Origin of the sequence: Pedobacter sp. 22163 (genome assembly GCF_052045595.1) — a bacterium.
In the GTDB taxonomy this organism is placed as follows: Bacteria; Bacteroidota; Bacteroidia; order Sphingobacteriales; family Sphingobacteriaceae; genus Pedobacter.
The window spans coordinates 692058-807400 of sequence record NZ_JBQEPM010000001.1 but is presented as its reverse complement, the minus strand read 5'-3'; the positions used below and the strand labels follow the sequence as shown (position 1 = coordinate 807400).

Here is a 115343-nt window from a genome sequence, read left to right as displayed (position 1 = left end):
TATCGATGTAGTAGATACCGAGCCTGTAATTACACCCATGCAACTTAAATTCTGGACATGGATGACCAATTATTACATGTGTAATGAAGGTGATGTAATGGCGGCTGCTTTGCCTGCAAGTTTAAAACTGGCCAGCGAAACAATCTTGATTCTTCGCGAAGATTACAATGAAGATACCGAACTTACCGATAAGGAAGAAATCATTATCAATGCACTGAAACAGCAACAGAAACTTACTGTTAATGATGTTTCCAAGCTCCTTGGACAGAAAACCGTATATCCGATCATCAATCATTTGCTCGATAAAGAATTGATTCTGGTAGCTGAGGAGGTGGTACAGAAATATAAACCTTTGCTTAAATCGTTCATCATATTAAATGATTTTTATGGCGATGAAGAAAATCTGAAGCAACTTTTTAATGTTTTGGATAGGGCGCCTAAACAATTAGACGCTTTATTGGCTTACCTGAAATTACAAAAATCAAATCTGCCGATCTCAAAAGAACAGCTTTTGGAAGAAAGTAATTGTGGGCCAGCAGCACTAAAAGCTTTAACCGACAAAGATATTTTTGTGGTAATGAAAAGGCCGGTTAGTCGTTTGGCCGCTCACGATGAAGAATTTAGTGTGAATTTCGAACTGAACGAAGGGCAGCAGAAAGCACTAGGCCAGATTAATCAATATTTTGAAGAGAAGGAAGTGGTTTTGTTACATGGTGTGACCGCATCGGGGAAAACACAGGTTTATATCAAGCTGATTGAAAAAATCATTCAAAATACAGATGGTCAGGTATTGTTCTTGCTGCCCGAAATTGCCTTAACGACACAGATTGTAGAACGGATTAAGCGTTATTTTGGAAATTCAATCGGAGTGTACCATTCTAAATTCAACAATAGCGAAAGGGTAGAAATCTGGAATAAAGTGCGGACAGGCGCTTACAAAGTGATTCTTGGTGCTCGCTCAGCCGTTTTTCTTCCATTTCAGGATTTGAAATTAATTGTTGTTGATGAGGAGCACGAACCATCGTACAAACAATATGATCCTGCACCGCGTTACCAGGCAAGAGATGCGGCCATTTATTTAGGTTATCTGCATCAGGCCAAAGTGGTTTTAGGCTCAGCCACACCATCACTTGAGAGTTATTATAATGCATTACAAGGCAAATATGGACTTGTAGAGATGAAAGAGCGTTTCGGTGGTGTTCAGCTTCCCAATCAGCAAGTGGTAAGTATTTCGGAAGAAACGAAGAAAAAAACAATGAGCTCGTATTTTTCGAGTGTATTGATTAAAGATATCGATCTGGCGCTTTCTAAAAAGGAACAGATTGTGTTATTTCAGAACAGAAGAGGGTATGCTACTATTTTGATCTGTGCAACCTGCGGTTATACCCCAAAATGTGTAAATTGCGATGTAAGTTTAACCTATCATAAAAGCAGTGGCAAATTACATTGCCATTATTGTGGCTATCAACAAAGTAGCGTAAATATCTGTCCGGCCTGTGGTTCTGTGCATGTGGAGCAAAAAGGATTTGGTACCGAGCGTATTGAAGAAGAACTCAGGTTACTTTACCCGGAAGTTACCATAGCCCGGTTGGACATGGATAGTACAAGGACAAAAAATGGGCTCCAGCAGATCTTAAACGACTTTCAAGAAAAGAAAACCGATATTTTAATCGGCACACAAATGGTGGCTAAAGGGTTGGACTTCGATAACCTGAACCTCATTGGGGTAATTAATGCTGATACACTTTTAGGTTATCCTGATTTCCGGGCTTACGAAAGGAGTTTCCAGTTGTTGGCACAGGTTGCAGGCAGGGCAGGTAGAAGGGCCGATCAAGGGAATGTCTGCATTCAGACTTACGATGCCGAAAACCGAATTATAAGGCAGGTAGTCAACAACGATTATGAAGGGATGTACAACGACGAAATTGTAGAACGGGAGAAATTTTTGTATCCGCCTTTTTCCAGGATGATATTCTTGTATGTAAAACATAAAGATTCTCATGTACTAGACCATGCGGCATTCACACTGGCCAATATCCTTAAAGGAAAATTTGGTAAACGCGTTTTAGGTCCAGAGCAACCTCTGGTAAGTCGTGTTCGCAATCTTTATATCAAACAGATTATTATCAAAGCAGATAAGCATACTGCCATTCAAAAAGTTAAAGATGCATTAAGAGAAACCCTGACTCAATTTAATGCTACCAAAGAATTTAAAGGCGTTTTTACACAAATAGATGTAGATCCGTATTAGGAATGAGTGAATTATTGAATTATTGAATGAATGAATTTTGAATGATTGAATGGTTTTGTTCATTCTAAGATTCTCTCAATCTCTCATTCAATAAATCTCTCATTCAATAATTCGCTCATTCAATCCTTCTTTCATGTGGATAATGTATCATTCTCTAACTCAGGTAATCATTCACTAATTCAATCATTCTCTCATTTAATCATTGTATCCCCCGTTAAAAAAAGCTAATTTTGAAGCTCATGGCGTATAAATTTGTTGATAATTACCGGGAACGTGGAGCGAGAAAAAAACTGGTTGAGTTGTTAAAATCTCGCGGAATTGAAGATGAAAATGTGTTAACAGCCATAGGTAAAGTCCCACGTCATTTCTTTTTTGATGAAACTTTTTGGAACCAAGCCTACAAAGATATTGCTTTTCCAATAGGTGATGGGCAAACTATATCCCAGCCTTATACGGTTGCTTACCAAAGTGAACTGCTACACATTAAAAAAGGAGATAAGGTACTCGAAATCGGAACGGGTTCAGGCTATCAAACCTGTATTTTAATGGAACTGGGCGCAAATGTTTTTACCATCGAAAGACAAGAGAATATCTACAATAGAACCATTCAGGTTTTACCCGGAATGGGCTACCGGCCTACTTTTTACTGTGGTGATGGCTCGAAAGGAATTGCTGCCCACGCGCCGTACGACAAAATAATCGTTACAGCAGGTGCTCCTTTAGTTCCGGAGATATTATTAAAACAATTAAAAATAGGCGGCATTCTAGTCATTCCTGTAGGTGATGAGAAAACCCAGAAAATGGTTACTGTTATCCGCGTAAGCGAAACCGACTACGAAAAAATTGTGTTGGATACCTTTAGGTTTGTGCCATTGGTTGGCGACCAAGCGTGGTAGTTTAGTTCTCAGCTAGCAGTTAATAGTTTTCAGTCCGGACTGATAACCATTAACTGCCAATAAATGTGCAGTCAGATGTTACCATCTGACTAATAAGTATATTAAGAAAAGATCGGCTATTAGGTGAATAAAGCCCAAAAATAGATTTAGTGTCAGATAGGAATATCTGACACCACGAAAAATAACTCCAAACTAACCTATCTTTTCATCGCTCTATCCAGCTCACGTTTGGTATCTCTATCTTTAATACTGTCGCGTTTGTCGAATTCTTTTTTACCTTGAGCCAGTGCAATTTCTATTTTAGCGAAACCTCTTTCATTGATGAAAATGCGTAATGGAACGATGGTATAACCTTTTTCTTCGCCTTTAAGCTTTAATTTTCTAATTTCTTTCTTCTGCAGTAATAAGGCACGGTCGCGTTTAATGTCGTGATGATAGAAAGAGCTGTGTGAATATTCTGAAACATGAAGGTTGCGCACGTACAGGTTACCGCCAATAAACATGCAAAATGCATCGGTCATATTAGCTTTACCCTGTCTGATTGCTTTTATTTCAGTTCCTAAAAGCGCAATCCCTGCTACGTATTTATCTAAAAGATTGTAGTCGAAATAAGCTCTTTTATTCTTTATGTTGATGTCGTTTTTCAAAATTGTAATAAAGTAATGTTATTGTAATGCCCACAAGTATATAAAATATAAATGCCGGATTGCAAATATCCTAAAAATTGGTGTGATAATTTAGTTTTAATTTTTAATAGTACAGATTAAAGAAGTCAAGTTTGAATAGCAAAATCACTATAAAACTTGACTTCTTTGATATTTGAAAATGCACGGACAGTTCTTTTGGCAGCCTCAGTTCTGCTTTTGCTCCAACAAAAGCAGAAAAAGCTTTTGGTTTCCGCGTCAATCAGGTTTATTTAAGGTGGGTCTGTGCAAGAAAACAGGCCCTTCATTCCACCGACAAATAAGGAAGGCCATGCTTTACAACAGCCCTTTGTTCTCTAAACCCGACAGGAGTGAACATTCCGATCCTTCATCGGAATAAAGCGGATGGCGGGACTGTAGCTGCCATGAAAAACTGACTTTCATTTTCTAATTATAATGCTTGGATTAGAGAGAAATCAAGTTTCTTGGCAATGTGCATATTTAAACTTGACTTCTCTTGGATAAAAAATGTTCATCTGTTTGTAAAAGCTAAGGATATATTATTATGTTCGTATTTATTCGTTTAAGTTTGGACTTTAAATCTCAAAAATGAAATTCAGGAACCTACTTTTAATCTTATTGTTAACCGTTACTTTTCAGGTAGAAGCACAGCAACCTACTTTATTGCCACAATTCACCTTTTACAAACTGGATGGAAAGCCATTTTCAAATAATGATATTAAACAAGGAAAAAAGAACCTTTTTATCTTATTTGATTGTACCTGTGAGCATTGCCAGAGGGAAAGTAAAAACCTGAATACCAATTACGCCAAGTTTAAAGATGTTAATATTTATATGATTACCATGGATGAAGGGTATATCATTCCGCAGTTTTTCAATTCTTACGCCAAGGGTTTAAACACCAAGCCCAACGTACTGGTATTGCAGGATAAAAAACGCATGTTTATCCCAACCTTTTTGCCAAAACAATACCCATCAATGTACTTATATTCTTCAACTGGTAAATTGCTGATGTACCAATCGGGAGATGGTGGCGTAAAAAAGCTAATGACGGTAGTAGGTAAATAATCTTATTTTAGCCACAGATTACACCGATAAACACGGATTTTGATAGCTGTGTTCATCCTTTTATTTGTGGTTAATTATATTGTAACAATGAATAAGTTATAAGCTGAACGACAGGTTCAAAGCTTTTACCGGATAATCAAAACCGGAATCTTTACCTTATGCCTTACAGAATCAACTGTGGTGCCGAAAATAAGGTCTTTTAAGCCTTTATGACCATGCGCACCCATTACCAATAGCTCCATCTCATTTTTGTTGCTGATATCGGCTATGGCTTTACCAGTACTTCCAAAACCAATAAAAGGCGTAGAATCATATCCAAGATCTTCGAGGTTAGCCCTGTACTTCTCCAGGTTAGCAGCATCGCTCTGCGTTTCATGGTCCATTACATCATTACCATGATAGCGGGCTGCAGCAGTTTCTACGATATGGATAAGGTAATAGTGTGCCTCTTTACCGCCCTGAATTAAAGCATGCCGGATGGTGTTTCGATCGTTTTTAGAGAAATCTACGGCAATTCCAATCCGCTTATAACTGATTTTTTCTATTTTTCCAATATCCAAAGCATTTCCATGGGGTACAAGCTGTTTTGAGGCATTCCTTTTATTTTCTAATAACGGGTGGAAGAAAACATAAAGCAGGAGTAAAACGATTAGTATTAATGCCGGTATTACAATTACATAAATCCACCAGTTGTTAGCCTCTTTTGCCCAGCCACTTATTTCTTCAATTACCAGTTTCACATTTAATGCGATAATAGCTAGCGCACTTGCCCATGCCAATACCTTAACCCAGGGTTTAATTGCAAAATCTTTCATCAGTTTTTTATCTGATGTAAAATGAATTAATGGAATAATGGCAAAACCCAATTGCAAACTTAACACCACCTGACTCAATACCAACAAGCCACCAAGTGCATCTTCGCCATAGTGTAATATAGTGAAAAATGCAGGAATAATAGCCAAAAGACGTGTAATCATACGTCGTAACCAAGGTTGAATCCTTAAGTTAATGTGGCCTTCCATAATAATCTGTCCTGCTAAAGTTCCGGTAACAGTAGAGCTTTGCCCGGCGGCGATTAGCGCTATAGCAAATAGGGTTGGGGCAACATTGCCAAAAATGTTCGACAGTAGTTTATGTGCATCCTGAATTTCAGCCACCTCGTGCAATCCATTTTTATAAAAGGCAGCTGCTGCAAGAATCAGTATGGCGGCATTAACAAAAAAAGCAAGGTTTAATGCAACCGTTGTATCAATGAGGTTAAATTTTAAGGCCTCCTTAATTCCTTTATTACTACGCTCAATCTTCCTGGTTTGCACTAAAGATGAATGTAGATACAGGTTATGTGGCATTACCGTGGCACCAATAATCCCGATGGCAATATAAAGTGCATCGCCATTTAGTATAGAGGGCTCAAAACCTTTGGCTACCTCTTTAAGTGAGGGTTCTACAATAAACATTTCAACCAGAAAGGAAATGCCGACAATAAAAACCATCGAAACGATAAAGCCTTCCATGGCCCGCATGCCTTTGTTGAGTAAAAAGAGTAGTAAAATGGTATCGAAAATGGTAATTGAAATACCCCAGATTAATGGCAATCCAAAAAGAAGCTGCAAACCAATGGCCATTCCGATAATTTCAGCTAAATCGCAGGCTATAATTGCGGTTTGTGCTAAGCCAAATAATGGAATATTGGCCCAGCGCGGATAAGCTTGTTTAGATGCCTGTGCTAAATCCAGTCCTCTCACAATCCCCAAACGGGCACTTAACGATTGTAAGAGTAACGCAATGAGGTTCGACATTAGTAAAACCCAGATTAATTGGTAGCCGAATTTACTACCACCTGCTAAATCGGTTGCCCAGTTACCCGGATCCATGTAGCCAACACTAATTAAATAAGCAGGACCAATGAAAGCTAAAATTCTCCTCCAGCCTTTTCTTTTATCTGTATTTACACTTTGATGTACTTCACTTAACGATTCAGTTTTTGCCATTACTGCTGATTAAAATATGTTTTGCAACTTCTCTACTAATATTAACTTGTTTATCGGATAACACGATTTCTACCGAGCCGTCGAAATCGGTAACATCACTGATCCGGATTTGTTTGCCCAGCGTTAAGCCTAATTTTTCTAAATGTTTTAAAAATGCCGAGCTATGCTGGGTAACACCAGTAATGGTGCCCCCGTCGCCTATTTTTAGTTCGATTAACTTTATAAACTGGGTTTTGGCAAACCTTCCGTTTTTATCGGGAATGGGATCGCCATGAGGGTCGGCTTTCGGAAAGCCTAAAAACTCGTCTAGCCTTTCAATCAGCTCAATTGATTTAATATGTTCCAACTCTTCAGCCACATCATGCACCTCATCCCATTTAAAGTTTAATTTATCGACCAAAAAAACTTCCCATAAGCGATGTTTACGTACAATATCTATTGCTGTATTTTTTCCTGTTTCAGTTAAAGTAACGCCTTGATATTTAATATAATCAATTAAGCCCTTCTCAGCTAATTTCTTAATCATGTCGGTCACAGATGCCGGTTTGGTTTGCATTTGCTCTGCAATGGCATTGGTTTGAACGTTTGTTGTTTTCTCTGCCAGATGATAAATAGTCTTTAGATAGTTCTCTTCCGTGTAACTTTGCATTTATGTTTATCTAATTTTATTTTTAGGTAAATCTAAAAATTATTATTTAAAATATATATGATAAATTATGTTAAAATTTAGAATATAATTTGGTTATGTTTGTATTCTCAAATACCTTTAATACCATATGGCATCTGAATTAGATAAAATTGACTTCAAAATTTTAAGAATTCTTCAAGAGAACGGAAGAATTACCAACTTGCTTTTATCCCAAGAAATTGGTTTATCACCTGCACCAACTTTAGAGCGTGTACGCAAACTTGAAATGGCAGGATATATTAAAAGTTATCATGCATTGGTAGATGAAGAAAAGCTGGGTTTAGGTATAAAAACCTTTATTCAGATTCAACTCGATTTTCATAAAAATAACACCATTCAGATCTTTTTGGATGAAGTAAATCAAATCAAGGAAATCACTGAGTGTCACCATGTTACGGGTCAGGCCGATTTTTTGTTAAAGGTTTATGTGAAAGACATTAAAGCGTACGAGCGTTTAATTATGGATAAAATCAGTAAGATTTCTGTGGTTAAAACTTTTCAAACGATGATGATCATGTCGACCACGAAAAAAGAACCGATTGTGCCGCTGGAGTATTAACCCCGTACCCCTAAAGGGGCTTTTAAGCATGATCGTCATCGGAATGTGGCAATCTTTTGTGGGAAATTGTACGGTCGTCACCCTGAATTTATTTCAGGGTCTTTCATATCAATAAAGATGTTGAAATGAATTCAGCATGACGTGCGATTATCGAATATTATTCCATCAATAATTTCCGAAATTTCCTCTGCATTTTGATAAACCATAAAGTGCGTTCCGTTTTCAATCACAAAATCGGGTTGTGCCGTTTTTGAATATAAAATTTTATCATTGGTACCATGGATGTGATAAAGCCGTTCTGGTCTGTTCTCATTTTTCCAGCTTAAAATACTCCCTATTGCCCATTTCAAAAAATAAGGGTCTGTATCTTTTATAATTTTGCTCAACAAAGTTTTCTCACTATTGGAACGCGTACCGAAATAATAATTTTGAGTGAGCTTGTTCGATGATTTTAAAAACTTAGCGGGGATAAATTTTAGTAGACCTAGCCTGCCTGCGAAACGATATAATGCTGGCAGATGAGTACTTAATATGGTGCTCGAAATGATAATCGTTGTTGCAGGCCTTAGTAATTTGGCCATTTCTACTGCAATCATCCCGCCAAAAGAAACGCCAACCAAAGCAAATGGTTGGCTTAAGTCAATCACCTTACTTAATCGTTCGGCATAAGAAGCTAATGATTCTTTTTTATTCGGACTAATCCAATCTATATGGATCATCTTGATATTTTCATTAAGCTTCAGCTTAGAAAAAATCCTTTTATCGGCACCTAAACCACTAATAAAGTAAGTATTCATTAGGCTGGTAAATTCCAGTCGATAGGGCTTAAGTTGTTCTGTACCAAGAGCTGGTTTGCTTTAGAGAAATGTTTCGATCCAAAAAAGCCATTGTAGGCAGAAAATGGTGACGGATGGGCCGCTGTAAGTACATAATGTTTTTTCTGATCGATTAAAGCCGCTTTTTGTTGCGCGTATTTACCCCACAAAAGAAATACGATATGTTCGCGTTTTTGAGATAAAGCCTTAATAATTTCATCAGTGAAAATTTCCCAGCCACGGTTTTGATGCGAGCCTGCTTCCGAAGCACGAACGGTTAAAGTTGCATTTAACAACAATACGCCTTGTTCTGCCCAATGTGTTAAGTGCCCATGATTCGGCGCTTTAAAACCTTCAATATCAGTTTCCAGCTCTTTGTAAATGTTTTTTAACGATGGCGGAACGGCTACACCGCGTTGTACGGAAAAGGAAAGCCCATGCGCCTGGCCAGCACCATGATAGGGGTCTTGACCTAAAATCACAACCTTTACCTGGTTAAATGGTGTGGTATTTAATGCGTTGAAAATATCAGTACCTTTTGGGTAAACCGTGGCTCCTTTGTTTTTCTCCTCCTGTAAAAAAAACTTAAGGCTTTTCATGTAGTCTTTTTCAAATTCTTCCTCTAAAACGGCTAACCAACCTGGTTCTAATGCTGCAGACATGTTTTTTATGTAAAATGTAAAATGAAATTTGTTCTTGTCAATGGTTTGATAACTTATAGTTTAATAGTTTGGGCGTTCTTTGGCCAGTAGGCTATTAACCATCAACTATCAGAATATGAACCAAAATCTTCTCAAAAAGTTTAAGATTTCTTCTTATATATTGCCAGTAAATCACCCTCCAGTGTTGTTTTTGGTCCCTCTATAATCCGTCCCAGTTCTTTCCCTTTTTTATCAAGAACAATAAAAGTTGGTACCCTTACAATATCCAGGCCTTCTAGAATGCCGTTTTCAGCCTTTTTATTTCCGTCTACTGCAATAATTTCTACGTTTTTCCCTTTAAAGTGCAAGGCATCTAAAATTTTAAAGAAGTTTGGTACGTTTGCTTTGCTATCACCGCACCAGGTGCCTAGAACAATTTTTATTTTTTCGTTTTTAATCAGTTTTTTTAGTTCGATCATGGTTGCTGCATCCGGTACATATGCCGCGTAAAGTGGATCGTACATTTCTTTAAACTCTGGAAAAGCAGTAATTCCTTCACGCGTACAGGCGTTAATCAGAATATCTTTATTGTGGACTTGATCGTGGATTTTTTTATTAACTTCTTGTGCAGAAACATTCATTGCAAGTACGATTAGGGTGATGGATAATAGGATTTTCATATTTAAGAGACGATTTTTGTAAGCTTTTAAATTTTTAATGAAATTATTGTTTTAAAATCTAATTTCTGCCATTTAAACACGATATTTGCAAAAAAAAATAATTAGAATAAAATTTATGCCAAATATTATCAGATTAATTGCGGGGTTTGCTTTACTGGGTGGCGCAGTAGCTTTATTTATTTTCGGCTTTTGGCCTTGGGGCATTGTTGCCGTTTTACTGGGAATAATTGTACTTGTAACTTATTTCTTTAACGAGAACATGCTTTTAGCACAATGGTTTCTTAGAAAAGATAACATGCCTAAAGCAAAAATGTTTTTAGATCGGATTACCAATTACGAAACGCAGTTGATTAAAGTTCAACATGGTTATTATAATTTATTGATCGGGTTAATTGAAAGCAGAACAGCACCGATGCAAAGTGAGAAGTATTTCAAAAAATCGCTTGCATTAGGCATGCAAATGGATCATAACATTGCTTTAGCAAAATTAAGTTTAGCAGGTATTGCAATGGCTAAGCGTAATAAACGCGAAGCCACCATGTATCTAGCCGAAGCGAAAAAAGCAGATAAAAATAAATTATTGGCCGATCAGATTAAACAAATGAAAGATCAGATGGGCATGATGGACAAGCAGCAGCAAGTTCGTTACAGATAAAATTTTAAAGCCATTTCTTAACCGGAATGGCTTTTTTGTTTCAGCTCAATTTTGTTTGTTGAAAATTACACTGTATAAATAACTATTTTTATGGATAACTAACTTTTAATATTCATGAAAAAAGTATCTTATTTACCCATGCTGGCCTTCTTAGCCATTCTAGGTGCTTGCAATAGCAAAAAAGATGCTGAAGAAAGCAATGAAAGCTTTTCATCAGCTAATCCTTTTTTTGAAGCAAGCGAACTTGCCTTTCAGGCGCCTGCCTTCGACAAAATTAAAAATGGCGATTTTAAACCTGCACTGGAAGAAGGAATGAAGCAGCAGATAAACGAAATCCAAAAAATTGCTGATCAGACTGATGCACCTGGCTTTGAAAATACCATTCTGGCCATCGAAAAAAGCGGACAACTGCTGAACCGTACAAGTATGGTTTTTAATCTACTTACAGGTGCCAATACCAATCCCGAATTGCAAAAGGTTAAAGAAGAGGAAGCTCCAAAATTAACCGCGAACACTGATGCCATTTATTTAAATACCAAACTTTTTAACCGGGTAGAAGCTCTTTACAAACAGAAGGATCAGCTGAAACTGGATGCCGAATCGTTGCGCTTACTGGAGTATTATTACCAAAAATTTGAACTGGCAGGAGCAAAGCTATCTGATGCTGATAAAGACAAGCTTAAAGAATTGAATAAAGAAGAAGCTACCTTGAGCGCAAAGTTTACCGCACAGTTACAGGCAGCAGGTAAAGGTTTAAAAAATACTACCCAACAGCCTGAATTGCAATCAATAGCCGATCGCACCAAGCGAGAAGAACTTTTTAACAAATCATGGAACAGGGCTGAAAAAGGCGATGCAAACGATACACGTAAAATAATTTCAAGAATTGCGCAGATCCGTTCTGCTCAGGCTGCATTGCTTGGCTTTAAAAATTATGCGGCTTGGAAATTGCAAAATCAGATGGCTAAAACGCCCGAAGCAGTAGAAGATTTTTTTAGTAAAGTTATTCCAGCTGCTACCGCGAAGGCAAAAAGTGAAGCTGCTGATATACAAGCCATAATCGATCAGCAAAAAGGTGGGTTTAAATTGGCCCCCTGGGATTGGGACTATTATGCCGAACAAGTGCGCAAAGCAAAATTCGATTTAGATGAAAACGAGGTTAAGCCATATTTTGAGTTAAATAAAGTACTCATTAATGGTGTGTTTTATGCTGCTACACAGCTTTACGGCATTACTTTTAAAGAACGTAAAGATTTACCGGTTTACCAGGAAGATGTTCGTGTTTTTGATGTGATAGATAAAGACGGGAAGCAGCTAGGTCTGTTTTATTGTGATTACTATAAGCGCGATAATAAAGATGGTGGTGCCTGGATGGATAACCTTGTTCCCCAGTCTAAGCTATTCAGTACGATACCGGTTATTTACAATGTCTGCAATTTTACGAAACCCGAAACCGGAAAACCAGCATTAATTAGTTTTGATGATGTTACAACCATGTTCCATGAATTTGGACACGGTTTACATGGTCTGTTTGCCAACCAGCAATATCCCAGTCTTTCGGGTGCGAACGTAGCACGCGATTATGTAGAATTTCCTTCACAATTTAATGAACATTGGGCTTCCGATCCGAAAATATTAAAGAATTATGCCCTTCACTATCAAACCGGAGCACAGATGCCACAGGCTTTATTAGATAAAATTAAAAAGGCGGGTTCGTTTAACCAGGGTTATATTTTTACTGAAGCATTGGCAGCAGCCGATCTGGATATGCAGTGGCACACAATTTCTCCAGGTGCACCATTACAGGATGTCGACAAATTTGAAGCAGAGGCATTAAAGAAAACCAATCTAAATTTATCGTATGTGCCGCCACGTTACCGCTCCAGCTATTTTCTGCATATCTGGAGTAATGGCTACGCTGCTGGTTATTACGCTTATAGCTGGACTTCTATGCTTGAAAATGATGCCTTTTCGTGGTTCCAGGAGAATGGAGGACTAACCAGGGCAAATGGTCAGCGCTTTAGGGATATGATTCTGTCCAAAGGAAATACCGAGGATCTTGGCAAAATGTTTTTTAATTTCAGGGGACATAATCCTGATATTAAACCAATGCTTAAAAAACGCGGATTGTTGTAAAACAAAATTATAGTACAAAGGACATTTACCAATTGGCCTTTGTACTATTATAATCAACAATGGGTTGAGAATGGCGGGGCTGCAGTTATGGTACTATTTTCCATTAAATTCCATCTCTGCCGATAAACCTTTCTTTACCCAAAAGAAACTGAATAGCCTTTTTTACATTGCGGTTTACCGATTCTTCCGTTTTAAGGTTGGCAATATAACGTATAATTTCCTTCTGTAAATGGGGCGCAAGGCCGTCAAATACATCCTTAGCTTGTTTATTTTCTGCTAAAGCCTGCTCCAAACTAGGATTTATCTTTATTATTCGTTCTTCAGTATCAAATTCAAGTTCGAAGCTTGCGGTATCTCCAACATCTTTGCCTGACGCTTTTCGCATAGGCGTATTCAGGTACAAACGCCAATCGCCTGCATACTTTATCAAAGTTTGTTTAAACTCATGTCCATCAATTTTCATTGTAATTGGAAGCTGACCTTTGTCTTTCCCAGCTTGATGGAAAACATAATTTAACGCTTCTTCCGGTACAAATACAAAAGGATTGATGCCAATCATCTTGATTTCAGCAGTAAAGGGTTTCGGTTTTTTTGTGTCCATTGGCTTTCTGTTAAATAAAGATATTGGCTTTGATTAAAACTCCATAATTTTTGGTCAATAAATCATACGCTATGCGCGCTACTTAACGCCATTCGCCAACCACTCTTCTCAAAAAATTAAAACCAAACGCTATTTTTCATTGTAGTTTATATAAAATCTTATACCTATGGCAACATCACAAGAAGGAAGTACCAACAATACTCAGGAAGAAAATAATATTAAAGATTTGGGCGGTAAAGAAGCTATCGAAAAACTTAGGAGCTTAGCCGAAAAGGCCGAAAGCTGTTTTTTCTGTACCAGTATTAAAACTGGTGTACCCATGTCGGTAAGGCCAATGGCCATTCAGCAAGTCGATGAGGAGGGAAATATATGGTTTATGAGCCTTAGAGACAGTCATAAAAATGATGAGATTTCTAGTGATCCTTTTACTCATTTGTTATTTCAGGCCGGAGCGCACTCGGGTTTTGTAAATATTTATGGAATTTCTGAAATCAGCAGGGATCAGGCTAAAATTGATGAGCTTTGGAGCCCGTTTATCAAAACATGGTTTCAGGGAGGGAAAGACGATCCTGATATCACCTTAATCAAGGTTATCCCTTCGGAGGGATACTATTGGGATACCAAACACGGCACTGCCGTTGCATTTTTAAAGATGGCAGCGTCGGTAATTACAGGAAAAACAATGGATGATTCGGTAGAAGGAACTCTAGAGGTAGATTAAAAAGGGTAATTGCTGGAATCGGTTAACTGGTTAATTGTTGCAATTAACTGTCAACTGAGAATTCCCAACTGCAAACTGATTATTTATCGCCTAAATAATCAAATCCTTCAAATTCTTCTCTTTGAGCCCTTTTGCTTAAGATATCTTCTTCTTCGGCCTGTACTCTCGAGAAGAATAAGGCTTCGGCCTGGATTCTTTTTATTAACTGACGTACCAGCGTTAAATCAAAAGCATCTTTGCTTAATTTAATGCAGTATTCTCTTTCGTTGATTTCTAAACTTGACGTATTCATATCGCAATGATTTTAATTATCGATTGCTGTAAATATAGAAAAGGCTTGCTAAACAATTGTTAGCAAGCCTTTTAAGTTTATGTTATGTTTTTGTTAAAATCAAATCCAGAATTACCTTTTTCGAGGTCTCAGATTGATTATTTATGAGATAAGAATAAGCCGTCGTCTGTTTTGGCAACTTTTAAAATTCCTTTTCCTGTTAAAGCTTTTAAGGTTGTATCCCATTTTTTATTACTCCAATCGGCCAGTTTCCCTTTTACTTCAGTTAACAGGTATTGTTCGCCTTCTGAAACCAATGAATACAATTCTGTTTCTTCTGGAGTCATTTCTATTTTCTTTTTCTCCGGGCGCATCTGCGGGAAGAATAAAACTTCCTGAATGGTACTTTGGTTGGTCATTAACATCACCAAACGATCAATACCAATGCCCAAACCAGAAGTAGGTGGCATCCCATATTCTAATGCACGTACGAAATCATCATCCATGGCCATAGCCTCATCATCTCCGCGGGCAGCTAACTTTAACTGATCTTCTAAACGCTCTTTTTGGTCAATAGGATCGTTTAATTCTGAGTAAGCATTCGCAATCTCTTTACCATTAACAAATAGCTCAAAACGCTCTACCAACCCTTCTGCGGTACGGTGCTTTTTGGCAAGCGGTGTCATTTCGATGGGATAGTCGGTAATATAGGTTGGCTGGATTAAATTCGCTTCAACTTTAGCTCCGAAAATTTCATCAATTAATTTACCACGACCCATTGTATCATCGATTTCGATGCCTAAATCTTTACAAGTCTGTGCAATTTCTTCCTCTGTCATTGCCGAAACATCAATTCCGGTATATTTTTGGATCGACTCGTACATGGTTAATTTTTCGTAGGGTCCTTCAAAATTAATTTCGTTGGTACCAACTTTAACTACACTTGCACCAGTTGTGGCAATAGCTACTTTTTCTAAACATTCTTCAACCATTGCCATCATCCAGATATAGTCTTTATAGGCAACGTAAATTTCCATCGAAGTAAATTCGGGGTTATGCGTACGGTCCATCCCTTCATTACGGAACATTTTACCGAATTCGTATACGCCATCAAAACCTGCAACGATTAATCTTTTTAAATAAAGTTCATTTGCAATACGCAAATAAAGCGGCATATCTAAGGTATTGTGGTGTGTGGCAAAAGGACGTGCAGCAGCACCACCATGAATAGGTTGCAAGATAGGCGTTTCTACTTCCATCCAACCCTGGTTATCAAAATAATTGCGCATGGTGTTAATCACCTTGCTACGTTTGATAAAGATCTGTTTAAAATCAGGATTTACCGTTAAATCTACATAACGCATGCGGTAGCGCAATTCCGGATTGGTAAATCCATCGTAAACATTACCTTCATCATCGCGTTTAACGATTGGTAGGGGACGTAGTGACTTAGAAAGTACCTTAAATTCAGTAACATGTACAGAAATTTCTCCTGTTTGCGTAGTGAAAACATATCCTTTAACACCAATGAAATCGCCGATATCTAAAAGTTTTTTAAATACTGTGTTATATAAGGTTTTATCATCACCAGGACAAAGTTCGTCGCGCTTTAAGTAGATCTGAATTCGGCCGGTAGAATCCTGTAACTCCGTAAAAGAGGCAGCGCCCATAATATTACGGCTCATAATTCTACCTGCTAATACTACGGTCTTGTATGCTGTCTTATCTACTTCATAATTAGCTAATATATCTGCTGCATATGCATTTACTTCATACGCTTCTGCAGGATAAGGCTCAATGCCTAATGCGCGTAATTGCTTTAGCGACTCACGTCGTAATACTTCTTGTTCTGATAATCCTATACTCATTTCAGGTATTTTTTGCAAAAGTAATGCTTTTGCATTTTTTGTTATTGTTAAATTTTGGTGCTTTAATGAAAAAGGAATAATTAGCTGATTAAATTTTGAATTAATATAGGGAAAAATTCAATTTTTAGGACCAATTAGCTATCCACTTAAAACAGATGGTTGCAAAGATAAGAAAGCTATTGTAATTACTAAATGCTTTATTAGATATAAAACCGCATTTTAGCATGTTAAAAGCCAATGAGATAAAAAATGGATGAACAGAAACTTTACAGCAGTATTTATTCCATATCAATTAACGGATCCCAGAATACCTTTTTAAGGTTTTGAACTTTCAGGTTTTTAATTTCTAGACCTTCGTTTTCGAGCAGTTCCTGTCTTTTAGCTGTGGATGATGGGTCGCCGCTGAGCAAGCCGTTGCTACTAATTACTCTATAATAAGGAACAGGAGGCTGTGCTGCCCCACAAGCACCAATGGCTCTGGCAACCATTCTCGATAAATTAGGCGTGCCAATGGCTTTTGCAATTGCTCCGTATGAAGTCACTTTGCCTTTGGGTATTTCTCTGGTTAAATCCCAAACCTGTTCAAAAAATAAATCGTGTTTCATCGTTCTGGCAAATGATACCTAAAGCTATTAAATATATCTGATTCACAATTTGTCATTGGGAATTTTTTTATTAAAGACCTTTTAATGGTTTAATTAGTCTAATAGCTACTCCATGGTCAGAACCCTCCTGAAATTTTTAAGTATTCATCGGGTAAATTTTTCCAGCGATATGAATTTAGTGTTTTACAGATGTTATATTTGTTTGAATGTGAATAGCCATTAAAAAAAATGATGCCCGATATAAAACAAATACCACCTTCTAGTTTTGAATTTTTAAGGTTATTGAAAAATAACAACGAACGTGAGTGGTTTAATGACCATAAAATAGCTTACCAGAAAGAACAGGCATACATAGAATCTTTTGCACAGGATTTATTAGACCTCATGAATACCCATGATGTAATTGAAACACCATCGGGAAAGAAAAGTCTATACCGGATTTATCGCGATACCCGTTTCTCAACAGATAAAACACCTTATAAAACACATTGGAGTGGCAGTTTTAAACGGGCAGGTAAACAAAGAAGGGGTGGTTATTATTTTCATATCGAACCAGGTAATAGTTTTGTAGCTGGTGGTTTTTTCGGACCTTCTCCTCAAGATTTGAAATTAATAAGGGAAAATATTGCTTTTGATGCCGAGCCCTTAAGAGCAATATTAAGTGATAAAACTTTTATTGCTTCCTTCGAGACTTTGAAAGGCGAACAATTAAAGACTGCTCCAAAGGGTTTTGAAGCTGATCATCAGGACATCGATCTGCTACGTTATAAGCAATTTTTGTTAGTTCATCGATTTACCGATCAGGAAGTTTTGAGTAAAGAATACCTGGGATATTGTAATCAGGAATTTAAAAACATGCGGCCTTTCTTTGATTATATGAGCGAAATATTAACAACCGATGCAAATGGATTGGAACTGTAATTGATTTTTAGTTATTCAGAAAAATAAAGGGCCACGATTACAAGATTGGTAATGATGGCCCTTTATTTAATTATGATTCAGCTTCTATACCTTCTTCATACATTTCGTTAATGGCTTCGGCGTATTTCTTTTCTACAATACGGCGTTTAACTTTCATGGTAGGGGTAATTTCTCCTTCATCTATATTGAAAGGATTACGCTTGATCTTAAAGTTTTTAATGCGTTCAAATTTGGCCAGCTCGTTTGATATTTTTTTGATATCCTGTTCCATCCAATCTATAATTTCCTGATCGCGGATAAAAGGATCAGCCTCTTCAAAAAATGATGGTTTGAGTTTGAAGGTTTCTTCTAAAGTTTCTTTGTTCGGGATAATAATTGCTGTAATAAACTCACGTTTATCTCCGATTAAGAAAAGCTGATCAATTTTTGGGCTTTTCAGGTAAATGTTTTCTACCGGGGTAGGGTAAACGTTCTTGCCATAGGCATTTACGATCATGTTTTTTAAACGGTCTGTAATCTGCAGGTTACCTTTATAAAAACGGCCAATATCTCCGGTATGGAACCACATGTCTTTATCTATCGCTTCGGCTGTTTCTGCAGGTTTGTTAAAGTAACCTTTCATTACACAGTGACCGCGTACAATTACTTCACCTTCAGCACATTCAAATTCTTCGTTAAAAGTATTGTGCGTTTGGATACTGAGCATTTCTTTAGTTTCGACATCTTGTATACCCACTTCAATTCCTGGAATTACACGACCAACGGTGCCATAAACCTGCCTGTGGTATTCGGTAACCGACATCACGGGCGAAGTTTCTGTTAAGCCAAATCCTTCTAATATTTTAATGCCCAGATCACCAAAAAATTCACCCACATTTTTAGGCAGGGCGGCACCGCCCGAAATCATAAACTTTAAACGTCCGCCGGTTTTCTCTTTAATTTTACTGAAAACCAGTTTCTCTGCTATTCCTTTTTTGGCTGATAAAATGAAACCTGGGTTTTTGCCAGCCTCTTTTGCTAAACGGTATTTGTTACCCGTTTCTAAAGCCCACGTAAATATTTTTGCTTTTGTACCCCCACCAGCTGTTCCTCCTTTTATGGCTTTATCATGTATGCGTTCTAAAAGGCGCGGAACGCAGCTCATTACGGTAGGACGAACTTCACCCATATTTTTGGCCAATAACTCTAAACTTTGGGCAAATGCAATTTTACAGCCTTGTGCGCAGCAAACATGGTAAGTTGCTGTACGCTCGAATACGTGCGATAGCGGTAGAAAGGAGAGGAAAGTTTCTGTTTGATCGATCACAGGGATCTGTTGCAAGCAAACCTCCACATTCTTAACAAAGTTATAATGGGTAAGCATTACACCTTTTGGGGTTCCTGTTGTTCCCGAGGTATAAATTAAAGAGGAAACATCGTCAGGTAAAACCAAACTTCTGCATTGGTCAATGTCAGCTCTTTCGGCAGCCGTAACCTGATGTTTAAGCGCCAGGATATCAGAAAAGGCAATAACTTCTACATTTACGTCGGCAGGAATGGTAACTTTTTCAAAATCTTTAAAAGCAGGAATAATATATTTTAACTGTTTGCAATTGGCCGCTACCTTTAATACTTTACGGTATAGAAAGTTATTTCCAATAAGAATAGCTTTTATGCCAGAATCGTTAATGATGTAAGCTACTTCCTGTTCAGAAAGTGTAGGATAAATGGATACGTTAATTACACCAATCTGCTGGATTCCCTGATCATAATATACGTATTCAGGAGAATTCTCGATCATTAATCCTAATCGGTCACCTTTTTTTATTCCTTTCTCTAAAAAGAAGGCGGAAACAGCGTCGGCTCTTTTTAAAGTGTCTTCATAAGAAATTTCAGTCCATTCTGCACCTTGTTTATGAATCAAAAAGGTTTCTTGAGGTTTATGGATGTTTTTTACAACATTCCGCAACAAGGTAGGAACAGTTGAAAATTCGTTTATTAGTGGCATGCTCGTATTGGTTCGCTAATTATAATTAACAATTATAAGGCTTTTTGGTTTAAAAATACAAAAGGGCCCCGAAATTTTCGGGGCCCTTTAAATATATGTTTTATAAGATTTTAAACAGAGAAGCTTTCTCCACAGCCACAGCTACGGCTGGCATTTGGGTTTATAAAATTAAAACCTTTTCCATTTAAACCGTCAGTGAAGTCGAGTTCAGTTCCGGCTAAATAAAGGAATGATTTCATATCCAAAGCAATTTTGATTCCTCTGTCTTCAAAAAACTGATCGCCTTTTTGTTCTTCGTTATCAAAATCTAAATTGTATGATAAGCCCGAACAGCCACCACCTTTTACCGAAACACGTAAAAAGTAATCAGAACCCATTTCCGAATCCTGCATTAAGTGGGTGATTTTTTCTTTTGCTTTATCTGTTATCGTAATCATAATATTAAGATTTGAGATTTGAGAGGTTAGATTTGAGACATACTTGAGCACCCTAAGGTCTCAAATCTCAAATCTATTGTCTCATATCTATTTTAATGGTGCGATTTTTCTAACACAATTGCTTCTAAACCATTTTTAACGCGATAATCGTTAATGGCCGATTTAATTGCATCTTCTGCCAAAACTGAGCAGTGAATTTTTACTGGAGGTAAAGCCAATTCTTCAACAATATCCATGTTATCAATAGATAAAGCCTCATCAATTGTTTTTCCTTTTAACCATTCTGTAGCTAAAGAAGAAGAAGCAATAGCCGAACCACAACCAAATGTTTTAAATTTAGCATCAGTGATTACGTTATCTTCTCCAACTTCAATCTGCAAACGCATTACGTCGCCACACTCAGGTGCGCCAACTAATCCTGTTCCTACAAATTTGCTGTCTTTATTTAAAGTACCTACGTTACGTGGGTTATTGTAATGGTCAATTACTTTTTCTGAATATGCCATGATTTTATTTTTTTATCTCCTTACAGAGCAATTTTTTAATTAATTTTTAACCTGGAGCTTGGCGATTTGCGTAAAGCGTTTGGCGATTAACCTTCTACCTTAAGCCTTTCAGCCCTCTACCTTTCTTAGTGTTCCGCCCACTCAATTTTACTCAAGTCAATTCCTTCTTTAAACATTTCCCAAAGTGGAGAAAGTTCTCTTAAGTGATTAACTGCTTTTTGAGTCACTTCAATAGCCTGATCGATCTCTGCTTCAGTTGTAAACCTTCCTAAACCATAACGGATAGAAGAGTGTGCTAAATCATCAGATAAACCTAAGCTTTTTAAAACGTACGATGGTTCTAAAGATGCTGAAGTACAAGCCGATCCTGAAGATACTGCTAAATCACTCATTGCCATCATTAAACCTTCACCCTCAACATATTTAAAAGATATATTGGCTACATGTGGTAAACGGTGTTGTGTATTACCATTAACATAACTCTCTTCCATTTTGTTCAAAGTAGTTTCTAACTTATCACGTAAAGCAGCTAAACGAACAGATTCGCTTTCCATTTCTAAACGACAAAGTTCACATGCTTTACCTAAACCCACAATGCCAGGAACATTTAATGTACCAGAACGCATTCCGCGCTCGTGGCCACCACCGTCCATTTGTGCAGTAACTTTAACTCTAGGGTTTTTACGGCGAACGTAAAGTACACCAACACCTTTCGGACCATACATTTTATGTGCCGAGAAAGCCATTAAGTCAATACCATCAGCATTTACATCAACCGGAATTTTACCAACTGCCTGGGTAGCATCAGTCATAAATAAAGCACCATGTTTGTGTGCAATAGCTGCAATTTCTTTAACCGGTTGAATTACACCGATTTCGTTGTTGCCATACATAATCGAAACTAAAATAGTTTCAGGAGTCATAGCAGCTTCTAATTCAGCTAAATCAATTAAACCGTCTTCTTTAACACCTAAATAAGTTACACGTGCTCCGTTTTTCTCTAAGTGTTTGCAGGTATCTAAAACTGCTTTATGTTCAGTAACCGCAGTTATAATGTGGTTACCTTTTTCTTTGTACATTTCAAATACACCTTTAATAGCCAGGTTATCGGCCTCAGTTGCACCTGATGTAAAAATAATTTCTTTTTCAGTACAGCCGATTAGTTTGGCTACTTGCTCACGGGCATAATCTACACCCTCTTCAGCCACCCAGCCAAACGCGTGATTACGACTTGCGGCATTTCCAAATTTCTCTGTAAAGTAAGGTAGCATTGCTTCCAACACCCTTGGATCTAATGGGGTGGTTGCATTATTATCTAAATATATCGGCTGTTTCATCTCTATTCTGTTAATTATAATACAAAGATACGAAAAAACTTATTTAACAATTATAAATAATAGCTATGACCTTATAGAGAAAAGCCGCATTTTTACATTCACATAACCTTATAATCTATGAATAAGATAGAACACATCGGCATCGCAGTAAAAGACCTTAACAGTTCCATAGATATTTATCAGAAACTATTGAATACCGATTGCTATAAAACTGAGCAAGTTGCATCCGAGTTTGTAAATACGGCCTTCTTTAAAACTGGCGAAAATAAGGTAGAACTGCTGCAGGCTACAGCTCCAGATAGTGCAATTGCTAAGTTTATCGAAAAAAAAGGAGAGGGGATTCACCATATTGCCTTTCTGGTTGATGATATCCTGGCAGAAATGGAACGCCTGCATAAAGAAGGTTTTGTACTGCTCAGCGATTCACCAAAAAAGGGTGCAGACAATAAAATGGTGTGTTTTGTACATCCAAAAGATACCAATGGCGTACTGATCGAGATCTGTCAGGAAATTAAATGGATTTAAAAAGGATGGAAGATGGAGTTTAGTTTTTCGATACCGTCATCCTCGCGCATGCGGGGATCTTAAAGCGGTTAAATAACTGCGTTATAATTTTGAAAAGGAAAGCTCCGCATTCCATTGCCTCTTCAGTCCTGCTAACCGCTATAGTCCCGATGAAGAATCGGGAGCTGCCGCTTTTATCAGGTTTATTTAATTTTGGGCGGTGGTTCTTGGGTTAGTGCAAATTGCCTAACTCTAGTGTTAATAAACTCGATCTTAAAATCCCGTAATCCTAAAAATCCTGTTCCATGTCATTAATTAGTATCATCAACAAAGATTTCGATATACCAGATCATCTTTCTGATAATCAGTTGCGCGATGCATTGGTTGATGCCTTTGCTTATTTAATTGATAACGACTTTCCGAAACTGATCCAAATCTTGTATAAAGCCGATGTAGATCAGTATAAATTAAAGGAACTGCTGGAAACGGTTGAAGGCTCAAGTTCAGCCGAAGTTATTGCCGATGCTTATATTGCCCGTCAGAAGGCCAAAATAGAAACCTGGAAAAAATACAGTCAAAAGAAGGATTAGGCGCCTGTTTAAATAATGCAATTTTTTACTTATCTATATTTTTGTCACACTGAGCGTTAATTTATTGTATAAAAATCAATATGAATGACGCATACCCTTTTTTGCCCAGCGGCTCATTCTTGCCTCGGCTCACCGCCGCCGAATGGCTCTTTCTTTTTGTCATCAAAAAAGAAACAAAAAATGCCGGCTGAAAATTTTTCTTTAAAGGTCAGTGGTGTGGCTCGGTCAGTACAGCCCGAAAAATTTGTTAGGCCGGATTTAAGTAAAACGGGGGTGGGGTGCTATGGCCTAGCTGGGCGGAAATGTATGTTGTTGCAAATGTCTTATTAGTAAGCAATTGCAAAATAACGTCAATGGTAGCGGAGTCGAAATGCTTTAATAAATCAAAAAATGGGTCTTCGATACGTTCTCTACAGGAGTCCTTTGGACAGACTGACATACTAATGAATTCTGATAAAATTTAAACAGGCTCTAAATTTGGATTTTATTCTTGCGAAGGATTAAAACGGTTGTACATATCCATATCAAAAAACGAAATGGAATTGATCTTATCCGCTTTTAGTACGAGGTCGGTTTTTAACTCATCTGTATTTGCAACAGAGCCATCTTCGATATAACTGGCATAAACCGTTAAATACTGTGTGGTAAAAACGAGTTCTTTATCGTCGGCCTTGCGGTAGCCGCTAAAAGCAGGGGTAATGCGGATATAACTTGTAGTAAAGGGTTTTGGCAGTTCTTTCACCCAGCCAATGTAAAATTTACCACTATCCATGGTGAACTGCAAAAGATGAGCATCAAAAAAAGACGAACTCAGTAAAAGTTCAAATTCATTTCCTGAAGTAGCTATTGCCCTTTTAATTGCCTTAAGGCGGTTAATGAAAAGATTTGCGATTTCTGTTGCACCTACAGCCACAAATAACGACATGCTGGTGGTTCCGAAATAGGGCGTATGGATTGGAAGTAATTTGCTTAGTTGCTCAATAGTTTCGGGAGAAATGGCAATAAATAATCCTCTTAATAAAAAGCATACACCTAAAAGCAGGATGCCTGCAAAAGCAGAATTTAACAGTACACGTTGGTTTTCTAGCCGATATTGTACGTATCTAAGGTATCTGAACCTAATAAGAATATAATAGCCGCCTACAAGAGGGAATAAGAGCAGGTTAAAAGGCATCTATATTGGCTATTTCTTGTTTTTATCCTTTTCTATCTTTTTGAAAATACTCGATTCCATTAATGCACCCACCATTTGTCTGATCCTTGGCTGCGCAAAGAAATCGGGGCTTTTAATGTAGAGCTTTCCGCTACTGCTAGAATGGATAATTCCATCAAACTCGCTATCTTTTCTCATATATCAAATTTACATATATTTTTTAAATATCTGAAAAACAATATTCAGTCCAAAAATTTTAGGTTTGTTACATTATATATCCATGGAGCAATCGTTTTACAATAAACATTGTTTAAATCAGTTTTACTAAAACAGATGGCTGGAAATCTTATAATTTAAAATTTTAATTTAGACTTGTAAATCAAAAATAAAATTAAGATATTTGCATCCTCTAAAATAGAGGTAGAAAGACTAATAGGAAATGTCATAAGCGTTGTTGCCAGCAAATTGCAAAAATGTTCTTGATGCTTTCACACAAATAACTTAAAATAATATTCAAATGAAAAAAGATTTGCACCCAACAAGCTACAGACCAGTTGTTTTTAAAGACATGTCTAACGAATATGCTTTCTTAACAAAATCTTGCGTAGATACTAAAGAAACAATTAAATGGGAAGATGGTAACGAGTATCCTCTTTATAAATTAGAGATTTCTCACACTTCACACCCTTTTTATACTGGTAAAATGAAATTGGTTGATACAGCAGGACGTATCGATAAATTCAAAAACCGTTACGCTAAGAAATAATTTTAGCAACAAAAAGCATTTTTTGAAGTCCCTTTGCCAAAAGCATCGGGACTTTTTTTATTTTTGTTGCTTATGACAATCAATCTTTTTGATGATGCTTCTTGGATGTCACTGCGTCCGCTTACGTTTACCAGGCCTGTGGCCGATTTACGCATTGGTATTTTAACCATTGCAGAGAAATGGGCGAAATATTTAAAGGCCGATTTTGGCTTTCATACCCAAGATTACCTCTCTATAAAATTTGCCCCAAAACCCAATGCCGATTTATTGATAAACGGTTCTGTTTGTCCGGATGAAGCTTTGCTAAACGCCGTAGATAAACTTAAAGCAGGTGAAGTGCTTTACAAAAGAGATGTCATTATTGCATATATCGCAGATCAGCACGATTTAGAATCGGTTAAATCGCTAAAGCCGGTAGAGTACACAGGTGACTTCATACAGATTGTTTATCCAGAACATATTTTTGGTAATAATCCCGTCGAGATCAGAAAAGATTTTAAATTGTTAACCGAAGGGCGTAGCTCAGCGAAGATAAGCAATACGAACCAGCTGCTCGGTGATGATATTTTTCTGGAGGAAGGTGCAAAAGCCGAATGCAGCGTTTTTAATACTACTTACGGACCAATTTATATCGGTAAGAATGCCGAGGTTTGGGAAGGTTCTTTAATCAGGGGATCCTTTGCGCTTTGTGATCACTCGTCTATAAAAATGGGAGCCAAAATATATTCAGGTACTACCATAGGTCCGAATAGCCGTGCAGGAGGTGAAATTAACAATTCGGTAATCTGGGGCAATTCCGCTAAAGGTCACGAAGGTTATTTGGGCAATTCGGTAATGGGAGAGTGGTGCAATATAGGTGCCGATACCAATAATTCGAATTTAAAAAATAACTATGCCGAAGTAAAACTCTACGATTACGAAAGCAAAAAAATGCGTAATACTAGCCTGCAGTTTTGTGGTTTAATTATGGCCGATCATGCTAAATCGGGTATCAATACCATGTTTAACACCGGTAGTGTGGTTGGTATTGGAGCCAATGTTTTTGGTGCGGGCTTCCCTCCAAACCATATTCCCGATTTTAGTTGGGGAGGCGCCAGCGGTTTTGATCCCTATAAACTCAATAAAATGTTCGAAACAACCCAAAAGGTATTTGCCCGAAAAAATATAGTTTTCGATGAGGTAGAAAAAGATATCATTACTAAAGTATTTGAATTAACTGAATCGTATAGACGATTTTAATATAAAATCCGATCTGGAAAGATCAACCAAGCATTAAATAATACAAAATGAGAAAAAAGATTGTTGCCGGTAACTGGAAAATGAACTTAGATTATAACGAAGGTGTTTCGTTATTCAGCGAAATCGTAAATATGGTTAAAGATGAGCGCAAAGGCGATCAGCTGGCTATTATTTGCTCACCGTTTATTCACTTAAACAGCTTGGCAAAATTGGGTGGTAACGATGTTAAAATTGGCGCTCAAAATATTAGTGATAAAGAAAGTGGTGCATATACAGGCGAAACATCAGCTAAAATGGTGAAATCTGTTGGTGCAGAATACGTTATTTTAGGTCACTCAGAACGTAGACAATATTTCGCTGAAAGCGACGCTTTATTAGCTGAAAAAACTAAAGTTGCTTTGGCAAATGGTTTAACACCAATCTTCTGTATTGGTGAAACTTTAGACGAGCGTAACAACGGCAGTTATTATGAAGTATTAAAAAAACAGTTGGTAGAAGGCATTTTTAGTTTAGCTGAAGAAGACTTCAAAAAATTGGTTATTGCTTACGAGCCAGTGTGGGCTATCGGCACAGGTTTAACGGCTTCTCCAGAGCAAGCGCAAGATATTCATGCTTTTATCCGCAGTGAAATTCAAGCTAACTATGGTTTTAATGTGGCTGATGATACAACCATTTTATATGGTGGTAGCTGTAACCCAGGCAACGCGGCAAGTTTATTTTCTCAGAACGATATTGATGGTGGCCTAATTGGTGGTGCATCGTTAAAATCACGCGATTTTACAGATATTATTAAAGCATTAAATAGCTAAATGCAATACACAAAAGCAATATTTACATTCAAAAGTATCGAAGATTATCAACAGGATCTGCTTATTAGCGATCTTGCCGATTTAGGCTTCGATACTTTCGAAGATAGTGAGGGTGGTTTTACAGCTTTCGTAATCAAAGACAACTTTAACGAGCAGGAATTAAAAGACCTCCTGGAAAATTATAGCGAAGAATTCGCAACAGCATATATTTTAGAAGATGTTGCCGACGAAAACTGGAATGCCGAATGGGAGAAAAATTTTAGTCCGCTGATTATTGATGATGTATGTTATGTTAGGGCAACCTTTCATGAGCCTCAGCCATCATATCCATACGAGATCGTAATCGATCCTAAAATGGCTTTTGGTACTGGTCATCATCAAACGACCACAATGGTAATGCAGTATATTTTAGCTGCTGATTTAAAGGATAAAAATATCCTGGATATGGGCTGCGGTACCGGGATTTTGGCCATTCTGGCTGCAAAACTGGGTGCTAAAAGCTTAATGGCCATCGATTATGATGATATCTGTTACGAAAGTACCATAGAAAATGCTGCACTTAACCAGGTAGATAATCTAAAAGCACTTTGCGGTAGCAAAGAGGTAATTCCTAACGATGAATACGATGTTATTTTTGCCAATATCAATAGAAATATACTTCTGGATCAGATTCACCGTTATGCCGAGGTATTGAAAGCTGGAGGCAAAATTTTCTTCAGTGGATTTTATTTAGATCCTGATTTAGGAATGATTACCGCTGAATGTGCTAAATACGGCATCAAATATGTCGATCATAAACAAAATGGCGATTGGGTTGCGGCTCAGTTTGAGAAAAAATAATGATTGAATGTTGAATGAGAAAATGATTGAGTTTTACACAATACCCATTCTCTCATTCAACCCTTCTCTCTTTCAATAATTAACTTATATGCGCATACATTTTATTGCGATTGGTGGAAGTGCAATGCACAATCTGGCCATCGCCTTACATAAAAAAGGGTATCAAATTTCGGGATCTGATGATGTGATTTTCGAGCCTGCAAAATCACGTTTAGATAAATACGGACTATTACCGGCTGAAATGGGTTGGGATGAAAACCGTATTTCAAACGATCTGGATGCGGTTATTTTGGGTATGCATGCGCGCATCGACAACCCCGAGTTGTTGAAAGCACAACAATTGGGCGTTAAAATCTATTCTTATCCTGAATATATTTACGAGCAAAGCAAAAATAAATTACGCGTAGTAATCGGTGGCAGTCATGGTAAAACAACCATTACCAGTATGATTTTGCATGTGCTGAATTATTATAAACGCGATTTCGATTATTTGGTAGGTGCGCAACTGGCCGGCTTCGAAACGATGGTAAAGGTTACCGAAGAAGCGCCTGTAATGATTATTGAAGGAGATGAGTATTTATCTTCACCGATCGATAGAAGACCTAAATTTCATCTTTACAAGGCAAATGTGGCTGTAATCAGTGGTATTGCATGGGATCATATCAATGTTTTTCCAACCTACGCCGATTATACTTCGCAGTTTGATAGATTTATCGATACGATTGAGGATAATGGAACTTTAATTTATTGTGAAGCAGATGCTGATTTAAATGAAATTGTAACACAATCGAAAGCCAATGTTTCAAAAATTGCTTATGCCATTCCTGCGCATGAGATTAGAAACGGAATAACTTATCTGCTTCCAGAAGAAACAGCTTTAAAGATTTTTGGCGATCACAACCTGATGAACCTGAATGCAGCTAAGTTGGTGTGCAAACAATTGGAAATCAGTGAAGCCGAGTTTGATGCAGCTATTTCTTCTTTTACCGGTGCAGCTAAACGTTTAGAAGTCATCTCAGCTGATGAATCAACCAGCGTTTACAAAGATTTTGCGCATTCGCCATCAAAGTTAAAAGCCACTATTGATGCGGTTAAAGGACAGTTTGCCAACCGAAAACTGGTTGCTTGTATCGAATTGCATACTTTCAGTAGCTTGAACAAAGATTTCCTGAAAGAATATACAGGTGCGATGGATAAAGCCGATGAGGCAATCGTATTTATTGATATTAAATCTTTCGAACAAAAACGGATGGAGCCTTTTTCTGAAGACGATGTTCAGCAGGCTTTTGCTAATGCAAAACTGAAGTTTTTTAATGATGCAACTAAGTTAAAAGCTTATTTACTGAGCTTGAATTATAAAAACGCTAATCTACTCCTGATGAGCTCTGGTAATTACGCAGGTTTCGATCTGCCTGAACTAGCGGCTTCTTTAGAGAGATAGATATGAGACGTGAGATATTAGATATGAGACGGATCAGATTCTAATATCTCACGTCTAATATCTCAAATCTAAAAAAAAAGAATGAAAAGCATTGGAGATCACATCAAACAAAGCAGGTTGGCCTTAGGCTTAAGTCAGGCGGATGCCGCTAAAAAACTTAATATTTCTACTCCGGCCTTTTGTAAAATAGAGACAGGTCAAACCGATCTCAATATTTCCCGCTTACTCCAGATTTCTAAAAATTTTAAAGTTCCGGTAATACAGCTGATTGCTGGAAAATCAGAAGAATTTAATTCATCTGAAGAATTAACTGCGCTTAAAAAAGAACTGATAGAAAAAGAAGAAGAGATTAATAAACTTCGTAAAAAGGTTATCGATCTGTATGATAAGCTAGGAATATAAAATACGGTTTATATATTGTTTGACCGACTAATTATCATTATAAAATTGTATTAAAGAATAAAATTCATTTTATTTTAAAATATTTTGAATTTTATTCTTGAAATTTATAATTTTATAGAATGGTAATCGAAAACAATTTTAGTTTGGATCATATCGATCTGGCTATACTCAGACTTATGCAGGATAATGCCCGGATCTCGAATGTAGATTTAGCGAAAGCATTAGATCTAGTTCCTTCAGCTGTGTTGGAGCGGGTAAAGAAATTGGAGAAGAAGAATGTAATTACCCAATATAATGCCCGGATAAATCCTGTTGCGCTCGATTTAAAATTACTAGCCTTTATTTCAATGAAATCATCTCAAAGTTTGGGCTGTAGTGATACTGCAAACGAACTGGCAAAGATACCCGATGTACAGGAAGTACACGTCATTGCCGGAGATGATTGCTTTCTGATTAAAGTGAGAACAGCAGATTCTGCCTCATTAATGGCTTTACTGAGGGATGAATTTAGTAAGATTCCGAATATTTTATCGGTTAAAACCACGATTGTGCTGGAGACTGTGAAAGAGCAACAAAAATTAGTAATTCCTGAAAAATAAGCACATGGCAAATTTAAATAAAACAGCATCTCCGGTAATGGTTTACCTTGCATTTGCTATCGTTTACATTGTTTGGGGTTCTACCTACTTTTTTATCCAGAAAGCATTGGCTGGTTTCCCGCCTTTTATTTTAGGCGCATTCCGTTTTTCTATTGCGGGAGTGCTGATGTTAACCTGGTGCAAGATTAAAGGAGAAGATATTTTTAACCTAAGGACCATCAAAATTGCAACTGTAAGCGGTATTTTAATGTTAGGCTTGGGTAATGGAATCGTAATTTGGGTTGAGCAGTTTATTCCGAGTGGTTTAGTAGCCATTATGGTAGCTTCGGCAGCGATCTGGTTTGTGATTTTAGATAAATCGCATTGGAAAGAAAATCTTAGCAATAAATATATTATATCGGGTTTGGTAATCGGCTTTTTGGGCGTAGTGCTCTTATTCGGTGATCAGATTGTACAGGCACTTGATAAACCGCAAAGCAACTTGCAGATTATAGGTATGGTATTACTTGTTTTTGGACCAATAGCCTGGGCTGGAGGATCGCTTTATTCGAAATATCACCCCACTACCGGCAGTTCGGTTTCTGTTAACACCGGTTGGCAGATGTTGATGGCCAGTTTGGCTTTTTTACCTGGAGGTTTTTTGAAATCAGAATTTAAATTGTTGGATTGGGGGAATATTCCACTTGATGCCTGGTTATCTATTGTTTACCTTATCTTGTTTGGATCAATTGCCGCGTTTAGTGCTTATGTGTGGTTGTTAAAGGTGCGCCCGGCTACGCAGGTAAGTACCTATGCTTATGTAAACCCGGTTGTGGCAGTTTTACTGAGTTTAACTTTTACCAACGAAGTAATCGGCCTTACCCAGATTATTGGTTTGGTGATTATTTTGGGAAGTGTGCTCTTGATTAATCTGCCGAAATATAAAAGTGCGTAGATTATTATAGTGGAATCGTCATTTCGAATGTAGTGCAACGGAATGGAGAAATCTTTAAGTGCTTCTTCAAGATTTCTCCATTTCGCTACCGATGAAACCTGTGAAACAAGCAAGCATACCATTAGTAAATAAAAACAGATGCTTAATCGGTAAGCTACAGTCGAAATGACGATATTATCGGTTAAAATATCTTACGCATGGTAAGGTGTTTTTTACCAAAGGTAGCGCCAGTAGCTTTATGTATGGCAATCATTTGTTCGTTAAAATCGCCTACCCAACTCAATTCAAGCTCTTTGTACTGGTTTTTAGGAAGTACGTATTCGCCTAAGCGGATAAAAAGAACCGATTCCAAGCCATGTTTTTGGAACTTAGGTTTGGTGCCCATTACAATTGCCCTCATACGGGTAACTCCCACCCAACGACGGTAGGCGAACTTTAATTTTTCTATTAAGCCCAATTTACCATCAAAACCTTTTATCATCTGGTTCGCATCAGGAATCAATACTACAAAAGACGCTGGTTCGCCATTAAAGTAGGCAAACTGGATCAAATGTTCATCCATGATGGGTTCCATACTTTTAAAGCTTTCTTCGAGCGTTTCTTTTTTAATAGGCACAAAGTTTTCAAAATCCTGCCAGCCATCATTGTAGATTTCCATTAAATCATTAATGTATTTGCTCGAATTGGCCTTGCTGAAATATTCGAAAGTATAACCTGGTTTATTTCTTACCCAGTTGGCAATTTTTGTAAAACGTTCGGGGAAGGGAATAGTTAGGTTAATATGGTTGGTTAATTGTTCGTATTCGGTAACAAAGCCATATTTCTCGAAAAATTTCTGATAGTATGGAAAGTTATAGTTCATGCCGAAAGAAGGAGGGGTAAAGCCCTCAACCAATAGGCCCCAGAAGCTATCGTTTTCACCAAAATTAATCGGTCCGTCCATTGCCTGCATTCCGTTTTCGGTTAACCAGTTTTTGGCTGTATCGAATAAAAGAAAGGCAGCTTTTTCATCATCAATACATTCAAAGAAACCCATGCCACCGGTTGGTTGGTCGTAGTGGTAGGCTTTTTTCTCATTAATAAAAGCAGCTACACGGCCAATCAGTTTTCCTGCATCATTTTTTAAAACCCAGCGTGTACATTTTCCATGTGCAAAAAAGGTGTTTTTTTCTGGGTTAAAAACATTCTCAACCTCACTATCCAACGGACAGATCCAGTTTTTGTCGTTTTTATATAGGATTTTGGGTGTGTTTATAAAGTCTTTTTTTAATGATGAATTGCTTACTGGTATAACTTGCATGGGCAGATTTTAAAATTAAAAAGCATCCTACCAAGCGGGCGGATGCTTTTTCAAATATATGTTTTTTAAATGTTAATAGTCGTCGTCGTCATCGTCGAAATTATCGAAGTTGTCAAGATCATCTAATGGCATATCAAAATCATCATCGTCATCATCTTGAGGCTTCTTTTTCGTTGTTTGAATATCGTCATCTTCAAGATCATCATCTTCGTCTACCTGTTTCTTGGTAGTCGGCTTAGTTGGTAGTTTCTTTGGCGCTTTCATAACACAAAAATAAAAATTGCTTTTATAGTTTAAAAATACAAAAAAACTTTTTTTAATAACAATCTGGAAGCAAAGAAATTAATTTATTTATTCCACATTTTCTCCAACAGTATTTTCCTCTTTTACGATGTCTTTTAACTGAGGAAGCTGGTTTAGGTTATTTAAACCAAAATAATCCATAAATAATGTGCTTGTGCTATACAGAATAGGCCTGCCGGGCGTTTCTGCTTTTCCATCGATACTGATCAGTTCTTTTTCCAGCAGACGTTGCACTGAATAATCTGAATTTACTCCCCTGATCTGTTCGATTTCCAATTTGGTTATCGGTTGGCGGTAGGCAATAATGGCAAGCGTTTCCATCGCGGCCTGACTTAATTTTTTCTTCGAGCGGTGTAACTGAAGTTGATTAACCGTTTCATGGTAATCTTTTTTGGTGAGAAACTGGTAACCATTGTTTAAGAATACCAATTCGATGGCAAAATCATCATGGCTATATTTTTCTTTAATCTGCTCTATGCTTTCGAATACCTGTGTTTCGGTAAATTCTTCGTTAAAAACGGCATTTAGGGCAAGTATAATTTCTTGTGTACCTATGCTTTGGCTGGAAGAAAATACGAGGGCTTCGATGTGCCTGGTGATGTTGTGATTGGGCATATACAAAAATAGAATTTTTGGGCATAAAAAAAGCGGTCTCGCTTTTAAAAAACAAGACCGCTTTCAACACACAAATGAAACCTGAATTAAGATATAGTTTTAGGTTAGGTTATTAAATATCTATATCAATTCTCTAAGAACGTCTTTGATAAACACTATCGTTTATTTCTAACACAAGTTTAAGGCTAAACAGGGTTCGATCAAGATTCTATTTAGTGAGTGGTATTAATAATTGAGTAAACGGTAAATTTTCTATTTTAACGGTATAGAAATCGATACTGTTGTGCCATTTGTGGTATTCTGCCTAACGTTTAAGTGTATAGGTTTTGCTCCAATCTGACCTAAAAGGTGCAATCTTTCTTTGGTTAACTGCATTCCTTTACTAATGTGTGTTTCCTTTTTATCCTTTAAAGAGTTGTCAATTCCGATCCCATCATCAATAATTTCGATGTTAAGATAGAATTCATCTTTCAGTTTAATGTTAATCTGGATTTCGCCACCTGTTTCTTTTGGCATAATGCCATGCCATATTGCGTTTTCTACGTAAGGTTGCAACAACATAGATGGGATAAAGGTTTCTTCTTTATCAATTTCTTCATCAATATTAAAAATGTATTTTAATTTATCGCCGAAACGGTTCTTCTCTAGTTTCAAATAAAGATTTAAGTATTCTAGTTCTTCTTCTAAAGAGATGTAGCTTTTTGTACAGATCTCCAGGTTCTTTCTGATCAATCTGGCAAAGCCCGTTAAAACCTTATTTGCTGAAGCTGTATTTTGCGTATTGATATAATGCTGAATCGAATTCATCACATTGAAAACAAAATGGGGATTCATCATCGCCTGTAAGGCTTGTTGCTCGAGCATCAGCACTTTGTTTTTTAACAACAATTGTTCTTGCTCTTTATCTTTTTGCTTACGGGTAATATAAACAGCCACTTTATAAAAGATATAGGCTACCAGCAATATCAAAATAGATAAAAACCATAAGCTTTGCCAAAAATGCTTTTTTATGGTAAAAGCGATTTTTGCAGATTCACCCCAATTACCATTTTGGCTTTTGGCACTTACCTCAAATATGTAATCGCCTGATTGTAATGAAGAAAAATCTAACCGCCTTGTCCTGGTTTCTACCCAAGCTGAATTTTCATTTAAACGGTAACGATAAGTGATGTCACTCGTGGTAAAATCGACTGCACTAAAGGTAAATAGGATGGTATTGTTACCAGTTTCGAAAGTAAAATTACCTTGATCAACCGGCAAACGCTCGTTATCTTTAATAATAGATGTAACGTAAACCTTAGGAAGATTCTTAATTATGTTTTTATTGTTGTACTTAAATAGGATCAGGCCTTTGTTTGTTGCAAAATAGGCGGTGCTATCATCAATAAACAAGCTGTTAATGTCATCACTCAAAAGATCCTTACCATAGTCGAAATTGGTCACAGTGAATTGATTAGGATAATCGGCTATTTTGTTGACACCTTTGTTTGTTAATACCCATATTTCGTTATTTTTTACAAATATTTTGGTACAGATATTATTGGTTAGGCCTTCTTTTTGGGTAATCTGTCGGGTAATCTGCCTGTTCTTATAAAAAATTAAACCGTAACCATCTGTTGCCAAAATCAAAGTGCCGTCTGCAAGCTGCTGAATATCGTTTATCCTTTTGGTAAGCAGGGGATGATTTTCGTAATGTTTAATTAATTTCCCTTTCGAAAATTGAGACAGACCATTAATATTCGAAAACCACAAATTCCCTTCACGGTCATAAAAAACGTGATAAGATCTGTCTTTAAAAAAATCTTCTTTTTCGCGGTACTTTGCGGCATTAAACTCAAATTTGTTTCTTCTGTCCGATAAAAAAACAACACCCGATGAAAGGGCCAGAGCCAGGTGGTCGTTATTCTTGCCAATGCTAAAATGTTTGATTACAAACATGGAATTGTTCGATTCCTTTAAATACTTTACTTCATTCCTGCTGTTATAGATGTTTTTAAAAACACCCATTCCATAATCGGATGCAAAATAGATAGATTGATCTTTTGGGTCGAAAGTAACCTGTTTAATAGTTTTGTACTTCTTGAAATCGTCTAAACCAATTTCATCTACCTGGTAATTATTGATGGTTAACACATCGATTACGGCATCATCTGTACCCAGCCACAGTCGGTTTTTTCCGTCTTTGGTAATGCTTTTAATTACATTGCTGCTCAGGCCTGATTCGGCATCAATAATAGATAAACGGTTATTTGCATTAGGAAGCATGTAGATGCCCTGATTGGTGGCAAACCACATGTTTTGGTTGTTGTCTTTAATTACTTGATTAACAGATATATCCTGTAAATACTGGACTGTTTTTCCGCTTTTATCAAGAACAAATGCACCATTGGCATTTGATAACCAAACCTCTTTGGTTGTAACATCGTAATAAAAATATCCCGACATGTTCTTGATCAGATTCTGAGGAATAGGTATGAGATCGTTGATACCTCCATGTCTATATTGTTTTAAACCGCCAGCATCCAGATAAAATAAAGATCTGTGCGTAGAATTAACAGCAGTCATATAGGAGAGTGGCTGTACTTTTGATTTGATCATGGAAAAAGTTTTTCCATCAAATTTCTGAACACTTAAATCGCTATAAGCAAATATGTTACCTTGCTCATCTTCGTGTATAAAGGCATTGATAAATTTATCAATTGGATTAGGCGAAATGTACTTTTTGATCGTTTTTCCATCCCAGCAAACAATGAGATTAGCATTGGTTCCGAGCCAAATCCGGCCAATTTTATCTACTAAAAAGGAAACAATTACTGTATTAAAGTTTAGCTTTTTAAGCAATTCATCATTATCCTGGTTGTAAAACTTCCCTTCTTTTAAGTAGCTGAGCTGGCCGTTTAAGGCAAAAAACCACAAGCGGCCCTCTTTGTCTTCTTTCATCTGAAGGATCTGGGTATCGGGCAGTCCATCTTCGATCGTAAAATTCTGGAAATTTGTACCATCAAAACGGCTCAATCCATTATCCGTTGCAATCCAGATAAAGCCTTTTTTATCCTGTAAAATGTAATAACAGTTATTGCTGGCCAGCCCATTTTTGGTATTATAATGGGGAAGGTAAGTGGTTTGCGCAAGCAGGGTTTTGGGAGCGCCAAATATAATAAGCCCGAATAAAAGAGCAATAAAAGAGCGGCCGAAGTTTAACTTCAGGATTGCTTTTTCAGCAAATAATAGCACTTTTTTGCCTAGTTTAATGATCACTGTTTGCCTTGGTAAATAATTTTATTTTTTCAAAAAAATCGCTTGCTCTTCTTCTAGAAATATTAATACTTTCTCCATTTTTTAAGAAAACCTGAAGTCCGTTTTTAGAATTATACTCTTTTAAATGGTTAAGGTTGATAATGCTCGATTTATGGATCCGTACAAATTGGTCGCCCGGTAAAAGCTCCTCAAATTCCCGTAAAACTTTCGAAACCGTTATTTTATCGTGGTTATTTAAGTGTACAATAGAGTAATTGCTATCTGCTTCGATATAAATGACATCATCGATATCAATCATTTTAAAACCCTGGCCATAGGGAAGGGTAAGTTTCCTGATTTCTGACCGTGAACTTAAACTCGAAGCCAGATTGTTGATTCTTTCATCATTCCCGTTCTGGCTTTTAAAAAGCTTAATGTGTTGGAAAACCTTATCTACAGCTATTTTAAGCTCATCAATATCAATTGGCTTTAATAAATAATCGAGTGCGTTGGCCTTAATTGCTTTCAGCGCATATTGATCATAAGCGGTAGTGAATATAACTGCTGCATTATGCTTTTGGGCATCAGGAATCAATTCGAAGCCATTCCCTCCGGGCATTGCTATGTCCAGAAATATTAAATCAATAGGATGGTGTGCCAGAATATCTTTTGCCTCCGCTACAGATCTTGCAATACCGGTAATTTCTACCTGTGGACAGTTCTGTTGCAGTAAAAAAAACAATGATGACCGGGCAAACTCCTCATCATCAACAATAATGGCTTTTAATGTTGTCATAACTATAGGTTGGTGAATGTATTAAAATGCGCTTATAAAAAAAAATGCAAATCAAAAAAACCAGTGTTCTGATTGTCACGTATGTATCATCAAACGAATTCAAAACCACTAAACATAGATTACTATGAAACACAATGAACTAGAAACAAAAAATGAACTTCAGGAAAAAAGTTTATTTGACAAAACTGTAGGCAGAAGATCTTTCCTTCAGTATGCAGGTGCAGGTGCTGCCGGTATTGCTTTAGTAGCTGCGGGTTGTAAAAAAGATCGCGGTTACGAAAACCCAACAATGGATGGGGGTGTTACGCTAGATTTTAAAGATGATTTCGGTGTATTAAATTATGCCTATGCATTAGAACAATTAGAGGCTGCATTTTATATTAAAGTTGCTTCTGCACCACCTGCAAGTTTTACAGCTGCTCAAAAAGCGTATTTTCAGGATATTCAGTTTCATGAAATTGCACACAGAGAGTTCTTTAAAAAAGCTTTAAGTACTGCAGCAATTCCAGGTTTAGAAGTTGATTTTTCTAAAATAGATTTTACAAGTGCTACCAGTGTGTTAAATACGGCAATGACATTTGAGGATTTAGGTGTTGCGGCTTATAATGGTGCAGGTAAAAGAATTAAAGATCCGGGTTATTTATTGTTGGCAGGTAAGATCGTTTCGGTAGAAGCACGTCATGCATCTTACGTCAGAGATTTGATTAAACCAGGTTCATTTTCTGATTTATCAACCCTTACGGCTTTTGGTGCTGATGTTGCTGGTGCTTTAGATGGTGCGTTAACACCTGATAAGGTTTTGCCTTTAGCGCAGCCATTCATCAAAACAAAAATCTCAGCAATCAATCTTTAAACCTTAAAACTAAAAATCATGAATATCTTAAATATATTAGAAGAAATTGAAAAAGTTGATGGCGAAATCTATGAAAGATTAAGTCCGCGTAGAGCCGCAATGAAAAGTTTTTTCAGCGTCGGTAAGAAACTTTCTCTTGCTGCAATGCCTTTGGCTTTAGGTTCGATGTTTCAAAAAGCTTACGGACAAACAGCACCTGCAAGTGTTACAGATGTATTAAACTTTGCCTTGGCATTAGAATATTTAGAGTGGAACTTTTACAACCACGCATTAGTGGCTACACCTTCTCTAGTTCCTGATGCTAATGGTGCTAAAGCAGCTATAACGGTAATCCGCGACCACGAACGTGCTCACGTAAATTTATTAAAAGGTGCATTGAATATCGCCTCTCCAACTGATCCAGCTACCGATGGTTATAAATATGCAAATTTCCAGTTCGAAGCGGTATTGGCTGATGTATTTACCAACTATCAGAGTTTCTTAAAAGTAGGTACCGCCTTAGAAGACACAGGGGTTAGGGCATATAAAGGACAGGCAGGTGTGTTAAAAGGAACAGATGTATTAACAACAGCTTTACGTATTCATGCCGTAGAAGCACGCCATGCTGCACATTTACGTGCAATGACAGCAGCATCTTTAGGTGTTAATTTAAAACCTTGGATTTCTTACGCTGCCAATGGTAACGATACTGGTATTTCTCTTGTAGATGCAAACTATGCCGGAGAGCAAAATACTATGCAGGCTGGTATTGAAATTAATGGTTTAGGCGGCGCATCGCAAACTCAGGCTGCAGAAAGTTTTGATGAAGCATTAGATGGAGTCGCAGTTAAAAAACTTGCTAACGCGTTTATTAAAGACGGTTTTAAATTAACATAGACAAAAAAATATTTACATTATTAATTAGGTAATGTTTAGTTTAAGGTAGGGAGGTAGAACTTGGTTTTACTTCCCTTTATTATTAAGATTATTAAGATGATAGGATTTTAAGATCAATGCATATAATAGAATATATTTCCATCTTACATATTCCATCTCTAGTACGTGATCACCTGTTCTTCCAAATGCTCAGGTAAATCCCTGTAATTGTATTTTTGTCCGCGTAACTGAGGCTCGAAGCCTGCTGCTTTAATAGATTGCTGGATACCATTCGCGGTAAAGCGGTGTGGTGCACCAGCAGCCGATACTACATTTTCTTCGATCATAATAGATCCAAAATCATTTGCGCCTGCATGTAAGCAAAGCTGTGCGGTTGCTTTACCAACTGTTAACCAACTGGCCTGAATGTTTTTAATATTAGGCAACATAATACGGCTCAAGGCAATCATCCGGATATATTCATCAGCTGTTACATTGTTGCTTATGCCGCGGAGTCTTTTTAATAAAGTTCCGTCATCCTGGAAAGGCCAGGGAATAAAGGCCAGGAATCCGTTTGCATCAGCAGGTTTTTCGCTCTGCACCTGACGGATCCATACCAAATGTTCAAAACGCTCTTCAATGGTTTCTACGTGTCCAAACATCATGGTTGCTGATGTGGTAATATCTAATTGATGGCATGCACGCATTACATCAAGCCATTCCTGTCCACCGCATTTCCCTTTTGAAATTAAACGCCTTACGCGGTCATTTAAAATTTCTGCACCTGCACCAGGCAAAGAATCCATTCCTGCTTCTTTCAAAGCTTTTAACACCTCAGTGTGCGTCATTCCTTCCAGCTTTGCCACATGTGCAATTTCCGGTGGGCCTAAAGCGTGCAATTTTAAATCAGGATATAATTCTTTTAGTTTTTTGAAAAGATCCGCATAAAAGGCTAAACCTAAATCCGGGTGGTGACCGCCCTGCAATAATAACTGATCTCCACCTAAACGGAAAGTTTCTTCAATTTTTACCTTATAGGTTTCGATATCAGTAATATAACTTTCATCGTGTCCAGGCCTGCGGAAGAAATTACAGAATTTACAGTTGGCAATACAAACGTTGGTCGTATTTACATTACGGTCGATCTGCCAGGTTACTTTGCCACTGGGCACCTGAATTTTCCTTAATTCATTCGCTACAAACATCAATGATGCCGTATCGGCATGATGGTATAAATGTACTCCTTCTTCAAGGCTTAAAAAATCGAAATGTAATGCCCGTTGCAGTAAATCGGCTGTATTCATACTACAAAGATAAGGAAAAGGGAGGGAAGGTTCAGTGGCTAAGGTTTAAGGTTTGTCAAAAAAAAATACGGTAAGCGTTAGGCGATTGGCGAATAGCGAGAAATTGCCATCATCTATTTCCGTCTTACATCATGGAACATTCATTTCTATCTTAAATTGTCCCTCATTTGCCATTTTACATTCTCCATCATTTTCCATCGTCCAATTTCCCTTAAAACAATATCTTTACGGTTCTAAAAATTAATATGGTAGATTTTAATCGTTTTACACTTGCCAATGGTTTAAAAGTTTTGGTGCATGAAGATGCGACAACGCCAATGGCAGTTTTAAATATTTTATATGATGTTGGCGCCCGTGACGAGGACCCTGAAAAAACCGGTTTTGCGCATTTATTTGAGCATTTAATGTTTGGCGGATCGGTAAATATTCCAAATTACGATGAGCCTTTGCAGCGCGTAGGCGGTGAGAACAATGCTTTTACAAGCAATGATATTACTAATTATTACATCACGCTGCCTGCAGAAAACATAGAAACGGCATTTTGGTTGGAAAGCGACCGCATGCTGAGCCTGGCTTTTTCGGAAAAGAGTTTAGATACGCAAAGAAATGTGGTGAGTGAGGAGTTTAAACAACGTTATCTTAACCAGCCTTATGGCGATGTTTGGCTAAAGTTGCGTCCGCTGGCTTATAAAAAGCATTCTTACCGCTGGGCAACTATCGGGAAAGAGCTTTCGCATATCGAAAACGCGACAATGGACGATGTAAAGGCATTTTTCAAAAAACATTATACACCACAAAATGCAATTTTGGTTGTGGGCGGAAATGTGAAAACCGAAGACGTGAGAAAACTGGCTGAAAAATGGTTCGAACCGATTCCAGCAGGAGAGAAGTACAACCGTGATTTAGTTCAGGAAGAACCTCAAACAGAAGCGAGACAAGAAACCGTAAAGGCAAATGTGCCTTTAAATGCAATATATATGGCTTTTAAAATGCCCGGACGGTTAAATCAGGATTATTATGCCTTTGATTTATTATCTGATATTTTATCACGGGGGCAGTCTTCGCGCTTGTACAATAGCTTGTTGAAGGAACAGAAACTTTTTAGCGATATCAATGCCTACATCTCGAGCAGTTTAGATCCGGGTTTGTTTATTATTGAAGGTAAACTGGTAGGAGGAGTAACAACCGAAACTGCAGAAAAAGCAATCTGGGCTGAACTGAATAAATTAAAAGCCGAACTGGTTTCTGATAACGAATTAACCAAGGTAAAAAATAAGGTAGAATCTGTACTTGTTTTTTCTGAAATGAGTTTATTGGATAAAGCGATGAACCTGGCTTATTATGAGCTTTTAGGCGATGCTGCTTTACTAAACCAGGAAACTGAAGAATTTTTAAAGGTTAAAGCAGAAGATATTAAACGGATCTCTAACGAAACTTTCCAATCAAATTCATCATCAACTTTATATTATTTAACTGAAGAAAATGCTTAACAGACAACAGGCGCCTGATTTTAAGCAGGTATCAACAATAAATTTTATCCATCCAGAAAAAAAAGAATTGGATAACGGTGTACCCGTTTTTACAATCTATTCCGGGGAACAAGATCTGGTGCGTATCGAATTTATTTTTGAAAACGTAAACTGGAAGCTCGAAAAACCATTACAGGCTATTGCGGTAAGCGCATTGATCAATAATGGAACAAATAAATTATCGGCGAAAGAAATAGCCGAACAAATTGATTTTTATGGTGCATTTTTTCAAACAGAATATGCCCAGGATCAATCTTCGGTTACGTTATACACTTTAAATAAGCATTTACACTCGGTACTGCCGATTGTGAAGGATGTTTTATCAGAAAGCCAGTTTCCACAGCATGAACTCGATATCTACATTCAAAACCAAAAGCAAAAGCTACAGGTAAACCTGAAGAAAAACGATGTTCTTTCGAGAAAAGAATTTGCACAGGCTTTATTTGGCGATACAGCTTATGGAGTAAACATAAAAGCAGCGCATTACGATGCATTGAAGCGCGAAGATTTAATTGAATATTTTAAAGCTGCCTACGCGCCAAATAATTGTACCATAATCGTTTCGGGTAAGTTTGATGATGCCAGTTTTAACTTGCTGAACAATGCTTTTGGACAAGATTGGGAAAAAAGTAATGCGGTAAAGAACAGTTTCAATTTCACGAAAACAGAAAAGCAGTTTGTTTATATGGAAAAACCAGAAGCTTTACAGTCTGCGATCAGAATTGGTCAGTTGGCCATTAACCGTAAACATGAAGATTTTTCTGGTCTTCAGATTTTAAATACCATTTTAGGTGGATACTTTGGCTCGCGTTTAATGAATAACATCCGTGAAGATAAAGGCTACACTTATGGTATTGGTTCCGGGATTTCTTCGCTACAACAGGCTGGTTATCTTTTTATTGCTACTGAAGTTGGTGCCGATGTTTGTTCGGCTGCATTAACTGAGATTTACAAAGAGATAGAGATATTGAAAAACGAACTGGTAGGGGAAGAAGAGCTGGATCTTGTTCGAAATTATATGTTGGGTTCGATGTTGGGCAGTTTGGAAAATGTATTCTCACACGCCGATAAATTCAAGAACATTTATTTCGCAGGGTTGGATTACGATTACTATACCAAGTATATAGAGAAGGTTAAAACCATTACTCCCGAAGAATTACTTGTCTTAGCGAACAAATACCTTACTACTGAGCGTTTTACCGAGGTTGTAATCGGGAAGAAATAAATTTTGTTAGATCAATTAAAAGAGTCTATGTCAGAATCTGTCACGTTGAGCCTGTCGAAACGCCTAAACATATTTGGGATCCTTCGACAGGCTCTCCGTAGGAGTCCTTTGGACAGGATGACAATTCTACATTAATGATATGACCTCTTTACTATCTGTACTGGCAAAGATAGGTCGTTTGAACGCTAGCTTTTACTTTAAAAGATGAGTTTGCAGGCACTTCAAAATTATTACCAGCTTTAATGCTTTGCCACTCTGCAGCATCTGGTAAAAGGGCTGTTAGCTCACCCTCTATAACATGCATAATTTCTTTCTGAGCTGTTCCAAAAGTATACTCTCCCGGATTTATAACGCCGACAGTCGATTTTCCTTCAGCGGTTTCATAGCCTAACGATTTAACGTTGCCATCAAAATATTGGTTTTCAGTAATCATATGCTAATTTATAAAGAATTTCCGTTAACCCTCTTATGAGTTGAGCATTTCAGTTTTGTAATTTTTCAAATATTCCGATCTCACTATTTTAGCCGTTTTATGGTCTTTAGTATGGCTCCATCCCGGCGGCATAAAGATGTATAGAAACTTGTTTTTAATACCTGGTGCACGCCAAACATCTTTGGCCAAGAGAACAATTTCGCCGAAATAAGCATCTAAAAAGCTGTTTTTTTTCATTTCCCGGGTAATACCATATTCAATTTTTATTGTTTTGTCTTCTTCCTGATAGGTTTTAAAGACATGATCCCAGATGGGTAGCAGGTTGCAGAAATTGGTATCCATATACAAGGCATTCTTGGCATGGTGTACACGATGATGAGAAGGCGTAAGGATGATTTTATTTAAAAATCCAAAACGGCCATCTTTAGAAATGTTTTCTCCAATGTGGATAAAAGATCCCCAAAAACCGTCGATGAACATGATTAAAAAAAGCAGGGCAGGGCTTACACCCAAAAGGATGCACGTTGTAGTTCTAATCAGGTCTGCATAAGGTGCTTCAAGAAAAAAATGTGCAAAATTTACCGATAAATTCATGGTTTGGGGTGCGTGATGGGTGGAGTGCAAACACCAGAAAAGCCTTACTTTATGTGCTAAAAAATGATAAATAAAATGGCCGAATTCCCAGATCACATAGCCATATATCAGCCAGTACCAGGTAATTTCCGTTTTAAAAATGGCGTATTTGCCAAATAAACCAATACAGATAGACACCATGCCGATAGAAATAATGCGGCCAATAAAAGAATTAATCACCAGTGAAAAGAAAGAAATCCGGTAATCAACCACTTTAAAACGGCGGTAAAATGCCATCCTGATGATTTCAAAAACCAATAAAAAGGGAATCAAGGGGCCCATAAGCGCACTAATGCCATTCCAGCTCATAAACTGGCTATAGTCATTGGTTTGCAGTAGTTTTAACAGCGCTGGTAAGCCGAAAAATCCAACGAGCCATTCCTTTACGCCTTCAAGAAAATCTATCATCTTATTATATTTGGTTGTTGAAATTATATAAAACTAAAATTTTATTCAAATAAATTCGCTAAAAAGCCAGGTCATTGTTACCGTATATTCATAAACCTTGATTTTTGCTTTGTAATGATAGCGATTGTCAGACAAGCTCAATATTTAAGCATTTTTATTATTATACTTTTATATTCCCTCAATTTTCGTATCTTTGCCTGGCAAATAATAAATCCTAATTTATTTGCTATGCAACTCGATTCCACAAAGTTTATTGCCACAGGTTTAACGTATGACGACGTACTTCTAGTACCTGCATATTCCGAAATTCTGCCCCGTGAAGTAAATACAGCCACTTTTTTAACAAAAAAAATTAAACTTAATGTTCCATTGATTTCTGCAGCTATGGATACTGTAACAGAAGCCGAACTAGCCATTGCCATTGCGCAAAATGGCGGTATTGGTATGTTACACAAAAACATGACCATAGAAAGACAAGCCGAAGAAGTACGTAAGGTTAAACGTTCTGAAAGCGGTATGATCCAGGATCCGGTTACCTTATTGGAAACAGCTGTTGTGGCCGATGCTTTCAAGATCATGAAAGAGCATAAAATTGGGGGCATTCCTGTAGTAAGCAGCGACAATAAATTGGTGGGTATTATTACCAATAGGGATTTACGTTTCCAAAAGGATATGAAAAGACCGATTTCTGAGGTAATGACTAAAGAAAATTTAATCACTGCACCAGAAGGTACTACTTTGGTTCAGGCAGAGGAAATTCTTCAGAACCATAAAATCGAGAAACTTCCTGTAGTGAGCAAAGATGGTTACTTAAGCGGTTTAATTACTTTTAAAGATATTTCGAAGGTAAAAAATTATCCTGCTGCCTGTAAAGATGAACGCGGTCGTTTACGTGTAGGTGCTGCGGTTGGTGTAACAGCTGATACTATACAACGTGTTGATGCTTTAGTTCATGCCGGTGTTGATGTAATTACCATTGATACTGCTCATGGTCACTCTAAAGGAGTAGTTGATAAATTAAAAGAAGTTAAAGCTAAATATCCTGATTTACAGGTTATTGTTGGAAATATTGCTACCGGTGCTGCTGCAAAATTCTTAGCCGATGCTGGTGCTGATGCCGTTAAGGTTGGTATTGGTCCCGGTTCTATCTGCACAACAAGAATTATTGCCGGTGTTGGTGTTCCTCAATTATATGCGGTTTACGAATGTGCCAAAGCTTTAAAAGGCACAGGTGTTCCTGTTATTGCCGATGGTGGTATTAAACACACAGGTGATATTGCCAAAGCAATTGCTTCTGGAGCAAGTACAGTAATGGCAGGTTCGTTATTTGCAGGAGTTGAAGAATCACCAGGCGAAACCATTATCTACGAAGGACGTAAATTTAAATCTTATCGTGGAATGGGCTCAATTGAAGCAATGGAGCAAGGTTCTAAAGACCGTTATTTCCAGGATGTGGAAGATGATATTAAAAAGTTAGTTCCAGAAGGTATTGTTGGCCGCGTGCCATTTAAGGGTACCTTAGCAGAAGTAATGTATCAATATATTGGTGGTTTACGTGCAAGTATGGGCTATTGTGGTGCAGCAAGTATCGAGGCATTACAAGAAGCACAATTTGTGCAGATTACTGCAGCAGGTATGCGCGAAAGTCATCCACACGATATTACGATTACTAAAGAAGCACCTAATTATACAAGATAAGGTATTTCTTTCCAATAATCGTCATTGCGAGAAACGAAGCAATCTCAATTAGGCAAGATTTTTATAGAATTCAGCGGGGCATCGTTTACGATAGCCCCGTTTTGTTTTTCAGACCTTATAGGTTTTTAAAACCTATAAGGTCTGAAGAATTAATAAAAACAGAAAAATCACAAAATAAAATTTGGCAGATAAATTTTTTTAATATATTTGTCGACTAAATCTATAGGATTTATATGATAATTATGAAAATAAATCAAAAAACATGCTCGTATTGTTGTTGTAGCCATTCTAAAACAGTAATCGCATACTTTCGAACGAATCATTAATCAACAACATTTAAACAAACTATATAACTAATCATGAACAAAAGTTTACTAATTCTCTTTTCATTTTTACTTTCGGCAAGTTTTGCCTTTGCCCAAAGCCGGGTAACCGGCGTAATTAAAACAACAAATGGCAGTACAATACCACATGCTACTGTAAAGGTAAGAGGAACAAACCAGGCCGTAGTAGCAGATGATAATGGTGTTTTTAGCATAAATGTAAAACAAGAGACTCCATTTTACCTTCAAGTGAGCTCAGTTGGCTATAAACCACAGGATTTTCAGATTTTAAAACTTCAGGAAACACCAATAGAATTGGTTCTGGTAGAAAATGCATTATTAGATGAGATCGTTGTAACGTCGAGAAGACGTTCGGAGGTTTTACAGGATGTGCCTATTCCAATTACTGTAATCGGTGGCCAGGCAGCAGAAAATGCAGGTGCTTTTAATGTTAACCGTTTAAAAGAGTTAGTGCCATCTGTACAATTGTATGCTTCGAATGCAAGAAATACAACACTTAATATTAGAGGCCTGGGTTCAACATTCGGTTTAACTAACGATGGTATCGACCCAGGTGTCGGTTTTTACGTAGATGGTGTTTATCATGCGCGTCCGGCTGCTACCTCAACCGATTTCCTGGATATCGAGCAAATAGAAGTAATCCGTGGCCCTCAAGGTACATTATTTGGTAAAAATACTACTGCAGGTGCATTTAATATCACCACTACAAAACCAACCCAAACACCAAGTGCCAAAGTAGAACTAAGCGTTGGAAATTATAACTTTATCCAGGCAAAAACGTCAGTTTCGGGAGGAGTAGCAAAAAATCTTGCTGCTAAAATATCAATCTCCGGTACCCAACGCGATGGTACAATATGGAATACCAGAGAAGAACGTAAATATAGCGGGCAAAATAACCTTGGTTTTAAAGGCCAATTGTATTTTACTCCTTCAGATAGGCTACAGATATTATTGAGTAGCGATGTAAGTGTTCAGCACCCTGCGGGTTACCCATTGGTAATTGCTGGTGTTGCGCAGACAGAAAGAAGCGCTTACCGTCAGTATGCCAAAATTGTTTCAGATTTAGGCTATCAACAACCTAAAATTGATCCTTTTTCTCGAGAGATCAATACCAATACTCCCTGGAGACACAATCAGTCAATCGGTGGTATATCATTAAATGTTGATTATAAGATTGGCGGTGGAACACTAACTTCTACTACTGCATGGAGGTTCTGGAACTGGGATCCTACAAACGACAGGGATTTCTCTGAACTGTCTGCATTAACCAAATCTCAAGGTAACTCCCGTCATGATCAATATTCACAGGAAATTAGATATGCCGGTAATATAACTGATAAATTAAGTGGTGTAATTGGCGTGTTTGCCCTTGCTCAGAACTTAAAAGGTTTGGCCCAAACAGAAGAAGTAGGTAAAGATCAGTGGAGATTTGTGCAAACCAGCAATACGGGGAATCAGGCATTATATTCAACCCCTGGTTTATTAGATGGCTTCGGGATCAAAACCAATTCGACCATCAAATCGTTAAGTGCAGCTATTTTTGCTCAGGTTGACTGGGAATTTTTAGCGCACTTTCATGTATTACCTGGTTTAAGATACACCTACGATAAAAAAGATGTGGATTACGACAGGGTAACTTATGGCGGATTGCAGACTACAGACGCCGCTTTACTTGCACTTAAAGCCGCTGTGTATAGTAATCAGCAGTTCACTACCAAAGTAGATAATAATAATCTATCGGGTAACTTAACGGTATCATACCGCCCCAACACAAAATTGAACGTTTATGGAACTTTCTCCACTGCTTATAAACCGGTTGGCGTTAACGTAGGTGGTTTGCCAACTACTTCAACCGGACAGGCAGACTTATCTGTTGCTGTCGTAAAGCCAGAATATGTTCAACATTATGAATTGGGTTTAAAAACAAAACCGGTTAAAGGTGCCATATTAAATGTTACCGCTTTTAATACCGATATTAAAGATTACCAAACCAATGTTCAATCTCCACAGTTGGGGGTAAACAGAGGTTATCTTGCTAATGCAGAAAAGGTTAAAGTAAAAGGTTTAGAAATTGATGGAACTTATCAATTGGAAAGATTCTTAACTTTAAATGCTGCGGTAGCTTACCTTGATGGTAAATATGTTAAATTCACCAATGCGCCACTTCCTTTAGAAGAAACCGGCCATACCGAATTAGTAAACGGTGTAGCTACCCAAGTGGCATTTAAAGATGCTTCGGGAGGCAGATTGCCGGGTATTTCTAAATGGAATATTTCTGGAGGCTCTGAATTTAGTACCCCAGGTAATTTAGCAACCAGGGCTGGTAGGTATTTTATTGCGGGCGATGCGAGTTACCGTTCAGAATATTCTTCAAACCCTACACCATCAAGCATCTTAAATGTTAAAGGTTATGCTTTATTTAATGCAAGGTTAGGATTTAAATCAGATAAGTTCTCTTTGTTTGTTTGGAGCAGAAATATCGCAAACAAAAACTATTATGAACAATTGCAGGCTGCAGCAGGTAACTCAGGCTTATATGCAGGCGTACTTGGCGACCCAAGAACTTATGGTGCAACAATCCGTTATGCGTTTTAAGGGTATTTAAATACCATAATTTTTCTCTCTTATATTTGGTTAGAAGGAGTGGTGTAATGCCACTCCTTTTTTTAGTAAGAGGCTTTATTATAAATATAGAATTGTCATCCTGAGGGTTAATTTATTGTATAAAAATCAATATGAATGACGCATATCCTTTTTTGCCCAGCTGCTCATTCTTGCCTCGGCTCACCGCCGCCGAATGGCTCTTTCTTTTTGGCATCAAAAAAGAAACAAAAAATGCCTGCTGAAAATTTATTCATTCGTATTATAGTTTTCAGCTGCATTCATGAGGGCTTCGCCGTTTTCTTTTGAAGCTAGTAGGTTGGCTTGGTCAGTACAGCCCGAAAAATTTGTTAGGCCGGATTTAAGTAAAACGGGGATGGGGTGCTGTGGGCTAGCTGGGCGGAAATGTATATTGTTGCAAATATCTTATTAGTAAGCAATTGCAAATAACGTCAATGGTAGCCTGTCGAAGGACCTGTTAAATTTCCCGCAAAGCGTTTTGACAAGCTCAACGTGACAAGTTCGAATGGAAATCACCACTTATGATGCAGCACTTGTTAACGAAACAACTAAAACTGTAACAGCTTTGTGCAGAATTAAAATTTACAGAAAGCCGATAAAGTCTTAACTTCGGTAAATTTTAACTAAATGAATAAGCTTAAATCAGTTTGTGTGTATTGTGGCTCAAACTTTAATGGCGATGTAGCGCTACGTAACGCAATAAAGCAATTGGCAGAAACACTTGTAAAACAGCAGATCAGATTGGTGTATGGTGGTGGAAGTGTAGGCGTGATGGGTGTATTAGCCAATGATGTACTCGAGTTAGGCGGTTTAGTTACCGGTGTAATTCCACAGTTTTTAATGGATAAAGAAGTTGGTCATAAAGGGGTAACCGAAATGATCATAACTGAAAATATGCATCAAAGAAAACAGAGAATGGCCGATTTAAGTGATGGTTTTGTTATTTTGCCCGGTGGTTTCGGCACCCTTGAAGAGTTTTTTGAAGTGTTAACCTGGTTACAGCTCGGCCTTCACACTAAACCAATTGGCGTATTAAATGTAAATGGTTTTTACGATCCCTTATTTGCCCAAATGGATATGATGGTGCAAAGTAAATTTTTGAAACCAGCTAATCGCGATTTAGTTTTTAATGAAGCAAATGCCGAAACTTTAATCGATAAAATGGATGATTTTTCTGCCATTCCAGACGAGGTTTGGTTTAGAGAAAGAAATCTGAGTTAAAAATTAATTGTCAGATAACAATAAGCAAATTATTAATTCGCCAGCCGCATAACGCTTGGCGCTAAAAATATACCAAAATGCAAATCATTACCTCCCACGCAGAATTTGAACAATACCTTGGCAAGGAATTAGGCGTTTCTTCATGGCATACCATTACACAAGAACAGATTAATAAATTTGCCGATGCCACATTAGATCATCAATGGATTCATGTTGATGAAGAAAGAGCTCAAAATGAAGGCCCTTTTAAAGCAACCATAGCGCATGGCTATTTAACGCTTTCATTAATCCCTTACCTATGGAAAGAAATTGTTGATATCCAAAAATTAAAAATGGAGATCAATTATGGGATCGAAAGTTTAAGGTTTGCACAAGCTGTTACTGTAAACAGTAAGGTAAGATTAAAAGCTAAACTGGCTTCTATTATCAACCTCCGTGGCGTAACCAAAGTAAATATGGCTATCGAAATGGAAATTGAAGATCAAAAGAAACCTGCCTTTAGTGGTGAAGTTGTTTTCTTATATCATTTTGTGAATTAATAGCTTACAATGTAGCGCATTGTTTATCTTTAACGTTAAATAAGGAAAAACAAATGCCTCATGATCGTAAACTGGAAATCTTTAAGTTTTATTTTAATTAGTCTCGCTATCCTTTCCTGTCAGGAAAATAAGGCTCAAAACAGGGCTGCCGATTCATTTTTGCCGATGCAGATTGGCAATTTATGGTATATGAATGCTCAGTCTTATACCGAAATCAAGGATACTGTCCGCATCAATAAAAAGCTTTTTTACAAGTTTTATTCATTGGTAGGAGGCGATGCGGTGAGTATAGTTTATTTAAGGATAGACGAGCAGAATAAATTGATTGAGGGCTATCCCGATAGTCCTTTGAAAACTTATACCAGAGCTGATTTTAATGCGAAAATGGGCGATAAGTTTTTCACGACAGGAGAAAAGGATGAAAATGATAACGAAGTCACTGTTATTCAAAAATCGGATACCGAAATGACTTTTTCATTTGATCCGATTTATCATCCAAATTTAAAGGGGCACCCTTCGCAGGTAAAATACATAAAAGGTAAAGGCTGGGCCGAAAAGTTTAAAAAGCTGAAGATCGATGGCGTAGTTTATCAAAATTAGCCTTTACGTTTATATACTTTTTCATATTGTTCAATCCATTGCTCGGGCGTAATTTTTCTGGTGAGCTCGGCAATTAATGCGTACGGAATATCATCAGGCTTTTTAAAACGGACGCAACCTTTTCCCATATCCAATTTGTATTTGCTGTGTTTTGGGTATTCTGCCTGAAACCATTCCAATAAATCAGTAAAAGCATATAACCCTAAGTGGTGCATAACAATAAAATTCTTTTGTGAACCAATATTGATAAAAGGTAAAGCCTGTTCTGGTGTACAATGATAACCTGCAGGGTAAAGCCCGAATGGGATAACATATCCCAGCATGCCATAGGTAATCTGTTCTTCGAAACCAGCTGGCAGGTTATCTAAAATAGTATTTCTCAATTTCGAAACCGGCGCTTTCCTTTCTTCAGAGAGGCTGTTTAAATATTCTTCTGGCGTATTAACAGATGGTTGCATATCAATCTTTATCAAATTTCTTTTTAAACCTACTTACAATTGATGGATTATCGAGTTCCTCTAAACTGCTCAATTCCAGCTCCAGTGCTTTTGTACTGATCTGGATTTCTATTAACGAAATGATTAACGATATCATGAAAAATATCAAACTCAGGGCAAAAAGAATTTCAGCAACGGTATTCCACTCTAAATAAATAAAAAACATGCAAAAAAGGCAGCTAGCAAAGCTAAGTACACCAAAAGCCTGCATGTTTTTGATCAGTCTTAAGCGGTAACGCAGGTTTTCGATCTGTTTATGCAGTGCTGCATTTTTATCGCCATCCTCATATTTCGATTTTAAACTTCTCACTAAGCTTGCCAAAGCCAGAAAACGATTGGTATAAGCCAGCATAATTAAGCTGATGGCAGGAAACAATAGCGCAGGAATATTGATGGTTAGTTCCATTTTAAGGATTTACCCAAAAATATCATTTTAAACGGATATCTTTCACATTAAACGCGAAGGACGCAAAGTTTTCGCAAAGAGAATTATTATAGCTAAAGTATAAATCTGTATTTTTCATTGCTTTTTCTTTGTGTACTTTGTGGTTAAAAAACTTAGCGTACTTTGCGGTTAAGCTACCGTTAGACCAGAAACCGTTTTGGTCAATACTGTTTTTCTAAAATTAAATTTAAATTGCCACCATGAATATCGAATTCAATAAAAATGAGGATGTAAATAAACAGTTGGTATACGAACTGAAAACCAGGCTCAAAAAAATATATTTAGGTGGCGGCGAAAAAAATGAGGCCAAGCAAAAAGAAAAGGGAAAGTTATTGGCCCGCGAGCGGATTGCCTATTTAATTGATAAAGATAGCAGCTTCTTAGAAGTTGGTGCTTTTACGGCTGACGGTATGTATGCCGAGCAAGGTGGCTGTCCTTCGGCAGGCGTGGTGTGCGGTATTGGCTATGTAAGCGGAAGACAATGTATGATTGTGGCCAACGATGCCACAGTAAAAGCTGGTGCCTGGTTCCCTATGACCGCAAAAAAGAACCTCCGTGCTCAGGAAATTGCTATGGAGAACCGCCTGCCAGTGATATACCTGGTTGATAGCGCCGGTGTATATCTCCCGATGCAGGATGAAATTTTTCCTGATAAAGAACATTTTGGAAGAATGTTTCGTAACAACGCCATTATGTCGTCGGAAGGGATAGTACAGATTTCGGCCATCATGGGTGCATGTGTTGCCGGTGGTGCCTATTTGCCCATTATGAGCGATGAAGCGATGATTGTTGATAAAACCGGATCGGTTTTTTTAGCGGGTTCTTATCTGGTAAAATCGGCCATAGGCGAAGAGGTAGACAATGAAACTTTGGGCGGAGCCACTACACATTGCGAAATATCGGGTGTTACCGATTATAAACATCCCAATGATCAGGCCTGCTTAGACAGCATCAGGAACATTATGAGTATGTTGGGGGCGCCTCAAAACGCTGGTTTTGATCGGATTAAACCAGCAAAACCAAAAGAAAATGAAGAAGAACTGTATGGTATTTTACCCGAAAACAGAGATAAGCCTTATGAAATAATGGATATCATTAACCGTTTGGTTGATCAATCTGAATTTGAAGAGTACAAAAAAGGTTATGGACAAAGCATTGTTTGTGGTTTAGGCCGTATTGATGGATGGGCAGTGGGTATTGTGGCCAATCAGCGTAAAGTGGTAAAGTCGAAAAAAGGGGAGATGCAGTTTGGCGGTGTAATTTATTCTGACAGCGCAGATAAAGCTACCCGTTTTATTATGAACTGTAACCAGAAGAAAATCCCATTGGTGTTTTTGCAGGATGTTACCGGCTTTATGGTAGGCAGCCGATCAGAACATGGTGGTATTATTAAAGATGGTGCTAAAATGGTTAATGCTGTTGCCAATTCTGTGGTGCCAAAATTTACAATTGTATTGGGCAATTCTTATGGTGCAGGCAACTATGCCATGTGCGGCAAGGCTTACGATCCTCGATTGATTTATGCCTGGCCAACGGCTAAAATTGCGGTAATGGGTGGTTCGCAAGCTGCAAAAACTTTACTTCAGATTCAGGAAGCCTCTTTAAAAGCAAAAGGAGAGGTAATTACGCCAGAAAAAGAGGCAGAGTTGTTAAAAGAAATCACTGATAGATACGATAGCCAAACCACACCTTATTATGCCGCATCCCGGCTTTGGGTTGATGGTATTATTGACCCCTTAGAAACCAGAAAAGTTATTTCGATGGGAATTGAGGCCGCCAACCAATCGCCGGTTACGAAGAAATTTAATGTTGGGATTATACAAACTTAGGGATTCGATGTGCTGTCAGATGTTACCATCTGACAGCCGATGGACTTGTTTATCAGCTTAGCACACCTGGATTTTGAACATAAATTGCCTTTGTTTCTTAGTGGTTAAAAAAATAGGCAGAAACCAGAGTGTCTGAGGTGATCAAAACAATTAATATTATCTTTAAAGCATGAAAAATCTTTATCTTTTTCTTGTCCTTACATTATTGCAGATCAATCTGTTTGCCCAAAGTTCCAAAATTCATCAAAATGCGATTGTAATCGATACCCATGGAGATATACTGTTCAATCAGATCAAATCGGGCATTGATATCGGGAAACTTCAGCCAAAAGGGAATTTCGATTTAGTGAGGGCCAAACAAGGTGGGTTGGATGTTCAGTTTTTCTCTATCTGGTGTGATGAAACGGGTGGCTATGCTGTAGCTAATCAGGAAATTGATTCACTTTATAGTTTGATCAAAAGATATCCAGATAAGATCCAGTTGGTCACCACCGCTAAAGATTTGGAGCAGACGGTTAAACAACAAAAATTGGCTGCTATGATAGGTGTAGAAGGTGGACATATGATTGAAAACCGTTTGGATTATATCGACAGCCTGGCAAAGCGTGGAATGGCTTACCTTACTTTAACCTGGAACAACAGCACCTCATGGTCCAGTTCGGCTGCCGAAGAAACTTCGGGTAAAGTGAAACCCGAAAATGCGGGTTTAAGTGATTTTGGAAAACAGGTTGTAAAACGATTGAATAAACTCGGGGTAATGGTCGATTTATCACACGTGGGTGAAAAAACATTTTATGATGCCATTGCCGCATCTGTCAAACCCATAATTGTTTCCCATAGCTGTGCTTATGCTTTAAATCCAGTTCCACGAAATTTAAAAGATGATCAGATTAAAGCGGTTGGTAAAAATGGTGGTGTAGTTTGCATTAATTTCTATAGTGGTTTTTTAGATGCTACTTTTAATACCAAACAAAAAGAATTCTTTGCAAAATATGATAGCGAGCTTAAAACATTGAATGCTAAATATGGTAGAAGCAATGCCATTGATACGTTGATTTTCAATCATCAGGCTGATGCTGATGCCACACGTCCGCCAATTGCACTTTTGGTTAAACATATTAATCACGTAGTGAAATTAATCGGTATAGACCATGTAGGACTGGGAGCAGATTTTGACGGCGCCGAATCTTTTCCATTAGGTATGAATAGCGTAGCAGATTATCCTAAAATTACTGACGAGCTGATTAAAAATGGATATTCGGAAAACGATATCAAGAAAATTTTGGGAGGTAATGTAATTCGTTTGATCAGAGAGAATAAAGGGGGATGATTTTTTGTGCTGTAAAGATGTTACCAGCTGATAGATGAAAAAAATCACGCAATAATTAATCAGTGTCAGATGGTAACATCTGACACCACAAGCGATGCATCTTAATGTGCCTGAACTTTAAACGCCAAACGCTTTCCGCTTGGCTTACGATGTTAATAAGTAAACTATGTTGACAATGTGCACTTGCCAGCAAATATTTAAAGCGTTAAATTTGCGCTACGATTAATGAATTTCAAACACACAATATAATGTCACAAGAAAACGAACACGTTCAGTGTTTAATTATAGGTTCAGGTCCTGCAGGTTATACTGCTGCAATTTATGCTGCCAGAGCTGATTTAAAACCAATTATGTATACCGGTATGCAAGCCGGTGGGCAGCTTACGCAAACAACAGATGTAGAAAATTTTCCAGGTTACCCGCAAGGAATTATGGGGCCAGAAATGATGGAAGATTTCCGCAAACAAGCAGAGCGTTTTGGTACCGATATCCGTTTTGGTTATGTGAGTTCGGTAGATTTTTCTTCAACGCCACATAAAGTAGTGGTTGATGAAATTAAAACCATTACGGCCGATACCGTAATTATTGCTACTGGCGCTACAGCAAAATGGCTGGGTTTACCAAGTGAACAACAATACAATGGTTTTGGAGTTTCGGCCTGTGCCGTGTGCGATGGTTTCTTCTTTAAAGGACAAGATGTTGCCATTGTAGGTGCTGGAGATACTGCTGCCGAAGAAGCAACATATTTAGCTAAATTATGTAAAACCGTTCATTTATTGGTTCGTAGAGACGAATTCAGAGCTTCTAAAGCAATGGTGAGCCGCGTACTGGCCACACCGAATATTGTCGTACATTACAATACCGAAACGCAGGAGATTTTAGGTAACGGTAAAAATGTAACTGCGGTTAAAGTTTTAAATAACAAAACTGGTGTTGAGTCTGACATCGCAGTAGAAGGTTTCTTTGTGGCTATCGGTCACAAGCCAAATACTGATATTTTTAAAGGTCAGTTGGATATGGATGAAACGGGTTATTTGGCTACCAAACCAGGTTCTACTTTAACCAATATTGAAGGTGTTTTTGCCTGTGGCGATGTGCAGGATATGTATTACAGACAGGCAGTAACTGCTGCAGGTTCTGGATGTATGGCCGCGCTCGATGCCGAAAGGTACTTGGCTGCTAAAGAGCATCCTGTAGAAGCGTAAAATATTTTAATATAATTTTAAAAAGAGAAATCAGTAATGGTTTCTCTTTTTTTGTGCCATAATTTTCAAAGCTTAATGATAAAGTTCTTTTTTTTGGAAAGCAATTGCAGTAGCTCTTTGTATTGTTAGTCCTGCTTTACATTTCAAGTCCGCTCCCGATGAAAAATCGGGATTGCGTGCTTTCCATTACAATCAGGTTTAAATACTTAGGTTTCTGCTAAATTTAAAGTTGAACAGCATGCTGCCTGGAATAATTCTTTTACACTTTGCAACCCCAAATAGTTCAATTGGCTGTGCCATTTAAACCCGATCAAAGCGAGATGCCCCCGATTTTACGTCGGGAGCAGAAGCGGGAGCGGGGCTATCATAACCCAAACGCTTCTGCACCTGATTTCCAAAAAGTAGTCGTCATTTCGACTGAAACGCAGTGGAATGGAGAAATCTGTTGTGTAGATTTAGCTTCACTGAGCACTTCGTGGTTCTCGACTGCGTTGCACTCCGCTCGAAATGACGACCTTTTAATACTTAGATTATCTGCGTTATGCGGTGCAGTCAAACGGTTGATCTAAATTGTAACAAGAATGTGAGATTCGGAATCTGGCCATAATCTCTATCTTGGTTCAAACAATCAAATAAATATATAAAATCAAAAACACAACATGAACAAAGCATTATCGATTTTTATTGGAGTATTAATCAGCACGAGTGCATTTGCGCAGAGTGATCCTAATCTGGGTATCATACCTGCACCTGTAGCCATTACCAGGGCAAACGGAAATTTCATTTTAGATAAAACCACGGTTTTAGTAAATCAAAGCATCGACGGCGCAAAGATGGCTGATTTATTAAATGCTTTTATCGTTACCAAGGCAGGTTTTGCCTTACGTGAAACTAAAATTACCCAACCTAACCAAAAAGCAATTGTTTTAACATCTGTTGGAGCAGATCAATTGCCAGCTGAAGGTTACACGATTAAAGTTACCCCTAAACAAATTATTTTAACAGGAAAAGGTGCAGGCCTTTTTTATGCGGTTCAATCTGCTATGCAGATGATGCCAGATAAAGTGGCTGATAAAATTACTATCCCGGCAGTTGATATTAACGATTATCCACGTTTTGCCTACCGCGGAACCATGTTGGATGTAAGCCGTCATTTCTTCCCGATCTCTTTTATCAAAAAATACATCGATCAGTTGGCTTATTACAAAATCAATACTTTTCACTGGCATTTAACCGACGATCAGGGCTGGAGACTCGAGATTAAAAAATATCCGAAACTCATAGAAATCGGCTCTTCACGTAATGGAACGATTATTGGCAATTATCCGGGCAATGGCAATTACCTTACACCGGTTAAAGGTTATTACACCCAGGAAGAAGCTAAAGAAATTGTTAAATATGCTGCTACGAAATATATTACGGTAATTCCGGAAATCGAATTGCCAGGCCACGCTTCTGCTGCAATTGCTGCTTATCCTGAATTAAGCTGTTTCCCTGATCGCGATACTTTTATCAGCGATAAAACACCATGGGCGGGTAGCAGGAAAGGTAAACAGGTACAACAAACCTGGGGCGTTTTTGATGATATTTTTGTGCCATCAGCCAATACTTTTACATTTTTAGAAAATATTTTAGACGAGGTTATCGCTATTTTCCCCTCTAAATACATCCATATTGGAGGCGATGAAGCACCTAAAACCTATTGGAAAGAATCTACCTTCTGCCAGAACCTCATGAAAGAGAAAGGTTTGAAAGATGAGCATGAATTACAGAGCTATTTCATCCAAACGATAGAAAAACATGTAAACGGAAAAGGACGCTCGATTATTGGTTGGGATGAGATTTTAGAAGGTGGTTTGGCCCCTAATGCAACCGTAATGAGCTGGAGAGGCGAAGATGGTGGAATTGCAGCTGCACAGCAAAAACACGATGTTATTATGACACCTGGTTCTATGGGCTTATATATCGACCATAAACAATCTAATTCTCCTGATGAGCCGGTAACCATTGGAGGATTTGCCCCTTATCAAAAGATCTATGCTTATGATCCGATTCCGAAAGTATTAACTGCCGACGAAAGAAAATACATCAAAGGCGTTCAGGCTAATATGTGGACTGAGTATATTAAAACAACCGCAAAAGCAGAAAATCATGCTTTCCCACGTTTATTGGCTTTATCTGAAATTGCATGGTCGCCGGTTGAGCGTAAAGATTTAAAGAATTTTTCTGAACAACGTTTGCCAGCTCATCTGGCCCGTTTAGATAAAATGAATGTTAATTTCTGGGTACCTACACCAATTGGTCAGAGCGATAAACCTTTAACAGGAGGAGAATTTACAATTGATTTAAAAGCACCTGTTACCGGAGCTAAAATTTATTATTCGATTGATTTATCTCGTCCATCAGAAAATGCATTCTTGTACACCTCGCCAATTAAAATTACGGTACCACAAGGCGAAAAAAGAGTGTTAAAAACCATCGTTATTGCACCAAGCGGCAGGAGAAGTGTAACCACAGAAACGGTTTTAAATAACGGAGCACCTGAAGTTAAAACAGATGCAAAGAAATAAATTGTTGCTTTGAAAAGCTAAAATACTTAATTTGGGGCAACCAAAACGTCCTGAATAGAATGAAATTACAGAAATATACATTACAGCATCTCTTGTTAATAACAGGGATGCTGTTTTGTTTTGCATGCACAGAAGAAAAGCCTAAAGAAATTAAGACAAAAACGGAAAAGGTTCAGAAAAACCCTTTCCGTTTTTATAAAGATATAGAAGTGAGACCCGGATTAAATTTCGAAATTGTAAGCTGGGGAAAAGGAGTTGACTCTATTGGAGGTTATCAGATTTTTATGTCTGATTCTGTACGTAATAATTACAGGTCGGCTGCTGTAGATCGTAAAGGTATTATAATTGATGCCTGGAATATGGATTTAGACAATGACGGAAATCCTGAATTGTATATTCAGCTCTTAAGCAAAAAAACAGTTTCGGATTTGAATGTTTTTGAATACACGCGTGGCGATTTCAATAAAATCAGTTTTCCTTCTTTAAGTACCAGTCAAAAGAAAGGTTATAACGGTAACGATAATTTTTTTATTAAAAACGGTGATCTGTTCCGTTCTTTTCCGGTAAAAGATGCTACAGATAGTACTAAAACAATTACCCGGACCTATCAATATAAATTAAGCGGAAATAGTTTTTCTACAAGCGAGGTCAAGTAAGGTTTAGGGTAAAAGGCGGAAGGTAGAGGGAAAGGGTGTGGAGCATAAAGCGGCGAGGAGACTGCTTGTTACGGTTTTTTGCAGTCGTTGTCATCATGAGGGATAATTTATTGTATAAAAATCAATATGAATGATGCATATCTTTTTTTTGCCCAGAGGCTCATCCTTGCCTCGGCTCGCCGCCGCCAATGGGGCTCTTTCTTTTTGCTGTCAAAAAGAAACAAAAAACACCGGCTGAAAATTTTTCTTTCAAAGCTAGTGGGTAGGCTGGGTCGGTGGAGCCCGAAAAATTTGTTAGGCCGGATTTAAGTAGAACGGGGATACCGTGCTATGGCCTAGCTGGATGGAAAATCGACGGAGGCTAAAATATTGATTAATAGTTGTTTATGAAATAACATCAATGGTAGCGTAGTCGAAGGATCTTTCCTTGTGCTGAATAAATCGGTTATAGCATGCGCTTTAAGATTGTTTCGTGCCTCTCAATGACGACGACCACACTAATTCATCATCCTGAACTTGTTTCAGGATCTATCACGCAATTTAAAAACAATGAACAACGACAAATTTTCTATCATCGATCGGATCAGGAGCTTTAAATACGCTTTTAATGGGCTAAAACTGTTCTTCATTAACGATCATAATGGAAGAGTTCATTTGTTTGCAGCGATCGTTGCCATTGGTTTATCCTTTTACCTGAAAATTTCCGGTTCAGAATGGATTGCCATTTTATCTGTTATTTCGGCTGTTTTTGTTGCCGAAATTTTAAATTCTGCTCTCGAAAAACTGGCCGATGTTGTTTCGCCGGATTATCATCCTAAAATTAAGGTAGTAAAAGATTTGGCTGCTGCTGCTGTTTTAGTGGCTGCATTTCTGGCGGTAGCTGTTGGTTTTATTGTCTTTATTCCAAAATTATTTTTGTAATTCGGCCATAGCAGTCCTCGATTCTTCAATCTTATCCTGGATAATGTCATCCCATCGGGCCTGCATTTTATGGTTGCTGCCATGCTCGGTTTCTTCATCATAGTTACGTTGCATGGTGTCGAAATAATTGCTGATCTGATTGGCGAGTTCAGATATTTGGGCTTTATAGTTATTTACAGCATAGTTCCGGTTCTTTAATACCCTTTCGGCCTCCAATAGTAAAATATAATGAATATCTGCGTGCCCTTGTTCGTGGTGTAAAAGACTTGCCCTAATTTCAGGATCTTTAATTTTATCCCACTTAACCCACGATCTCGTTTTATCAATGCTCACATCATTTTTAAGCTTAATGGCAACGCGATTACGGTAAACGGTACTGGAATAACTATATTTCCATGTCATTGCAGTCAGCGCAAAAAATGGCGAGCGCATATCGGCTTTTCCTTTAAAATGCGTTTCCCAATTCAATTGAATGGGGCCTGAAAAATCTTGTTTAAAAGCAAAAGTACATGGCAGTGCCAGCAAAAATAAAAGGGATATAATATGTCTTTTCACCTGTGTAATTTTAGTTTCAACGCTGGTGAAGCTATCACGATTAGTTTTTCCGTTGTTAAATGGTAAATCATGATGGTTTCATGTGTTGGTTTTTACAATGAAAAAACCGTGCCTAAAATTATTCGGGGGTAGAAATCTGTCCGCTAATGCGCTCAAATTTCTCGATCAATAAAGCTATACGTTCTTTTTCCCTGCTCATCACTGCCTTTCTCAATACTGTTGAACAAAATAACATCCATATCGCAGTTAAGCCTACAGCTAAAACTTTTTGAACAGTGTTGAAGTGGGCAAGAATTTCTACAAAATAAAATATGATGCCCAATGAAAGTGCAATCATGTAAAACCAATATAAAGAGTTGTAAAGTTTATAACGGTTTAATTGATAGGTTTTTAAGTTGTTTAAGTATTCGTGCGGATGAGCGGTGAAATCGGTTTTAGAAATTAGCCTGTAATCGCGGTACAGGATTAAGGTGTATACGCCAATGGCAATAATGGTGATGCTGATTCCTACGTGTGTAGTCCACGATTCGAAGTGAAAAAATATCCATAATGCAGCAATGGCAATAAAAGATGCCAGCATCCCTAAAATGTTTAAAGCAGATTTTAGCTTTAATCCATTTACTTCTTTCTTCGCTTGTTGCAGCATTTCATCAGCAGAAACCTTAACTTCTACCTCGTGCTTTTGCCACAACTCCTGTATTTGATCAAACGCTTGCATACTGGCTATATAGTTCTGTTAATTTTTGTTTAATGCGGTGAATTTTTACCCTCAAGTTGCCTTCGCTTATTCCAGATATATCGGCAATTTCGTGGTATGGTAATTCATCAAGTACCATGGTAATAATTAAACGGTCATTCTCTTCGAGCTTGGAGATACACTTGTAAAGTAGGGCAACCTGTTCATTTTTCTCTGAAAATTCCTCTATTTTATTTTCTATAATGTTATCTGTTAATTCGTCTTTCGCCTGTCTTTTTTCTGATCTTAAATAAGTTAAACAAGTATTCACGGCAATTCTATAAATCCACGTAGAAATTAAAGATTTGTTTCTGAACTTATCCAGATTTTGCCAAACCTTTAAAAAAGTTTCCTGTAGAAGATCGTTTGCAGCGTCGGTATCGCCAGTATAACCATAACATAAATGGAATATCTTTTTGGAATTTGAATCGAAGATCTCTTTAAATAACTTGTCTTTTTGTTCCATTTAGGGGTTTATAGTTGCGTTTTAGATGATGATGTACATTTTTTGTTACACCAGAAACCAAAAATAATATATTTTTTGATGCTATTGACTTAAAAGTTTTTAACTACAGATGCACACAGATAAATACGGATTTTCACATCCATGTGCATCCTTTCTATCTGTTGTTAAATTATTTCTGCTTTGCCGAATGGCTTAACTCAACGACGTTGATATATTTTTTAATACCAGCTGTTATCAAAATTTGTTACACGCCGTAAATATCGTAGTTTTACCAAATTAAGAGTACCACAAACTTTTTATATTCATGAAAAAAAACAAACTCACGCTTTTCATTTTCTTAGCGCTGATTGCGGGTATTGCATTGGGCTATATTTTAAATGTCAATTCAATCGATGTCTATAACCAGAAAATACTCACTGCCGATGCGAAAGTTAAAAGTATAGAGGTAAGCATTGCCAAAACGACCGATACCACCAGTATTGGCTATACACAACTTAAGGCCGAAAGAAAAGTAAATGCTAAAATCAAAAAAGAAAACGAAGATATCAGGGAGAAAAAATTAGAGTATTTTACGCTGCTGAGCGATATCTTTCTCCGCCTGATTAAAATGATTGTTGCGCCATTGGTATTTACAACCTTAGTAGTTGGTGTAGCCAAGGTAGGCGATATTAAGGCCGTGGGTAGAATTGGTGGTAAAACATTGGGCTGGTTTTTGGCCATGTCGCTAATGTCGCTCGTATTGGGTATGATTTTAGTAAACTTATTCGAACCTGGAAGACATATGAAATTATCATTGCCCGATCAATTGGTAAATACAGGTATCCAGAAAGCATCGATGAGTGTGAAAGATTTTATCGCACACGTTTTTCCAAAAAGTATAGCAGAATCGATGTCAACCAACGAAATTTTGCAGATTGTTGTATTCTCATTATTCTTTGGCGTAGCAACAGCTGCCATTGGCGATTTAGGTCAGGTCGTAATCAAAGCATTCGATGCCATCGCGCATGTAATCTTAAAAATGACCGGTTATGTAATGAATTTTGCACCATTGGCTGTTTTCGGAGCCATGACCGCCATTGTGGCCAAACAAGGTTTGAATGTATTAAATACTTATGCCATATTTATCGGCGAATTTTATCTGGGATTAGCCATACTCTGGGCAGTATTAATTTTCTTAGGATTTTTGGTGCTGAAGAAACGTATTTTCCGTTTGGTAAACGATATGAAAGAGCCTGCACTTCTGGCTTTTAGTACCGCGAGTAGCGAAGCAGCTTATCCAAAAACAATGATGCTTTTAGAGCGTTTCGGCTGTAAAGATAAAATTGTAAGTTTCGTACTGCCATTGGGTTATTCATTCAATTTGGATGGATCAATGATGTACATGACCTTTGCTTCCTTATTTATTGCACAGGCTTATGGTATTCATTTGGGTTTCGAACAGCAAATTTCTATGCTTTTAATCCTCATGTTAACCAGTAAGGGGATTGCTGGTGTACCAAGGGCATCATTGGTGGTAATTGCTGGTACAATCGCAAGTTTCAATATTCCTGAAGCTGGCTTGGCGCTGCTAATTGGTATCGATCCTTTATTGGATATGGGCCGTTCTGCAACTAATGTTGTTGGAAATAGCATTGCAACAGCAGTGGTAAGTAAGTGGGAAGGAGAGCTTAAAGAGTCCTGAGTCTTATTATCTCATTCAATAATTCATTCATTCAAACATTCAATAACTCAATTATTCAATCAATCTCTCATTCAATAATTAAATATTCATTCAATAATTCAACATCAAGTGTCAAGTAGAGGAAAAAAAATATTCTTAGCCATTACCATTATCGTTCCGATGATCATTTATTGTTACATCTATTATAAACCGATTATACAGAATGCGCCTTTTCGTAAAGATGATTTTGTGTCAATGCAGTATAGTTATGGTTTAAAAGATACTTTGGAGAACACATATGATTCAAAGACTGGTGTTTACCGCTACGTAAATAATAAAGACTCAGTAGTTACCAAAAAATTCTTTTTAAAGAGCAATGATGTGTTATACATGCATAGAAAGGCAAATGAAATCGGCCTTTGGAATTTTCCAGATACCATTGGTAAAAAAAGTGATAAATCCAGGTTGGTACCGCGTTATGATATCACTTTCAATTATAAAAAAAAGTCAAAACATGTAACTATTTATGGCGACTTTGATGGCAATCCAAAATTACTGGATGCAGCTGTTCAAATGAGAAAAATCATTCAGGAAACCTTATTACAAGCCGAAAAAAGAAGCGGGAAGTAGGTGAGGTTAGTCCGAAGTCGGGAGTCCAGAGTCTCAAGTCGATTAAATTAAATTGGCGTTTGAGACAGTTAACCGATTAAACCATTGACCAATGAACTAATGGCCAATGAACCAAAAAGACTTTAATAAAGCGTTAAATGTTAGCGTTTTGTTAAAGTCTTTTTCCTTTTAGGATGTTTTCGTATATTTACGATATATTCGTAATAATGGAAAAATTAACATTACAGGAAGAGGAAGCCATGCTGGCTGTTTGGCAGATCGGTAAGGGCTTTATTAAAGATTTTATGGATGTACTTCCTGATCCGAAACCACCGTATACTACACTGGCATCTACCATCAAGAATTTAGAACGCAAGGGATATCTGATGAGCGAACGTTTTGCCAATGCCAACCGCTATAGTGCAAAAGTTAAGGAAATAGAATATAAAAAGCGTTTTATGAGTGGTTTTGTGAATAATTATTTCCAGAGTTCTTATAAAGAACTGGTTGCTTTTTTTGCAAAGGATAAAAAAATAAGTGCGGAGGAACTTAAAGAGATTATAAATTTAATTGAGAACCCTGAAAAGTAAATGCCATGCCACATTTCTTTATCATTTTATTGAAAATTAATCTGGTGCTGATCTTGTTTTCGGCAACCTATTATCTGGTGTTGCGGAGGCTAACTTTCTACTCCATCAACAGGATATTTCTGCTGTTTGGGATCATCTTTTCTTCTGCCTATCCATTTATTAACCTCACCGAGTTTTTTGCCGGACAGAAAGCTGTGCCTGCCTTTGTTCCACAATTTAACCAACAGGTAAGTGAATTTGTAAAACAAGATGCCGTGTCGGTATTTTGGCAAGGACTTACGGTGCTTTTTTATACCGGTGTTTTATTGATGGCCTTAAGATTGATTGTGCAGTTTATTTCGCTTTATAGAATGCATAAAAATTCTTCACCCGATCGTTTAGATGATTATAAGGTGAGGATTTTAAACGATGAAGTAAGCCCATTTAGTTTTTGGCAGACCATTTATATCAACCCACATCTGCATAAAAAACAAGATTTAAACAATATTCTAGAACATGAAAAAGTACATGTAGAAGAATGGCATACTTTAGATGTTATTCTGGCCGAAATCTGTGTCGTTTTTTACTGGTTTAATCCGGGGGTTTGGTTGATGAAAAAAGCGGTCAGAGAAAACATTGAATTTATTACAGATGCGAAGATTTTAAAAAAAGGAATCGATAAAAAAGCTTATCAATATAGCTTGTTAGATGTTGGAACTTTACAACCATCGGTAGCTATTGTGAATAATTTTAATTTATCCGACCTTAAAAAGCGGATTAAAATGATGAACATGAAACGTTCTTCAAAAGTAAATTTAACCCGGTATTTATTTGTGTTACCTATATTGCTTTGCGTTACTTTAGCGTTTACCATCGATAAAAAGGAGGTAAAGAAAAGTTTAGCACCCCTAACCAAAATGGTGAATGATGTTTTGCCTGAAAAGGTTGCTGAGGTAGCTGTACAACCCAAAACAGTTTTAAAAGCTAAATTTAAAAAGAGAATAATCATTGATACGCTGAAAGCACCCGATACCACCACCAAAATGACTTTTATTTTTAAAAGCATTGTAGACGGTGCAGATTCTTCTCGAAAATCGATAGAAGAGACTTTAAAAGGTCTAGGTAAGCAAGTGAAGATCATGAGCTTTAAAACGGATGGAACTTTTAAAGGCAAAAATTTTGTACAACATTTTAGCTTTACTGATACCTCAAATGCAGACCATAAAAATGTTATTATTAATGTTTTAGCTGACAAAAACGGTGATTTCGAGAATTTGCCAATGCCCAGGAAAAGCGGTGTCGCGATGTTTTACGTTTTAAAATCGACAGCCAAAATCTCAGATGTCAAAGGTGGAAACCAACCTGTAACGGGCAATGGAACTATTGTTAACGAAACCACAACCTATTTTTTAAATGGCAATAAAATTTCAAAAGAGGAGCTTGATAAATTGAATGTAAATAAGATTTCTGATCTCAAAGTTGACAGAAATAATCAGGCGATCCAGATTACGACAAAGCCCTAGTTCATTTCATTCGTCATTTCGAGCGCAGTTGCTATTGAAAAAAAATGTGCGTTTATCCTCTAAATCTGCGGGAAAACGAATAGCCAATCGTTTGTTTTTCCCACAGATCAAAAAGATTTCGCAGATTTAAGTTCGAAGACCTGTTCATCTGATTGTATTCAGAAGGCTTTGTCGTTCCTCCTCGAAATGTCGAATCTATTTATTAAAAATTAAAAGTAGCCTTCAGCATGGCCACCCTTCCCGGTATATAATACGTTCCGGTGGTAAGTGAATTTGCTGAAAGGTAAATCGCATCAAACCTTTTGATGTTGGCCAGATTGGTTACGCCAAATTCTAAATCTGTTTTCATTTTTAAGAGTTTGTATTTGATGTTCATATCTGCAAAAAGATATTTCAGATTAGGCTGTGTAGATTGATGCGTAAATAAATGCTCGGCCGATAAATTTAAATACACATTTCTAACGGTGGTAATGGCCAAAGTAGATTGCTGCCTAAGCTGCTGGAAATTCGTTTTTATCGCATTAGCAACTTTGGCTTTATTATCGGTTACCGAGAAATTTGCAAGGTAAGACCAATTGATAAAATTGGTAAGTTTTGCTTCAATACCCACTTTATAAGAAACTGTTTGAGCGTTAAAGGCAAATAGTTCATTATTCTGCAATTGATCGTATCTGCTTTGCGAAAAACTTACTCCGGCACTTACCGTACTTCTCAGGTCGAAAAGATATTTACTTGCATTTGCACTAAACGAAAGCGTACGGACGTGGTTGCTCAAGGGCAGCACAACCCTTTGTTGGATATTGTTGCTTAAACTGTATGAAGAAATGGTGTTCAGTTCGGCATTGCTGTAGTTAGCTGTTAAATTGATAAACAACATCTGCATCGCTTTTCTAAAGTTAAATCCAGCTCCAACATTGTGCGTTTTTGATTCCGAAATCGGTGCATCGTTAGCGAAAAGCGAACGATAATTTTTTAAAACCGTACCACGATAAACATCGTCAATTCCTCCCAGATCATTTCGGAAGGCATAATTTGCTGTTACATAATTCTCCGGACTGGTTTGATATTTAAAATTAAATGAAGGGCTTAGGAATAATTTGTGCAGGCTTTTGTCCAGTTGATTTACCTCATCACTGTAATTGATCTGGTTGTAACTCAAGGGTAAACTCAGCCCTGCTTTTATTTTATCATTTGTAAAATCGTAGTTTGCCTCAGTATAGAACTTTGTTTTAAGCCAATCGAGGTCATTTACCGCATTGCCCGAAACCAGTTCTGTTTGCTGGTTGTTTTGTGTACGGTAAAGTTCAGAGTTGAGCTGTTGCTGCTGTACATTAAAACCTGCCTTATAGGTTTGTACGAAATTGTTTTTTACAAAAGCGAACGATGCATAATTATTGATGTACCAGGTTGGTATTTTGATGTATTGGTTTAAGCCCAGATAACTATTTCCATTATTTAAAATATCGGCATTAAGCCCAGGTATAATGTTTAGTGTTTCAGGCTGTGTTGTGCGGTTTAAATAGGAGTAGAGGTTAATTACATCTTCCGACTTCAATTTTTTTCGGTAATTAAATTCATTAGAAATATCGAGGGTTTCCTGCCGGAGTATCTGATTGGCCGCAACATTATTGATTACAAAACCCGAAGAAGTTTTATAAGGTGCATAATCCAATACAAAGTTGTTATTCAGGTAATATTTTTCTGCATTCCCATTTAAGTTGAATTGGGTTCTTAATTTTTGCGGATTGATCGCATTGTTCTGCGATTCTGAATAACTAATGGTTTGACCAGAAAGATAGGTTTCCGAAAATTTGCTGTATTGTTGATCGCGCTGATCATATAAGTACGAAAGGTTTGCCCTTAATTGCAGATCCTGGTTAAACTTATACAAGTTGTTTAGATTGATCAATCCAGCTTTATTAAAAAGATACCTGCTTTGCGGTAAAGAGGGCACACCGGCTGCTCCTGTAGATAGCAATCCACTCGGCTTATCGTTGTCGAGGCGCTTTAAATAATCCGATAAATTATGCGAGGTGAGGTCAATACCCGGATCATTGCCAATGTTATTGCCTTTAATATTGTTAATAAACTTTAGTTTTTTATTAAACAGCATTGCCGTTAGGTTTTCGTCAAAGCGGTCGGGCATTCCGGCACCAACCGTGGCATCGCCCATTACCTTAAGTTTAGCATCATCTTTAATCACCAAATTCAGCGCGACATCATCACTCATATTATTTTTGCGCATCATTTTAATTGGCTGATCATTCTGGATTACCTGTACCTTATCAACAGCGGTCTGTGGGATGCTTTTAGTGCCAATGTTATACTTGTCGTCCAAAAGATTATCGCCATCTACATAGAGGTTAGAAATGGCTTTTCCGTTATAGCTGATCTTTCCATTTTCAGCAACCTCGATACCAGGCATTTTTTTAAGTACATCGCCGATACTTCTATCCTGCTTATCTGCAAAATCAGATGGTCTGTAATTTAAGGTATCGCCATTTGCCTTTAAAGATGGCCGGTTTTTTACGGTAACTGTTTCTAATGCGGTTTCGCTGTTTTGCAGAACCAGATCATAACTTTTGTTTACATCGGCCACAACCGTGCTCAGTTTTTTATAACCAATGCTCGAGGCTTCTATTTTATAGCCGGTAATCTGGTCATTTTTTATTGGAATACTAAACTCGCCATTGCGGTTGGTCCTGGTGAAATTGATTATATTCCCCTCAGGATCTTTTAAACTGACATTAACAGATTCAATCGCTTTTCCATTGCTATCCTTAACCATCCCTTTGATCGGTTTTTGTGCCAGCGCCGAAAAAACAGCAAACAGGAGCACCAGCATTATAGCGCATTTTCTCATTTTTTCTCCGGAATTTCGATTGGGTTGTTGATTTCAGGTTTTGTAATGCCTGCGCCTCCAGCCGGACGGGGAGCGTTATTGGTCTTAAATGAACCTTGCATACCACTCGCCGCCATTTGTGCCTGCATAAAGCCTTGAGGATCTTTATCTCTTGCCGCTTTAAGTTTATCTAATTCTTTTCTGGTCGTTTTGATGGCGTCTGCAGGTAATTTAATCTCCGGTCCAAGGTAAGAGGTGCTTACATCTATTCCCACCATTTTTACCACCCCAACACCACCGTTTGGCGACGCAATTTTAATATCATCACCTGAATTTCCTTGAGTGGCATCATCTTTTACGTTTTCAAGACCAGCGAATGTAAATTTTACTTCTTTTTTTTCATCATAGGCGTCTATAATCAAGCCTGGCAATCCATTTAATTTCCATGGGCCGCTCTGAAAAGGCATTTCTGTGGCAAACCAGGCGACCCATTTCCTACCTTTAAAGGTTGCGGTCGCTTTCTGGCATGGTATCCCTGAAAAACTCATGGTATCTTTTAAAATCTTCCAGTCAATTTGTGGAGCAGTTTCTTCAATAAGGTAATTGTTAAATAAGCGCTCTTTGGTAATCATTTTATGTTCGTTGGCAAAAAAGAAATAATCTTCCTGTGTTAATGGAACTTTCATTTCACTTTTCACCTCGATTTTGATATTGGAGTTGCCTGTTTGATTTTTCATCTGCTCCTGAATCTGCTTCTGGGTATTTAACGCTTGGTTCAGCTTATCGTAACTGGTATAAACAGAAGCATTTTTTCCGGTTACGAGTAACATATTTTCAGTGCGGGGCTTATCCCTTTGGGTAGTATCCGTAATGTGCGTAAGAGTATATCTTACTCTGGCCAGGGCCTTATCAGGGCTTTGGGCTTTTACTGAAAAGCTTAGTACTGTTGCTAAACAGATAATTAAGGTTGGTTTCATGGGATTGGTTTTTAGTTGTCTATTTAATTTTCGTAAAACTACGAATAATTCGTAGTTATGAAAATGCTTTAACATTTTTTAACGAAAAGAATTAAGTAGACGCTTCAGCTGCGGAGATATAGATCTATCGGTTGGTGTATCACCGACCGAAACCCAATAGTATGCTCGCAAGTATTTAATTACGATTTAGAAATGGGCGGCTTGTGGTTCTTGGCAGGCTTCAGTCCTGCTCGCTTTACTCCGTTGCACTTCGTGTCCGCTCCAATCAGGTTTAGGAACAAGGGTTTGTGCACCCTGCAACCATAAAAATGAAATGCAGTCCTAATTCTCTAGCCCCGGTTGAAGCGTTACCCTGCAGCAACGAGGTACGAGGAAGCGAAGCGTATAAGCGTAAAACGGGAAGAAACTTAATATTTTGCACTGACCTTGCGCTCCAATAATAAGTGTTTGCTTAAATAGACAGCAAAGCTGGCTTAGCCCAATAATTATTAAGCCATGATTTTCGAAAAATGCAATTAAATTAGTGGTCAAATCGATCTCGAAATCCTAAAATCCTCCGAATCCTGATGCCGTATGATTTTAGTGAAAAATATTTTCGATATGTATTTGTGTGTTAATTGAATTTGTTCTATATTTGCACCTCGTTAAATAAAAATTAAAAAACTAATATTTAAACAATGTACGCAATAGTAAATATAGCAGGGCAGCAATTTAAAGTTGCTAAAGACCAGCACCTTTTTGTACACAGATTACAAGGAGATGAAGGCGCTAGTATTGAATTTGATAATGTATTGTTGGTTGACAACGGTGGTGCAATTACTGTAGGTGCTCCTGCAGTTAAAGGTGCTAAAGTTTCAGCTAAGATCGTATCTCATTTAAAAGGTGATAAAGTAATTATTTTCCACAAAAAACGTAGAAAAGGTTACAAAAAGAAAAATGGTCACCGCCAGTTTTTCACTAAGATTCAGATCTCTGACATCACTCTATAATTAATTGTTAACCCAATAATTCGCTTTTTAGCGAGTTACAAAATATAAAATCATGGCACACAAAAAAGGAGCCGGTAGTTCGAAAAACGGACGTGAATCGCATAGTAAGCGTTTAGGTATTAAAATTTTCGGTGGGCAATTAGCTATCGCTGGAAACATTTTAGTACGTCAACGTGGAACAAAACACCACCCTGATAAAGGTGTTGGTATTGGTAGAGACCACACTTTATTTGCTTTAGTTGATGGTACTGTAATTTTCAGAAAGAAACAAGATAACAAATCTTATGTTTCTATCCTTCCTATTACTGAAGCTGAAATTGAAGCAGCAGTAGCTAAAGCACCAGCTGCTAAAAAAGCGGTTGCGAAAAAAGAAGTTGTAGCTGAAGAGGTTGTTGAAGCAGCACCAGTTGCTAAAAAAGCACCTGCAAAAAAAGCAGCTAAAAAAGACGAAACTACTGAAGAAGCTGCACCTGCAGAATAATTAGTAACAAAGTTATAAAGGAAAGTCCCGATGCAAATCGGGACTTTTTTGTTTTTATATGGTTCACACTGGTTCATTAGTCACTAGTTCATTGGTCAAATCGGTTAATTGGGGCTAAACCCCAGACTGGTTAATTGCTCTTCAACTCCGCTACCATTGATAGGCTCCAATAGAAAAGCCATCATTGCGAGGAACAAAGCAATCTTACAACTATCGCTACTAGCGATCGCGTTAAGATTACTTCGTCGGCTGAAAAAGCCTTCTCGCACTCGATAGCTATCGGATGACGGTCACGCTCTCGGTCCGTCACCCTTTACTTGTTTCAGGGGCTTACTTCTATTATAGTTTTCACCATATAAGGAATGCAAGAACATATAGGGCATTGAGCTTATATGTAACTTATGTGTCTCTTATATGGTTCAGTTTTTTGGCTGCTATATCATAAAGGCACTAAACTTTGTGTTCTTTGTGACTTGGTGGTTAATCTTTTCTCTGCTGTCATTAATATTGATTTTTTTACAATAAATTACCCTTTAGGGTGATACATTGAGTAGACCGATTAATCGACTCCAAACCCAAAACGTCCTACGCTAAACTCAACTAATGTTAAAGCCTGTTAAATAACAAAATTTAACAATTCATCGCAATACATTCGTACATCATTATTTAATTATTTGCGATGAATTTTAAAATACTCAGTTTATCTGTTTTTTGTATTATGTTAGTCGGCTTTTCGGTTAAAGCACAAGAGGTAGAAGAGAATATCCGTATGGTGAAACCATTTAAGGCCGATGGTATATCGAACGAATGGAACGAACCGCTTAACCAATACAACGATGCCACCAAACTGGCCTTTGCGCTGGCCAACGACGACAAAAACCTGTACATCATTATCGAATCGTTAGATCCACAAACTACTTTTAGTGTACTAAGAGGAGGAATTACATTGAATATCAATACTGAAAGCAAGAAAAAAGATGGTATTAAGTTAACCTTTCCTTTAATGGAAAAACCGCCAATGCCAAAAGAAGGAGAGGAGCACCGTGAACATACTCCTTTATCGCCAGATGGGGCCACACAAGATCCCTTAGCGATGAATAAAAGCATTCGAGTTTCTGGCTTTAAAAATATTGCTGATGGTGAGCTGCCAGCGATGAATCAGGACGGTATTGAAACCGGAATGAGCATTCACCCGAATAGAGATCTTATTTACGAATTAAGCATTCCATTAACGCAATTACAGGTAGAGTTAGACTTTAACAAGCCATTGGTGTACAATATCAAAATTAATGAGCCAAATAAATCTCGTTTTAAAAGAGAAGCTAGACCCGAAGGTGAAAGCGGAGGTAAAGGCAGATCGGGTGGTAGAGGTGGAATGGGAGGTATGGGTGGTGGCGGTCGTGGCGGTATGGGGGGTGGTGGAAGAATGGGCGGAGGAGCTCAACGACCACCGGAAGGCGGAGAATCAGCAGCCAAATCTTCTGATTTTTGGATCAAGTATAAGTTGGTAAAGACCTAAGATATAGAAATTTTGAGTGTTTAAATGAAAGACATGTCATCCTGAGCTTGTCGAAGGACAATCTTTTTGATTTAAACATAAAAGAGTCTTCGACTACCTGTCCCGATTTATCTGAGGCTCAGACTGACAAGTAGAGGAAATATAGAGTTGTCAACTCTCAGGCCGTTTGCCTATAAAAGTTGACAACTCTTTTTAACTAATACTCCCTGGCCATTAACTGATCGGTAAGCGTTAAAAGATTCGCTTTGCGCTCATTGCTCACATTAATCTGGGCAAATACCGCTAAGGCTTTGTTGAGGTAATTGTTCATGCTTTCTTTAGCAATATCCTGAATATCCAAAATATCGTATACCTGGCGTACTGTATCTACTTTTTCCTGCACATTAAATTCTTTGTAGCCTGTCCAGGTATCTAATGATGCCCTGGTTTCTCCGTCAGCAAGTTCAAAGGCTTTTAATAGCAGAAAGGTTTTTTTATTGGCTATAATATCGCCACCAACCTGTTTTCCGAATTTTTCAGGATCAGCATAAACGTCTAAAATATCATCTTGTAGCTGAAAAGCAATGCCGATATTTTCGCCAAATTGATAAATTAAGTCTGCATCTTTTTCTGAGGCACCAGCGATAATGGCTCCAAGTTTTAAGGCGCCGCCCAAAAGCACTGCCGTTTTTAACCTGATCATGTTGATGTATTCTTCAATGCTCACATCATCACGGCCTTCAAATTCCATATCCAATTGCTGCCCTTCGCAAACGCCTTGAGCAGTTGCATTAAAGGCATTCAACACCGGACCTAGAAAGGCTGGATTAACTTTTGCAAGGTTTTTATTTGCTTCCACCATCATTACATCACCACTTAAAATGGCAATATTGGTACTCCATTTTTCGTGGACGGTGGCTTTCCCTCTACGGAGTGGCGCATTGTCCATAATATCGTCATGAACAAGCGTAAAATTATGGAAAATCTCAATGGCCATAGCGGCGTGGATAGATTCGTTTGCATTTTCACCAAACAACTCTGTCGCCATTAAAACCAATAGTGGTCTTACCCGTTTTCCACCCAGATTAATGATATAAGTAATCGGATCGTAAAGCTGTTTAGGGTGATCCGGAAACTTTAAATTTTGTATTGCAGTATCTAAAATTTGTTGTAATTCTTCTGTAGTATGCATTGTAATTATTGCGTAAACACTGTGTTTAAGGCACAATTTTAAATTTTTAATCTGGAATTAAGGTGAAATCGATTTGACGTTTAGAAAGATCTACTTTTTTCACCCTGATCATCACTTCATCACCCAACTGGTATTTTTTCTTTTTGCGTTGCCCTACAATACAGTAGTTTTTCTCATCAAGCACATAAAAATCGTCTGATATGTCCCTTAAACGAATCATGCCTTCACATTTATTCTCTTCAATCTCTACATACATGCCCCATTCGGTAACACCCGAAATAATCCCTTTGTACTCCGTACCGATATTATTTTCTAAGTATTCGGCCTGTTTGTATTTAATGGATGCACGTTCGGCATCTGCAGCTCTTTTCTCCATTGCCGAAGAATGTACAGAGGCCACTTCGTAAAATTCCATGTCTGCCGATTTTCCGCCATCTAAATAAGTTTGTAAAAGCCTGTGCGCCATCACATCCGGATAACGGCGGATAGGGGAAGTAAAGTGTGTGTAATATTCAAAAGCCAAACCATAATGACTGGTTTTTTTAGTCGAATAAATCGCTTTTGCCATTGATCTGATGGCCAGCGAAGTTAGAATATTCTGCTCTTTTTTGCCTTCTACATCTGCCATTAAATTGTTTAGTGATTTGGCAATTTCTTTATCCGATTTGGTATTGATTTTATAACCGAAACGTGAAGCAAAGGTTGCGAAAGTATTCAGGGTTTCCATATTTGGCGAATCATGCACACGATAAACAAAGGTCAGTTTGTCTTTTCCTTTAGTCTTCTTGGCTATAAACTCGGCAACTTTACGGTTGGCCAAAAGCATGTAATCTTCAATCAGTTTATGGGCATCTTTACGCTCCTTTACATAAACACCAATTGGTTTGCCAGCTTCATCCAGTTTGAATTTAACTTCTGTACTTTCGAAACTGATGGCTCCGTTTTTAAATTTACGGTCGCGCAGAATATAAGCCAACTCATTTAGTTTCAATATTTCGTGTGCATAATCACCTTCTTTATTTTCGATTACTTCCTGCGCTTCCTCATAACTAAATCTTCTGTCGGAGTGGATTACCGTTCTACCATACCATTCAGATTGAATATTGGCCTGCTCGTCCAGTTCGAAAACAGCTGCAAAACACAATTTATCTTCATGTGGACGTAATGAACATACACCATTACTCAAGCGCTCTGGCAGCATCGGAATTACACGGTCTACCAGATAAACCGAAGTGGCGCGGCTGTAAGCTTCTTTATCTAAATCAGTTCCCTGAATTACATAATGCGAAACATCAGCAATATGCACACCAATTTCGTGGTTTCCGTTAGGGAGTTTTTGATAAGAGATGGCATCATCGAAATCTTTCGCATCTGCCGGATCTATGGTAAAGGTTAATACTTTTCTAAAATCTTTTCTTTTGGCAATTTCTGCTGCAGGAATTTCTTCAGGAATGGCATTGGCTTCGCGCTCTACCTGAGGTGGAAACTCTAAAGGAAAACCGTACTGTGCTAAAATAGCATTCATTTCGGTATTGTTCTCGCCCTGGTTACCCAGTACATGTTTAACAATCCCGATTGGATTTTTTGCACTTTCAGGCCAATCTGATAGGGTTACCAATACACGCTGACCGTTTTTGGCTTCGTGGGTATCGGCCAGAGGCACAAAAATATCGTGCATCATTTTTTTATCATCTGCAATTACAAATGCAAAACGATCTGATATCTTGATTACACCTGTAAAATCTGATTTTGCTCTTTTAATAATTTCGACAACTTCGCCATCATTTTTACGGCCGCTTTTCTTCGCAAAAACATAAGCCTTTACGGTATCGCCGTGCAATGCATTTTTGAGTTTTCGTGGAGCTACAAAAACATCTTTCTCAAATTCATCTTCCGGAACAATATACGCTGAACCATCGGCAGTCATATCAACCGTACCGATAATAAAGTTCTGCAGTTCTTTAAGTTTAAATTTACCTTTTTCTGGTTCTAAGAAAATCCCTGTACTTTTCCCTTCTTTTAAGATCTCGAGAATGGTTTCTCTTGATTCTTGATCGTTCAAATTTAATTTGGCCGAAACCTGCTTATAATTAAGCAGCTGATTATTGTTTTTTTCAAAAACATCACTAACCAATTGATTCAGAACTAATTTTATATTTGCCGATTTTTTCTTTGCCATATGCTAAACTGAATTTACCGAAGATACAGAAAAGATGCGCAGGATGGAAAATATAGGGCACAATATGTAAAAGGCATGATGATTTTAGTTCATTGGTTCATCGGCCATTGGTTCATTGGTAAAGCAAATCGGCTACCTGCTGGTTGTTAATAGCTCATAGTTGATAGGCCAAGATGGGTTAGAGAAAATTGCTGTTGACTATCTACGATTAACCACGAATAAAATAAATAATATTCAAGATTAAACCTTATTTCTAACCTTCATTCCACCTTACGGACTACGGACTACGGACTACGGACTACGGACTAACCTGATCTCCAAGTAAGTAATTTTCTTCCGCTCTGCGGTATAACTCAAATGGATGTTGCCATTTTTATCCTGAGTAATGGCCGGATAGCTATATTCGCCTTTGCTATGGCTTTCGAGTGTGTAAATATCCTGCCAGTTTTCTCCATCGGTTGATATGGCCAGTTTTAATACTGATCTGCCTTCCCACCAGTTTTTGCCTGCTGTTAACGGATTGTAAACAAGTAATTGCCGGCCATCTTTCAGGGTTACCGCATCGCTACCAGAATTTGGATTTGGTAATTGGGTAGCCTTAAGTTTTGACCAGGTTTCGCCATTATTTTCCGACCAGCTTTCTACAATCACATTCTGCCTGCTTCTGCATAATAACTGTAACCTGCCGTTTGGATAGGTTAATATAGAAGGTTGGATTACACCAAAAGTATCGCAGTTGATATTGATTTTTTTCCAGTTTTTACCTTTTCCATTTGATTTTTCAATGTGGATGGCCCATGTTTTTTCATCTAAACTCTCTGTACTTGAGGGATAGAGAATCGTTCCATTTGGTAATTGAATCGGTTTGTTTTTGATTGGCCCTAAGAAATCTTTAGGCAATTTCTCCGCTTTAGACCATGTTTTGCCATTGTTAACAGATGTTTTATATTCTGCCCACCAGGTTCTTGGATTTGCACCGACTTTATAATGTAAAAATAAAATGCCGTTTTTTGTTTTAAAAAGAACAGGATTCCAGCAGGCAAATCTGCTGGTGTCGTTTATTATCCCGTTTGCGATTTCGACTGGTAAACTCCATTGTGTGCCTGTTTTTATTGATGACCAAATTACTACATCTTTACTGCCTTCATGTTTGCCGCCAAACCAGGCGGCCATTATTTTTCCTTTACCTAAATCAACCAGGGTTGAGGCATGACAGGCCTCGAATGGCGCCTTTTTAAAAATAGTAGTCGACTGAATGACTTCTACTTTTTGTGAATAAATGTTCGAAGAAAGAAAAATCAGTGTAAAAGCAATTGAAAGATATTTAAGCATTTTTTATTATTGGTGTCCTGGAATGGCCTCGATCAGTTTTTGTGTATAAGCTGCTTTTGGCGCATAAAATATCTGCTCTGGAAAACCTTCTTCTTCAATTTTTCCTTTGTTCATCACTAAAATACGGTCTGAAATATGTTTTACAACCGCCAGATCATGCGAAATAAAGATATAAGTGAGTCCGAATTCGCGTTGAAGGTCTTTAATAAGGTTTAAAACCTGCGCCTGCACGGAAACATCTAAAGCAGATACCGATTCATCACAAATGATAAATTTAGGCTGCAAAGCCAAAGCCCTGGCAATAACCACACGTTGCCTCTGTCCGCCACTGAATTCATGCGGATACCGGTTAAAATGCGCTTCTTTTAAGCCTACTTTATCAAGCAATTCGAGTACTTTTTGTTTACGCTCGCTATCGTTACGGTATAATTTATGCACCTGTAAGGGCTCTAAAATCGATTGACCGATACTTAATTTAGGGTTTAATGAAGCGTAAGGATCCTGAAAAATAATTTGAATATCTTTCCTTAGCTTCCGTAAGGCCGTTTTGCCGATGTGTGTAATGTTTTCCTCGTTAAAAATGATTTCACCAGAAGTGGGCTGTATCAGCCGTAAAATGGTACGACCGAGCGTGGTTTTGCCACAACCCGATTCGCCAACCAGACCTAAAGTTTCACCAGGAAAAACCTCAAAATTCAACTTGTCAACAGCTTTAACGTAATCAGTCGTTTTGCCGAAAAGGCCATTGTGAATGGGGTACCAGGTACACAGATCTTTAATTTGAAGTAAAGGTTTCTGTGTATAAAGTTTCGCTCTCCGGGCAGCTATTTCTGCTGTTGTTAGCTGGTTTGAAGCCTGTAAATGTGCTGAAGCATCTTCAATTTTTCCGGTAAGGAAATCGGCCACCACCGGTAATTTTTTTAATTGTAGGCCAGGTGAGGGGCGACAGGCAAGCAAACCTTTGGTGTACGGATGCTGGGGATTTTCGAAAATAGATTTTGCAGGGCCTTGCTCTACAATTTCGCCTTTGTACATTACGGCGACTTCGTCGGCAATTTCATTTACCACGCCTAAATCGTGCGAGATAAAGATCATCGCCATATTCCGTTCCTGTTTTAGTTTTAACAGGAGCTGTAAAATTGTTTTTTGAACAGTTACATCTAATGCCGTTGTGGGTTCATCGGCTATTAACAGTTTCGGATCGCAGCTTAAGGCCATGGCAATCATTACCCTTTGCTTTTGTCCACCTGATATTTGATGTGGATAACTATCAAATATTTTTTCTGGTCGGGGTAATTGCACTTCATTAAACAATGCAATGGTATGTTTTTTGGCTTCCGCTTTATCCACCCTTCGATGCAACATAATGGCTTCTGCTACTTGGTATCCGCAGGTAAAAACAGGGTTGAGCGAAGTCATTGGTTCCTGAAAAATCATTGAGATCTGATTTCCCCTGATCTGTCGGATTTCGTTTGAGCTGAGATTGAGCAGGCTAATGTCTTCAAAATCTATTTCTCCGGTAATTTTTGCCGCACGCTCGTCATGCAAGCGCATAATGGAGAAGGAGGTAACCGATTTTCCAGAACCGGATTCGCCCACAATACCCAAAACGGTTCCTTTTTTTACATTAAAACTGATCTGTTTTACAGCTTTAAACCAGGTTTTCTCGTCCTGGTTATAAAAATCGATATTTAAATGCTCAACGTTTAACATTAGGATACAATTGTAATGTTTTCTGCCGGAATTATATCCATACCTTTAAATTTTAACAGTACCTGAGCGGTAGTAATTACATCTTTCTGGCAATAGGTGACAATTCTATCGAGATTTTTTTCTTCGTAATAAACCTGCCTTACCTGCGCGCCGTTGATATCATCTTTAGGTGTAGGAATATCTAAAATAGCGGCCAAGAGGTTTAAGGAAGTAAAATGTTTGTAATCGCCGAATTTCCAGAGTTCCATCGTATCAATATGGTTTATTTCCCAAGGTTTTTTACCCGAAAGCTGAAGTTGAGCAGGAATTTCTATGCCATTAACCAATAATCTGCGGCAGATATACGGGAAATCGAATTCTTTTCCATTGTGTGCACAGAACATTAAGGTGGGCATTTGTTTACTCAATAAAGCGGAAAACTGTAGCAGCATTTCTTTTTCATCATGGCCAAAAATAGATTTAATGCGTAAAGAGCATGATTTGCCCTGAACATTAAAAATCCCCATGCTAATGCAGATTATCTTGCCAAATTCGGCCATAATGCCTGCTTTTTCATAAAATTCCTCAGCAGTTTGGTCTGAACTTCGCTGGTAATGTGTTTTCTGCTCCCAAAGTTCCTGGAAATGCGGGGGGACATCCTGAAAAGATGGATATTGAGGTACAGTTTCAATATCGATAACCATTACCTGATTGAGATCTAACGCCTTTAACATAAATAGATAGTTTTCAGTTAACAATTTACAATTTTCAATTCAAAATCTTCTATGCAAACAATTAAACATTACAACTTAAATTTTATAAGTTTGGATTATGGCGAAAAGTAAATTTGAGCAATCTTTAGCAGATGGCGCTCACCAACAGCTTCAAAGTTTAATAGGCATCTGGAATGGGATAACCAAAACCTGGTTCGAAAAGGATGTGCTGGCAGATGAATCTCCAGCTGAAGCAAAAATTACTTCTATTTTAGGCAACCGTTTTATTTCTATTGATTACCTAGGAAGTTTAGAAGGAAAAGCTTTTGAAGGCAAAATGATCGTCGGTTTCGATATTCCTTACCAAAGATTTACGACAAGCTGGGTCGATAGTTTTCACATGGGTACACAGATTATGCTTTCGAGCGGTGAGGCTACAACAAAAGGTTTTTCTGTTTTTGGCGAATATGGCAATCCGGAATATGGCGAGCAGCTTTGGGGCTGGAGAACAGCGCTCGAAAAAATTAATGAAAATGAAATCGTATTAACGGCTTATAATATTTCGCCGGAAGGGGAAGAAGCTAAAGCTACTGAAACGGTTTATAGAAGAAAATAAATTTAAACCTATCAGGTTTTTAAAACCTGATAGGTTTCTTATCGACTAAAACAACGAAGGCGAAGCCTGATTAGCCATTACCGGGATTTTTAAATCAGTTCCTACAGCTTTATTCAGTTTCTCTGTAAAATAGGCGGAAAATAACGGAGAGGAAAGTTCTACATTCTGGTGAACAAAGAAATATAAGTTTTGTAAACCTTGCGCCTTCCAGCTCACAATTCTTTCAATCCAATCGTCTAAGCGTTTTTTATCTATGTCGTCATCGTTTGCGCCAACAAAACGTACAAAGGCGGTGGGCGAAGTTAAACGCATATGCAGCATATCTCTTCTCCCTGCAGTATCAACAATAATATTGGCTACACCATTTTCCTGAAATAATTGTGCAAATTCGTTGGTTATGGCCGGATTTGAAAACCATTCTTCATTTCTCACTTCAACACCCAAAGGGATTACTTTTGGGAATTCGTTGATTACGATTTTTAATCTTTCGAAATCTTTAGGTTTAAAGTTATCGTGCAATTGAAGAAAGGCCATTCCTAATTTATCTTCAAAATTACTGATGGCATCACAATACTGTTCTACAGGTTCTTTAACGTTGATCAATCTTTTAAAATGACTGATGGTATTGGTCAGTTTTGGAAAAAACTTAAAATCTGCAGGTGTTTTTTGTGTCCAGGTGATTACCTGTTCACGGCTTGGCATACCATAAAATGTGGCATTCAGCTCAATAGAATTAAATTGAGTAGAATAGTAAGTCAATTCATCCTTAGTTCCTTTTGGATAAAAGCCCTTTAAATCTGCCTTATTCCATTTGGCGCAACCTACGTATGCCTGGAAAGATTGTTTAGGTTTATTTGCTGCTAAAATTGCTGCTGTTTCAGGAGCATCAGCAGGAAGGGTATAATCTATTATGGTTGGGTCTTCTACTTTACCGAATTGCATTTTTAATATATGTTATGTGATACTAATTACATTAACTTCCTCTTTTTTATTTAAAAGAACTTCTAATGCTGAGTTAATCTTTGGTTCTAATTTTTGCCAAAATAGTTTATTTGAACAATTCCCGAATTTAATAAGAATAAGTTTTGGAGGAGCACCAAACCAATCGATTAATTCTTTGAAATCTGAATCCTTAGAAACAATTATGACGTTCTTTTTAATTTGAGCCATTCTAAAAATGGTCAAGTCATCTACTGAATGTAAATTTAGACTGAAAGAAGATTTTGTTTTAAAATTTGTGTATTCTGAAAGCCATTTGGCAATTATAGGGGATATATTGGTGTCGGTCCAAATTTCCCAATTATTCATACATTAAGTCCTCATTTATTTTTTGCGCGCTATATAAGAGAACGGCCCTAATATCTTCCTTTTCTAGGATGGGGTGTTCCTCAAGAATTTGTTCCTCACTCATGCCGCTTGCTAATAATTCAAGTACATCAGAAACTGGAAATCTCAACCCACGTATTGTAGGTCTTCCTCCCATCAAACCATCTGTAGCAATGATCCGATCGAATAACTTAATTTGTTCATGTGCCATACTCAAATATAAAAAAAATACCTCAGTAAAAAAAACTGAGGTATATGTGTATTTTAATGAAATTTTGTTTTTGTACTCACAAAATTCCCAACTGTAAACTGAATTAGTAACCCAGAATCTTCAATACCTGCTTACTATTCTGTTCTTCTCCAAAAACTTCGAAATTGAAACTTTCATCACGGTTTCTGCGGATCAAAACATGTTTCGGGCTTGGCAATAAACAGTGGTGGATACCACCATAACCGCTCAATACTTCCTGGTAAGCACCAGTGTGGAAGAAACCTAAATACTGCACTTTACGTGTTTTCGGCATAAACACACTGTTCATGTGTGCCTCCTGGTTATAATAATCCTGCCCATCGCAGGTAATACCACCTAAGTTAACCCGCTCATATTCAGCATCCCAGTTGTTAATCGGCAATAAGATGTATTTTTGATTTAATGCCCAAACATCAGGTAAATTGGTAATGAAAGAACCATCCAGCATTAACCAACGCTCACGATCATTCTGTTGTTTACGCCCCAATACTTTATATAAAATACCAGAAGCCTCCGCAACCGTATATTTACCAAATTCGGTAATAATATCAGGTTCCATTACATCATGGATGGCACAGATTTCTTTAATCCTTTTCACAATTTCGTTTACCATGTATTCGTAATCGAAATCGAAAACCAACGAATCTTTAAATGGCATACCACCACCAATATCAAGGGTGTCTAAATCAGGATTGATTTTTTTGAATTTACAATACAGCGTTACGTATTTCTCTAACTCGTTCCAATAATATGGCGAATCGGTAATACCGGAGTTAATAAAAAAGTGTAATAATTTAACCCTGAAATTAGGGTTGTGAACGATTTTATTGTTGTAGAAATCAATAATGTCTTCCATACGCACCCCTAAACGCGAAGTATAGAACTGCGAATCTGGCTGCTCCTCAGCTGCAATACGGATACCTAAGTTACAAGGTGTATCAATATCAACCTCATCATCAAAAAGATTAAACTCTTCTTTGTTGTCTAAAACAGGGATAATATTGGTATAACCATCATGCAACATATCAATGATATATTGTTTGTACTGGTAGGTTTTAAAGCCGTTACAGATGATGGTGGTATCTTTCGTTAACACACCTTTTTTCTCCAGCGCATCAACCATTGGCATATCAAAAGCCGAAGAAGTTTCCAGGTGGATATTGTTTTTTAAAGCTTCTTCTACAATATGCTTAAAATGCGAGCTTTTTGTACAGTAGCAATATTTATAATCGCCACGGTAATTGTTCTTTAAAATAGCGGTTTGGAAAAGAATCTTCGCCTGCTGGATCTTCTTACTCACCATTGGTAAGTACGTGAAACGTAGGGGAGTACCGTAAGTTTCGATCATTTCCATCAGGTTTAAATCCTGAAAATATAATTCATCATCTATAACATCGAAACCCTCCTGAGGGAAACCAACACTTAGATCAAGAAATTCTGAGTAACTCTGCATTTACTTTTAAATAATTTTTGCAAAAATGTAATTTTAAATCGAGAATTAAACGGTATTGAAAATATTTTTACTGTAAGGAAACGCTTAGCCTGATTACCATATAGTCTTAGCGTCCTATCTGGTCTTAGCGTCTCGCTAAGACTTTCCGATAAATTGTTTAAAAGACGAAATAAGAATAATGTTTAATTAAATAATTTGGAAAGCAGGTTCGTGCTATTATAGTTTTGGGTTATTCCTGCTCTCCACTTTACTCGTTGCATTCGTGTTCGCTCCGTTCAGGTTTAAGTTGGCAAGGACGGGGCTGCTATTTAGGGTTTGATAGCTAATGCATCTGTCAGATGGATTTTCCGCGTGCTCCGAGCCTCCGTGGCAAAAATACTATGGTTCGTGGAGACACGAACCACGGCGAGGAAAATTGCCGACAAATTTTTTTGAATAAAAAGTGGGTGGTTTTATTTCGTTAATGACCTGTAAAACAGTGTGTAATGATGTTTTTAAGTTAAGGTTTGGAAAGCAGGTTCCTGTTGTTATAGGTTCGGCTTGGCCCTGCTCTCCACTTTACGCGTTGCACTCGTGTTCGTTCCGATCAGGTTTACTTGGCAAGGAAGGTGCTGCTATTTAGGGATTGGTAGCGAGTTGGCTAATCAATCATCAAATAGCGTGTTATCCTTTACGGAGGTATTTGGTTAAAATTACAATAGTTTGTCCTTCAACCTTACCTTCAATTTGTTCGGTATTGTCATGAACTAATCTAATGTTTTTAACTACAGTACCAAGTTTAGCGCTCAGCGTCGAGCCTTTAACATCCAATGTTTTAACCAAAACCACGGTATCGCCTTCAAATAAACGCGTGCCATTGCTGTCCTGATGAAATTCTACAGTTCCATCTTGCTCATGGTCGCCGGTTTTTTTAGCCCACTCCAAAGTTTCATCTTCAAGGTATAAAATATCCAGACTATCTGCTGCCCAGCCTTCATTTCTTAACCTGCTCAGCATTCTCCAGGCAACAACCTGTACCGGGGCAAATTCCGACCACATGGTTTCCGTTAATATTTTCCAATGGCTTGGTGCAAGCTGTTCCGTTTTTTCAATCTGATCTAAGCAGGTTTTACAAACTAAAATACTGTTATCGCCGTTGGCATTGCTTGTTGGCGGCACTTCATATACTGATAAGTTAGTTTCAGCGGTGCATAATTCGCATTTATTGCCCGAGCGGGTTTGTAATTCTTGTACTAAAGACATATGGATACTGGATTTTTGGCGAAAGTAATAAAACTAATCGGAATAGATGATTGTAAAAGGGGAGAAGTAAATATTGATTGTAATTTCGTCGGCATTAGAGAGAGCCTGTTTACTGATCATTTGGAAAGCAGTTTACTGTTGCTATCGGTTCCGGCAACCCTGCTCTTCATTTTACTTCGTTGCACTCGTGTTCATTCCGATCAGGTTTATGTAGCTAGGGTGGTGGTGCTATTGAGGGTTTAATAGCGAGTGTACATTTATCAGGCAGGTTTTCCGTGCGCTCCGAGCTTCCGTGGCAAAATAAAAATGGTTAGTGGAATACGAAGACATGGCCGAGAAATAATGTTTGCTGATCGTTTGGAAAGCGGGTTCCAGTTTTTATAGGTTGGGGTTAGTCCTGCTCTTCATTTTACTTCGTTGCACTCGTGTTCATTCCGATCAGGTTTATGTAGCTAGGGTGGTGGTGCTATTGAGGGTTTAATTGCGAGTGCACATTTGTTAGATGGGCTTTTCCGTGCGCTACGAGCTTCCGTGGCAAAAAATACAATGGTTCGTGGAGACACGAACCACGGCGAGGACAGATAACCACATGGTTGGCGGATTACCGAACAATAGTTTTATCAACCTTCTATAATTTCTTTGTTTTTCTCCAGATCATTTTTAAACTTTTCTGTCCATTCTTTTAAACTCAAAGCCGTTTCCTCTTTTTCATTATCAAATATTTTCCAAGCATTTGCATCTGTTGAAAGCTTAACCAATGTGGAGATGTCATCTTCGGTGATGTAGGATTGTCCATATTTCCTTTCCCCATTTATTACCGCATGCCATAAAGCATATTCTAAATTCTGCATCCAACCTGCAGAATAGCAATTTTCTGAGATTTCACTCATAAATGTTGCTAATCGCAATTCTTTTTCTGCTAAATCTGATTCCATTAAAAAAGATATGCAATATGTTATTCCTTAACTGGCAAATGTATCTCAGCCAGCATGCATCTTGCACTGCCGCCTCCATTTTTTTCGATCGTGTAAAGTGGAGCATAAATGATTCTGCTATATTCTTCTAATGCAGCAATCTGCTCGGCAGTTAAGGATAAAACAGCCTGCTCTGACATCACCAATAAACTTTCGTTTTCTGCATTGGTAACCTGTAACATATTGCCTGCAAATTTATTCATCTGTTCCAGACTGATTTCGATAATTTCTTTTCCACTACCTTTTAAACTGATGGTTACATTTAATTTCTCCTCAGGATCTCTGATCGAATCCAGGCAGATTACAGCAAAACGATCGCCAATGCACATCATCACATTGGTATGGTAAATCGGGAAATTCGATCCGTCTACCGCTTGAAAGGCCACTGATTCATATCCGGTGAGCATGCAAAAGTTGTTCAGCACTTCTTCATCGGTGCGCACACTTAAGCAGGCATAAGCAATTTTGTTGGTACGGTCTAATACCATGCTTCCGGTACCTTCTAAAAACGCATGTTGTTGTTCGTAAAAGCTTAAATCGCTGACGTGGTTAACTTCGAAAGTTTCTTTCAGCCCATCCAGTATTTCTTTTCTGCGCTCTAACCGGCGGTTTTCAGAAAACATAGGATAAAGATATACTGAGCCATCATCATGAAAAGAGACCCAATTATTCGGGAAAATAGAATCAGGTGTTTCAGGTTGTAAAGTATCGTCTACAACCGTTACATCAACATTATTTTTTCTTAATAAACCAACGAAGGCATCAAACTCTTTTAAGGCTTCTGTTTGTACATTGGTTTCAGTAGATGCAATTTGAAACTTATTATTTCCGGCCGTTTGCTCATTGAATTTAAAATCAACGGGGCGGATCATGAGGATATGGTTGGTCGTTTGGTTCATTAGTTCAGTAGTTCAATAGTCATTTGTTATAGTCAAGGTTAATCGGTTAGCTGGCGCTAAACGCCAAGCCCCAAACCAGATATTGTGTTAATTGGTTCATTCGTTCACCGGTTCATTATAAAGTTATCGCTATTTATTATCTGCACCACAACAAATGAACCAATGGCTAATGAACTATTGAACCAAATTATCCCTAAGTATCGGCAAACTCATACAATGGAAACCACCACGGGCACGTGATAATTCTGCCGAAGGCATTAAAATCAAAGTATCGGTTATGGTTTCCGCATTTACTTTGCCGTTTTCTAAGTCCTGGATTATATCTTTCACATCCACCACATTAAAACCGGCAGCTTTAAAGGCTTCAACGGTTTTATCGTTTCTATCGTAGCCTAAAACAACACCTTCTTTAATAGCTAAAAGGTTACAAGAATCAGTCCATTGCTCACGCGAATCGTAAGGGAACTGATTGTTTCCGCTGTAGATAATTTTGGTCGGTTCGGTGCTTTTTAAATCGTTCTGGCTAATATCATCCAATAAAGCTTCTACATGTTCGAAATGTTTCGGCTCACTCGGGTTGGCTTTTGTAAACTGAATAGCAGTAGTGGCCTCCAATTTTTCGGGTTCTTTCAAAAAGTTGATCGGCTCGTAAGGATTATATTTCGGCGAATGGGCAATCGAATTCAAAATTACCCAGGTATTGCGTTTAACCTGTGTAAAAACAGTATCCAGGTGCATATAATCGCGTTTGCTCGGTATTTTTACAACTGTAACCTTTTCTACCACATCCTGATCGAACAATAATTTAATCGCTTCGTTGGCGCCATGTTCAGAGGTTCTTTCGCTACAACCGATCAATACGTGGTTTGGGCTTACCATCATCACGTCGCCACCTTCTAAAGTGGTGCTGAAAGCAGGTTCATCGCCCGGCCTTAAAAAGTGCATGGTTACATCCGGAATTTCGAGGATATTATTGCGGTAGCCCTCAAACAAAGGATGGTTGAAGAAAATATAACGCATTAAAAGTGTTTCGCGCACACGGGCTTTTTTTGCCGGTTTGTTTAGCAGGATATGGTTGTTAATGGTTGTGCCCACATCCCTGGTGAAAATTAAATTGGGGATGGGCGCAAAAATCATCGTATCGTTGGCTAATGTTCCGGAGATAAAAATCTCTGCCAATTGCTTTGGATCGGTATCCGTTAATTCCAATTGGACCTTATAAGTACAACCTTCAATCGCACAAACAGCAGCAACCAGTTTTTTACGGATAGATTCGTTCTCCAGCATTTCGCTCAACAGGTTCTGAATCTCGATTACTGATTGAGAATTGTGAAAATCGGGGTGGTTGGGTTTGTAAAAATTACGGTTGGATGCTTCCGAATCTATTTCAGCCAGTTTTCCCTTAATCTTGTCAGGATCAAGAAAATACATCAACAGTTTAATATAATAATCGTATTCACCTTTACGGATGGTATCTAAATGTACAATGTCTTCGAAAAGCCAATCTTGTGCCTTAGAGGGTACTACTTTGCCTAATCCACTATCAGGACTATGTATTAATAATTTACGCAACCTTCCGATTTCGGTGTTTACGCTCACTTTAAAATTGGGGTTCTGCTCGCTCATAAAAAAGTTAGTTATTGCAAATCTATTAGAAAAATTCAGATATGAGAATTGAGATGATAGATTTGAGATAGACAAATAGGTAGATAGGTTTATTTATTGCACAGAACCAACCTCCTTAAACCTTATTGAAGCGGCAGCTCCCGATTCCTTCAATCGGGACTACAGCGGAAAGAAGGACTACCGGAACCGACTGGCACTACTGTAGCTTTCCAAAGCCCTTAAAAACAATGAAAATTGAAATTTAAGCTAAAAAATCTTCGGACTTCGGACTCCCGACTTCGGACTTTTTTCTCTATTTTTGGCGCATGAATTTTATTATTGCCGAAACACAGAAAGCCATTTTTGAACTTTATAAGGAAGAAGTAGCCGAAAGTGTAATCAACATACAAGAAACACGTAAAGAATTTGAAGGACAGGCAACAATTGTTGTTTTTCCGATTACCAAAATTTCGAAGAAATCGCCTGAACAAACTGCCACTGAGATTGGTGAATATTTGGTTGCCAATGTAACCGATATCATTAAATTTAATGTGGTTAAAGGCTTTTTGAACTTAAGTATTGCAGAAAGTTATTTCTTAAAACAATTTAACGAAGAAATTTTATCGCCTGATTTTGGCGTGTATGCACCGAACGGAAAAAGAGTAATGGTAGAGTATTCTTCACCAAATACAAATAAACCGCTTCACCTGGGGCACGTGCGTAATAACCTCTTGGGTTACTCGGTTTCTGAGCTGCTTAAAGCTTATGGTTACGATGTGGTAAAGGTAAACCTGGTTAACGACCGTGGTATCCATATCTGTAAATCGATGTTGGCCTGGCAAAAGTGGGGCAATGGCGAAACACCCGAAAGTACTGGCTTAAAAGGCGATCACCTGGTTGGAAAATACTACGTCATTTTTGATAAAGAATACAAAAAAGAAATTGATGCTTTAAAAGCGGAAGGACAAACAGAAGAAGAAGCCAAGAAAAATGCACCATTAATTAAAGAAGCGCAACAAATGCTTTTGAAATGGGAGCAAGGAGATGAGGAAGTAGTTTCGCTTTGGAAAACCATGAACGAGTGGGTTTACGCTGGTTTTAATGTAACGTATAAAAACCTTGGGGTAGATTTTGATAAATTCTATTACGAAAGCAATACCTACCTGTTAGGAAAAGGTACGGTTGATGAAGGTTTGGCCAAAGGCGTTTTCTTTAAAAAAGAAGATGGTTCGGTGTGGATCGATTTAACTGCCGATGGTTTAGACCAGAAACTGGTTCTGCGTGCTGATGGGACTTCGGTTTACATTACACAGGATTTAGGTACTGCTGAGATGAAACACGACGATTTCAATATGGATGAGTCGATTTATGTAGTTGGAAATGAGCAGGATTATCACTTTAAAGTGTTATTCCTGATTTTAGAGAAACTGGGCAAAAGCTGGGCAAAAGGTTTATATCATTTATCGTACGGAATGGTCGATCTGCCAAACGGTAAGATGAAAAGCCGCGAAGGAACTGTTGTAGATGCCGACGAGTTGATTGAAAGCATGGTAACTACGGCCCGCGAAAAAACAGAAGAATTAGGTAAGACCAACGATTTTAGTGAAGAAGATAAAGCAGAACTGTATAAAAATATAGGTTTAGGCGCTTTAAAATATTTCCTTTTAAAGGTTGAGCCAAAAAAACGTTTATTGTTCAATCCTGCTGAAAGTATCGATTTTCAGGGGAATACAGGTCCATTTATACAATATACGCATGCAAGGATTAAATCGCTGTTGAGTAAATCTGAGTATAAGTTTGGTGTTGGGAGTTTGGCGTTTGGCGGGATTAGTGAGGTGGAATTAGAAATGATTCTGCAACTGGCAAAATATCCTGCAGAAATTGCTATTGCAGCTAAGGCCTACAGTCCAGCAAGTTTGGCCAACTATTTATATGAACTGGCTAAGCTGTTTAACAAGTTTTACCACGAGGTACCGCCAATTGTAAAAACAGAAGAAGGTGAAGTTAAACAGTTCCGTTTAAACCTGAGTAAAAAAACGGCTGATATTATTCATGCGGGAATGTTGATTTTAGGGATTACTTCGCCAGAGCGAATGTAGGGATTTACTTGTCAGGTAAAAATAACATGAGCAAACGGTTGTAAAACAAAATCGCTGATCAGGACTTTGATTTTTAAATCACGTTTAAATGGTTAAGAACTTATTTAATTTTAAATAATTACATTTTTCGATGAAGGTTAAGGTTTTGGTTTTGCTTGTTTTTTTAGGCTTTTCTATATGTTATGCACAACAAAATGTTATTCTTAAAGAGGATTTTGAAGGTTTTGAGAATAACTGGCAGCTTATTAATACAAAGGAATTTAAGGTAAACCAAGAGGCAGGTACATTATCTATAAGAAAAGCCACTGAAAATCAAATAATCAATGGTTGCATGTGGTATAAAAAAACGATACCCAGCTTTAATGCCGATAAAAATTTCTCTATTGAATTTGAAGCAAAGAGTATTAGCTCAGAATTTGCTTCGAATTGCTTCGATTTTATTTGGGGCAAAATGCAAGAGTACGATGGCACAAGAAAACTCTCTATATATCAGATTGATTTTAATCTTACAAATGTTAGGCTAGCCAAATTTGAATTGTTCAAAGGATGGAAGTATTACGAATGGTCGGATGAACTAAAAGATTCTTCACTTTCAGCATTTAAGATTGAAAGAGGTAATTTTAATAAATTTGAAATTATACAAAAGGATAACATAATCATGGTGAAGGTAAATAATAGCTTAGTCTATAAAATGCCCATAGAATTGCAAAAGATTGGGAGTGAAATAGGCTTTCAGCAATGTTTAAAAAGCGAGTGGGAAATGGATAACCTCATCATAAAGCAATAATTTACCCATAATTAATGTTCGAAGAACTTATTTTACTCTGTCTGGTAGCTTTTGCTGCCGGATTTATAGATGCTATTGTAGGTGGCGGTGGTTTATTACAAACTCCCGCCATTTTACTTATTTTGCCACACTATCCTGTAGCCACGCTTTTAGGTACTACCAAAATTCCATCAATGGCAGGTACAACGCTGGCCGCTTTCAAATATTCGAAACAGGTTCGTTTTAATTACAAAGTACTTGCAGCTTGTGTGCTAACTGCATTTTTAGCAGCATTGCTGGGTGCGTTTTTGGTAAGCAGGATCGATAATTCTGTCATTAAACCTGTAATCCTCGTGGTACTGGTTTTAGTTGCACTTTACACCTACTTTAATAAACAATTTGGTATCCACCAGGAGAAAGACCATTCGCTTAAACAACAGGTTTTAATGGCCGGTTTGTTCGGGATTTTGATCGGTTTTTATGATGGGCTGATCGGGCCAGGAACAGGTTCTTTCCTCATTTTGGTTTTTATTGCAGTATTGGGTTTCGATTTTATCGGTGCCAGTGCACATGCCAAGATTGTAAATATGGCTACAAATTTAGCTGCCATTATCTATTTCAGTTCTACGGGGCATATATTGTTTCAATACGCCATCCCAATGGCGCTTTTTAACCTTGCGGGTGCTTTCTTCGGTACAAAACTGGCCTTGCTTAAAGGAAATAAATTTGTTCGTGTATTTTTTCTGATCGTTGTTTTTGGAACAATTTTAAGATTTGCCTATGATGCTTTATTAAAATAAGATAATCTTAGTAGATTTGTTTATCTATGATTAGATTAACGTTTAAATTTATTCTCGCTACGCTTTTACTTGCGATTTTTATTTCTTTTTCTTTAGATACTCATGCAGAGGTTTTTATTGTAACTTCAAACGCTGATGCTGGTTCGGGAACTTTAAGAGATGCATTAATCAAAGCGGCTGCAAATGGCAGTGCCGATAAAGACTTTATTCATTTTAATTTAGCAGATCAAAGTGAAAGTGGAAGAACCATAACCTTGTTAAGTCAATTGCCAGATGTTTCTTCGAATTTGGATATCGATGGATCGACACAATCAGGTAATTTTTTTGGTGTAAGTACAGCCAAAGTGCAAATTAAAATGTCATTTTCTTATTTAACTACTTATTACGGACTAACATTGATAAACGTTAATGATGTAGGTATTTATGGTATTTACATCATAAATTTATTGCCAACCACTGCACCGGGAAGCTGGGCACAACGGCAAGGGATATGTTTACGGCAAGCAAAAAACATAAAAATTGGGGTAGCTGGAAAAGGGAATGTGATTTGTGGCTTTACACATGAATTAGGGGTTAATGTTAATTTAACTGGTGGACAAATTCAGTATTATTCAGAAAATTTAACAGTTCAGGCTACTATTATTGGCTTTGACTCTGATGGTGTGACATTACCGATGTCTTTTTCCGGAGCTCAATCGATGTATTCCATATATGGACTGGTAGATATTGGTGGAAGTAATCCTGCAGAAGGAAATGTATTTGCAAAAGGTATTAATTTCGCCCAGAGCAATTACAATTCAAATAACGATCCATTATATTCTACTCCGGCAACGATAAAAATTAGAAATAATAAAATTGGTACAAATTTTACCGGAGACGTTGCAACGCCATTATCATCAGGTTTTAGTGTGGTAACAGTTAACCCAAATGGTAAAAATACAATCAGTATAGAAGATAATGTCATTTCTAGCGAAGGGTATGCAATTAACCTTTTAAATAATGGGATGCCCGTAAGCATCAAAAGAAATTTTATTGGTATTGACAAGAGCTTAACCAAGCGATTGCGAGCTTCAACAGGTGTTTTTGTTTACTATTCGGATGGTGTAGTTATTGGTGGGCAAGACCCGGCAGACGCAAATTACATCGCCTATTGTAAGCCGGTAAATGTTTGGCCCTATTCAACTGTTTCAGTGAATAAGAATAGCTTTTTCTGTACAGTTGGTGCATATCCAATGATATTTACCAATAGCTCTCGTACAATTCCTGTGGTAAATATTCAAAATCTCACCACAAATGCTGTATCTGGTACGGCTACACCAAACTCAACAATAGAACTTTTTTACAGCGACTTGTGTGGAACATGTTCTCCGGAAACCTATTTTGCCAGTACCACAGCTGATGTCAATGGCAACTGGAGCTATAATGGGAATATTTTAAGATCGGTAATTGCTTCTGCAACATTAAATGGCTCTACATCAGAATTTACCCGAACCAGGATTGATGTTTCAGGGGTTAAGGTTATTCATGCATGTTCTAATACGGGCTCAATTACAGGGGTGTTGCCATTAAGTGCTGCTTATGTAGAGTGGTTGGATGCTACTGGAAATGTAGTCGGGAGAGGCAGAGATCTTTTAAATGTACCTATTGGTACCTATCGCTTAAAAGCTACCAATGGAGATTGTAGTGAAGTAACACCATGGTTTGAAATTAAAAAGGGATTGATAACAAATGCCACAAATGTTCAGACAGTAAATCCTGCTTGTGGTACTGGTGGTCGTATCAGCGGTTTACAGGTTGTAAATAATACTGCATCACCTGCAGTTTACAGCTGGAAAAATGAATTGGGTACGGAAGTAGCTACAACATTAAATTTAACAAATGTTACGTCCGGAAGATATACTTTAAGCATATCCACATTGGATAACAGTTGTACAGAGACTTATGGACCAGTTACCTTAACATCTAGCTCCGGACCTAACGTTAGCCTGCTTTCCCTATCAATAACGCCAGCTAATTGTGGTACAAATTCTGGAAGTATTACTGGAGTTGTAGCAACTGGAAGTGGCACCTTAATCTATAAGTGGAAAAATGTAAACAATGTGCAAGTTGCAAGCATTAAGGATTTAGTAAATCAGCCACCCGGCAAATACACTTTAGAAGTTACAGATCAATCCAGTTGCGGAGCAATAATTACACCGGTCATTAGCATTCCGGATGCCAATACCATTACTATTGATGATAGCCAGAAACAAGTTTTCAATCCTACTTGTGTGGGGAACAATGGAAGTATGAAAGGTCTGTTTATTACTGGAGCCAATTCCTATACCTGGAAAAATAGCGGTGGTCAAATTGTTGGTAATGAGGTCGATTTAGAGGGGATGCCGCCCGGAAGCTACCAGTTAACAGCTTCAAATCTATCATGTACCAAAACTTATGATCTTACCTTGATGGCACAGCCAAATTTGATCGATGTCAGGGGTATTACAAAAGTAATTACCGATGCCTCTTGTGGATTAAACAATGGAAAAATCATAATTACAATGCAGAATGCGAGTCATTTGCCCAAAAGTTATAGGTGGGAAGACAAATCGGGTAATACAGTTGGGGGAAATACAGCTGTACTTGAAAACGTAGACGCTGGGGATTATAAAGTTTACGGAACAGATGATAATGGCTGCGAAATATACCTGATTACTTACAGCGTTAATAGACAAGCTGAACTTGCTTTAGTAAATAGCAATGTGCGTATTGCAGATGATAATTGTAATCAAGAATTGGGAAGTATTACTGGAATGCAAATTAGTGGTGGCCTTGCACCTTATAGCTATAAATGGACTAATGACGCTAGTATTCAGGTTGGCAATAATTTAGACATATACAATTTACCCAAAGGTAAATATAAACTGGAAGTTACTGATGCTTCAAATTGCTCGCCATTGATTTCGAATTTTGTGGTTGATAATCGAACCAGCCAAATTACAGCACCAACTGTTACACCAATTCAACTTTGTTCACCGGGCGAAGCAACTTTGCGGGCAAGTGGATCGACAAAAGCCACTAGCTATGCCCTTTATGAAAGTGAAGAGGCTTCATTTCCTTTAGACGTTTCTGTTAGCGGAATTTTTAAAGTTGATGTCAGAGGTGATAAAAATTACTTCATTGCTCAACGTATCGGCGATTGCGAAAGTATAAAAATGGAAGTGAAAATTACAGTAGGCTTATCAGGATTGACTGTAGCAAATTCGATTTCACCTAACAACGATGGTATTAATGATATTTGGAATTTAAAGGGTGTTGAAAATTATCCCAAGGCACACATTCAAATTTTTAATAGAGTAGGAAATAAGGTTTATGAATCTGTGGGATATACCATGCCGTTTGATGGAACGATTAAGGGTTCCAGACTTCCAGTAGGTGTATATTACTATATCATAAAATTAAGTCAAGCGTGTGAAATAGTTACAGGCTCGATAACTTTATTATATTAATATTTACTTGGTAAGTAACAAAATAAATGCTACATTTTTATTTGGTGAATTGGTCTAATATGTAATGTAGAAAAGGATTGACAAAAAGCATCTCTAGTTTAATCCAGTGATGCTTTTTCTTTTTAAACACTTCGGACTACGGATTATTTCCCTTCAATCCCCGATTTGGTTGCCACAGGTTTCTTCTTTCGAAAAGTAGGGAAGGTCATAGGGCTTTTGGCTGGTCGTTCATCACCTAATAATACCCCCCATTGTTTAAATGATTCTGTACGGTCAAAAATAATTTTTAATACTGCCACAATCGGTAACGCGAGGAACATACCGGAGACCCCTGCTATGCTTCCACCTATAAATACCCCAAGAATGGCAAATAAAGCATTTATTTTTACTTTAGAGCCTACAATGCGCGGCATTAAGATGTTATTATCTAAAAACTGAACAAATGCAATAACCCCTAAAACGGTAATTACCGGCCATAATTCTTGAGAGGAAGTAAGGGTTAGCAATACGCCAATTAAGTTGCCAATTAAAGCGCCCACATAAGGGATTAGGTTTAAGATGGCGAAGATTACCCCAATTAATAACGCATGTTTAATACCGATTAGCATTAATATGCCGCCCAGTAAAATGGTCATGTAAGTAATTTGAATTAATAACCCAATTAGGTAACTTTTAATAATCGATTCGGTTTCATAAATGGCTTCTTTCACTTTTGGGTGATCATCTGTTTTAAACCACATGAAGATAAAGCGCAATAAAATATCTTTATAAAAAAGCATCAGATAGATATAAATAGGCAACAAGCCAATAAATACGAAAATACCGCTAAGTGTAACTGCTGCGCCACCTGCAAGCGAGGTGCCCATGTTCATTAAATCATCACTTTTATCCTGAATAAATGCTTTTTGCTCCTTATCGTCGTAATGCGTAATTCGGCTGATCCAATCGCTCAAAGAATTGATATGTTGCGTAACATTTGCTTTTATCTGAGGAAAATCTTTAACCAAAATACCTATCTGATTGGAAAAGAACCAAATAATGAGGGATACAAAGAGTGCAACCAGTAAAATTGATAGAATAATGGATAGCGATTCGGGAATTTTTTTCCGTTTTAAAAAGCGGTAAACCGGTAGCAACATAATGCTGATAAAAAAAGCCATCAACATGGGCATGATAATATCGCGACCGATAACCATAACAGCTACAATGGCCATCAAGCCCAATAACTCTATAGATCGTTTTACGGTTAGTGGTAAATTATTAGTCATAAAAAGCTTAATCTGATTTGAGGTTTATAACACAATTGTTATCGAAATGTTTTAAGTTACGAAAGTTAGCTGGGAATTTGGCCTGGCATTGATTAACCAATAGTCAAAAAAAATTACTTCCCATACACGATATACCCACAGATTAGGCTTATTTTTGCAGCTTTAATACCACACATGTACAATCAAGATACCATTATTGCTTTATCTACGCCTTCGGGTTCAGGTGCCATTGGCGTGATCCGCTTATCTGGTCCCGAGGCTATTTCGTTAACGAATGTCGTTTTCGCCGGAAAAGATTTAGAAAAGCAGGCTACCCATACTTTACATTTTGGTTTGGTTAAGGATGGCGACCATATTATTGATGAGGTTGTTGCGGGTTTATTTGTTGCGCCTAAATCGTATACCAAAGAAAATGTGGTAGAGATTTCTTGTCACGGTTCTAATTACATCATCCAGCAGATTATTAACCTCTTGATTAGCAAAGGAGCGCGTGCGGCCAAACCTGGCGAATTTACCTTACGTGCATTTTTAAATGGTGCTTTCGATTTAAGTCAGGCAGAAGCTGTTGCCGATTTAATTGCTTCTAATTCAAAAGCTTCACACGATGTAGCCATGCAGCAGATGCGTGGCGGTTTTGCTACCGAGTTAAAAGGCTTGCGCGAACAGTTGATCCATTTTGCTTCGATGATTGAACTCGAATTGGATTTTGCTGAAGAGGATGTAGAATTTGCCAATCGTGAGCAATTAAAAAATCTGGTTAACAAAATCAATTACGTTTTACAACGTTTGATATCTTCTTTCGAAATGGGAAATGTGATTAAAAATGGGGTTCCGATTGTGATTGCTGGTAAACCTAATGTAGGTAAATCTACATTACTGAATGCTTTATTAAATGAGGAACGTGCCATTGTTTCTGATATTGCCGGAACCACGCGTGATACCATTGAGGATGAATTAACCATTGGTGGCATTGTTTTCCGTTTTATCGATACCGCTGGAATCCGCGATACAGCCGATATTATTGAGGCGCTAGGGGTAGAACGTACCTTAGAGAAAATGAAGCAGGCGAAACTGATTATTTATATGGCCGATGCCGCTCAAGGTATTTCTGAAATTGAAGAGCAGGTACGTGGATTAGAACAGTTGGCTATTCCATATTTAATTCTGGTAAATAAAGCCGATCTGATCTCAGTGGCGCAACGTAAAGCTTTCGAAGCTTTAAATGTGGTTTTTATCTCTGCAAAAGAGAAACAAGGCATTAATGAATTAAAAGCGACTTTGTTGGAGCAGGTTAACTTACACCATATTAATACCAGCGAAACCCTGGTGACGAATATCCGCCATGTAGAAGCTTTAAAACAGACCGAACATGCGCTGCAAAGGGTTTTGGCTAATGTAGACAATCCGGTTACATCAGATTTTTTAGCAATGGATATTAAACAGGCACTACATTATCTTGGTGAAATTACAGGTACAGTTACCACTGATGACTTGTTGGAGAATATATTTACGAAGTTTTGTATTGGTAAATAACCCCTAAAAACAACCACTAATTTTGACAACTTACGACAATCAACCTGCTGATTGTTAATAAGTTATGTTAATATTTCTCCCCCGATTTCTTGGAGGTTTACCACTATTTTTCGCATTTTTGTTGCTCATTTGTTGCTCGAGCGACTGAAATTTTCCCAAAAAAAATCATGGGTGAAATGATGTCGCTTATCGACACTTAACGACACTAAAAAACATTAAACAGCGCTAATAGGCCACTATTTGAGGGGAAATTACCACTGATGTTCTAGGGTCTAAAAGTCTGGTCGACCTGCAGCAGATGCAGCAAAAAAGGATGAAATGAGTAGCAATATAACAGTTGAGCGGATCTGCGAACACTGCGGTAAGACATTCTTGGCAAAAACTACGGTCACTAAGTACTGCAGCCTGAATTGTAACAGGCGGCATTATAAACAAAAGATCCGTAATGTGAAGATTTCTGCCAGCAATGAACAGACGCTTAGTATCCGTACAAAAGCGATCAATGACCAGCCGGCAGAGTTTCTTACGGTGAAACAGGCTGCTCGCCTGCTTCATTGCAGTGAAAGGATAATTTATCAGCAGATCAAGAATGGCAGGATTAAAGCAATCCAATTCAGCGAACGGAAAACACTGATCAAAAGAAAGCATTTGGATAAGGCCTTTAAACAGGTCGATTTTCAGCCGGTTCAGCAAGCTGAAAGAGCTAAAAATCCTGCGCTGGTTTACTGTATGAGTATGGCTGATGCTCAACAGCATTTTGGTATATCAGAAAAAGCACTTTATGACCTGATCAAACGGAACGATCTTGAAGTATTCTCTAACGGAAAGTTCAACTATGTACTCCGGTCAGCATTGAATCAAATATTTTATAAAAGCTAATAAGTTATGGGAAGCGTCACACTGAGAAGGAAAAACCTTATTACCGGGAGGCAAAGTCTTTATTTGGACTATTATCCTCCGTTTTTAAATAGTAAGACAGGAAAAGCCCAGCGTTCGGTTACGCTGAAACTATACCTTTTCACAAAACCTGTGAATGAACTGCAGCGCATTCATAACAAAGAAACACTGCTCACCGCTCAGACGGTCTGTGCGCAACGCCAGATAGAAATACAGAACAGGCGCTTCGGGATCATTTCAGAACAGGATCGAAATGCAAGTTTTACCGAGATTTTCAGGCAAGTATCCAAAAGCCGCCGGAAATCAATGAATGACCACTGGGAAATGGGACTGCGTTATTTTATCGCTTTTAGCGGTCATGATCTGCGTCTGCCGGAACTCTCCGACTTTCTGTGTGAGGATTACAAAAACTATCTGTTGAGCGGACCTGGGATCTCGCGCACTGGGCGCCCGATCAAATGGAATACAGCGGTTACTTATTATGCCAAATTCCGGACAGTATTGCGCCATGTCTACAGGCGTAAGCTCATACCAATGGACCTGCATGCCATGGTTGATCCTATACCATCAAAAGAGACCAATCGCGAAAGACTGACGATGGAAGAATTCCAGCATTTTGCGGATACACCTGCCAGTTCGGAATTGATGAAAAATGCAGCGATTTTTTCGGGGCTCACCGGGCTGAGGTGGTCAGATGTGAGTACGTTGCACTGGTCTGAACTTAGGGGGACACCGGGCAGTTTTGAAATTCAATTTTCGCAAGGTAAGACAGAGAAGGCAGAGGTAATGCCGATATCGGATCAGGCTGTTGCCCGCCTTGGAGACCGAATGAAACCGGAAGATTTACTTTTTCCAGGCCTGAAGTACAGTCAGCTAAAATCATTTTTCACGGACTGGTGTACCACCGCTGGCATTTTTAAGAACATCACCTTCCACAGTTTCAGGCATACTTTTGCTACACTTCAGCTTGAGCTGGGTACGGATATTTACACGGTATCTAAACTGCTCGGTCACCGCTCCTTGAAAACTACCGAAATTTATGCGAAGATCGTAGATAAGACCAAGCGCCAGGCGGCAGCTAGGAAGCTGCTTAAAGATGTTGAGGATGAAAGTGTCCGTGATGATCAAGAAAAAAGACCAGCAATTTTTATCCTGCACAGAAATGAAGAAAAATTTGGTGTAAGCTAAATGAATATGTCCTTTTTATCCAAATGTAGGAACAGCTTCAAGTATTTTTTTGAAGATGATAAGCTGAGATCCGCTATTGCCTGTATGGATGCTTTGAACATGCAATAATCCATTTCGCTACAAAGAAGTCTTGACTTTCTTTAAGACAGATTGGGTTCCTTGTTCAATTCTGACAATCTAAGGTTCATTTCTGGCACGCAAAGGAATTTCCGGCATAAACGCTCCTGTAGCCTTTGCCCGCTTGCACATTTATTCCGTTCCTCCTTTAGCTTTGGCAGAAGCTGAACCTTACTGGGCGCCATAATTAAATCAGAAAAATTATGGAAAATTTAAGTTTTAAAGCAGCTGAGATTGAGTTAACTTCCCGTCTCCGCATCTTTGCGGATGTCTTTAGGATCGTCCTTTTCTCGGGTTGCCGTAAGGTCTGTAGCCTCAGAACCTTCGTTTTGGCCAACCGGGCCATCAGAAGGTAGCGATGTGCCTTGGTTTATACCGGTGGCTGTTTCGTCTTTTTCAGGTAAACCCATGTTCTTGCCGTTTTCATCTTCGCCTGGGTTGATCTGTTTCTTCTCCTGTATCATATGATTTGCGATTAAGGTTTGAGATCACCGGGTTTTTCATCCAGGTATTTTTCCGCGCTCTCCTGCCATTGCTGTGCCTCATCGTCGGGGCTGCTGTTCTGCATTGGCTCAGATGCTAACAAGTCAATGAGGGCCTTTGCAGTGGGGCCTGCAGAAAGTGGATTTTGCCCTGTGATAAACAATCCGTCTGTTTCGACGTGGGAAAGGAAGGGCAGTAAGGCTGTTTTAACTTCAGCTCCAAGTTCTTTCAAACGTGTCTGAAGCTCATATGGGACATTTCCGCTTCGGCCTACCAACGTTTCTTCTGCATTGCTGAAAGCGGAGAGAACTTTTCCTTTTAGTAGGCCCGGTCTTTGTCTTTCCGCGCTGAGGAGTGCTGCAGGACCATGGCAGACTGCTGCGACAGGTTTTCCTGCATCGAGGAAATCCAGTATCAGAAGGCCGCTGTTATTATCTACCGCCAGATCCCATATCGGTCCATGTCCACCGGGATAAAATACGGCATCGAAATCAGTATGCCTGATCTGATCCAGAACGGTGGTCTGGCTAAAGTCAGCCTTTGCCTGCTCATCATCCTGAAATCTTCGGTTGGAGGCGGTAAGGTGTTCGGTCAGTTCGCTCATCGGGTCAACCGGCGGCCTGCCGCCTTTAGGGCTTGCCAGGGTAACTGTATAACCTGCGTCAATGAATTCGTAATAGGGATCAGTGAATTCACCCAGCCACACGCCGGTTTTGCTTTCTGTATTTTCCATCGAACTGTGGGAGGTCAATACCATTAGAATATTTTTCATACCGTTTTATTTTTTATTTGATATCATCTGGACCTACTTCATTGCCTTCCTCGTCAACTTGTTGGTGTTCGTTCCAATTGGTGTTTTCGCCCGTGCTGTTTTCATTACCGGATGATTGCTCCCGGGCAGCATCCTGTTCTTCTTGTTCGTGCGCATTTTTTTCTTTAGGGTCTTTCATGATATTTCTTTTATGTTTAGATGATAACAAAGTTGGCGCTACAATGGTTCGAAAAAATTGTGTAAATGTAAGTGAGCGCATCCCGGAACAGAAAAACAGTTAATCAACGGGCCGGATCTGCGTAACAAGATTCGGCTTTTCAACACAAATTGTTTGTTTAGGAATGCGGCTCATCCCGGCTTTTGTTGCTGCGGCAATTTGTTTATTTAACCGCTGTTATTGTGATCAAACTCAAGGGTCGGTATTTTGGTGAGCTTACCGCATGTTATACGGTTGCCTTTTCCTCTGTCTTCCTTGCAACCGGCGCCCTCTCTATCCGCCCAGGTTTTTGATGGGTTCTTTTGGCTTTTATGCTGTTATCTGGTTTTATGTTACCTGCAGAATCCCGGGGATGACCTTCTTTATTTGCTTGGTACTGTTATCAGGGTGGGCATATTGGTTTTGACTTTTCTTAAGACATCTTGGGTTTCTTATTCAATCCTGACCAATTTAAGGTTCATTTCTGGCACGCAAAGGAATTTCCGGCATAAACGCTCCTGTGGCCTTTGCCCGCTTACCCATTTATTCCGTTCCTCCTTTAGCTTTGGCAGAAACTGAACCTTGCTGGGCGCCATAATTAAATCAGAAAAATTATGGAAAATTTAGGTTTTAAAGTAGCGGAGATTGAGATCAGTTACCGTCCGGCGTTTAAATTGGCAGAGTTGCCAGAGATTAATTCTTCCAGGGAAGCTTATGAGGTTTTGATGGATCGCTGGGATGATGGAAGGCTGGAGCTTGTGGAAGAGTTTAAAGTGATTTTGCTCAACAGGAGGGGTAGGGTATTGGGTGTAGTGAATATTTCACAGGGTGGTTTTTCGGGAACGGTTGCTGACCCCAAGGTGATTTTCGCGGTGGCGCTGAAGGCCTGTGCGAGTGCAATTATATTAGCACATAATCATCCGAGTGGGGAGTTACTTCCGAGTGATGCGGATCTGGTACTGACCAGGAAACTGAAATCCGGTGGAGATATTTTAGAGATCAGCGTGCATGACCACCTGATTGTTTCGCGGTATGGTTATTATAGTTTTGTAGATGAGGGGATGATGTAGGGGGCGGTCTCGAGAATAAGGTTCAGATTGCAACAGCTAAACTTACAAATACAACAGGAATTGAAGGTGCCTTTATATAGAAGGCAAAGCGTTAAAAGATTCTTAATTGGTTGATATTTCTTCCGTCCCGTTTTTTCATAACCAACACTTTCATAAGTAATGAGTTTCCAGAAACCGACTTCCAAACCGAACAAACTTGGAGCTATTATTTAAAAGTAATGATACCCAATGCCGATCAGACTAACTGTATTACCTAAACAATTCTATTCGCCTCCCTACCTTAAATTATTCCTGAATATCAAATTGCTAAAGGTCTTTGAAATCGGCGATATCTGATAAGCTTGAAGGATAGAATAAAATTGCGTGTGCCTCTTGACGATCTTTTAGATATGTTTCTATTTTTTTTCTGTATTCTGTTAGGTGCTTTGTATCGCCGTTGATAATTTCGGGTTCTAGCATGATCCTAACGTTATGGGTGCGTAGGTAGGTGCTGATTTTGATGTGGTCACTGTGCTCTTTAAAGGTGTAGAGTAGGCAGGTGGTGATGATGAGTAAGCAGATGAGCAGTTTTGGAATGTAGCGTTTGGTTTTAATTTGTAAGACTTTGAATAGTACGGGCTGGAGGATGAGCAGGTATAGTAAAATGAATTTGTATAGTGAACGGTTTGCCCAGATTTTTCCAAAGCTATCAAACTGGGTTTTGTTGGCGGAGGCTAGGTCAGGGAAGGTGCTGAGTTGTTTGTAGTGTTGGTGCTGGATATAAGCATAAAGTTCGTCGAAATCTGCTATTTTGGGATTGCTGCTCCATATTTTCGCTAGGTCTTCTGGAGTTGAATAGCTGGCCATGGCATATTCATCTGATGTCATGAGATTCCCAGGGATAATGTCTCCGATGGTGTGGGCGAAGCGGCTGATTCCGGCTATAATTACTATAAATGCAATGGCGATGGAAAGGGAGGTAACTGTTCCCGCTGGAGTTATTTTATCTTTAATTTTTGGATAGCCGGTTTTTACGAGTGTTATTTTGGCCGAGAACCAGTTTTTAATTGAGGTTCTGTCTGCGAAGTAGTAGAAGAAAAAAAGGAGGACCAATACTTCGATGAGGGGGACAGCGAGGAACTCCCAGAGGCTGTCGAAAATGGAGGGTAGGTTTTCCATAAGAGCGTTTATTATTAACCAAGTTAGCTAGTGGATTTGAGAATTGCAAATTAGTTTTTGGTTGCTTCGGTTGAAATTTTCTTTTTTAGTTTGACGGCGTTGTTTTTTCTGCTTGGCTTTGATTAATGATGGTTTATATAAATGGTTTCGGATTCGATGAGGTTGCTGCTGGAGTTGTATTTTTTTTGGATTTAGGTGTTTTTCACATGAGGTGTTTAAATAGGCAGAAAACCAGGAGCCGTTTCCAAGTGAAGCGGATCTGGTATTGACCAGAAAACCGGCGTTCGGTTGGGGATATCCCTGGAATCGCCGTACATGCTCGCCTGATTGTTTCCCAGTATGGGTTTTACGGTTTTTGAATGAGGGAATGATGTAATGCAAAAAACTATAGTGGAATGACAATTGATTTATTAATGGCCTTTTTGGATATGGCGGATTTAGAATAGCTATAATTCCATTGTATTACCTTAATAATCGTGCAAATTCCGTTAATTCCAATAATTCCGTTAATTTTATAGCCAATTCCTTAAAAAAATGCTCAGTAAATATACCGCTCAGATCATGCTTGCCCTTCAGGAGATGAAAAAGAATAGTGTCCTTTCGACTAACCTTCTTAATCCAACTCCGCGTAGTATAAAAGAAGAATGTCTAAAGGTCTACATAGAACGATTCGATCAAAAAGACAAACAGATACTACAACAGTTTTTTGGGGTTGAGCAGGGAACTCGTGATTTTGGGAGACTGATTATCCATATGGATACGGATAAATTCAGACCACTGGTTAATTTTCTAAGACAAAAAGTTGAGCAGACCAACCATAAGAATGTTGAGCTATTAGCCTGGCTGATAAATTTTCACCCAAGACCTTTTGGATCAGCAAAATTTGAAGTAGAATCACCCTTGCTCGAATCGAATCCAAAGCGAGGTAGTAATTTCAATGAAAAACGGAAGGGCACGGATCATTTAGAATCTGCTGGGGAAAGTAGTCCGGATTTTGGGACTAAAGAGGTGGATAGAGCTGCAAGTAATGCTGGCAATATCGACCGAGATGGTGTTTTTATTTCATATAGTTGGGATAACCCAGTTCATGAAGACAAGGTAGTTTCTTTTACAGATTTTTTACGTACAAAGGGATTTCATGCAAGTTTGGATAAAATGCTTACACAAGAAGAGACTGCCACCGATTTCGTTAAAATGATGCATAAAGCTATGCATGATCATTCAAAGGTTATCGTCGTACTTTCAGAGGGATACAAGCGTAAAGCCGAAACTTTCACCGGGGGTGTAGGAGAGGAGTATCAATTGCTATTGAATGACATTAACAAGAGTCCTCGGAAATACATACTAGTTAGCTTTGAAGGGCGGTCAGAAAACATAATCCCCTTTGGACTTCAGGGGCGGAATATCATAGATCTCTCGAAGGACGGGAGTGAAGAAAGTCTTTATCAGAAATTGATGGATGAGAAGACTTATGTTTTTTCACCGGTAGCAGCTGAGAAACCGCAGTTATTAGCAAAAGCTATAAAGAAATTCAGCTTTGGTAAGGATGTATTTCCAATTGCGATCGCCGAGCCTTCGGTCAGCCGCCATGCATCACTAGGGCAAGGGGGAAAATACAACAGTATTGAATTTAGAATCATGTTTAATTTTAAAAACCTTTCACAGAATTCAATTGAGGGATTTGCGTTCGAGATAAAGCTTCAAAAGGAGCTTATACCTAATGCACATACAGAGCGAATTGCAGATGGGATGGTAATTTTGTCAGATTCCTTTGATAGGAAAATATTCCCTGATCAGACCATTAAGAGCAAGGTTTTTGAAATAAAGTTGATGAGCAGCGATAAATACTTTGTAATAGGCTCGATAATTTCTGTCACTGTTTATACCGATTTTGGATCTGATGCCAAGGACTTTCAAGTGAACGAGCTCTTTGCTGCACCTCTTCCAAACGGAGGTTCAACTGAAAAACGGCACCTTGCAAAAGAAATGTTCCAGTAGTCTTTAGGAAGTTCATCGATTTGCATTTTTAACGATTGTTAATTTTGGGTTATGATTCAGATCCGCAATTTTGGATCTGATGTTAACATTATTTTCGTTTTATTTAATGAATTGATACTGATGCCCAATATTTTAATGGGTTAAGTTGTTTATATTCCAATCTATCCAATATTGGATATACTACGTTTTTTCATCGCCAATTTTGAAAATCAAATTCAAAATAACATGGAAACAACCGTACTGGAATTCTTTCCTGCTTTGGAAGCAGGATACGATCCTAAAAACTATTCTTATGCCAAGGAACAAGTGCCGCTCGGCACCTATACCGCTAAGCTGGACTTTATGTTATGGTCAAAAAGTGGCCTGACCATCAACTGTTTTTTTTCACTACCGGATTCTGGCAAAAAGATAACGCTATCGGTCTACCGTAAAGCGGCTAATCAGGGCAGGTACATGGCTGGTGAAACAGAGGTACGGTATCTGCCATTTGGAACCGAACTGGTGCTGACAGTTGAAGCCAACGAGCTGGGTAAACCACTGCTTACTGATATGGTTATTACAAAGCACTAACGATAAAACAGTTTATTTCATTTTAATTACCGGCTCGGGTTCCTCGCCGTTCAGTCCTTTTCTCCTTAAAAGAAAAGGAGCAAGCGGAAGTTGGGCAGGCCCTACTTTATGCCCCTGTAGTGCGCTTCAGGGGTATTGGTAGAATTCTCCGGGAATTCTTTGACAGGGTGAAAGCATATTCATGGCCGATAAAGGATATCGCTATAGAATTCCTTTCAATGAACGATATGGTTATGGAAAATCTGAACGCGATAAAATATACCAAGGTCACCGGTGATAAACTGCAAAATATCAGCCTTGCATTGGGCCGTTCCAAGCGGACGGTTTTCGCGCAGATGGTGGATTATTTCTACCGGAATAAAAAGGATCCGACTGACCTGAACGATGAACTGTTAAAGATTACACTTGCTAAGGGGCATAAAAGTTATATGGCTTTTATCCGCGCGCAGGAAGACTTACTGTTGGTGCCGATCAAGCAGGGAGTGGACAAGATGATTACCAATCAAAGGGATATCGTCAAGTTTTTCAATGAGCAGGTGCTCGGTGCCAATAAAGCTCTGCTTAAAAACCAGGAAGTGTTTTTGAAAACCGTTCAGGATAATGATCGGCTGATCAAGCTGATCGCGCAGAAAATGGAATCCAGGGACAGCTTAAAGTTCAAAATGCTCCAGGTGCTCAATAGCTATATCAAAGCGCGTGAAGAACTGGGCACGTTTAAAACCAGGGAAAAAGAAGAACTGGCAGAACTGACGCGCAAACAGATCGAAAATTTATAAGCCATGTTTATCAATATTTCAGCCAGCGAAACGGGCAATAACAAAGGAAGTAGTGCACAGCTGGTGCATTACCTGGATAAGGAGAATCGGTTATTTCCTGAGCAGGAAACGGAGCACTGGTTTAACGGAAAAGAAACCCAGATCGATTCCTATGTGGTAAAAAGATCGATCGATCGGAATATCGCTAAACTTTCCGCACATGATGCAAAATTTTTCCTGGTGAACATCTCTCCGAGCCAGAAAGAGATCCTGCATTTAAAAATGCTGGAAGGTAGGGGAGCTAAGGAGGAGTTAAAGGCTTTTGCCATTAAGATCATGGATGAATATACGCGTAATTTTCACCGTCCGGGTATTAAAAGCAACGAAGATTTGCTTTGGTTCGGAAAGCTGGAAAACCATCGGTACTATTCTGCAAAGGATAAGGAGGTTAAAAATGGAACGGTGAAAAGGGGAGATGCGAAGCCCGGGGAGCAGATGCACATCCAGGTGATCGTAAGCCGTAAGGATATTAGCAATTCTATCAAGCTGAGCCCAATGAACAATTCTAGGGGAGGAAACCTAGAACATTCCAAAAAGATCGGGCAGTTTGACCGGGTTGCTTTTAAAGCTTCAGGGGAGAAGGTCTTCGATGAAATATTTAACTATCAGAGGGCCGTAGGTGAAAGTTTCCAATACGCCAATACCCAAAAGAATGGAAACCTGGAGGAGCGGCTTGTTATGGCCGGGCAAAAAGATAAACAGGAGAAGGTACAATCTATTCCAGCTCAGGAACAGCACCCGAACGTTTCGTCACAGCTATTGGCCGGGCCTTCAGATACATTATTGGATCTGCTTTTGGCCCGGCCAGAATTTGATCCCGTTTCACTGGCCCTGAGGAACAGGAAACGGAAAAAACGAAAAGGGCAACAACAGGAACTCAAATTTTAAACAGGAAACATGAATACAGGAGAAGATACGCAGGGCCTGCGTAAGATTACTGATTTTACCAGGCTGATCAGTCTGTTTATTTTGAGCATCCATTTTTATATGAGCTGTTATTTAGCTATTAAAATCTGGGGCTTTACGGCGGGGATTACCGATAGATTGATTTTGCATCTTTCCATGACCGGGCTTTTTGATGGGTTTTTGGTGCCAAAGCTTGCTGCATTATTGTGTTTAGCCATTTCGCTGTTGGGTGTGAAAGGCAGGAAGGATGAAAAGATCAAGAGGAAAAAAATTACCACTTATCTGATCGCGGGAACACTGTTATATTTTGCAGCCTACTTCGTTTTTAGGTTAGGTTTTGGTGCTCAGCTGACCGCTGGGCTTTATATCCTAACAACTTCTACCGGTTATCTTTTGATGTTATCAGGAGGTGCGATGCTGTCCAGAATGATCAAGTCCGCTATCAACACCGATGTGTTCAACAGCGAGAACGAAACCTTTCCGCAGGAAGAACGGCTGTTGGAGAATGAATATTCGGTAAACCTGCCAGCCAGGTACAATCTAAAAGGAAAAATCAGGAGTTCTTTTATCAATATCATTAATCCTTTCCGGGGGCTGCTCGTTACGGGCACCCCCGGATCTGGGTGCGGTCTGGAAAAAGTTATTTTGTAATCCGACATGTGATCACCCAGCATATCCGCAAGGGTTTTTCGATGTTTTTGTACGATTTTAAATTCGACGATCTTTCGATCATTGCCTATAATGCATTGCTGAAATATAAGGGAAATTATAAGGTTAAACCCACGTTCTGGGTGATCGATTTTGACAGGATCTACCACCGCTGCAATCCGCTGGATCCGCAGCGTATGGAAGATATTACCGATGCCACTGAAGCCAGCCGGACAGTAATGCTGGGATTGAACCGGGACTGGATCAAAAAGCAGGGCGATTTTTTCGTCGAAAGTGCGATCAATTTTGTTACGGCCGTGATCTGGTTTCTGCGCAAATATAAGAACGGGCGTTATTGTACTTTGCCGCATGCGATTGAGCTGATCCAGGCAGAATATGACAGGCTTTTTGCGGTACTGCAGGAGGAGCCGGAGATCAGGGTACTGATCAATCCATTTATCTCCGCTTTACAGCGGAAAGCGATGCCACAGCTGGAGGGGCAGATTGCCTCGGCAAAGATCGGTCTGGCCAGGCTATCCTCACCCCAGCTTTATTATGTGCTGAGCGGTAATGATTTTACGCTGGACATCAATAACCCACTGGAACCGAAAATTGTCTGTATGGGCAATAACCCGCAAAAGGTGCAGACCTATGGGGCGGTGCTTTCGCTTTATGTGAACCGGATGTTAAAGCTGGTGAACAAAAAGGGGATGCTGAAAAGCAGTATTGTCTTTGATGAATATTCTTCGATTTTTGTGGGGGGCATGGACAGTCACATTGCAGTAGCGAGAGGCTATAAATGCGCGACTACCTTGGGATTGCAGGATTTTTCGCAGTTGAGGAAGGATTATGGACAGGAGCAGGCGGATGTGATTACCAATATTGTGGGTAATATTATCTCCGGGCAGGTGAGTGGGGATACGGCGAAAAAGCTGTCTGAAAATTTTGGGAAGATCGTACAGGATAAGGAAAGCAAAAGCATTAATAGTTCGGATATCTCGATTTCCAGGTCTACACAGATGGATTATGCGGTACCGGCTTCCAAGATTGCTTCTTTATCTTCTGGAGAGTTTGTAGGTATTGTGGCGGATAATCCGGAGGAGAAGATTAAACTGAAGATGTTCCATTGTGAGATCCAGAATGACCATAGGGCGATTGCGGCGGAAACGGAGGGTTATGTGCCGATTCCGAGGCCAAGGGAAGTTAGCTATGGAGATATCGTGGAGAATTACATGATGATCAAAAATGAGGTAGAGGCTTTGCTGGAGGAGGAGTGTGGGAGGATATTGTCTAGAGCCGAGAAAATGTCATCAAAAGAAGATCTTAATGCAAAGAAAGATGCGGCTGGAGTGGAAGATGGCGATCAAGAACAACTGGTGAGTATTTGATGTAGTCTATTTCACTGGAGATTTTTTGTTATTATTTGGATGTTTTTTTTTGTTGCTTCACAATTGGCTTGGCTTCGTGTAATATAATTGCAAAGAGACTTCCTACCATTTTCTTTGCAGAACACTGCGTTAAGCTGGAGATATTTTTTATAACTTAGGTGTCGAGAGCGTTAATAAAGCCGGATGCTGTCACCTGACAGGTCCGGTTTATTTTTATAATTTAACGCTCTATCTTTAAAAACATTTATTTAAAGTAGGGATAGAACCTTACAATTTATAACGTTGTGAATAGAGTAGCATGCCTCCGGATGCTAAGTGGAATTCGTAAAATTTATCTCTTTCAGTAGCACGTAGATCCACTTCCTTTTTGTTCAGTATTTCAAATAGATCATCACGATCCGTCTTAATGAGATTTCTTATCTGTACAGCGTATGGTCCCGCGCATCCAACCGTAATTTTTTTCCTATGGCCGTTGCAGTAAATGCAACAGTCCTCTCTTATCTAGGTATGCGCTGAGCTCCCCCAGCCAGTTATAACTAAACCCTTCTTTATTGATCAGTCGTTTAGGCAAAAGAGATGTGATGTCGTTCAATGTGCTGAAATGCATTGAAGTACAAGCTTTACAGAATTCAGTACTAAAACCGAGTCTGTCAATAGGGGTCTGTAATAATTCCTCAATTTCCATATATTTAGTTACATGACGTCTTATAAAGATACATTTTTTGTTTCTAATAAGATCTAACCCATTTAAGGCGTTTTTTTACTTCATTGTTCATTGTTGTTAATATCACCCCATTTCGCTTTAAAGTGGTTCTTCCCCATTTTTGGTGGTCAATCTGGTGCTAATACCAGTCTGTTCCTGAGTAAATCGAAGCTTGCCCTTCCATACATTTGCCGTTTAACAGTCTTCGATTTGTTAACATTGCCTTCGACGGGACCATTGCGCCAATTTAGATTGATAGCATTTTCAATGGATGGAAGATCAGACAATAACCCTGTGGCGAAACTTTTCAACTCTTCAATAACCGAATGGTTGGCTTCTGTAATCCACGCATTCAATTCATTGCCTGTTTTAGTTTCAATCAATCCTCGGAATTTTTTTACCAATGACATCGTACGTTTTAATTCAGTTGATGATTGGCACAATTTGGATATAAGCTTTTTTGTGTGGTGCTAATTTTACTTTCAGGAGCTAAAAATGCCATGGCAGCAGCTGAGGGCTTAAAGAAAGAACCTGCATGCTGTGGGAGTTTTGTTTGACGTGCCTTTTTTCCTACCCTGATATCATAGTAGGTCAGTGATTCAGACAATGTGCTATACGCCCGGGATACCCTTTTTGCTTCAGTTCTGTCCAAAGTGTTTTCAAACGAATATTAGGGTCTGATTTCATTCGTTCTTTGATGTATTCAAAAGAGCCTCTATCATTCCCCTTTCTCCATAGGACTTCCGCATCAGCACATCCATCGACAGGTATTTCCTGACGGTATCCCTATGCATCCCTAGGGATTTTGCAATTGCGTTGTTGGACAGCCCTTTAACCTGTAGTTTCTTCATCTCATCAAATCGTTGTTTGATAACACCGCCTGTAGGGGCCAGCTTTTTTCCCGCAGGAAAATCTTTTGGAACCACCCGTGGTTTTTCAACTGTTTTAGGGGCCACTGCTCTGCTGAGTCTGGTGTACTCGCGCACCATTATCCTTTTAACGGCTTCTCCAAGATTCTTGAGCAGACGCCAACGATCGGTGACCTGTATAGCCTAGGGAGCCCCTTTTGTCGCTGCCCGCATATATTTACCGTAACGGTCCCGTGTAATTACCTCTATCTCAGGTTGCCCTTTCAACCAACGGATCAATGTTTTTTCCTCCCGGTCTGGCAGCAGATCGATTACTTTTCCGGTATTCAGGTTTACCAGGATGCTATCATATCTATCGCGCTTTTTATACGCCCAGTCATCTACCCCTACAGCTTTAAGCTGCCCTAACGGGGGAAGGGGAGTTTTATGGATCAATCTTAGTAATGTAGAATCGCTCACGGGCATAGATAATGTATTGCAAATGCGTTCAGCGGGTCTGCCACCCATTTCCAGGGCGGTGGCTAACAATTTCTCATCCAATCTTGTTGTCCGCCGCTTACATGGTTCGAAATGGTCATCAAAGCGTTCTGTGAATATCTTTCTTTTTTCATTCAGTTTTAAGACAACGGTATTTTCTGGACTGCAGGTATATATTACATGATTTCCCAAACGTAGGCAGGTCAGGGAACTTTCTTAAATAATAGCTATGAAGCTTCTTTGACGGACTTAGGCAATCCGGACAACGGCAGATCCTTTGCCTGCTCTGTACATAGATATTGACAAAGTCGGCCTGGTTATTTACTGAAACTACTTTAAATGGATCAATTGGTGAGAAAATCAGTTTGGTAAGATTCATTATTTCTTAACGAACAACAACCGGAGTTATCAAGGAAAACTACCAAAATTGGGGAAGAACCAGTTTGGCCCGAAATGGAGGCTCGCGCTAAGCTCTATCCTTCAAAATATTTATGCTGAAAAAAGAACTGATGTATGGGAATCAACCGGGCGGATATATTAAAGGCTGAAAGAAAACTTCGGCTATGAAAATACGCTAACCTTCGATGTCCAATGGAGTCGGATTCGCAAGAGCATCGATCACGCCATTAAGCCCTAACGGCAAGGGGCAGGAGTGAAGGACTGCACTTTGGTTCCGGCCCAATTTTCCTGTTGATGTTTTTACATTGTCAATAGGCAAAGGCTAACGGCAATTAACCAAGAACCTACATCTAGCTGAAAAAAATGAATAACTATTTTATAGTTCTAGAATTTTTACATTTTTATATAAAATCAGTAACAGTAATAAAAGAGGGCGGATTTTTTAGGATTAGTCATACCTTTAAACTGTTTTATTATTGAGGCTTCTTTGGATATTTGATATATTTGAGAATTAGTGATATAAATCCGGCAAAGTGAGTATAATTGACAATATTCTTAAAAAGTATAATTGGCCAACAAAAGACCCGGTCGACGATTTTGATTTCAAGGAAATCGAAAATAAAATTGGATTTGAATTGCCTACTGACTACAAGAAGTATATTGAGAAATATTCATCTTATGAAACTCAAATTGGAGAAGAATTTTTTAAGCTATGGGAGTTTGATAAGCTATTGGACTGGAATATTGGCTATGAAATAATTGAGAATCTGGAAAAGACTATTGGAATTGGTGACAATGGTGGTGGAGAACTTA

Annotated in this window: 109 protein-coding genes (2 of these 109 cut by a window edge); 56 read left to right on the top strand and 53 right to left on the bottom strand. The window is 38.3% G+C overall.

The window, feature by feature from the left end; genetic code table 11:
* On the top strand, positions 1-2251 hold the 3' portion of the coding sequence (priA, locus tag ACTJKN_RS03430; protein WP_440822670.1) for a replication restart helicase PriA. Its footprint begins 230 nt before the window's first position; 2251 of the gene's 2481 nt are visible here — the last part of the coding sequence; the start codon falls outside the window, past its left edge; the stop codon is at positions 2249-2251.
* A 239-nt stretch (positions 2252-2490) separates the two neighbouring features.
* Positions 2491-3147 (top strand): protein-L-isoaspartate(D-aspartate) O-methyltransferase, encoded by a 657-nt coding sequence (locus ACTJKN_RS03425; protein ID WP_029279871.1) that lies wholly within the window; start codon positions 2491-2493, stop codon positions 3145-3147.
* A 197-nt stretch (positions 3148-3344) separates the two neighbouring features.
* Here the strand turns inward: ACTJKN_RS03425 and smpB are convergent, their stop codons facing one another.
* A complete protein-coding gene (gene smpB / locus ACTJKN_RS03420; protein ID WP_208745894.1) occupies positions 3345-3794 on the bottom strand; it encodes an SsrA-binding protein in 450 nt (149 codons plus the stop codon).
* A 606-nt stretch (positions 3795-4400) separates the two neighbouring features.
* Between smpB and ACTJKN_RS03415 the strand changes: the two genes are divergently transcribed.
* Positions 4401-4880 (top strand): TlpA family protein disulfide reductase, encoded by a 480-nt coding sequence (locus ACTJKN_RS03415; RefSeq protein ID WP_440822668.1) that lies wholly within the window; start codon positions 4401-4403, stop codon positions 4878-4880.
* Positions 4881-5005: 125 nt separating this feature from the next.
* Here ACTJKN_RS03415 and ACTJKN_RS03410 read toward each other — a convergent pair whose 3' ends face one another.
* Both ACTJKN_RS03410 and ACTJKN_RS03405 read right to left on the bottom strand, forming a co-directional pair.
* Positions 5006-6871, bottom strand: coding sequence for an Nramp family divalent metal transporter (locus ACTJKN_RS03410; RefSeq protein WP_440822666.1), 1866 nt, complete (start codon positions 6869-6871; stop codon positions 5006-5008).
* Positions 6858-7520, bottom strand: a complete 663-nt coding sequence (locus ACTJKN_RS03405; protein WP_440822664.1) for a metal-dependent transcriptional regulator — start codon at positions 7518-7520, stop codon at positions 6858-6860. Before ACTJKN_RS03405 ends, ACTJKN_RS03410 begins: the two co-directional genes overlap by 14 nt.
* Before the next feature lie 127 nt (positions 7521-7647).
* Between ACTJKN_RS03405 and ACTJKN_RS03400 the strand changes: the two genes are divergently transcribed.
* Complete coding sequence (locus ACTJKN_RS03400; protein ID WP_025142637.1) at positions 7648-8118, top strand: Lrp/AsnC family transcriptional regulator; 471 nt, start codon at positions 7648-7650, stop codon at positions 8116-8118.
* A gap of 131 nt (positions 8119-8249) precedes the next feature.
* On the opposite strand, the gene ACTJKN_RS03395 is transcribed toward ACTJKN_RS03400, so the two are convergent.
* From ACTJKN_RS03395 to ACTJKN_RS03385, 3 genes are all read right to left on the bottom strand, one after another.
* Entirely contained in the window at positions 8250-8915 is a 666-nt protein-coding gene (locus tag ACTJKN_RS03395) for an alpha/beta fold hydrolase (RefSeq protein WP_440822662.1), read from the bottom strand.
* A complete protein-coding gene (gene ung, locus ACTJKN_RS03390) occupies positions 8915-9595 on the bottom strand; it encodes a uracil-DNA glycosylase (RefSeq protein ID WP_440822660.1) in 681 nt (226 codons plus the stop codon). The genes ACTJKN_RS03395 and ung overlap by 1 nt, the downstream gene beginning before the upstream one ends.
* Positions 9596-9735: 140 nt before the next feature.
* Positions 9736-10254: a thioredoxin family protein gene (locus tag ACTJKN_RS03385; RefSeq protein ID WP_440822658.1), complete on the bottom strand. Its 519-nt coding sequence runs from the start codon at positions 10252-10254 to the stop codon at positions 9736-9738.
* Between the two features lie 115 nt (positions 10255-10369).
* Here ACTJKN_RS03385 and ACTJKN_RS03380 point away from each other — a divergent pair, with 115 nt between their 5' ends.
* Positions 10370-10909, top strand: coding sequence for a DUF2892 domain-containing protein (locus tag ACTJKN_RS03380; RefSeq protein WP_440822656.1), 540 nt, complete (start codon positions 10370-10372; stop codon positions 10907-10909).
* A gap of 114 nt (positions 10910-11023) precedes the next feature.
* The gene (locus ACTJKN_RS03375; RefSeq protein ID WP_440822654.1) at positions 11024-13045 is read left to right on the top strand and encodes a M3 family metallopeptidase; all 2022 of its coding nucleotides are present in this window, start codon (positions 11024-11026) and stop codon (positions 13043-13045) included.
* 103 nt (positions 13046-13148) lie between these two features.
* On the opposite strand, the gene ACTJKN_RS03370 is transcribed toward ACTJKN_RS03375, so the two are convergent.
* Positions 13149-13646, bottom strand: coding sequence for a YdeI/OmpD-associated family protein (locus tag ACTJKN_RS03370; RefSeq protein ID WP_440822653.1), 498 nt, complete (start codon positions 13644-13646; stop codon positions 13149-13151).
* Between the two features lie 166 nt (positions 13647-13812).
* On the opposite strand from ACTJKN_RS03370, the gene ACTJKN_RS03365 reads away from it, so the two are divergent.
* Positions 13813-14367, top strand: a complete 555-nt coding sequence (locus tag ACTJKN_RS03365; RefSeq protein WP_440822651.1) for a pyridoxamine 5'-phosphate oxidase family protein — start codon at positions 13813-13815, stop codon at positions 14365-14367.
* Positions 14368-14446: 79 nt separating this feature from the next.
* On the opposite strand, the gene ACTJKN_RS03360 is transcribed toward ACTJKN_RS03365, so the two are convergent.
* The 3 genes from ACTJKN_RS03360 to ACTJKN_RS03350 all read right to left on the bottom strand — a co-directional run bounded on the left by ACTJKN_RS03360 (position 14447) and on the right by ACTJKN_RS03350 (position 17111).
* Positions 14447-14659 carry a hypothetical protein gene (locus ACTJKN_RS03360; protein ID WP_029275714.1) on the bottom strand — a complete coding sequence of 71 codons (213 nt, stop codon included), beginning with the start codon at positions 14657-14659 and terminating at the stop codon, positions 14447-14449.
* A gap of 137 nt (positions 14660-14796) precedes the next feature.
* Positions 14797-16506: a lysine--tRNA ligase gene (gene lysS, locus ACTJKN_RS03355; protein WP_440822648.1), complete on the bottom strand. Its 1710-nt coding sequence runs from the start codon at positions 16504-16506 to the stop codon at positions 14797-14799.
* 278 nt (positions 16507-16784) lie between these two features.
* A complete protein-coding gene (locus tag ACTJKN_RS03350; RefSeq protein ID WP_440822646.1) occupies positions 16785-17111 on the bottom strand; it encodes an MGMT family protein in 327 nt (108 codons plus the stop codon).
* A 228-nt stretch (positions 17112-17339) separates the two neighbouring features.
* On the opposite strand from ACTJKN_RS03350, the gene ACTJKN_RS03345 reads away from it, so the two are divergent.
* Positions 17340-18032, top strand: coding sequence for a DUF2461 domain-containing protein (locus ACTJKN_RS03345; RefSeq protein ID WP_440822645.1), 693 nt, complete (start codon positions 17340-17342; stop codon positions 18030-18032).
* 70 nt (positions 18033-18102) lie between these two features.
* On the opposite strand, the gene ACTJKN_RS03340 is transcribed toward ACTJKN_RS03345, so the two are convergent.
* The 4 genes from ACTJKN_RS03340 to ACTJKN_RS03325 form a co-directional block, all read right to left on the bottom strand.
* Positions 18103-20019, bottom strand: coding sequence for an AMP-dependent synthetase/ligase (locus ACTJKN_RS03340; RefSeq protein WP_440822643.1), 1917 nt, complete (start codon positions 20017-20019; stop codon positions 18103-18105).
* Positions 20020-20129: 110 nt separating this feature from the next.
* On the bottom strand, positions 20130-20456 hold the full coding sequence (locus tag ACTJKN_RS03335; RefSeq protein ID WP_025142623.1) for a HesB/IscA family protein: 327 nt from the start codon (positions 20454-20456) through the stop codon (positions 20130-20132).
* Between the two features lie 92 nt (positions 20457-20548).
* The gene (gene iscU / locus ACTJKN_RS03330; protein ID WP_025142622.1) at positions 20549-20962 is read right to left on the bottom strand and encodes a Fe-S cluster assembly scaffold IscU; all 414 of its coding nucleotides are present in this window, start codon (positions 20960-20962) and stop codon (positions 20549-20551) included.
* Between the two features lie 125 nt (positions 20963-21087).
* The gene (locus ACTJKN_RS03325; protein ID WP_029275719.1) at positions 21088-22299 is read right to left on the bottom strand and encodes an IscS subfamily cysteine desulfurase; all 1212 of its coding nucleotides are present in this window, start codon (positions 22297-22299) and stop codon (positions 21088-21090) included.
* A gap of 117 nt (positions 22300-22416) precedes the next feature.
* Between ACTJKN_RS03325 and mce the strand changes: the two genes are divergently transcribed.
* Both mce and ACTJKN_RS03315 read left to right on the top strand, forming a co-directional pair.
* A complete protein-coding gene (gene mce / locus ACTJKN_RS03320; protein WP_057934002.1) occupies positions 22417-22824 on the top strand; it encodes a methylmalonyl-CoA epimerase in 408 nt (135 codons plus the stop codon).
* Between the two features lie 284 nt (positions 22825-23108).
* Positions 23109-23393 carry a hypothetical protein gene (locus ACTJKN_RS03315; protein ID WP_230146035.1) on the top strand — a complete coding sequence of 95 codons (285 nt, stop codon included), beginning with the start codon at positions 23109-23111 and terminating at the stop codon, positions 23391-23393.
* Between the two features lie 484 nt (positions 23394-23877).
* Here the strand turns inward: ACTJKN_RS03315 and ACTJKN_RS03310 are convergent, their stop codons facing one another.
* Entirely contained in the window at positions 23878-24567 is a 690-nt protein-coding gene (locus tag ACTJKN_RS03310) for a hypothetical protein (RefSeq protein WP_440822640.1), read from the bottom strand.
* Positions 24568-24576: 9 nt separating this feature from the next.
* The gene (locus ACTJKN_RS03305; protein WP_157258143.1) at positions 24577-24744 is read right to left on the bottom strand and encodes a hypothetical protein; all 168 of its coding nucleotides are present in this window, start codon (positions 24742-24744) and stop codon (positions 24577-24579) included.
* Positions 24745-25063: 319 nt separating this feature from the next.
* On the opposite strand from ACTJKN_RS03305, the gene ACTJKN_RS03300 reads away from it, so the two are divergent.
* The 8 genes from ACTJKN_RS03300 to ACTJKN_RS03265 all read left to right on the top strand — a co-directional run bounded on the left by ACTJKN_RS03300 (position 25064) and on the right by ACTJKN_RS03265 (position 31576).
* Entirely contained in the window at positions 25064-25312 is a 249-nt protein-coding gene (locus ACTJKN_RS03300; RefSeq protein ID WP_025142617.1) for a type B 50S ribosomal protein L31, read from the top strand.
* 72 nt (positions 25313-25384) lie between these two features.
* On the top strand, positions 25385-26551 hold the full coding sequence (locus ACTJKN_RS03295) for a putative sugar nucleotidyl transferase (protein WP_440822638.1): 1167 nt from the start codon (positions 25385-25387) through the stop codon (positions 26549-26551).
* A gap of 47 nt (positions 26552-26598) precedes the next feature.
* Entirely contained in the window at positions 26599-27360 is a 762-nt protein-coding gene (gene tpiA, locus ACTJKN_RS03290) for a triose-phosphate isomerase (RefSeq protein WP_440822637.1), read from the top strand.
* Positions 27361-28200: a 50S ribosomal protein L11 methyltransferase gene (gene prmA / locus ACTJKN_RS03285; RefSeq protein ID WP_440822636.1), complete on the top strand. Its 840-nt coding sequence runs from the start codon at positions 27361-27363 to the stop codon at positions 28198-28200.
* 88 nt (positions 28201-28288) lie between these two features.
* On the top strand, positions 28289-29641 hold the full coding sequence (locus ACTJKN_RS03280) for a UDP-N-acetylmuramate--L-alanine ligase (protein WP_440822634.1): 1353 nt from the start codon (positions 28289-28291) through the stop codon (positions 29639-29641).
* Between the two features lie 81 nt (positions 29642-29722).
* Complete coding sequence (locus ACTJKN_RS03275) at positions 29723-30043, top strand: helix-turn-helix domain-containing protein (RefSeq protein ID WP_440822632.1); 321 nt, start codon at positions 29723-29725, stop codon at positions 30041-30043.
* 119 nt (positions 30044-30162) lie between these two features.
* Positions 30163-30642 carry an Lrp/AsnC family transcriptional regulator gene (locus ACTJKN_RS03270; protein WP_057935227.1) on the top strand — a complete coding sequence of 160 codons (480 nt, stop codon included), beginning with the start codon at positions 30163-30165 and terminating at the stop codon, positions 30640-30642.
* Between the two features lie 4 nt (positions 30643-30646).
* Complete coding sequence (locus tag ACTJKN_RS03265; protein WP_440822630.1) at positions 30647-31576, top strand: EamA family transporter; 930 nt, start codon at positions 30647-30649, stop codon at positions 31574-31576.
* Between the two features lie 181 nt (positions 31577-31757).
* Here the strand turns inward: ACTJKN_RS03265 and ACTJKN_RS03260 are convergent, their stop codons facing one another.
* From ACTJKN_RS03260 to ACTJKN_RS03240, 5 genes are all read right to left on the bottom strand, one after another.
* Positions 31758-32876 carry a GNAT family N-acetyltransferase gene (locus tag ACTJKN_RS03260; protein ID WP_440822628.1) on the bottom strand — a complete coding sequence of 373 codons (1119 nt, stop codon included), beginning with the start codon at positions 32874-32876 and terminating at the stop codon, positions 31758-31760.
* A gap of 72 nt (positions 32877-32948) precedes the next feature.
* Positions 32949-33140, bottom strand: a complete 192-nt coding sequence (locus ACTJKN_RS03255) for a hypothetical protein (RefSeq protein ID WP_057935224.1) — start codon at positions 33138-33140, stop codon at positions 32949-32951.
* An 87-nt stretch (positions 33141-33227) separates the two neighbouring features.
* The gene (gene scpB, locus ACTJKN_RS03250) at positions 33228-33794 is read right to left on the bottom strand and encodes an SMC-Scp complex subunit ScpB (RefSeq protein ID WP_116251891.1); all 567 of its coding nucleotides are present in this window, start codon (positions 33792-33794) and stop codon (positions 33228-33230) included.
* A 252-nt stretch (positions 33795-34046) separates the two neighbouring features.
* A complete protein-coding gene (locus ACTJKN_RS03245; protein ID WP_440822625.1) occupies positions 34047-37052 on the bottom strand; it encodes a ligand-binding sensor domain-containing protein in 3006 nt (1001 codons plus the stop codon).
* Positions 37042-37827 (bottom strand): LytR/AlgR family response regulator transcription factor, encoded by a 786-nt coding sequence (locus tag ACTJKN_RS03240; RefSeq protein WP_440822623.1) that lies wholly within the window; start codon positions 37825-37827, stop codon positions 37042-37044. The genes ACTJKN_RS03245 and ACTJKN_RS03240 overlap by 11 nt, the downstream gene beginning before the upstream one ends.
* 124 nt (positions 37828-37951) lie before the next feature.
* Here ACTJKN_RS03240 and ACTJKN_RS03235 point away from each other — a divergent pair, with 124 nt between their 5' ends.
* Entirely contained in the window at positions 37952-38680 is a 729-nt protein-coding gene (locus tag ACTJKN_RS03235; protein ID WP_440822621.1) for a ferritin-like domain-containing protein, read from the top strand.
* Positions 38681-38698: 18 nt separating this feature from the next.
* Positions 38699-39556, top strand: coding sequence for a ferritin-like domain-containing protein (locus ACTJKN_RS03230; protein WP_440822620.1), 858 nt, complete (start codon positions 38699-38701; stop codon positions 39554-39556).
* 158 nt (positions 39557-39714) lie between these two features.
* Here ACTJKN_RS03230 and ACTJKN_RS03225 read toward each other — a convergent pair whose 3' ends face one another.
* Positions 39715-40839, bottom strand: coding sequence for a CofH family radical SAM protein (locus tag ACTJKN_RS03225; RefSeq protein ID WP_116251886.1), 1125 nt, complete (start codon positions 40837-40839; stop codon positions 39715-39717).
* 245 nt (positions 40840-41084) lie between these two features.
* Between ACTJKN_RS03225 and ACTJKN_RS03220 the strand changes: the two genes are divergently transcribed.
* Together ACTJKN_RS03220 and ACTJKN_RS03215 are read left to right on the top strand one after the other, a co-directional pair.
* Positions 41085-42329, top strand: coding sequence for a M16 family metallopeptidase (locus ACTJKN_RS03220; protein WP_440822617.1), 1245 nt, complete (start codon positions 41085-41087; stop codon positions 42327-42329).
* Positions 42322-43593, top strand: a complete 1272-nt coding sequence (locus tag ACTJKN_RS03215; RefSeq protein WP_440822615.1) for a M16 family metallopeptidase — start codon at positions 42322-42324, stop codon at positions 43591-43593. The genes ACTJKN_RS03220 and ACTJKN_RS03215 overlap by 8 nt, the downstream gene beginning before the upstream one ends.
* Before the next feature lie 151 nt (positions 43594-43744).
* Here ACTJKN_RS03215 and ACTJKN_RS03210 read toward each other — a convergent pair whose 3' ends face one another.
* Both ACTJKN_RS03210 and ACTJKN_RS03205 read right to left on the bottom strand, forming a co-directional pair.
* Entirely contained in the window at positions 43745-44026 is a 282-nt protein-coding gene (locus tag ACTJKN_RS03210; RefSeq protein WP_440822614.1) for a pyrimidine/purine nucleoside phosphorylase, read from the bottom strand.
* 33 nt (positions 44027-44059) lie between these two features.
* Complete coding sequence (locus ACTJKN_RS03205; protein ID WP_440822612.1) at positions 44060-45067, bottom strand: sterol desaturase family protein; 1008 nt, start codon at positions 45065-45067, stop codon at positions 44060-44062.
* Positions 45068-45295: 228 nt separating this feature from the next.
* Between ACTJKN_RS03205 and guaB the strand changes: the two genes are divergently transcribed.
* From guaB to ACTJKN_RS03180, 5 genes are all read left to right on the top strand, one after another.
* On the top strand, positions 45296-46765 hold the full coding sequence (guaB, locus tag ACTJKN_RS03200; RefSeq protein WP_131032310.1) for an IMP dehydrogenase: 1470 nt from the start codon (positions 45296-45298) through the stop codon (positions 46763-46765).
* Positions 46766-47124: 359 nt separating this feature from the next.
* Complete coding sequence (locus ACTJKN_RS03195) at positions 47125-49704, top strand: TonB-dependent receptor (RefSeq protein ID WP_440822609.1); 2580 nt, start codon at positions 47125-47127, stop codon at positions 49702-49704.
* A gap of 654 nt (positions 49705-50358) precedes the next feature.
* Positions 50359-50952 (top strand): TIGR00730 family Rossman fold protein, encoded by a 594-nt coding sequence (locus ACTJKN_RS03190; protein WP_440822607.1) that lies wholly within the window; start codon positions 50359-50361, stop codon positions 50950-50952.
* 77 nt (positions 50953-51029) lie between these two features.
* Positions 51030-51491 (top strand): MaoC family dehydratase, encoded by a 462-nt coding sequence (locus ACTJKN_RS03185; protein WP_029275744.1) that lies wholly within the window; start codon positions 51030-51032, stop codon positions 51489-51491.
* Between the two features lie 60 nt (positions 51492-51551).
* Positions 51552-52091, top strand: a complete 540-nt coding sequence (locus ACTJKN_RS03180) for a hypothetical protein (protein WP_440822605.1) — start codon at positions 51552-51554, stop codon at positions 52089-52091.
* On the opposite strand, the gene ACTJKN_RS03175 is transcribed toward ACTJKN_RS03180, so the two are convergent.
* On the bottom strand, positions 52088-52549 hold the full coding sequence (locus ACTJKN_RS03175) for a DUF1801 domain-containing protein (protein WP_440822603.1): 462 nt from the start codon (positions 52547-52549) through the stop codon (positions 52088-52090). The two genes, ACTJKN_RS03180 and ACTJKN_RS03175, sit on opposite strands and share 4 nt — an antisense overlap.
* A gap of 1 nt (position 52550) precedes the next feature.
* Positions 52551-52994: a DUF2721 domain-containing protein gene (locus tag ACTJKN_RS03170; protein WP_230146010.1), complete on the bottom strand. Its 444-nt coding sequence runs from the start codon at positions 52992-52994 to the stop codon at positions 52551-52553.
* Between the two features lie 239 nt (positions 52995-53233).
* Between ACTJKN_RS03170 and ACTJKN_RS03165 the strand changes: the two genes are divergently transcribed.
* From ACTJKN_RS03165 to ACTJKN_RS03140, 6 genes are all read left to right on the top strand, one after another.
* On the top strand, positions 53234-54862 hold the full coding sequence (locus ACTJKN_RS03165; protein WP_440822601.1) for an acyl-CoA carboxylase subunit beta: 1629 nt from the start codon (positions 53234-53236) through the stop codon (positions 54860-54862).
* Between the two features lie 169 nt (positions 54863-55031).
* The gene (locus ACTJKN_RS03160) at positions 55032-56192 is read left to right on the top strand and encodes a dipeptidase (RefSeq protein ID WP_440822599.1); all 1161 of its coding nucleotides are present in this window, start codon (positions 55032-55034) and stop codon (positions 56190-56192) included.
* A gap of 248 nt (positions 56193-56440) precedes the next feature.
* Positions 56441-57397 carry a thioredoxin-disulfide reductase gene (trxB, locus tag ACTJKN_RS03155; protein WP_113951968.1) on the top strand — a complete coding sequence of 319 codons (957 nt, stop codon included), beginning with the start codon at positions 56441-56443 and terminating at the stop codon, positions 57395-57397.
* Positions 57398-58056: 659 nt separating this feature from the next.
* The gene (locus tag ACTJKN_RS03150) at positions 58057-59967 is read left to right on the top strand and encodes a beta-N-acetylhexosaminidase (RefSeq protein ID WP_440822597.1); all 1911 of its coding nucleotides are present in this window, start codon (positions 58057-58059) and stop codon (positions 59965-59967) included.
* A gap of 59 nt (positions 59968-60026) precedes the next feature.
* A complete protein-coding gene (locus tag ACTJKN_RS03145; protein WP_440822595.1) occupies positions 60027-60623 on the top strand; it encodes a hypothetical protein in 597 nt (198 codons plus the stop codon).
* A 549-nt stretch (positions 60624-61172) separates the two neighbouring features.
* Positions 61173-61544 (top strand): diacylglycerol kinase family protein, encoded by a 372-nt coding sequence (locus tag ACTJKN_RS03140; RefSeq protein ID WP_440822593.1) that lies wholly within the window; start codon positions 61173-61175, stop codon positions 61542-61544.
* On the opposite strand, the gene ACTJKN_RS03135 is transcribed toward ACTJKN_RS03140, so the two are convergent.
* From ACTJKN_RS03135 to ACTJKN_RS03125, 3 genes are all read right to left on the bottom strand, one after another.
* Positions 61533-62099 (bottom strand): DUF922 domain-containing protein, encoded by a 567-nt coding sequence (locus tag ACTJKN_RS03135; protein WP_440822591.1) that lies wholly within the window; start codon positions 62097-62099, stop codon positions 61533-61535. The genes ACTJKN_RS03140 and ACTJKN_RS03135 overlap by 12 nt on opposite strands.
* Before the next feature lie 118 nt (positions 62100-62217).
* Positions 62218-62817 (bottom strand): hypothetical protein, encoded by a 600-nt coding sequence (locus ACTJKN_RS03130; RefSeq protein WP_215128255.1) that lies wholly within the window; start codon positions 62815-62817, stop codon positions 62218-62220.
* Positions 62804-63301, bottom strand: coding sequence for an RNA polymerase sigma factor (locus ACTJKN_RS03125; protein WP_029275756.1), 498 nt, complete (start codon positions 63299-63301; stop codon positions 62804-62806). The genes ACTJKN_RS03130 and ACTJKN_RS03125 overlap by 14 nt, the downstream gene beginning before the upstream one ends.
* Positions 63302-63605: 304 nt before the next feature.
* On the opposite strand from ACTJKN_RS03125, the gene ACTJKN_RS03120 reads away from it, so the two are divergent.
* The 4 genes from ACTJKN_RS03120 to ACTJKN_RS03105 all read left to right on the top strand — a co-directional run bounded on the left by ACTJKN_RS03120 (position 63606) and on the right by ACTJKN_RS03105 (position 67662).
* Positions 63606-64982, top strand: coding sequence for a dicarboxylate/amino acid:cation symporter (locus ACTJKN_RS03120; RefSeq protein WP_440822588.1), 1377 nt, complete (start codon positions 63606-63608; stop codon positions 64980-64982).
* A 108-nt stretch (positions 64983-65090) separates the two neighbouring features.
* A complete protein-coding gene (locus tag ACTJKN_RS03115) occupies positions 65091-65591 on the top strand; it encodes a hypothetical protein (protein WP_440822586.1) in 501 nt (166 codons plus the stop codon).
* 206 nt (positions 65592-65797) lie between these two features.
* On the top strand, positions 65798-66160 hold the full coding sequence (locus ACTJKN_RS03110) for a BlaI/MecI/CopY family transcriptional regulator (RefSeq protein ID WP_215128250.1): 363 nt from the start codon (positions 65798-65800) through the stop codon (positions 66158-66160).
* 5 nt (positions 66161-66165) lie between these two features.
* A complete protein-coding gene (locus ACTJKN_RS03105; RefSeq protein ID WP_440822584.1) occupies positions 66166-67662 on the top strand; it encodes a M56 family metallopeptidase in 1497 nt (498 codons plus the stop codon).
* A gap of 202 nt (positions 67663-67864) precedes the next feature.
* Here ACTJKN_RS03105 and ACTJKN_RS03100 read toward each other — a convergent pair whose 3' ends face one another.
* Both ACTJKN_RS03100 and ACTJKN_RS03095 read right to left on the bottom strand, forming a co-directional pair.
* Entirely contained in the window at positions 67865-70525 is a 2661-nt protein-coding gene (locus ACTJKN_RS03100) for a carboxypeptidase regulatory-like domain-containing protein (RefSeq protein WP_440822582.1), read from the bottom strand.
* Complete coding sequence (locus tag ACTJKN_RS03095) at positions 70522-71481, bottom strand: GLPGLI family protein (RefSeq protein ID WP_440822581.1); 960 nt, start codon at positions 71479-71481, stop codon at positions 70522-70524. The genes ACTJKN_RS03100 and ACTJKN_RS03095 overlap by 4 nt, the downstream gene beginning before the upstream one ends.
* 677 nt (positions 71482-72158) lie before the next feature.
* Between ACTJKN_RS03095 and rplU the strand changes: the two genes are divergently transcribed.
* The 3 genes from rplU (at position 72159) to ACTJKN_RS03080 (ending at position 74470) form a co-directional block, all read left to right on the top strand.
* The gene (rplU, locus tag ACTJKN_RS03090) at positions 72159-72470 is read left to right on the top strand and encodes a 50S ribosomal protein L21 (RefSeq protein WP_025146774.1); all 312 of its coding nucleotides are present in this window, start codon (positions 72159-72161) and stop codon (positions 72468-72470) included.
* A 52-nt stretch (positions 72471-72522) separates the two neighbouring features.
* Positions 72523-72951, top strand: coding sequence for a 50S ribosomal protein L27 (rpmA, locus tag ACTJKN_RS03085; protein ID WP_440822579.1), 429 nt, complete (start codon positions 72523-72525; stop codon positions 72949-72951).
* Between the two features lie 679 nt (positions 72952-73630).
* Positions 73631-74470: a hypothetical protein gene (locus ACTJKN_RS03080; RefSeq protein WP_440822577.1), complete on the top strand. Its 840-nt coding sequence runs from the start codon at positions 73631-73633 to the stop codon at positions 74468-74470.
* A 196-nt stretch (positions 74471-74666) separates the two neighbouring features.
* Here ACTJKN_RS03080 and ACTJKN_RS03075 read toward each other — a convergent pair whose 3' ends face one another.
* From ACTJKN_RS03075 to ACTJKN_RS03055, 5 genes are all read right to left on the bottom strand, one after another.
* On the bottom strand, positions 74667-75641 hold the full coding sequence (locus ACTJKN_RS03075; RefSeq protein WP_440822576.1) for a polyprenyl synthetase family protein: 975 nt from the start codon (positions 75639-75641) through the stop codon (positions 74667-74669).
* 46 nt (positions 75642-75687) lie between these two features.
* Entirely contained in the window at positions 75688-77820 is a 2133-nt protein-coding gene (gene rnr, locus ACTJKN_RS03070; protein ID WP_440822574.1) for a ribonuclease R, read from the bottom strand.
* 291 nt (positions 77821-78111) lie between these two features.
* Positions 78112-79152, bottom strand: a complete 1041-nt coding sequence (locus ACTJKN_RS03065; protein ID WP_440822572.1) for a sialidase family protein — start codon at positions 79150-79152, stop codon at positions 78112-78114.
* Positions 79153-79158: 6 nt separating this feature from the next.
* A complete protein-coding gene (locus ACTJKN_RS03060) occupies positions 79159-80865 on the bottom strand; it encodes an ABC transporter ATP-binding protein (protein WP_440822571.1) in 1707 nt (568 codons plus the stop codon).
* Entirely contained in the window at positions 80865-81578 is a 714-nt protein-coding gene (locus tag ACTJKN_RS03055; RefSeq protein WP_440822570.1) for a 3'-5' exonuclease, read from the bottom strand. The genes ACTJKN_RS03060 and ACTJKN_RS03055 overlap by 1 nt, the downstream gene beginning before the upstream one ends.
* A gap of 97 nt (positions 81579-81675) precedes the next feature.
* On the opposite strand from ACTJKN_RS03055, the gene ACTJKN_RS03050 reads away from it, so the two are divergent.
* Complete coding sequence (locus tag ACTJKN_RS03050; RefSeq protein WP_440822569.1) at positions 81676-82173, top strand: DUF1579 domain-containing protein; 498 nt, start codon at positions 81676-81678, stop codon at positions 82171-82173.
* Between the two features lie 45 nt (positions 82174-82218).
* Here ACTJKN_RS03050 and ACTJKN_RS03045 read toward each other — a convergent pair whose 3' ends face one another.
* The 8 genes from ACTJKN_RS03045 to ACTJKN_RS03010 form a co-directional block, all read right to left on the bottom strand.
* Positions 82219-83115 (bottom strand): DUF72 domain-containing protein, encoded by an 897-nt coding sequence (locus ACTJKN_RS03045; protein ID WP_440822567.1) that lies wholly within the window; start codon positions 83113-83115, stop codon positions 82219-82221.
* Positions 83116-83127: 12 nt separating this feature from the next.
* Positions 83128-83481 (bottom strand): DUF5615 family PIN-like protein, encoded by a 354-nt coding sequence (locus tag ACTJKN_RS03040; protein WP_440822565.1) that lies wholly within the window; start codon positions 83479-83481, stop codon positions 83128-83130.
* On the bottom strand, positions 83474-83710 hold the full coding sequence (locus tag ACTJKN_RS03035; protein ID WP_083488731.1) for a DUF433 domain-containing protein: 237 nt from the start codon (positions 83708-83710) through the stop codon (positions 83474-83476). The genes ACTJKN_RS03040 and ACTJKN_RS03035 overlap by 8 nt, the downstream gene beginning before the upstream one ends.
* A 103-nt stretch (positions 83711-83813) precedes the next feature.
* Entirely contained in the window at positions 83814-85202 is a 1389-nt protein-coding gene (locus tag ACTJKN_RS03030) for an arginine decarboxylase (protein WP_029277861.1), read from the bottom strand.
* 663 nt (positions 85203-85865) lie between these two features.
* Positions 85866-86444, bottom strand: coding sequence for a PhnA domain-containing protein (locus ACTJKN_RS03025; RefSeq protein WP_440822563.1), 579 nt, complete (start codon positions 86442-86444; stop codon positions 85866-85868).
* A 620-nt stretch (positions 86445-87064) separates the two neighbouring features.
* Positions 87065-87379 carry a hypothetical protein gene (locus ACTJKN_RS03020; RefSeq protein WP_440822561.1) on the bottom strand — a complete coding sequence of 105 codons (315 nt, stop codon included), beginning with the start codon at positions 87377-87379 and terminating at the stop codon, positions 87065-87067.
* A gap of 20 nt (positions 87380-87399) precedes the next feature.
* The gene (ctlX, locus tag ACTJKN_RS03015; RefSeq protein WP_440822559.1) at positions 87400-88317 is read right to left on the bottom strand and encodes a citrulline utilization hydrolase CtlX; all 918 of its coding nucleotides are present in this window, start codon (positions 88315-88317) and stop codon (positions 87400-87402) included.
* 174 nt (positions 88318-88491) lie between these two features.
* Complete coding sequence (locus ACTJKN_RS03010; protein ID WP_440822558.1) at positions 88492-89943, bottom strand: arginine deiminase family protein; 1452 nt, start codon at positions 89941-89943, stop codon at positions 88492-88494.
* Between the two features lie 305 nt (positions 89944-90248).
* On the opposite strand from ACTJKN_RS03010, the gene argS reads away from it, so the two are divergent.
* The 4 genes from argS to ACTJKN_RS02990 all read left to right on the top strand — a co-directional run bounded on the left by argS (position 90249) and on the right by ACTJKN_RS02990 (position 97075).
* Positions 90249-92021 (top strand): arginine--tRNA ligase, encoded by a 1773-nt coding sequence (argS, locus tag ACTJKN_RS03005; protein WP_440822556.1) that lies wholly within the window; start codon positions 90249-90251, stop codon positions 92019-92021.
* Between the two features lie 130 nt (positions 92022-92151).
* Positions 92152-92808 (top strand): hypothetical protein, encoded by a 657-nt coding sequence (locus ACTJKN_RS03000; protein ID WP_440822554.1) that lies wholly within the window; start codon positions 92152-92154, stop codon positions 92806-92808.
* Positions 92809-92822: 14 nt separating this feature from the next.
* A complete protein-coding gene (locus tag ACTJKN_RS02995; RefSeq protein WP_440822552.1) occupies positions 92823-93587 on the top strand; it encodes a sulfite exporter TauE/SafE family protein in 765 nt (254 codons plus the stop codon).
* A 26-nt stretch (positions 93588-93613) separates the two neighbouring features.
* On the top strand, positions 93614-97075 hold the full coding sequence (locus tag ACTJKN_RS02990; protein ID WP_440822550.1) for a gliding motility-associated C-terminal domain-containing protein: 3462 nt from the start codon (positions 93614-93616) through the stop codon (positions 97073-97075).
* Positions 97076-97218: 143 nt separating this feature from the next.
* On the opposite strand, the gene ACTJKN_RS02985 is transcribed toward ACTJKN_RS02990, so the two are convergent.
* Positions 97219-98343 carry an AI-2E family transporter gene (locus ACTJKN_RS02985; protein ID WP_440822548.1) on the bottom strand — a complete coding sequence of 375 codons (1125 nt, stop codon included), beginning with the start codon at positions 98341-98343 and terminating at the stop codon, positions 97219-97221.
* Positions 98344-98517: 174 nt separating this feature from the next.
* On the opposite strand from ACTJKN_RS02985, the gene mnmE reads away from it, so the two are divergent.
* The 3 genes from mnmE to ACTJKN_RS02970 all read left to right on the top strand — a co-directional run bounded on the left by mnmE (position 98518) and on the right by ACTJKN_RS02970 (position 101961).
* A complete protein-coding gene (mnmE, locus tag ACTJKN_RS02980) occupies positions 98518-99876 on the top strand; it encodes a tRNA uridine-5-carboxymethylaminomethyl(34) synthesis GTPase MnmE (protein WP_440822546.1) in 1359 nt (452 codons plus the stop codon).
* A gap of 318 nt (positions 99877-100194) precedes the next feature.
* The gene (locus ACTJKN_RS02975; RefSeq protein WP_440822544.1) at positions 100195-100755 is read left to right on the top strand and encodes a helix-turn-helix domain-containing protein; all 561 of its coding nucleotides are present in this window, start codon (positions 100195-100197) and stop codon (positions 100753-100755) included.
* 6 nt (positions 100756-100761) lie between these two features.
* Complete coding sequence (locus ACTJKN_RS02970) at positions 100762-101961, top strand: tyrosine-type recombinase/integrase (RefSeq protein ID WP_440822542.1); 1200 nt, start codon at positions 100762-100764, stop codon at positions 101959-101961.
* 356 nt (positions 101962-102317) lie between these two features.
* On the opposite strand, the gene ACTJKN_RS02965 is transcribed toward ACTJKN_RS02970, so the two are convergent.
* From ACTJKN_RS02965 to ACTJKN_RS02955, 3 genes are read right to left on the bottom strand one after another with little or no spacing between them, the layout of a single operon-like run.
* The gene (locus ACTJKN_RS02965) at positions 102318-102542 is read right to left on the bottom strand and encodes a hypothetical protein (RefSeq protein WP_440822540.1); all 225 of its coding nucleotides are present in this window, start codon (positions 102540-102542) and stop codon (positions 102318-102320) included.
* An 11-nt stretch (positions 102543-102553) separates the two neighbouring features.
* Positions 102554-103333, bottom strand: coding sequence for a type 1 glutamine amidotransferase domain-containing protein (locus tag ACTJKN_RS02960; protein ID WP_440822539.1), 780 nt, complete (start codon positions 103331-103333; stop codon positions 102554-102556).
* Between the two features lie 13 nt (positions 103334-103346).
* On the bottom strand, positions 103347-103511 hold the full coding sequence (locus ACTJKN_RS02955; protein WP_440822538.1) for a hypothetical protein: 165 nt from the start codon (positions 103509-103511) through the stop codon (positions 103347-103349).
* Positions 103512-104143: 632 nt separating this feature from the next.
* Here ACTJKN_RS02955 and ACTJKN_RS02950 point away from each other — a divergent pair.
* Complete coding sequence (locus ACTJKN_RS02950) at positions 104144-104599, top strand: JAB domain-containing protein (RefSeq protein ID WP_440822536.1); 456 nt, start codon at positions 104144-104146, stop codon at positions 104597-104599.
* A 306-nt stretch (positions 104600-104905) separates the two neighbouring features.
* On the opposite strand, the gene ACTJKN_RS02945 is transcribed toward ACTJKN_RS02950, so the two are convergent.
* Positions 104906-105757 carry a hypothetical protein gene (locus tag ACTJKN_RS02945; RefSeq protein ID WP_440822535.1) on the bottom strand — a complete coding sequence of 284 codons (852 nt, stop codon included), beginning with the start codon at positions 105755-105757 and terminating at the stop codon, positions 104906-104908.
* A 534-nt stretch (positions 105758-106291) separates the two neighbouring features.
* On the opposite strand from ACTJKN_RS02945, the gene ACTJKN_RS02940 reads away from it, so the two are divergent.
* The 6 genes from ACTJKN_RS02940 to ACTJKN_RS02915 all read left to right on the top strand — a co-directional run bounded on the left by ACTJKN_RS02940 (position 106292) and on the right by ACTJKN_RS02915 (position 112082).
* Positions 106292-107755, top strand: coding sequence for an SEFIR domain-containing protein (locus ACTJKN_RS02940; protein WP_440822534.1), 1464 nt, complete (start codon positions 106292-106294; stop codon positions 107753-107755).
* Positions 107756-107980: 225 nt separating this feature from the next.
* A complete protein-coding gene (locus ACTJKN_RS02935; RefSeq protein WP_440822532.1) occupies positions 107981-108325 on the top strand; it encodes a hypothetical protein in 345 nt (114 codons plus the stop codon).
* Between the two features lie 233 nt (positions 108326-108558).
* On the top strand, positions 108559-109101 hold the full coding sequence (locus ACTJKN_RS02930) for a BfmA/BtgA family mobilization protein (RefSeq protein ID WP_440822530.1): 543 nt from the start codon (positions 108559-108561) through the stop codon (positions 109099-109101).
* A 3-nt stretch (positions 109102-109104) separates the two neighbouring features.
* Complete coding sequence (locus ACTJKN_RS02925) at positions 109105-110028, top strand: DUF5712 family protein (RefSeq protein WP_440822529.1); 924 nt, start codon at positions 109105-109107, stop codon at positions 110026-110028.
* Between the two features lie 9 nt (positions 110029-110037).
* Entirely contained in the window at positions 110038-110697 is a 660-nt protein-coding gene (locus ACTJKN_RS02920) for a YWFCY domain-containing protein (protein ID WP_440822528.1), read from the top strand.
* An 8-nt stretch (positions 110698-110705) separates the two neighbouring features.
* Positions 110706-112082 carry a type IV secretory system conjugative DNA transfer family protein gene (locus tag ACTJKN_RS02915; RefSeq protein ID WP_440822526.1) on the top strand — a complete coding sequence of 459 codons (1377 nt, stop codon included), beginning with the start codon at positions 110706-110708 and terminating at the stop codon, positions 112080-112082.
* Between the two features lie 831 nt (positions 112083-112913).
* On the opposite strand, the gene ACTJKN_RS02910 is transcribed toward ACTJKN_RS02915, so the two are convergent.
* From ACTJKN_RS02910 to ACTJKN_RS02895, 4 genes are all read right to left on the bottom strand, one after another.
* Positions 112914-113237 (bottom strand): transposase, encoded by a 324-nt coding sequence (locus ACTJKN_RS02910; protein ID WP_440822997.1) that lies wholly within the window; start codon positions 113235-113237, stop codon positions 112914-112916.
* Between the two features lie 231 nt (positions 113238-113468).
* Positions 113469-113774 carry a hypothetical protein gene (locus tag ACTJKN_RS02905; protein ID WP_440822524.1) on the bottom strand — a complete coding sequence of 102 codons (306 nt, stop codon included), beginning with the start codon at positions 113772-113774 and terminating at the stop codon, positions 113469-113471.
* Between the two features lie 63 nt (positions 113775-113837).
* Complete coding sequence (locus ACTJKN_RS02900) at positions 113838-114323, bottom strand: transposase (RefSeq protein WP_440822523.1); 486 nt, start codon at positions 114321-114323, stop codon at positions 113838-113840.
* Positions 114262-114510, bottom strand: coding sequence for a transposase family protein (locus ACTJKN_RS02895; RefSeq protein ID WP_440822521.1), 249 nt, complete (start codon positions 114508-114510; stop codon positions 114262-114264). The genes ACTJKN_RS02900 and ACTJKN_RS02895 overlap by 62 nt, the downstream gene beginning before the upstream one ends.
* Positions 114511-115063: 553 nt before the next feature.
* Between ACTJKN_RS02895 and ACTJKN_RS02890 the strand changes: the two genes are divergently transcribed.
* Positions 115064-115343 carry the 5' portion of an SMI1/KNR4 family protein gene (locus ACTJKN_RS02890; RefSeq protein ID WP_440822519.1) on the top strand. The gene runs 158 nt beyond the window's last position, so the window shows 280 of its 438 coding nt (coding positions 1-280); its start codon is at positions 115064-115066; its stop codon lies off the right edge, out of view.

Bases quoted from the DNA above. Each gene is read 5' to 3' on its own strand.
- ACTJKN_RS03385 (WP_440822658.1), bottom strand. From the start codon at position 10,254: ATGAAAATCCTATTATCCATCACCCTAATCGTACTTGCAATGAATGTT.
- ACTJKN_RS03365 (WP_440822651.1), top strand. From the start codon at position 13,813: ATGGCAACATCACAAGAAGGAAGTACCAACAATACTCAGGAAGAAAAT.
- ACTJKN_RS03265 (WP_440822630.1), top strand. From the start codon at position 30,647: ATGGCAAATTTAAATAAAACAGCATCTCCGGTAATGGTTTACCTTGCA.
- ACTJKN_RS03180 (WP_440822605.1), top strand. From the start codon at position 51,552: ATGATCGTAAACTGGAAATCTTTAAGTTTTATTTTAATTAGTCTCGCT.
- ACTJKN_RS03310 (WP_440822640.1), bottom strand. From the start codon at position 24,567: ATGCCTTTTAACCTGCTCTTATTCCCTCTTGTAGGCGGCTATTATATT.
- ACTJKN_RS03020 (WP_440822561.1), bottom strand. From the start codon at position 87,379: ATGGAATCAGATTTAGCAGAAAAAGAATTGCGATTAGCAACATTTATG.
- ACTJKN_RS03220 (WP_440822617.1), top strand. From the start codon at position 41,085: ATGGTAGATTTTAATCGTTTTACACTTGCCAATGGTTTAAAAGTTTTG.
- ACTJKN_RS03130 (WP_215128255.1), bottom strand. From the start codon at position 62,817: ATGCAAGCGTTTGATCAAATACAGGAGTTGTGGCAAAAGCACGAGGTA.
- scpB (WP_116251891.1), bottom strand. From the start codon at position 33,794: ATGCCCAATCACAACATCACCAGGCACATCGAAGCCCTCGTATTTTCT.
- ACTJKN_RS03055 (WP_440822570.1), bottom strand. From the start codon at position 81,578: ATGTTAAAGGCGTTAGATCTCAATCAGGTAATGGTTATCGATATTGAA.
- ACTJKN_RS03025 (WP_440822563.1), bottom strand. From the start codon at position 86,444: ATGTCTTTAGTACAAGAATTACAAACCCGCTCGGGCAATAAATGCGAA.
- ACTJKN_RS02960 (WP_440822539.1), bottom strand. From the start codon at position 103,333: ATGAAAAATATTCTAATGGTATTGACCTCCCACAGTTCGATGGAAAAT.
- ACTJKN_RS02940 (WP_440822534.1), top strand. From the start codon at position 106,292: ATGCTCAGTAAATATACCGCTCAGATCATGCTTGCCCTTCAGGAGATG.
- rplU (WP_025146774.1), top strand. From the start codon at position 72,159: ATGTACGCAATAGTAAATATAGCAGGGCAGCAATTTAAAGTTGCTAAA.
- ACTJKN_RS03300 (WP_025142617.1), top strand. From the start codon at position 25,064: ATGAAAAAAGATTTGCACCCAACAAGCTACAGACCAGTTGTTTTTAAA.
- iscU (WP_025142622.1), bottom strand. From the start codon at position 20,962: ATGGCATATTCAGAAAAAGTAATTGACCATTACAATAACCCACGTAAC.
- ACTJKN_RS03160 (WP_440822599.1), top strand. From the start codon at position 55,032: ATGAAAAATCTTTATCTTTTTCTTGTCCTTACATTATTGCAGATCAAT.
- ACTJKN_RS03185 (WP_029275744.1), top strand. From the start codon at position 51,030: ATGCAAATCATTACCTCCCACGCAGAATTTGAACAATACCTTGGCAAG.
- ACTJKN_RS03215 (WP_440822615.1), top strand. From the start codon at position 42,322: ATGCTTAACAGACAACAGGCGCCTGATTTTAAGCAGGTATCAACAATA.
- ACTJKN_RS03225 (WP_116251886.1), bottom strand. From the start codon at position 40,839: ATGAATACAGCCGATTTACTGCAACGGGCATTACATTTCGATTTTTTA.
- mnmE (WP_440822546.1), top strand. From the start codon at position 98,518: ATGTACAATCAAGATACCATTATTGCTTTATCTACGCCTTCGGGTTCA.
- ACTJKN_RS03375 (WP_440822654.1), top strand. From the start codon at position 11,024: ATGAAAAAAGTATCTTATTTACCCATGCTGGCCTTCTTAGCCATTCTA.
- ACTJKN_RS03060 (WP_440822571.1), bottom strand. From the start codon at position 80,865: ATGTTAAACGTTGAGCATTTAAATATCGATTTTTATAACCAGGACGAG.
- ACTJKN_RS03395 (WP_440822662.1), bottom strand. From the start codon at position 8,915: ATGAATACTTACTTTATTAGTGGTTTAGGTGCCGATAAAAGGATTTTT.
- ACTJKN_RS03125 (WP_029275756.1), bottom strand. From the start codon at position 63,301: ATGGAACAAAAAGACAAGTTATTTAAAGAGATCTTCGATTCAAATTCC.
- ACTJKN_RS03050 (WP_440822569.1), top strand. From the start codon at position 81,676: ATGGCGAAAAGTAAATTTGAGCAATCTTTAGCAGATGGCGCTCACCAA.
- ACTJKN_RS03030 (WP_029277861.1), bottom strand. From the start codon at position 85,202: ATGCAGAGTTACTCAGAATTTCTTGATCTAAGTGTTGGTTTCCCTCAG.
- ACTJKN_RS03165 (WP_440822601.1), top strand. From the start codon at position 53,234: ATGAATATCGAATTCAATAAAAATGAGGATGTAAATAAACAGTTGGTA.
- tpiA (WP_440822637.1), top strand. From the start codon at position 26,599: ATGAGAAAAAAGATTGTTGCCGGTAACTGGAAAATGAACTTAGATTAT.
- ACTJKN_RS03210 (WP_440822614.1), bottom strand. From the start codon at position 44,026: ATGATTACTGAAAACCAATATTTTGATGGCAACGTTAAATCGTTAGGC.
- ACTJKN_RS02930 (WP_440822530.1), top strand. From the start codon at position 108,559: ATGGAAAATCTGAACGCGATAAAATATACCAAGGTCACCGGTGATAAA.
- ACTJKN_RS02965 (WP_440822540.1), bottom strand. From the start codon at position 102,542: ATGATACAGGAGAAGAAACAGATCAACCCAGGCGAAGATGAAAACGGC.
- ACTJKN_RS03335 (WP_025142623.1), bottom strand. From the start codon at position 20,456: ATGATTACGATAACAGATAAAGCAAAAGAAAAAATCACCCACTTAATG.
- ACTJKN_RS03410 (WP_440822666.1), bottom strand. From the start codon at position 6,871: ATGGCAAAAACTGAATCGTTAAGTGAAGTACATCAAAGTGTAAATACA.
- ACTJKN_RS02985 (WP_440822548.1), bottom strand. From the start codon at position 98,343: ATGACTAATAATTTACCACTAACCGTAAAACGATCTATAGAGTTATTG.
- ACTJKN_RS02950 (WP_440822536.1), top strand. From the start codon at position 104,144: ATGGAAAATTTAGGTTTTAAAGTAGCGGAGATTGAGATCAGTTACCGT.
- ACTJKN_RS03175 (WP_440822603.1), bottom strand. From the start codon at position 52,549: ATGCAACCATCTGTTAATACGCCAGAAGAATATTTAAACAGCCTCTCT.
- ACTJKN_RS03415 (WP_440822668.1), top strand. From the start codon at position 4,401: ATGAAATTCAGGAACCTACTTTTAATCTTATTGTTAACCGTTACTTTT.
- ACTJKN_RS02920 (WP_440822528.1), top strand. From the start codon at position 110,038: ATGAATACAGGAGAAGATACGCAGGGCCTGCGTAAGATTACTGATTTT.
- ACTJKN_RS03080 (WP_440822577.1), top strand. From the start codon at position 73,631: ATGAATTTTAAAATACTCAGTTTATCTGTTTTTTGTATTATGTTAGTC.
- ACTJKN_RS03405 (WP_440822664.1), bottom strand. From the start codon at position 7,520: ATGCAAAGTTACACGGAAGAGAACTATCTAAAGACTATTTATCATCTG.
- ACTJKN_RS03260 (WP_440822628.1), bottom strand. From the start codon at position 32,876: ATGCAAGTTATACCAGTAAGCAATTCATCATTAAAAAAAGACTTTATA.
- ACTJKN_RS03010 (WP_440822558.1), bottom strand. From the start codon at position 89,943: ATGAGCGAGCAGAACCCCAATTTTAAAGTGAGCGTAAACACCGAAATC.
- ACTJKN_RS03350 (WP_440822646.1), bottom strand. From the start codon at position 17,111: ATGAAACACGATTTATTTTTTGAACAGGTTTGGGATTTAACCAGAGAA.
- ACTJKN_RS02935 (WP_440822532.1), top strand. From the start codon at position 107,981: ATGGAAACAACCGTACTGGAATTCTTTCCTGCTTTGGAAGCAGGATAC.
- guaB (WP_131032310.1), top strand. From the start codon at position 45,296: ATGCAACTCGATTCCACAAAGTTTATTGCCACAGGTTTAACGTATGAC.
- ACTJKN_RS03340 (WP_440822643.1), bottom strand. From the start codon at position 20,019: ATGCCACTAATAAACGAATTTTCAACTGTTCCTACCTTGTTGCGGAAT.
- ACTJKN_RS03195 (WP_440822609.1), top strand. From the start codon at position 47,125: ATGAACAAAAGTTTACTAATTCTCTTTTCATTTTTACTTTCGGCAAGT.
- ACTJKN_RS02945 (WP_440822535.1), bottom strand. From the start codon at position 105,757: ATGGAAAACCTACCCTCCATTTTCGACAGCCTCTGGGAGTTCCTCGCT.
- ACTJKN_RS03255 (WP_057935224.1), bottom strand. From the start codon at position 33,140: ATGAAAGCGCCAAAGAAACTACCAACTAAGCCGACTACCAAGAAACAG.
- ACTJKN_RS03400 (WP_025142637.1), top strand. From the start codon at position 7,648: ATGGCATCTGAATTAGATAAAATTGACTTCAAAATTTTAAGAATTCTT.
- ACTJKN_RS03295 (WP_440822638.1), top strand. From the start codon at position 25,385: ATGACAATCAATCTTTTTGATGATGCTTCTTGGATGTCACTGCGTCCG.
- ACTJKN_RS03120 (WP_440822588.1), top strand. From the start codon at position 63,606: ATGAAAAAAAACAAACTCACGCTTTTCATTTTCTTAGCGCTGATTGCG.
- ACTJKN_RS03425 (WP_029279871.1), top strand. From the start codon at position 2,491: ATGGCGTATAAATTTGTTGATAATTACCGGGAACGTGGAGCGAGAAAA.
- ACTJKN_RS03035 (WP_083488731.1), bottom strand. From the start codon at position 83,710: ATGGCACATGAACAAATTAAGTTATTCGATCGGATCATTGCTACAGAT.
- rnr (WP_440822574.1), bottom strand. From the start codon at position 77,820: ATGGCAAAGAAAAAATCGGCAAATATAAAATTAGTTCTGAATCAATTG.
- ACTJKN_RS03150 (WP_440822597.1), top strand. From the start codon at position 58,057: ATGAACAAAGCATTATCGATTTTTATTGGAGTATTAATCAGCACGAGT.
- lysS (WP_440822648.1), bottom strand. From the start codon at position 16,506: ATGAGTATAGGATTATCAGAACAAGAAGTATTACGACGTGAGTCGCTA.
- mce (WP_057934002.1), top strand. From the start codon at position 22,417: ATGAATAAGATAGAACACATCGGCATCGCAGTAAAAGACCTTAACAGT.
- ACTJKN_RS02995 (WP_440822552.1), top strand. From the start codon at position 92,823: ATGTTCGAAGAACTTATTTTACTCTGTCTGGTAGCTTTTGCTGCCGGA.
- ACTJKN_RS03205 (WP_440822612.1), bottom strand. From the start codon at position 45,067: ATGATAGATTTTCTTGAAGGCGTAAAGGAATGGCTCGTTGGATTTTTC.
- ACTJKN_RS03240 (WP_440822623.1), bottom strand. From the start codon at position 37,827: ATGACAACATTAAAAGCCATTATTGTTGATGATGAGGAGTTTGCCCGG.
- ACTJKN_RS03190 (WP_440822607.1), top strand. From the start codon at position 50,359: ATGAATAAGCTTAAATCAGTTTGTGTGTATTGTGGCTCAAACTTTAAT.
- argS (WP_440822556.1), top strand. From the start codon at position 90,249: ATGAATTTTATTATTGCCGAAACACAGAAAGCCATTTTTGAACTTTAT.
- trxB (WP_113951968.1), top strand. From the start codon at position 56,441: ATGTCACAAGAAAACGAACACGTTCAGTGTTTAATTATAGGTTCAGGT.
- ACTJKN_RS03075 (WP_440822576.1), bottom strand. From the start codon at position 75,641: ATGCATACTACAGAAGAATTACAACAAATTTTAGATACTGCAATACAA.
- rpmA (WP_440822579.1), top strand. From the start codon at position 72,523: ATGGCACACAAAAAAGGAGCCGGTAGTTCGAAAAACGGACGTGAATCG.
- ACTJKN_RS03045 (WP_440822567.1), bottom strand. From the start codon at position 83,115: ATGCAATTCGGTAAAGTAGAAGACCCAACCATAATAGATTATACCCTT.
- ACTJKN_RS03370 (WP_440822653.1), bottom strand. From the start codon at position 13,646: ATGGACACAAAAAAACCGAAACCCTTTACTGCTGAAATCAAGATGATT.
- ACTJKN_RS03100 (WP_440822582.1), bottom strand. From the start codon at position 70,525: ATGAGAAAATGCGCTATAATGCTGGTGCTCCTGTTTGCTGTTTTTTCG.
- ACTJKN_RS02905 (WP_440822524.1), bottom strand. From the start codon at position 113,774: ATGGTGCGCGAGTACACCAGACTCAGCAGAGCAGTGGCCCCTAAAACA.
- ACTJKN_RS03305 (WP_157258143.1), bottom strand. From the start codon at position 24,744: ATGAGAAAAGATAGCGAGTTTGATGGAATTATCCATTCTAGCAGTAGC.
- ACTJKN_RS03140 (WP_440822593.1), top strand. From the start codon at position 61,173: ATGAACAACGACAAATTTTCTATCATCGATCGGATCAGGAGCTTTAAA.
- ctlX (WP_440822559.1), bottom strand. From the start codon at position 88,317: ATGAACCAAACGACCAACCATATCCTCATGATCCGCCCCGTTGATTTT.
- ACTJKN_RS03230 (WP_440822620.1), top strand. From the start codon at position 38,699: ATGAATATCTTAAATATATTAGAAGAAATTGAAAAAGTTGATGGCGAA.
- ACTJKN_RS03065 (WP_440822572.1), bottom strand. From the start codon at position 79,152: ATGCTTAAATATCTTTCAATTGCTTTTACACTGATTTTTCTTTCTTCG.
- ACTJKN_RS03145 (WP_440822595.1), top strand. From the start codon at position 60,027: ATGAAATTACAGAAATATACATTACAGCATCTCTTGTTAATAACAGGG.
- ACTJKN_RS02895 (WP_440822521.1), bottom strand. From the start codon at position 114,510: ATGAATCTTACCAAACTGATTTTCTCACCAATTGATCCATTTAAAGTA.
- ACTJKN_RS03095 (WP_440822581.1), bottom strand. From the start codon at position 71,481: ATGAAACCAACCTTAATTATCTGTTTAGCAACAGTACTAAGCTTTTCA.
- ACTJKN_RS02955 (WP_440822538.1), bottom strand. From the start codon at position 103,511: ATGAAAGACCCTAAAGAAAAAAATGCGCACGAACAAGAAGAACAGGAT.
- prmA (WP_440822636.1), top strand. From the start codon at position 27,361: ATGCAATACACAAAAGCAATATTTACATTCAAAAGTATCGAAGATTAT.
- ACTJKN_RS03170 (WP_230146010.1), bottom strand. From the start codon at position 52,994: ATGGAACTAACCATCAATATTCCTGCGCTATTGTTTCCTGCCATCAGC.
- ACTJKN_RS03325 (WP_029275719.1), bottom strand. From the start codon at position 22,299: ATGAAACAGCCGATATATTTAGATAATAATGCAACCACCCCATTAGAT.
- ACTJKN_RS03360 (WP_029275714.1), bottom strand. From the start codon at position 14,659: ATGAATACGTCAAGTTTAGAAATCAACGAAAGAGAATACTGCATTAAA.
- ACTJKN_RS03315 (WP_230146035.1), top strand. From the start codon at position 23,109: ATGTCATTAATTAGTATCATCAACAAAGATTTCGATATACCAGATCAT.
- ACTJKN_RS03380 (WP_440822656.1), top strand. From the start codon at position 10,370: ATGCCAAATATTATCAGATTAATTGCGGGGTTTGCTTTACTGGGTGGC.
- ACTJKN_RS02970 (WP_440822542.1), top strand. From the start codon at position 100,762: ATGGGAAGCGTCACACTGAGAAGGAAAAACCTTATTACCGGGAGGCAA.
- ACTJKN_RS03270 (WP_057935227.1), top strand. From the start codon at position 30,163: ATGGTAATCGAAAACAATTTTAGTTTGGATCATATCGATCTGGCTATA.
- ACTJKN_RS02990 (WP_440822550.1), top strand. From the start codon at position 93,614: ATGATTAGATTAACGTTTAAATTTATTCTCGCTACGCTTTTACTTGCG.
- ACTJKN_RS03000 (WP_440822554.1), top strand. From the start codon at position 92,152: ATGAAGGTTAAGGTTTTGGTTTTGCTTGTTTTTTTAGGCTTTTCTATA.
- ung (WP_440822660.1), bottom strand. From the start codon at position 9,595: ATGTCTGCAGCATTAGAACCAGGTTGGTTAGCCGTTTTAGAGGAAGAA.
- ACTJKN_RS03040 (WP_440822565.1), bottom strand. From the start codon at position 83,481: ATGAATAATTGGGAAATTTGGACCGACACCAATATATCCCCTATAATT.
- ACTJKN_RS03275 (WP_440822632.1), top strand. From the start codon at position 29,723: ATGAAAAGCATTGGAGATCACATCAAACAAAGCAGGTTGGCCTTAGGC.
- ACTJKN_RS03105 (WP_440822584.1), top strand. From the start codon at position 66,166: ATGCCACATTTCTTTATCATTTTATTGAAAATTAATCTGGTGCTGATC.
- ACTJKN_RS03110 (WP_215128250.1), top strand. From the start codon at position 65,798: ATGGAAAAATTAACATTACAGGAAGAGGAAGCCATGCTGGCTGTTTGG.
- ACTJKN_RS03345 (WP_440822645.1), top strand. From the start codon at position 17,340: ATGATGCCCGATATAAAACAAATACCACCTTCTAGTTTTGAATTTTTA.
- ACTJKN_RS02975 (WP_440822544.1), top strand. From the start codon at position 100,195: ATGAGTAGCAATATAACAGTTGAGCGGATCTGCGAACACTGCGGTAAG.
- ACTJKN_RS03235 (WP_440822621.1), top strand. From the start codon at position 37,952: ATGAAACACAATGAACTAGAAACAAAAAATGAACTTCAGGAAAAAAGT.
- ACTJKN_RS03280 (WP_440822634.1), top strand. From the start codon at position 28,289: ATGCGCATACATTTTATTGCGATTGGTGGAAGTGCAATGCACAATCTG.
- ACTJKN_RS02925 (WP_440822529.1), top strand. From the start codon at position 109,105: ATGTTTATCAATATTTCAGCCAGCGAAACGGGCAATAACAAAGGAAGT.